Origin of the sequence: Streptomyces sp. NPDC001668 (assembly GCF_042893155.1) — a bacterium.
In the GTDB taxonomy this organism is placed as follows: Bacteria; Actinomycetota; Actinomycetes; order Streptomycetales; family Streptomycetaceae; genus Streptomyces.
Genome location: NZ_JBIAUQ010000005.1, coordinates 569,873 through 674,245, shown reverse-complemented (window position 1 = coordinate 674,245; position 104,373 = coordinate 569,873). Strand labels below are relative to the sequence as shown.

General features: G+C 71.2%; 90 protein-coding genes, 1 rRNA gene, 3 pseudogenes and 1 riboswitch (1 of these 95 running past the window's edge). Of the genes and pseudogenes, 61 read left to right on the top strand and 33 right to left on the bottom strand.

All coding sequences use genetic code 11. The features are described 5' to 3' along the window. Nucleotides 1-133 precede the first annotated feature (133 nt). From rrf to ACFYZ8_RS19575, 11 genes are all read left to right on the top strand, one after another. Nucleotides 134-250, top strand: a 5S ribosomal RNA gene (gene rrf / locus ACFYZ8_RS19625). Between the two features lie 109 nt (nucleotides 251-359). Further along, nucleotides 360-968: a CDP-alcohol phosphatidyltransferase family protein gene (locus tag ACFYZ8_RS19620; RefSeq protein ID WP_356027812.1), complete on the top strand. Its 609-nt coding sequence runs from the start codon at nucleotides 360-362 to the stop codon at nucleotides 966-968. Between the two features lie 113 nt (nucleotides 969-1,081). Beyond that, a complete protein-coding gene (locus ACFYZ8_RS19615; protein WP_359040050.1) occupies nucleotides 1,082-3,577 on the top strand; it encodes a mannose-1-phosphate guanyltransferase in 2,496 nt (831 codons plus the stop codon). Nucleotides 3,578-3,681: 104 nt separating this feature from the next. Beyond that, nucleotides 3,682-4,578, top strand: a complete 897-nt coding sequence (locus ACFYZ8_RS19610) for a DUF881 domain-containing protein (protein ID WP_388529577.1) — start codon at nucleotides 3,682-3,684, stop codon at nucleotides 4,576-4,578. Continuing rightward, nucleotides 4,575-4,907: a small basic family protein gene (locus ACFYZ8_RS19605; protein ID WP_003988855.1), complete on the top strand. Its 333-nt coding sequence runs from the start codon at nucleotides 4,575-4,577 to the stop codon at nucleotides 4,905-4,907. The genes ACFYZ8_RS19610 and ACFYZ8_RS19605 overlap by 4 nt, the downstream gene beginning before the upstream one ends. 5 nt (nucleotides 4,908-4,912) lie before the next feature. Then, nucleotides 4,913-5,743, top strand: a complete 831-nt coding sequence (locus ACFYZ8_RS19600; RefSeq protein ID WP_359040054.1) for a DUF881 domain-containing protein — start codon at nucleotides 4,913-4,915, stop codon at nucleotides 5,741-5,743. 61 nt (nucleotides 5,744-5,804) lie between these two features. Further along, nucleotides 5,805-6,710, top strand: coding sequence for an FHA domain-containing protein (locus ACFYZ8_RS19595; RefSeq protein ID WP_359040056.1), 906 nt, complete (start codon nucleotides 5,805-5,807; stop codon nucleotides 6,708-6,710). Nucleotides 6,711-6,728: 18 nt separating this feature from the next. Continuing rightward, the gene (locus tag ACFYZ8_RS19590) at nucleotides 6,729-7,466 is read left to right on the top strand and encodes a MerR family transcriptional regulator (RefSeq protein ID WP_359040058.1); all 738 of its coding nucleotides are present in this window, start codon (nucleotides 6,729-6,731) and stop codon (nucleotides 7,464-7,466) included. A 77-nt stretch (nucleotides 7,467-7,543) separates the two neighbouring features. Continuing rightward, nucleotides 7,544-8,017, top strand: a complete 474-nt coding sequence (locus ACFYZ8_RS19585) for a bifunctional nuclease family protein (protein ID WP_004002801.1) — start codon at nucleotides 7,544-7,546, stop codon at nucleotides 8,015-8,017. 263 nt (nucleotides 8,018-8,280) lie between these two features. Beyond that, entirely contained in the window at nucleotides 8,281-8,964 is a 684-nt protein-coding gene (locus ACFYZ8_RS19580) for a MerR family transcriptional regulator (protein WP_388529582.1), read from the top strand. A gap of 58 nt (nucleotides 8,965-9,022) precedes the next feature. After that, nucleotides 9,023-10,387 (top strand): DNA polymerase IV, encoded by a 1,365-nt coding sequence (locus ACFYZ8_RS19575; RefSeq protein ID WP_388529585.1) that lies wholly within the window; start codon nucleotides 9,023-9,025, stop codon nucleotides 10,385-10,387. 563 nt (nucleotides 10,388-10,950) lie between these two features. Here the strand turns inward: ACFYZ8_RS19575 and ACFYZ8_RS19570 are convergent. Next, the gene (locus ACFYZ8_RS19570; protein ID WP_359040064.1) at nucleotides 10,951-11,328 is read right to left on the bottom strand and encodes a PRC-barrel domain-containing protein; all 378 of its coding nucleotides are present in this window, start codon (nucleotides 11,326-11,328) and stop codon (nucleotides 10,951-10,953) included. 123 nt (nucleotides 11,329-11,451) lie between these two features. Then, nucleotides 11,452-11,547: riboswitch (glycine riboswitch) on the top strand. A gap of 175 nt (nucleotides 11,548-11,722) precedes the next feature. Between ACFYZ8_RS19570 and gcvP the strand changes: the two genes are divergently transcribed. Beyond that, on the top strand, nucleotides 11,723-14,608 hold the full coding sequence (gcvP, locus tag ACFYZ8_RS19565) for an aminomethyl-transferring glycine dehydrogenase (RefSeq protein WP_388529588.1): 2,886 nt from the start codon (nucleotides 11,723-11,725) through the stop codon (nucleotides 14,606-14,608). Nucleotides 14,609-14,657: 49 nt separating this feature from the next. On the opposite strand, the gene ACFYZ8_RS19560 is transcribed toward gcvP, so the two are convergent. Both ACFYZ8_RS19560 and ACFYZ8_RS19555 read right to left on the bottom strand, forming a co-directional pair. Further along, nucleotides 14,658-15,077, bottom strand: coding sequence for a TOBE domain-containing protein (locus tag ACFYZ8_RS19560; RefSeq protein WP_359040068.1), 420 nt, complete (start codon nucleotides 15,075-15,077; stop codon nucleotides 14,658-14,660). Nucleotides 15,078-15,124: 47 nt separating this feature from the next. Then, nucleotides 15,125-17,077, bottom strand: a complete 1,953-nt coding sequence (locus ACFYZ8_RS19555; RefSeq protein ID WP_388529591.1) for an APC family permease — start codon at nucleotides 17,075-17,077, stop codon at nucleotides 15,125-15,127. Between the two features lie 567 nt (nucleotides 17,078-17,644). Here ACFYZ8_RS19555 and ACFYZ8_RS19550 point away from each other — a divergent pair. From ACFYZ8_RS19550 to ACFYZ8_RS19455, 20 genes are all read left to right on the top strand, one after another. Then, nucleotides 17,645-18,529: a LysR family transcriptional regulator gene (locus ACFYZ8_RS19550; RefSeq protein ID WP_359040072.1), complete on the top strand. Its 885-nt coding sequence runs from the start codon at nucleotides 17,645-17,647 to the stop codon at nucleotides 18,527-18,529. 715 nt (nucleotides 18,530-19,244) lie between these two features. Next, entirely contained in the window at nucleotides 19,245-20,174 is a 930-nt protein-coding gene (locus tag ACFYZ8_RS19545) for a zinc-binding dehydrogenase (protein WP_388529594.1), read from the top strand. Beyond that, the gene (locus tag ACFYZ8_RS19540; RefSeq protein ID WP_388529597.1) at nucleotides 20,171-21,127 is read left to right on the top strand and encodes an AfsA-related hotdog domain-containing protein; all 957 of its coding nucleotides are present in this window, start codon (nucleotides 20,171-20,173) and stop codon (nucleotides 21,125-21,127) included. The genes ACFYZ8_RS19545 and ACFYZ8_RS19540 overlap by 4 nt, the downstream gene beginning before the upstream one ends. 98 nt (nucleotides 21,128-21,225) lie before the next feature. Beyond that, nucleotides 21,226-21,885, top strand: coding sequence for an HAD family hydrolase (locus ACFYZ8_RS19535; protein WP_388529600.1), 660 nt, complete (start codon nucleotides 21,226-21,228; stop codon nucleotides 21,883-21,885). 54 nt (nucleotides 21,886-21,939) lie between these two features. Then, nucleotides 21,940-22,980, top strand: a complete 1,041-nt coding sequence (locus ACFYZ8_RS19530) for a ketoacyl-ACP synthase III family protein (RefSeq protein ID WP_359040079.1) — start codon at nucleotides 21,940-21,942, stop codon at nucleotides 22,978-22,980. Nucleotides 22,981-23,052: 72 nt separating this feature from the next. Then, on the top strand, nucleotides 23,053-24,663 hold the full coding sequence (locus ACFYZ8_RS19525; RefSeq protein ID WP_388529603.1) for an FAD-dependent monooxygenase: 1,611 nt from the start codon (nucleotides 23,053-23,055) through the stop codon (nucleotides 24,661-24,663). Next, nucleotides 24,660-26,261 carry an MFS transporter gene (locus ACFYZ8_RS19520; protein ID WP_359040083.1) on the top strand — a complete coding sequence of 534 codons (1,602 nt, stop codon included), beginning with the start codon at nucleotides 24,660-24,662 and terminating at the stop codon, nucleotides 26,259-26,261. The genes ACFYZ8_RS19525 and ACFYZ8_RS19520 overlap by 4 nt, the downstream gene beginning before the upstream one ends. Nucleotides 26,262-26,416: 155 nt before the next feature. Further along, nucleotides 26,417-27,187 (top strand): thioesterase II family protein, encoded by a 771-nt coding sequence (locus tag ACFYZ8_RS19515; protein ID WP_388529606.1) that lies wholly within the window; start codon nucleotides 26,417-26,419, stop codon nucleotides 27,185-27,187. A 54-nt stretch (nucleotides 27,188-27,241) separates the two neighbouring features. Next, nucleotides 27,242-28,180: an LLM class flavin-dependent oxidoreductase gene (locus ACFYZ8_RS19510; protein ID WP_359040087.1), complete on the top strand. Its 939-nt coding sequence runs from the start codon at nucleotides 27,242-27,244 to the stop codon at nucleotides 28,178-28,180. 32 nt (nucleotides 28,181-28,212) lie between these two features. Continuing rightward, nucleotides 28,213-31,491: a type I polyketide synthase gene (locus ACFYZ8_RS19505; RefSeq protein ID WP_388529609.1), complete on the top strand. Its 3,279-nt coding sequence runs from the start codon at nucleotides 28,213-28,215 to the stop codon at nucleotides 31,489-31,491. Nucleotides 31,492-31,508: 17 nt separating this feature from the next. Further along, nucleotides 31,509-39,935, top strand: coding sequence for a type I polyketide synthase (locus ACFYZ8_RS19500; protein ID WP_388529612.1), 8,427 nt, complete (start codon nucleotides 31,509-31,511; stop codon nucleotides 39,933-39,935). Further along, nucleotides 39,932-40,972, top strand: a complete 1,041-nt coding sequence (locus ACFYZ8_RS19495; RefSeq protein ID WP_359032215.1) for a ketoacyl-ACP synthase III — start codon at nucleotides 39,932-39,934, stop codon at nucleotides 40,970-40,972. The genes ACFYZ8_RS19500 and ACFYZ8_RS19495 overlap by 4 nt, the downstream gene beginning before the upstream one ends. Nucleotides 40,973-40,989: 17 nt before the next feature. Then, entirely contained in the window at nucleotides 40,990-42,360 is a 1,371-nt protein-coding gene (ccrA, locus tag ACFYZ8_RS19490) for a crotonyl-CoA carboxylase/reductase (RefSeq protein WP_359032214.1), read from the top strand. Nucleotides 42,361-42,387: 27 nt separating this feature from the next. Beyond that, nucleotides 42,388-44,469, top strand: a complete 2,082-nt coding sequence (locus ACFYZ8_RS19485; RefSeq protein WP_388532045.1) for a protein meaA — start codon at nucleotides 42,388-42,390, stop codon at nucleotides 44,467-44,469. Continuing rightward, on the top strand, nucleotides 44,466-46,220 hold the full coding sequence (locus ACFYZ8_RS19480; protein ID WP_388529617.1) for a 3-hydroxyacyl-CoA dehydrogenase family protein: 1,755 nt from the start codon (nucleotides 44,466-44,468) through the stop codon (nucleotides 46,218-46,220). The genes ACFYZ8_RS19485 and ACFYZ8_RS19480 overlap by 4 nt, the downstream gene beginning before the upstream one ends. Further along, on the top strand, nucleotides 46,207-46,869 hold the full coding sequence (locus tag ACFYZ8_RS19475; RefSeq protein WP_359032211.1) for an HAD-IA family hydrolase: 663 nt from the start codon (nucleotides 46,207-46,209) through the stop codon (nucleotides 46,867-46,869). Before ACFYZ8_RS19480 ends, ACFYZ8_RS19475 begins: the two co-directional genes overlap by 14 nt. Nucleotides 46,870-47,315: 446 nt before the next feature. Next, complete coding sequence (locus ACFYZ8_RS19470) at nucleotides 47,316-48,611, top strand: extracellular solute-binding protein (RefSeq protein ID WP_388529623.1); 1,296 nt, start codon at nucleotides 47,316-47,318, stop codon at nucleotides 48,609-48,611. A gap of 6 nt (nucleotides 48,612-48,617) precedes the next feature. Further along, nucleotides 48,618-49,616 (top strand): sugar ABC transporter permease, encoded by a 999-nt coding sequence (locus ACFYZ8_RS19465; RefSeq protein ID WP_359032209.1) that lies wholly within the window; start codon nucleotides 48,618-48,620, stop codon nucleotides 49,614-49,616. After that, nucleotides 49,613-50,446, top strand: a complete 834-nt coding sequence (locus ACFYZ8_RS19460) for a carbohydrate ABC transporter permease (protein WP_356597503.1) — start codon at nucleotides 49,613-49,615, stop codon at nucleotides 50,444-50,446. Before ACFYZ8_RS19465 ends, ACFYZ8_RS19460 begins: the two co-directional genes overlap by 4 nt. A 59-nt stretch (nucleotides 50,447-50,505) precedes the next feature. Next, nucleotides 50,506-51,543 carry an endo-1,4-beta-xylanase gene (locus tag ACFYZ8_RS19455; protein ID WP_359032208.1) on the top strand — a complete coding sequence of 346 codons (1,038 nt, stop codon included), beginning with the start codon at nucleotides 50,506-50,508 and terminating at the stop codon, nucleotides 51,541-51,543. A 651-nt stretch (nucleotides 51,544-52,194) separates the two neighbouring features. Here ACFYZ8_RS19455 and ACFYZ8_RS19450 read toward each other — a convergent pair. From ACFYZ8_RS19450 to ACFYZ8_RS19440, 3 genes are all read right to left on the bottom strand, one after another. Then, nucleotides 52,195-53,232, bottom strand: a complete 1,038-nt coding sequence (locus ACFYZ8_RS19450) for a LacI family DNA-binding transcriptional regulator (protein WP_359032207.1) — start codon at nucleotides 53,230-53,232, stop codon at nucleotides 52,195-52,197. Nucleotides 53,233-53,440: 208 nt separating this feature from the next. Continuing rightward, the gene (locus ACFYZ8_RS19445) at nucleotides 53,441-53,638 is read right to left on the bottom strand and encodes a DUF5999 family protein (protein ID WP_020140274.1); all 198 of its coding nucleotides are present in this window, start codon (nucleotides 53,636-53,638) and stop codon (nucleotides 53,441-53,443) included. A gap of 391 nt (nucleotides 53,639-54,029) precedes the next feature. Next, nucleotides 54,030-54,599, bottom strand: coding sequence for a hypothetical protein (locus tag ACFYZ8_RS19440; protein ID WP_359032206.1), 570 nt, complete (start codon nucleotides 54,597-54,599; stop codon nucleotides 54,030-54,032). Between the two features lie 525 nt (nucleotides 54,600-55,124). Between ACFYZ8_RS19440 and ACFYZ8_RS19435 the strand changes: the two genes are divergently transcribed. Then, a complete protein-coding gene (locus ACFYZ8_RS19435; RefSeq protein WP_359032205.1) occupies nucleotides 55,125-56,642 on the top strand; it encodes a glutamate--cysteine ligase in 1,518 nt (505 codons plus the stop codon). A gap of 21 nt (nucleotides 56,643-56,663) precedes the next feature. Here the strand turns inward: ACFYZ8_RS19435 and ACFYZ8_RS19430 are convergent, their stop codons facing one another. Beyond that, nucleotides 56,664-58,436 carry a substrate-binding and VWA domain-containing protein gene (locus tag ACFYZ8_RS19430; protein ID WP_359032204.1) on the bottom strand — a complete coding sequence of 591 codons (1,773 nt, stop codon included), beginning with the start codon at nucleotides 58,434-58,436 and terminating at the stop codon, nucleotides 56,664-56,666. Between the two features lie 209 nt (nucleotides 58,437-58,645). Between ACFYZ8_RS19430 and ACFYZ8_RS19425 the strand changes: the two genes are divergently transcribed. Beyond that, entirely contained in the window at nucleotides 58,646-59,446 is an 801-nt protein-coding gene (locus ACFYZ8_RS19425; RefSeq protein WP_359032203.1) for a type II CAAX endopeptidase family protein, read from the top strand. Here ACFYZ8_RS19425 and ACFYZ8_RS19420 read toward each other — a convergent pair whose 3' ends face one another. Beyond that, on the bottom strand, nucleotides 59,447-60,259 hold the full coding sequence (locus ACFYZ8_RS19420) for a PhzF family phenazine biosynthesis protein (RefSeq protein ID WP_359032202.1): 813 nt from the start codon (nucleotides 60,257-60,259) through the stop codon (nucleotides 59,447-59,449). It abuts the gene before it with no gap. A gap of 323 nt (nucleotides 60,260-60,582) precedes the next feature. On the opposite strand from ACFYZ8_RS19420, the gene ACFYZ8_RS19415 reads away from it, so the two are divergent. Further along, nucleotides 60,583-61,473: an alpha/beta hydrolase gene (locus ACFYZ8_RS19415; protein ID WP_388529632.1), complete on the top strand. Its 891-nt coding sequence runs from the start codon at nucleotides 60,583-60,585 to the stop codon at nucleotides 61,471-61,473. Nucleotides 61,474-61,583: 110 nt separating this feature from the next. Here ACFYZ8_RS19415 and ACFYZ8_RS19410 read toward each other — a convergent pair whose 3' ends face one another. Then, entirely contained in the window at nucleotides 61,584-61,712 is a 129-nt protein-coding gene (locus ACFYZ8_RS19410; RefSeq protein ID WP_388529635.1) for a hypothetical protein, read from the bottom strand. 343 nt (nucleotides 61,713-62,055) lie between these two features. On the opposite strand from ACFYZ8_RS19410, the gene ACFYZ8_RS19405 reads away from it, so the two are divergent. After that, nucleotides 62,056-62,685, top strand: a complete 630-nt coding sequence (locus ACFYZ8_RS19405; protein WP_388529638.1) for a PadR family transcriptional regulator — start codon at nucleotides 62,056-62,058, stop codon at nucleotides 62,683-62,685. A gap of 89 nt (nucleotides 62,686-62,774) precedes the next feature. Here ACFYZ8_RS19405 and ACFYZ8_RS19400 read toward each other — a convergent pair whose 3' ends face one another. After that, the gene (locus ACFYZ8_RS19400; protein WP_388529641.1) at nucleotides 62,775-63,203 is read right to left on the bottom strand and encodes an SRPBCC family protein; all 429 of its coding nucleotides are present in this window, start codon (nucleotides 63,201-63,203) and stop codon (nucleotides 62,775-62,777) included. 103 nt (nucleotides 63,204-63,306) lie between these two features. Then, nucleotides 63,307-63,495, bottom strand: coding sequence for a hypothetical protein (locus tag ACFYZ8_RS19395; RefSeq protein ID WP_388532142.1), 189 nt, complete (start codon nucleotides 63,493-63,495; stop codon nucleotides 63,307-63,309). Nucleotides 63,496-63,691: 196 nt separating this feature from the next. On the opposite strand from ACFYZ8_RS19395, the gene ACFYZ8_RS19390 reads away from it, so the two are divergent. The 3 genes and pseudogenes from ACFYZ8_RS19390 to ACFYZ8_RS19380 all read left to right on the top strand — a co-directional run. Then, nucleotides 63,692-64,279, top strand: coding sequence for a Clp protease N-terminal domain-containing protein (locus ACFYZ8_RS19390; RefSeq protein ID WP_359032197.1), 588 nt, complete (start codon nucleotides 63,692-63,694; stop codon nucleotides 64,277-64,279). Between the two features lie 52 nt (nucleotides 64,280-64,331). Beyond that, on the top strand, nucleotides 64,332-65,354 hold the full coding sequence (locus tag ACFYZ8_RS19385; RefSeq protein ID WP_359032196.1) for a DMT family transporter: 1,023 nt from the start codon (nucleotides 64,332-64,334) through the stop codon (nucleotides 65,352-65,354). 11 nt (nucleotides 65,355-65,365) lie between these two features. Beyond that, a pseudogene (locus tag ACFYZ8_RS19380) lies at nucleotides 65,366-65,668 on the top strand (EamA family transporter); the annotation flags it as partial. A gap of 147 nt (nucleotides 65,669-65,815) precedes the next feature. Here the strand turns inward: ACFYZ8_RS19380 and ACFYZ8_RS19375 are convergent. Next, complete coding sequence (locus ACFYZ8_RS19375) at nucleotides 65,816-66,499, bottom strand: pyridoxamine 5'-phosphate oxidase family protein (protein ID WP_388529644.1); 684 nt, start codon at nucleotides 66,497-66,499, stop codon at nucleotides 65,816-65,818. Between the two features lie 35 nt (nucleotides 66,500-66,534). Between ACFYZ8_RS19375 and ACFYZ8_RS19370 the strand changes: the two genes are divergently transcribed. Continuing rightward, nucleotides 66,535-67,878, top strand: coding sequence for an aminotransferase class I/II-fold pyridoxal phosphate-dependent enzyme (locus ACFYZ8_RS19370; protein WP_359032194.1), 1,344 nt, complete (start codon nucleotides 66,535-66,537; stop codon nucleotides 67,876-67,878). 76 nt (nucleotides 67,879-67,954) lie between these two features. On the opposite strand, the gene ACFYZ8_RS19365 is transcribed toward ACFYZ8_RS19370, so the two are convergent. Next, nucleotides 67,955-68,929: a DMT family transporter gene (locus tag ACFYZ8_RS19365; protein WP_388529647.1), complete on the bottom strand. Its 975-nt coding sequence runs from the start codon at nucleotides 68,927-68,929 to the stop codon at nucleotides 67,955-67,957. 38 nt (nucleotides 68,930-68,967) lie between these two features. On the opposite strand from ACFYZ8_RS19365, the gene ACFYZ8_RS19360 reads away from it, so the two are divergent. Next, complete coding sequence (locus ACFYZ8_RS19360) at nucleotides 68,968-69,870, top strand: LysR family transcriptional regulator (protein ID WP_388529649.1); 903 nt, start codon at nucleotides 68,968-68,970, stop codon at nucleotides 69,868-69,870. 179 nt (nucleotides 69,871-70,049) lie between these two features. On the opposite strand, the gene ACFYZ8_RS19355 is transcribed toward ACFYZ8_RS19360, so the two are convergent. Next, nucleotides 70,050-70,517, bottom strand: a complete 468-nt coding sequence (locus tag ACFYZ8_RS19355; RefSeq protein ID WP_359032191.1) for a pyridoxamine 5'-phosphate oxidase family protein — start codon at nucleotides 70,515-70,517, stop codon at nucleotides 70,050-70,052. Nucleotides 70,518-70,655: 138 nt separating this feature from the next. On the opposite strand from ACFYZ8_RS19355, the gene ACFYZ8_RS19350 reads away from it, so the two are divergent. Further along, a complete protein-coding gene (locus tag ACFYZ8_RS19350) occupies nucleotides 70,656-71,297 on the top strand; it encodes a cysteine hydrolase family protein (protein WP_388529652.1) in 642 nt (213 codons plus the stop codon). 4 nt (nucleotides 71,298-71,301) lie between these two features. Here the strand turns inward: ACFYZ8_RS19350 and ACFYZ8_RS19345 are convergent, their stop codons facing one another. Continuing rightward, on the bottom strand, nucleotides 71,302-71,733 hold the full coding sequence (locus tag ACFYZ8_RS19345) for a Rieske (2Fe-2S) protein (protein WP_359032189.1): 432 nt from the start codon (nucleotides 71,731-71,733) through the stop codon (nucleotides 71,302-71,304). 90 nt (nucleotides 71,734-71,823) lie between these two features. Here ACFYZ8_RS19345 and ACFYZ8_RS19340 point away from each other — a divergent pair, with 90 nt between their 5' ends. The 7 genes from ACFYZ8_RS19340 to ACFYZ8_RS19310 all read left to right on the top strand — a co-directional run bounded on the left by ACFYZ8_RS19340 (nucleotide 71,824) and on the right by ACFYZ8_RS19310 (nucleotide 78,458). Further along, on the top strand, nucleotides 71,824-72,588 hold the full coding sequence (locus ACFYZ8_RS19340) for a HipA family kinase (RefSeq protein WP_359032188.1): 765 nt from the start codon (nucleotides 71,824-71,826) through the stop codon (nucleotides 72,586-72,588). Next, nucleotides 72,585-73,034 (top strand): DUF3037 domain-containing protein, encoded by a 450-nt coding sequence (locus ACFYZ8_RS19335; protein ID WP_359032187.1) that lies wholly within the window; start codon nucleotides 72,585-72,587, stop codon nucleotides 73,032-73,034. Before ACFYZ8_RS19340 ends, ACFYZ8_RS19335 begins: the two co-directional genes overlap by 4 nt. 166 nt (nucleotides 73,035-73,200) lie before the next feature. Further along, entirely contained in the window at nucleotides 73,201-73,962 is a 762-nt protein-coding gene (gene fabG / locus ACFYZ8_RS19330; RefSeq protein WP_359032186.1) for a 3-oxoacyl-ACP reductase FabG, read from the top strand. 12 nt (nucleotides 73,963-73,974) lie between these two features. Next, nucleotides 73,975-74,739, top strand: coding sequence for an SDR family oxidoreductase (locus tag ACFYZ8_RS19325; protein WP_359032185.1), 765 nt, complete (start codon nucleotides 73,975-73,977; stop codon nucleotides 74,737-74,739). Nucleotides 74,740-74,930: 191 nt separating this feature from the next. After that, a complete protein-coding gene (locus ACFYZ8_RS19320) occupies nucleotides 74,931-76,511 on the top strand; it encodes an ABC transporter substrate-binding protein (protein WP_359032184.1) in 1,581 nt (526 codons plus the stop codon). Between the two features lie 81 nt (nucleotides 76,512-76,592). Then, nucleotides 76,593-77,276: a uracil-DNA glycosylase gene (locus ACFYZ8_RS19315; protein ID WP_388529657.1), complete on the top strand. Its 684-nt coding sequence runs from the start codon at nucleotides 76,593-76,595 to the stop codon at nucleotides 77,274-77,276. 660 nt (nucleotides 77,277-77,936) lie between these two features. Beyond that, nucleotides 77,937-78,458 (top strand): hypothetical protein, encoded by a 522-nt coding sequence (locus ACFYZ8_RS19310; protein WP_388532047.1) that lies wholly within the window; start codon nucleotides 77,937-77,939, stop codon nucleotides 78,456-78,458. A gap of 12 nt (nucleotides 78,459-78,470) precedes the next feature. On the opposite strand, the gene ACFYZ8_RS19305 is transcribed toward ACFYZ8_RS19310, so the two are convergent. Both ACFYZ8_RS19305 and ACFYZ8_RS19300 read right to left on the bottom strand, forming a co-directional pair. After that, nucleotides 78,471-78,926 carry a hypothetical protein gene (locus tag ACFYZ8_RS19305; protein ID WP_388529660.1) on the bottom strand — a complete coding sequence of 152 codons (456 nt, stop codon included), beginning with the start codon at nucleotides 78,924-78,926 and terminating at the stop codon, nucleotides 78,471-78,473. Nucleotides 78,927-79,125: 199 nt separating this feature from the next. Continuing rightward, entirely contained in the window at nucleotides 79,126-79,638 is a 513-nt protein-coding gene (locus ACFYZ8_RS19300; RefSeq protein ID WP_388529663.1) for a DinB family protein, read from the bottom strand. A gap of 121 nt (nucleotides 79,639-79,759) precedes the next feature. On the opposite strand from ACFYZ8_RS19300, the gene ACFYZ8_RS19295 reads away from it, so the two are divergent. Further along, nucleotides 79,760-80,665 (top strand): Gfo/Idh/MocA family oxidoreductase, encoded by a 906-nt coding sequence (locus ACFYZ8_RS19295; protein WP_359032180.1) that lies wholly within the window; start codon nucleotides 79,760-79,762, stop codon nucleotides 80,663-80,665. Here the strand turns inward: ACFYZ8_RS19295 and lnt are convergent. From lnt to ACFYZ8_RS19260, 7 genes are all read right to left on the bottom strand, one after another. Then, a complete protein-coding gene (gene lnt, locus ACFYZ8_RS19290; protein ID WP_388529666.1) occupies nucleotides 80,589-82,166 on the bottom strand; it encodes an apolipoprotein N-acyltransferase in 1,578 nt (525 codons plus the stop codon). The genes ACFYZ8_RS19295 and lnt overlap by 77 nt on opposite strands. A gap of 64 nt (nucleotides 82,167-82,230) precedes the next feature. Beyond that, a complete protein-coding gene (locus tag ACFYZ8_RS19285; protein ID WP_388529669.1) occupies nucleotides 82,231-82,716 on the bottom strand; it encodes a nuclear transport factor 2 family protein in 486 nt (161 codons plus the stop codon). A 93-nt stretch (nucleotides 82,717-82,809) separates the two neighbouring features. Then, nucleotides 82,810-83,982 carry an FAD-dependent monooxygenase gene (locus ACFYZ8_RS19280; RefSeq protein ID WP_388529671.1) on the bottom strand — a complete coding sequence of 391 codons (1,173 nt, stop codon included), beginning with the start codon at nucleotides 83,980-83,982 and terminating at the stop codon, nucleotides 82,810-82,812. Nucleotides 83,983-84,027: 45 nt separating this feature from the next. After that, nucleotides 84,028-84,207 carry a hypothetical protein gene (locus ACFYZ8_RS19275; RefSeq protein ID WP_356597463.1) on the bottom strand — a complete coding sequence of 60 codons (180 nt, stop codon included), beginning with the start codon at nucleotides 84,205-84,207 and terminating at the stop codon, nucleotides 84,028-84,030. 108 nt (nucleotides 84,208-84,315) lie between these two features. Further along, nucleotides 84,316-84,648: a hypothetical protein gene (locus ACFYZ8_RS19270; RefSeq protein ID WP_388529674.1), complete on the bottom strand. Its 333-nt coding sequence runs from the start codon at nucleotides 84,646-84,648 to the stop codon at nucleotides 84,316-84,318. A 103-nt stretch (nucleotides 84,649-84,751) separates the two neighbouring features. Beyond that, nucleotides 84,752-85,627, bottom strand: a complete 876-nt coding sequence (locus ACFYZ8_RS19265; RefSeq protein ID WP_359032175.1) for an undecaprenyl-diphosphate phosphatase — start codon at nucleotides 85,625-85,627, stop codon at nucleotides 84,752-84,754. Between the two features lie 124 nt (nucleotides 85,628-85,751). After that, on the bottom strand, nucleotides 85,752-86,222 hold the full coding sequence (locus tag ACFYZ8_RS19260) for a winged helix-turn-helix transcriptional regulator (protein ID WP_388529677.1): 471 nt from the start codon (nucleotides 86,220-86,222) through the stop codon (nucleotides 85,752-85,754). 104 nt (nucleotides 86,223-86,326) lie between these two features. Between ACFYZ8_RS19260 and ACFYZ8_RS19255 the strand changes: the two genes are divergently transcribed. Next, entirely contained in the window at nucleotides 86,327-87,496 is a 1,170-nt protein-coding gene (locus ACFYZ8_RS19255; RefSeq protein ID WP_388529679.1) for a thiolase family protein, read from the top strand. 44 nt (nucleotides 87,497-87,540) lie between these two features. On the opposite strand, the gene ACFYZ8_RS19250 is transcribed toward ACFYZ8_RS19255, so the two are convergent. After that, nucleotides 87,541-88,308: a TVP38/TMEM64 family protein gene (locus tag ACFYZ8_RS19250; RefSeq protein WP_388529682.1), complete on the bottom strand. Its 768-nt coding sequence runs from the start codon at nucleotides 88,306-88,308 to the stop codon at nucleotides 87,541-87,543. A 317-nt stretch (nucleotides 88,309-88,625) separates the two neighbouring features. Here ACFYZ8_RS19250 and tuf point away from each other — a divergent pair, with 317 nt between their 5' ends. Both tuf and ACFYZ8_RS19240 read left to right on the top strand, forming a co-directional pair. After that, complete coding sequence (gene tuf / locus ACFYZ8_RS19245; RefSeq protein WP_359032171.1) at nucleotides 88,626-89,795, top strand: elongation factor Tu; 1,170 nt, start codon at nucleotides 88,626-88,628, stop codon at nucleotides 89,793-89,795. A 79-nt stretch (nucleotides 89,796-89,874) separates the two neighbouring features. Continuing rightward, entirely contained in the window at nucleotides 89,875-90,720 is an 846-nt protein-coding gene (locus ACFYZ8_RS19240) for a fused MFS/spermidine synthase (protein ID WP_359032170.1), read from the top strand. Here ACFYZ8_RS19240 and ACFYZ8_RS19235 read toward each other — a convergent pair. Continuing rightward, nucleotides 90,682-91,983, bottom strand: coding sequence for an MFS transporter (locus ACFYZ8_RS19235; protein WP_359032169.1), 1,302 nt, complete (start codon nucleotides 91,981-91,983; stop codon nucleotides 90,682-90,684). The genes ACFYZ8_RS19240 and ACFYZ8_RS19235 overlap by 39 nt on opposite strands. 148 nt (nucleotides 91,984-92,131) lie before the next feature. On the opposite strand from ACFYZ8_RS19235, the gene ACFYZ8_RS19230 reads away from it, so the two are divergent. From ACFYZ8_RS19230 to ACFYZ8_RS19220, 3 genes are all read left to right on the top strand, one after another. Next, a complete protein-coding gene (locus tag ACFYZ8_RS19230) occupies nucleotides 92,132-92,569 on the top strand; it encodes a DUF4442 domain-containing protein (protein WP_359032224.1) in 438 nt (145 codons plus the stop codon). A gap of 481 nt (nucleotides 92,570-93,050) precedes the next feature. Then, nucleotides 93,051-94,844, top strand: coding sequence for an RICIN domain-containing protein (locus tag ACFYZ8_RS19225; protein WP_389049850.1), 1,794 nt, complete (start codon nucleotides 93,051-93,053; stop codon nucleotides 94,842-94,844). Nucleotides 94,845-94,942: 98 nt separating this feature from the next. Then, nucleotides 94,943-95,593 (top strand): DedA family protein, encoded by a 651-nt coding sequence (locus ACFYZ8_RS19220; protein ID WP_359032168.1) that lies wholly within the window; start codon nucleotides 94,943-94,945, stop codon nucleotides 95,591-95,593. A 3-nt stretch (nucleotides 95,594-95,596) separates the two neighbouring features. Here ACFYZ8_RS19220 and ACFYZ8_RS19215 read toward each other — a convergent pair whose 3' ends face one another. Then, the gene (locus tag ACFYZ8_RS19215) at nucleotides 95,597-96,130 is read right to left on the bottom strand and encodes a gamma carbonic anhydrase family protein (protein WP_388529689.1); all 534 of its coding nucleotides are present in this window, start codon (nucleotides 96,128-96,130) and stop codon (nucleotides 95,597-95,599) included. Between the two features lie 106 nt (nucleotides 96,131-96,236). Between ACFYZ8_RS19215 and ACFYZ8_RS19210 the strand changes: the two genes are divergently transcribed. After that, on the top strand, nucleotides 96,237-97,025 hold the full coding sequence (locus tag ACFYZ8_RS19210; RefSeq protein WP_388529692.1) for an acyltransferase: 789 nt from the start codon (nucleotides 96,237-96,239) through the stop codon (nucleotides 97,023-97,025). A gap of 894 nt (nucleotides 97,026-97,919) precedes the next feature. Here the strand turns inward: ACFYZ8_RS19210 and ACFYZ8_RS19205 are convergent. Further along, entirely contained in the window at nucleotides 97,920-98,777 is an 858-nt protein-coding gene (locus ACFYZ8_RS19205) for an EamA family transporter (RefSeq protein ID WP_359032165.1), read from the bottom strand. A gap of 93 nt (nucleotides 98,778-98,870) precedes the next feature. On the opposite strand from ACFYZ8_RS19205, the gene ACFYZ8_RS19200 reads away from it, so the two are divergent. After that, on the top strand, nucleotides 98,871-99,443 hold the full coding sequence (locus ACFYZ8_RS19200; RefSeq protein WP_359032164.1) for an XRE family transcriptional regulator: 573 nt from the start codon (nucleotides 98,871-98,873) through the stop codon (nucleotides 99,441-99,443). Here ACFYZ8_RS19200 and ACFYZ8_RS19195 read toward each other — a convergent pair. After that, entirely contained in the window at nucleotides 99,386-99,640 is a 255-nt protein-coding gene (locus ACFYZ8_RS19195) for a hypothetical protein (protein ID WP_388532144.1), read from the bottom strand. The two genes, ACFYZ8_RS19200 and ACFYZ8_RS19195, sit on opposite strands and share 58 nt — an antisense overlap. Here ACFYZ8_RS19195 and ACFYZ8_RS19190 point away from each other — a divergent pair. Continuing rightward, complete coding sequence (locus tag ACFYZ8_RS19190; RefSeq protein WP_388532049.1) at nucleotides 99,524-100,021, top strand: YbaK/EbsC family protein; 498 nt, start codon at nucleotides 99,524-99,526, stop codon at nucleotides 100,019-100,021. The two genes, ACFYZ8_RS19195 and ACFYZ8_RS19190, sit on opposite strands and share 117 nt — an antisense overlap. A gap of 5 nt (nucleotides 100,022-100,026) precedes the next feature. Here ACFYZ8_RS19190 and ACFYZ8_RS19185 read toward each other — a convergent pair. Continuing rightward, nucleotides 100,027-101,130: pseudogene (locus tag ACFYZ8_RS19185) on the bottom strand (cation diffusion facilitator family transporter); the annotation flags it as partial. Nucleotides 101,131-101,139: 9 nt separating this feature from the next. Between ACFYZ8_RS19185 and ACFYZ8_RS19180 the strand changes: the two are divergent. Further along, on the top strand, nucleotides 101,140-101,499 hold the full coding sequence (locus tag ACFYZ8_RS19180) for an ArsR/SmtB family transcription factor (RefSeq protein ID WP_388529695.1): 360 nt from the start codon (nucleotides 101,140-101,142) through the stop codon (nucleotides 101,497-101,499). A gap of 4 nt (nucleotides 101,500-101,503) precedes the next feature. Here ACFYZ8_RS19180 and ACFYZ8_RS19175 read toward each other — a convergent pair whose 3' ends face one another. From ACFYZ8_RS19175 to ACFYZ8_RS19165, 3 genes and pseudogenes are all read right to left on the bottom strand, one after another. After that, nucleotides 101,504-102,715, bottom strand: a complete 1,212-nt coding sequence (locus ACFYZ8_RS19175; protein WP_388529698.1) for a 4-hydroxybenzoate 3-monooxygenase — start codon at nucleotides 102,713-102,715, stop codon at nucleotides 101,504-101,506. Between the two features lie 60 nt (nucleotides 102,716-102,775). Then, entirely contained in the window at nucleotides 102,776-103,183 is a 408-nt protein-coding gene (locus ACFYZ8_RS19170) for a CoA-binding protein (protein ID WP_359032159.1), read from the bottom strand. A 128-nt stretch (nucleotides 103,184-103,311) separates the two neighbouring features. Then, a pseudogene (locus ACFYZ8_RS19165) lies at nucleotides 103,312-103,713 on the bottom strand (histidine kinase); the annotation flags it as partial. 289 nt (nucleotides 103,714-104,002) lie between these two features. Here ACFYZ8_RS19165 and ppk2 point away from each other — a divergent pair. Continuing rightward, nucleotides 104,003-104,373, top strand: partial view of a polyphosphate kinase 2 gene (gene ppk2 / locus ACFYZ8_RS19160; RefSeq protein ID WP_359032158.1) — the beginning only. It continues 433 nt past the right edge of the window; 371 of the gene's 804 nt are visible here — the first part of the coding sequence; the start codon lies at nucleotides 104,003-104,005; its stop codon lies beyond the right edge, outside the window.

Genomic DNA, 104,373 nt, shown 5'->3' with positions numbered 1-104,373 from the left:
CCGGATCTGGAAGCCCAGTAATGGGTGGAGGTGACCGGTACTAATAGGCCGAGGGCTTGTCCATATTTGCTCGCGTCCACTGTGTTAGTTCTGAGGCAACGACCGTGTGTTTTCCGGTCTAACTTCATAGTGTTTCGGTGGTCATAGCGTGAGGGAAACGCCCGGTTACATTCCGAACCCGGAAGCTAAGCCTTACAGCGCCGATGGTACTGCAGGGGGGACCCTGTGGGAGAGTAGGACACCGCCGAACTCCTTTTAGAGCTCTGGCTCTTGGGCACGCAGCCCAAGAGCCAGAGCTTTTTTGCGTTGAGGTAGGGTCAGGGGGCATCGTTGGCACGTTTCCCACAGGAGGCCCCCGGGTGGAGGTCCAGGAGACCCGGGTCCAGACGGACCGGGTCCTCACCATCCCCAACATCCTCAGCATGGCGCGGCTCGTTGGGGTGCCGCTGTTCCTGTGGCTGATCCTCAGGCCCGAGTTCGGAGGGCCCAAGAGTGACACGTGGGCGCTGCTGGTACTCGCTCTGAGCGGGATCAGCGACTACCTGGACGGCAAGCTCGCCCGGCGGTGGAACCAGATCAGCAGCCTCGGCCGGCTGCTCGACCCCGCTGCCGACCGGCTCTACATTCTCTCGACCCTCGTCGGTCTCACCTGGCGCGAGATTCTGCCCATCTGGTTGACGGCTGCACTGCTCCTGCGAGAGCTGGTTCTCCTGGTGATGGTGGGCATCCTCAGGCGCCACGGTTATCCGCCGCCGCAGGTGAACTTCCTCGGCAAGGCCGCCACCTTCAACCTCATGTACGCCTTCCCGCTGCTCTTGCTCAGTGACGGAACTGGATGGATCTCGTCACTCGCTGCTATTTTCGGATGGGCGTTCGCTGGATGGGGTACAACGCTGTACTGGTGGGCAGGAGTGCTCTATGTGGTCCAAGTCCGCCGCCTGGTCCGTGCGGACGCCGAGGCCGACTGAACTCGCCCATTGGCACGGCCGTAGCGGCTCGATGGCCCCCGGCAGAAAAGTACGGGACAATCTGGACGGGTGAAGTCGGCTAGACCGTCATCTTTAAGGAGGACGCTTCCGACATGAAGGCCGTCGTGATGGCCGGAGGCGAAGGCACACGCCTTCGTCCCATGACCTCAAGCATGCCCAAGCCGCTCCTGCCGGTGGCAAACCGGCCGATCATGGAGCACGTTCTGCGGCTGCTCAAAAGGCATGGGCTCAACGAGACCGTCGTCACCGTCCAGTTCCTGGCCTCCCTGGTCAAGAACTACTTCGGTGACGGTGAAGAGCTCGGAATGGAGCTCTCCTATGCCAACGAGGAGAAGCCACTCGGTACCGCCGGAAGCGTCAAGAACGCCGAAGAGGCGTTGAAGGACGATGCCTTCCTCGTCATTTCCGGTGATGCCCTGACCGACTTCGACCTCACCGAGCTCATCAACTTCCACAAGGAAAAGGGCGCGCTGGTCACCGTTTGTCTGACGCGTGTGCCCAATCCGCTTGAATTCGGTATCACCATCGTGGACGAGGAAGGCAAGGTCGAGCGCTTCCTGGAGAAGCCGACCTGGGGCCAGGTCTTTTCGGACACCGTGAACACCGGCATCTACGTCATGGAGCCCGAGGTCTTCGACTACGTCGAAGCCGATGTGCCCGTGGACTGGTCCGGCGATGTCTTCCCGCAGCTGATGAAGGAAGGCAAGCCGATCTACGGCTACGTCGCTGAGGGCTACTGGGAGGACGTCGGCACGCACGAGAGCTATGTGAAGGCCCAGGCCGACGTGCTGGAAGGCAAGGTCGACGTCGAGATCGACGGCTTCGAGCTTTCCCCCGGCGTCTGGGTGGCCGAGGGTGCCGAGGTGCACCCCGATGCCGTTCTCCGCGGACCGCTGTACATCGGTGACTACGCGAAGGTCGAGGCCGGCGCCGAGATCCGTGAGCACACCGTTGTGGGCTCCAACGTGGTCGTCAAGAGCGGGGCGTTTCTGCACAAGGCCGTCGTGCACGACAACGTGTACGTCGGGCAGCAGAGCAATCTGCGTGGCTGTGTCGTCGGCAAGAACACCGACATCATGCGCGCGGCTCGTATCGAGGACGGCGCGGTCATCGGTGACGAGTGCCTCGTCGGCGAGGAATCGATCATTCAGGGGAATGTGCGGGTCTACCCGTTCAAGACCATTGAAGCTGGTGCCTTCGTCAACACCTCGGTCATCTGGGAGTCCAGGGGCCAGGCGCATCTTTTCGGCGCTCGTGGCGTCTCCGGCATCCTGAACGTCGAGATCACCCCGGAGCTCGCTGTCCGGTTGGCCGGTGCCTACGCGACGACCCTCAAGAAGGGTTCGACCGTCACCACCGCTCGCGACCACTCCCGTGGCGCGCGGGCACTCAAGCGGGCGGTCATCTCCGCTCTGCAGGCCAGCGCCATCGACGTACGCGACCTGGAAAACGTACCGCTGCCCGTCGCGCGGCAGCAGACCGCGCGCGGCAGTGCCGGCGGAATCATGATCCGGACCACGCCCGGCGTGCCGGACTCCGTGGACATCATGTTCTTCGACGGGCGGGGCGCGGACCTTTCCCAGGGCAGTCAGCGGAAGCTGGACCGGGTGTTCGCGCGGCAGGAGTACCGGCGTGCGTTCCCGGGTGAGATCGGGGACCTGCACTTCCCGGCCAGTGTCTTCGATTCGTACACCGGTTCGCTGTTGCGGAACGTCGACATCACCGGGATCGCCGAGTCCGGGCTGAAGGTGGTCGTGGACGCGTCGAACGGCAGCGCGGGGCTGGTGCTGCCCAGTCTGCTCGGGAAGCTCGGGGTGGACTCGCTGACCATCAACCCGGGGCTCGACGAGTCCAGGCCCACGGAGACGGCGGATGCCCGTCGCTCGGGTCTGGTACGGCTGGGCGAGATAGTGGCGTCCGCGCGGGCCGCGTTCGGCGTGCGGTTCGACCCCGTGGGCGAGCGGCTGTCCCTGGTGGACGAGAAGGGGCGGATCATCGAGGACGACCGCGCGCTGCTCGTCATGCTCGACCTGGTCGCCGCGGAGCGCCGCAGCGGCCGGGTGGCGCTGCCGGTGACGACCACGCGGATCGCCGAGCAGGTGGCGGCGTACCACGGGACGCAGGTCGAGTGGACGACCACCTCGCCCGACGACCTCACCAGGGTCGGACGCGACGACTCGACGATCTTCGGCGGTGACGGCAAGGGCGCCTTCATCGTTCCGGAGTTCAGCAGTGTCTTCGACGGTACGGCGGCCTTCGTGCGCCTGATCGGGCTGGTGGCGCGGACGCAGCTCACGCTCAGCCAGATCGACGCGCGGATTCCGCGGGCGCATGTCCTGAAGCGGGATCTGGCGACCCCGTGGGCCGTCAAGGGTCTGGTGATGCGCAGGGTCGTGGAGGCGGCGGGCGATCGCTTTGTCGACACGACTGACGGCGTCCGGGTCGTGGAGACCGACGGACGCTGGGTGATGGTGCTGCCGGACCCGGCGGAGGCGGTCACCCATCTGTGGGCCGAGGGGCCCGACGACGCGTCCGCACAGGCCCTGCTGGACGAGTGGTCGGCGGTCGTGGACAGCGCCGGCCGCTGAGACACGCACGCGCGCGTGCCGGACATGTGTCCCCAAAGGGGCCTGTCCGGCACGCCGATGGGGCCATTCGGAGGTAGGGGCCGCGACGTGCGACGATGTGCGGCATGCCGCAGCAGCCCCCCATTCGGAGCACCCCCACGCGCCCGTCGCGCCCGGACGCCTCCATGTCGCTGCTCACCAACGTCATGGACCACAGCCTCGACGACGGGTACGCCGAGGCGGCGGCCCGCAAGAAGGCCGCCGGTGACGGGGGGCTGCCCAGGACGTTGCGGGCGAAGCTGGGTCTTGCCGTCGGCCTGGTGCTCGCCGCTCTCGTGGTCACCGTGGGAGCGGCCCAGGCACGGGTGGCCGCTCCGGTCGTGGCCAAGGAGCGCGAGGAGCTCATCGACCGTATCGACCGTGAGACCGAGACGGCGGACAAGCTCGAGGAGAGTGTCGACCAGCTGCGCGGCGACGTGAGCACGCGGCAGCGCGAGGCGCTCAAGCAGAGCGGCGACAGCGGCCAGGCCGATCTCGTGGGCATCCTGTCGGGTGCGACGGAGGTGCACGGCCCTGGCGTCAAACTGGTCGTGAACGACGCCAAGGAAGCCACCACCGGCGGTGACGGCAACCCGCGTGAGACATCGGGGTTCTCCGACACCGGGCGGGTGCGCGACCGCGACATGCAGCGGGTCGTGAACGGACTGTGGCAGTCGGGCGCCGAGGCCGTCTCCATCAACGGACAGCGGCTGACCGCGCTGTCCGCGATCAGGGCCGCGGGTGACGCGATACTGGTCGACAACAAGCCGCTCGTGCCGCCCTACACGGTGCTTGCGGTGGGGGACGGGCAGCGGCTGAGCACCAGGTTCCAGGACAGTGCCGACGGGCTGTATCTGCACGCCCTGGAAGAGAACTACGGCATCCGGACCGCCATCTCGGTGGAGGACGATCTCCGGCTGCCGGCCGCACCGAGTGTGATCGTACGTACAGCAGAGCCGAGAACTGAGAAGGGCACATCGTGATCGCCGTACTGGGCCTCGTCGTGGGAGTCGTGGCCGGCCTGTTGGTCCGGCCTGAGGTTCCGGCGGTTGTCGAGCCTTATCTGCCGATCGCCGTGGTGGCGGCGCTGGACGCCGTCTTCGGCGGGCTGCGGGCCATGCTCGACGGCATCTTCGACGACAAGGTCTTCGTCGTGTCGTTCCTGTCGAACGTGGTCGTGGCCGCACTGATCGTGTTCCTGGGCGACAAGTTGGGCGTGGGCGCCCAGCTGTCGACCGGTGTCGTCGTCGTGCTCGGCATCCGGATCTTCTCCAACGCCGCGGCGATCCGCCGGCACGTTTTCAGGGCCTGAGGCCGATGAGCGAGCAGGAAGAGACTCCCGGCAACAGGCTGCGCAAGGAGCTGCCCGAAGAACTGCCGGCGACGGCACCCGAGCAGGAGGACGTGCGGGCGGCGGAGCCCGGGTTGACCGGGCGTCAGCGGCTGGTGAACGGGCTGTGGCCGCCGCGTGCGAGCCGCGCCCAACTCATCGTGGCGGTGCTGTTGTTCGGGCTCGGATTCGGTCTTGCCGTCCAGGTGGCGTCGAACAGCGACAGTGACAGCGCGCTGCGGGGGGCGAGGCAGGAAGATCTCGTACGCATCCTCGATGAACTGGACGACCGTACTCAGCGTCTTGAAGACGAGAAGCAGGGCCTCGAGAAGCAGCGGGACGAGCTGGAGAACAGCTCCGACCAGGCCGAGGAGGCCCGCAAGCAGACGGTCGAGAAGGAGCGGCAACTCGGCATCCTCGCGGGCACGGTGGCCGCACAGGGGCCGGGCATCACGATGACGATCGAGGACACCAAGGGGACGGTCGAGGCGGACATGCTGCTCGACGCGATCCAGGAGCTGAGGGCCGCCGGCGCGGAGGCGATCCAGGTGAACGGCGTACGAGTTGTCGCGGGCACGTTTCTGTCGGACTCGGACAAAAGCGTGAGCGTCGACGGGAACAAGATCACGGCGCCGTTTCGTTTCAAGGTCATCGGCAATCCGCAGGACCTCGAACCGGCGCTCAACATCCCTGGAGGCGTGGTGCAGACTCTTGAGAAGGAGCAGGCCACCGTAACCGTCGAGCGGTCGGACAAGATCGTCGTGGACGCCTTGCGAGCAGCGAAGCGGCCTGACTACGCTCGGTCGTCCTCCCAGTGAACCGGGGGTGCATGGGGGGCGACGCGCCAGGGCATGAGGTTGCGGGGGGTCGGCGCACCGAATGGGTGGTGCGTGGTGGAAACTGTCTGGTGGCAACGGACGTTGTGAGGATGTCCGGGTCGACCGGTGTGTTCAATCAGGGTTCGTCCTGCCCCACGGGCGGGTCTGTTTCGGTCAAGGGGAATCGCCCGTGAAGTTGTTTCAGAAGTTGTTCGGCAAGAGCGCGCGAGAAGGCAGCGACAATGCCACCGCTCGTCACCGCGCACAGCCCGACGCCGAGGGCCAGCGCCCGCTGTTCCGGGACCAGGTCTCTGGTCAGGGCGGTGACATTTCCGGAGGTCAGGGCGTGCCGTCTGTTGACCCTGCCCAGTCCGGCGGCATAGGTTTCGGGCAGCCGTCAACCTCGAGTACGGGTGGAGGGTTTTCCCCTATGTCGGCCCTGGTGTGTACGAGGTGCGGTAACCGCAACGCGGAGAACAGCCGCTTCTGCTCCAACTGCGGTGCCCCGCTGCGGGCCGGTGCCGTGCCCGAGCGCCCCTCGGAGACGACCTCCACCATCTCCATCTCGGGACTCGAGGCCTACGACTCCGAGGTCACCGGCCAGACGCAGATGCCGGCGCTCTCCCCGGAGGCACAGGCCGCCGTCGACGCGCTTCCGCTGGGCTCCGCGCTCCTGGTGGTGCGCCGTGGGCCGAACTCGGGCAGCCGCTTCCTGCTGGACGGCGAGCTGACCACGGCCGGCCGTCACCCGCAGAGCGACATCTTCCTCGACGACGTCACGGTCTCGCGGCGGCACGTGGAGTTCCGCCGCGGCCAGGACGGCTCGTTCACGGTGTCCGACGTGGGCAGTCTCAACGGCACGTACGTCAACCGCGAGCGGATCGACTCGGTCGCTCTGAACAACGGCGACGAGGTGCAGATCGGCAAGTACCGGCTGGTGTTCTACGCGAGCCAGCGGGGCTACTGACCCTCCCAGGGAAGGTCCATGCTTCAAACACCGAGCGGCGGTGCCGGACACGGCGCCGCCGCCACGGACAGTGGGCTGATGAGCATCGGCACGGTGCTGACCATGCTGCGCGACGAGTTCCCCGAAGTCACGATCTCCAAGATCCGTTTCCTGGAGTCCGAGGGCCTCATCGAGCCGCAGCGGACCCCCTCCGGCTACCGCAAGTTCAGCAACCGGGACGTCGAGCGCCTCGGTCATGTCCTGAGGATGCAGCGGGACCACTATCTGCCGCTCAAGGTGATCCGGGAGCACCTGGACGCCATGGAGCGCGGCGAGGCCGTCGCGCTGCCCACGGTGGGCCGTCAGCGGGACGGAGAAACGGTCCTGGAGGTCTCCGAGGGCCCCACAGCGGCCCGGATCGGCCGGGACGAGCTGCTCGCCGCCGCCGAGATCGGTGAGCCGGAGCTGGCGGAGTGGGAGTCGTACGGGCTCATCACCCCGCTTCCGGACGGGGCCTACGACGCCGAGGCGGTCACCGTGGCCGCGCTCGTCGTGGAACTCGGGCGGTTCGGGATCGAGCCGCGGCATCTGCGTGCCATGAAGGCGGCCGCCGACCGTGAGGCAGGGCTCGTCGAACAGGTGGTGGCCCCGCTGAAGCGCCACCGCAACCCGCAGACCCGCGCGCACGCGGAAGCCCGTGCCAAGGAACTCGCGGGGCTCACGGTGAAACTGCACGCGGCGCTCGTGCAGACCGCGCTCGGCGTACGGCTGCCCTGAGTGCGGTCGGTGCAGGAAGTGTCACCCGTTTCCTGCCCGACTACCCAAACGTCCCGGGCACGGCCTAGGGTTGCTGTGTGAACGAGCTCGATGTCGTAGGTGTCCGGGTCGAAATGCCCTCCAACCAACCGATCGTGCTCCTGCGTGAAGTGGGAGGCGACCGCTACCTCCCCATCTGGATCGGGCCGGGGGAGGCGACTGCGATCGCCTTCGCGCAGCAGGGCATGGCCCCCGCACGACCGCTGACCCACGACCTGTTCAAGGACGTGCTGGAGGCGGTCGGCCAGGAGCTCACCGAAGTGCGCATCACGGACCTGCGTGAGGGCGTCTTCTACGCGGAGCTGGTCTTCGCCAGCGGGGTCGAGGTGAGCGCGCGGCCGTCCGACGCCATAGCGCTGGCCCTGCGCACCGGGACGCCGATCTACGGCAGCGACGGAGTGCTCGACGACGCCGGTATCGCGATCCCGGACGAGCAGGAGGACGAAGTGGAGAAGTTCCGCGAGTTCCTCGACCAGATCTCCCCCGAGGACTTCGGTACCAGCAGTCAGTGAGGAAGCTGCGGCCGATCCGGCGGATCAGTGGTCCGTGCCGGGTCGGCCGTGTCCGTTCGTCACCAAAATGCTGGCATTTGCCACCGGCGCGTGAGAGCGTCCTGCGGCCCGTTCGGAGCGCATTCGGCTAGCCTTTCCCCGCAGTGGGGTACGGCAAACCACTCCTAGGGTGATTATCACTCGGCGTGCCGAGTGTGGCGATCGTTGACGCACCCCTGGTGACTGCCTACCGTCGAGAAGGCAGGTCAAGGACGGAGGTCGGCGTGAGAAGCAGCGGCGACGGTACGGCTGGGGGTGCCCCCGGACGGAGTCTCGGGGCGAGCGGTCCGTACCCTCCCCCAAGCTCTCCACTGCGTTCGACGTGGGGGGACCCCCACCACGGCGGCGCGGCCGATCACGTTCCGCAGCGACCGGCGGCCGTGCCGAGCAGCGGAGGGGCGACGTCCATGGCGTCCGAGCAGATCGGCTATCGCGGCCCTACGGCGTGCGCGGCGGCCGGCATCACCTACCGGCAACTCGACTACTGGGCGCGCACCGGGCTCGTGGAGCCGAGCGTGCGGCCCGCCCACGGGTCGGGGACGCAGCGGCTCTACAGCTTCCGGGACGTCGTCGTCCTGAAGATCGTCAAGCGGTTCCTCGACACCGGGGTGTCGCTGCAGAACATCCGCACCACGGTCCAGCATCTGCGTGAGCGCGGTTTCCAGGACCTGGAGCGCATGACCCTCATGAGCGACGGGGCCACGGTCTACGAGTGCACCTCGCCCGACGAGGTCCACGCGCTGCTCCAGGGCGGCCAGGGGATCTTCGGGATCGCCGTGGGCGTCGTGTGGCGGGATGTCGAGAGCGCGCTGTCGCAGCTGCACGGGGAGCGCATCGACACCGGGGAGACGCTCGTCGGTCACAACCCCGCGGACGAGCTGGCCCGGCGCCGCAACAAGGCGGTGTGAAGCCTGCCCCGCACTCTTCGGCGGGGCATTGTCAGTGGCGTAGGGCAGCATCGGACATGTGAGAAAAGCGCCCACGATCCTGCATCTCGACATGGATGCCTTCTACGCCTCGGCGGAGCAGGCGTCCAAGCCGAGTCTGCGCGGGAAGGCCGTCGTCGTGGGCGGGCTGGGGCCGCGGGGTGTGGTGGCCACCGCGTCCTACGAGGCCCGGGTGTTCGGGGTGCACTCGGCGATGCCCATGGCCCAGGCGAGACGGCTCGCGCCGAACGCCGCTTATCTCGTGCCGCGCTTCGGGTTCTACAAGGCGATCAGCGAGCAGGTGATGGGGCTGTTGCGGGAGCTGTCGCCGCTGGTGGAGCCGCTGAGCCTGGACGAGGCGTTCGTGGACCTGGAGGCTGGGGGAACGGCCTGGGACGAGGCGTCGGCGCGGCTGGCCGGGGCCAAGCTGCGCGCCGACATACGGGCCGTCACGGGGCTCACGGGGTCGGTGGGGCTCGCGGCGTCCAAGATGCTCGCCAAGATCGCCTCCGAGCAGGCCAAGCCGGACGGGCTTGTGGTGATCGAGCCCGGGACGGAGCGGGCGATGCTCGGTCCGATGTCGGTGCGGACCCTGCCCGGGGTGGGGCCGGCGACGGGGGACCATCTGCGGCGGGCCGGGATCCACACGGTCGACGAGATCGTCGAGGCGGGGGAGGACGAGCTGGTACGGCTGCTCGGGAAGGCGCACGGGCACGGGCTGTACGCGATGGCACTGGCGCGGGACGAGCGGGCCGTGGTGGCGGAGCGGGAGGCGAAGTCGGTGTCCGTGGAGGACACGTACGACGTGGACATCCATGACCGGGTTCGGGTGGGGCTGGAAGTGCAGCGGTTGGCGGACCGGTGCGTGCGGAGGTTGCGGGCGGCGGGGTTGTCGGGGCGGACCATCGTGTTGAAGGTGCGGCGGTACGACTTCTCCACGTTGACGCGGTCCGAGACCTTGCGGGGGCCCACGGATGATCCCGCGGTGGTGCGGGAGGCCGCGTTGCGGTTGCTGGAGGGGGTGGACTCCACGGGGGGTGTGCGGTTGCTGGGGGTCGGGGTCTCCGGGCTCGCCGACTTCACTCAGGAGGATCTGTTCGCCCAGGCCGCGGGGGCGGGGGCGGGGGCGGAGCAGGGCGTCGAGGAGGTGGGCGACGACGCTCCTGTTGAGGAGCGGGATGTGGTGGTCGAGCGGCGGTGGGTCGCGGGGCATGACGTGCGGCATTCCGAGTACGGGCACGGGTGGGTGCAGGGGAGTGGGCTGGGGCGGGTGACTGTGCGGTTCGAGACGCCGGATTCGGAGCCGGGTCGGGTGCGGACGTTTCTTGTCGACGATCCTCGGCTGGAGTCGGCTGAGCCGTTGCCGTTGGTTCAGGCGTTGGGTTCCCACCCGCACCACCTGTGACGGTTGCGTGGTCGGGTGCGGGCGGCCCTTGTGGGGGTGGAGCGCCGTCGGCGGCCGCGGGGTGTGGTGGGTGGTCGGTCGGCGGACGTGGGTGGGGTGCCGGACGGGGTGGTGCAGGGGTGTGCAGGGCGTCTGACGGGGTGCGGGTGGGGCGGGGGCGTGAGGAGTCTGGCCCAGCTCGTGGAGGTGCGAGGGGGTGTAGGACGGTCGACGGGGCTGGTGTGGGGGTGGCTCGGCTGTAGAGCGTCTGGTTCCCGCCGGGTGTGCCGGAGGGGCAAAGCGTGCCTCTGACGAGGGCGGGAGGGCTGCACAGCACCCCGCGGGCCTCATGCCGGGCGGCGGGCAATGCAAGAGCTTGGCCGACGTGGGTGTGGTGGGACGGATGCGAGGGGGTGCTGGCGTGTGGCGGACTTGGTTCGGCCGGCCGTCAGTGGTGTTGGGGGTGGGGGCGCTGACATGGGCGGGGCGGCGTGGCCGCCGGGCACCTGGTGTGGTGTGGAACCGCGGTGGTGACGGGGTGCGGCGCGGGACCGTGTGGCGCCCTGGGCCTGCACTGGGTGCGGTCAGGCCTCTACGTCCTCCGTGCCTGCCAGGTTGCCGAAGTCGCGGTCCGGGAGTGGGGGCGGGGCGGACATGTCGAGGCCGTAGTGGTGGTAGAGCTGGAGTTCCTGGTCGGGGGAGAGGTGGCGGCCGACGCCGAAGTCGGGGGCGTCCTTGATGAGGGTGCGGTCGAAGGGGACGTGCAGGGTGCCGTCGATCAGTTCGCTCGGCTCGAGGGGGACGAAGGCGTCACGGGAGAAGAGGCCGGTGCGTATCGCCGCCCACTCCGGTACGCCCGTCGCGTCGTCGAGGTAGACCTCGTCGATGGTGCCGATCTTGGTGCCGTTGCGGTCGAACGCCTTGCGGCCGATCAGGTTGCGCGGATCGATGTCGGTCTGCACGGGCCCTCCACTTGGTCGCAACTCATCCGAAGCGGTCGTATGCACTACGAAAGAGCACATCGGGGTGTGCGGCCACTCGAAGACGCGTGCGGTGACCTCGCTGGTAGGCTTGCCAGCGGCTGCTGACCCCGTGCGGGAGAGTCCTCCAGACACCATCGGAGGCGCCGAAGGAGCAAATCCTCCCCGGAATCTCTCAGGCTCACGTACCGCACGGACGAGGTCACTCTGGAAAGCAGGGCGGGTGTCGACGGCTTCCGCTCTCACCGACGGTGAAAGCCGGCGGCCTTCGGGCGGCCGGTGAAGCTCTCAGGTCGAGATGACAGAGGGGGAGGCCGTCGGGGTACCCGCGCCGGGGTACCCCTCGAAGGTCGCGTCAGACCAGGAGGCCTCCGCAATGACCGCCCATCGCACTCCGCTCTCCGAGCTCGAACAGGGAATCCCCTTCGAGCAGCGTCACATCGGTCCCGACCACGAGGCTCGGGCCAAGATGCTCGCGCAGGTCGGCTACGGCTCGCTGGACGAGCTCACCGCCGCCGCCGTGCCGGATGTGATCAAGAACGCCGATGCGCTGGAACTGCCCGGTGCGCGCACCGAGGCCGAGGTGCTGGCCGAGCTGCGGTCGCTGGCCGACCGGAACCAGGTGCTCGATTCGATGATCGGGCTCGGGTACTACGGCACCTTCACTCCGCCCGTCATCCTGCGCAACGTCATGGAGAACCCGGCCTGGTACACGGCCTACACGCCGTATCAGCCGGAGATCTCGCAGGGGCGGCTCGAGGCGCTGCTGAACTTCCAGACCATGGTCGCCGACCTCACCGGGCTGCCGACCTCCGGCGCCTCGCTGCTCGACGAGGGGACCGCGGCGGCCGAGGCCATGTCCCTGTCGCGGCGCATGGGGAAGAACAAGAAGGGGCTCTTCCTCGTCGACGCCGACGTGCTGCCGCAGACCATCGCCGTGATCGAGACCCGTGCCGAGCCGGCCGGGGTCGAGGTCGTGGTCGCGGACCTGGGCCAGGGCATCCCGGACGAGATCGCCTCGCGCGAGATCAACGGCGTGCTCGTCCAGTACCCGGGCGCCTCCGGGGTCGTACGGGACATCAAGCCGCTCATCGACCAGGCTCATGAGCTCGGCGCGCTCGTGACCGTCGCCGCCGATCTGCTCGCACTGACGCTGTTGAAGTCGCCGGGCGAGCTCGGGGCGGACATCGCGGTCGGGACCACGCAGCGGTTCGGGGTGCCGATGGGATTCGGCGGACCGCACGCCGGTTACATGGCCGTGCGCGAGAAGTTCGCGCGGAGCCTGCCCGGGCGGCTCGTGGGTGTGTCCGTGGACGCCGACGGCAACAAGGCGTACCGGCTCGCGCTGCAGACGCGTGAGCAGCACATCCGCCGGGAGAAGGCGACCAGCAACATCTGCACCGCGCAGGTGCTGCTCGCGGTGATGGCCGGGATGTACGCCGTCTACCACGGGCCCGACGGGCTCAAGGGCATCGCCCGGCGCACGCACCGGTACGCCACCCTCCTCGCCGCCGGGCTCCGCGCCGGCGGGGTCGAGGTCGTGCACGGCTTCTACTTCGACACGCTGACCGTGCGAGTGCCGGGGAGGGCCGCCGAGGTCGCGTCGGCCGCGCGGCACAACGGTGTCAACCTGCACCTCGTCGACGCCGACCACGTGTCCCTCGCCTGTGACGAGACCACCGCGCGGGCCCAGGTGGCCGCCGTGTGGGGCGCGTTCGGGGTCGAGGCCGACATCGAGGCGCTGGACGCGGCCACCGAGGAGGCGCTGCCGGACGCGCTGCTGCGTGAGGACGAGGTCCTCACCCACCCCGTCTTCCACCAGCACCGCTCCGAGACCGCGATGCTGCGCTACCTGCGCAGGCTCGCCGACCGGGACTACGCGCTCGACCGGGGCATGATCCCGCTGGGCTCCTGCACCATGAAGCTCAACGCCACCACGGAGATGGAGCCGGTCACCTGGCCCGAGTTCGGGCAGCTGCACCCCTTCGCGCCCGCCGAGCAGGCGCAGGGCTATCTGACGCTGATCACGGAGCTGGAGGAGCGGCTCGCCGAGGTCACCGGGTACGACAAGGTGTCGCTCCAGCCCAATGCCGGTTCGCAGGGCGAGCTGGCCGGGCTGCTCGCCGTTCGCGGGTATCACCGGGCCAACGGGGACGAGCAGCGGACCGTGTGTTTGATCCCGTCGTCCGCGCACGGGACCAACGCCGCCAGTGCCGTGATGGCGGGCATGAAGGTCGTCGTCGTGAAGACCGCCGGGGACGGCGAGATCGACGTCGAGGACCTGCGGGCCAAGATCGAGCAGCACCGGGACGAGCTGGCCGTGCTGATGATCACGTACCCCTCGACGCACGGTGTGTTCGAGGAGCACGTGGCCGACATCTGCGCGCAGGTGCACGAGGCCGGCGGGCAGGTGTACGTCGACGGGGCCAACCTCAACGCGCTGGTGGGGCTGGCCAAGCCGGGGCACTTCGGCGGCGACGTCTCGCACCTGAACCTGCACAAGACCTTCTGCATTCCGCATGGTGGGGGTGGTCCGGGCGTCGGGCCGGTGGGTGTGCGGGCGCATCTCGCGCCGTATCTGCCGAACCATCCGATGCAGCCCGCGGCGGGGCCGGAGACGGGCGTGGGCCCGATCTCGGCCGCGCCCTGGGGTTCCGCGGGCATCCTGCCGATCTCGTGGGCCTATGTCCGGCTCATGGGCGGTGAGGGGCTCAAGCGGGCCACGCAGGTGGCGGTGCTCTCCGCCAACTACATCGCCAAGCGGCTGGAGCCGCACTACCCCGTGCTCTACACCGGCCCCGGCGGGCTGGTCGCGCACGAGTGCATCATCGATCTGCGGCCGCTGACCAAGGCGACCGGGGTGAGCGTCGACGACGTGGCCAAGCGGCTCATCGACTACGGCTTCCACGCGCCGACCATGTCGTTCCCGGTGGCCGGGACGCTGATGATCGAGCCGACCGAGTCCGAGGACCTGACCGAACTCGACCGGTTCTGCGAGGCGATGATCGCCATTCGCGGGGAGATCGAGAAGGTCGGCACCGGGGAATGGGCCGCCGAGGACAACCCGCTGCGGAACGCTCCGCACACGGCCGGGGCGCTCGGTGGGGAGTGGACGCACGCCTACACGCGTGAGGAGGCCGTCTTCCCGGGCGGTGTCTCGGTCGCGGACAAGTACTGGCCGCCGGTGCGGCGGATCGACCAGGCCTTCGGTGACCGGAACCTGGTGTGTTCGTGCCCGCCGCTGGACGCGTACGACGACTGATGTGCGGTGAGAAGGGCCCCGTCTCGGCGGGGCCCTTCTCCTTTTCCCGCTAGGTGGTCGCCAGGGACACCTCGGTCGACTTGATCAGGGCGACGACGGGGGTGCCGGCGGTGAGGGCGAGGTCGGTCGCGGAGTCCCGGGTGATCGCGGAGGTGAGTTCACCGCCCTCGACGGCGATCTTCACGGTGGCCATGGCGGCGCCGGTGGTCACGGTGGTGACCGTGCCGGGCAGCTGGTTGCGGATGGACACGCCCCGGACCGGGGCGGTGGCCAGGGAGACCTCCGTCGACTTCACCAGGGCGCGTACGGGCGTGCCGTGGGTGAGGCCGAGTTCTTCGACGGCGTCGAGGGTGATCGCGGCCGTGAGGTCCTGGCCGCCGTCGAGGCGGATCTTGACCGTCGCCATGGCCTCGCCCGGGGTGACGGTGGTGACGGTGCCGGGGAGCTGGTTGCGGATGCTCAGGGTCATGGGCATCAACTTAGGGCTGTCTGCGGCTCATGTCCGTTATGCACGGATCAGCCGGTGTGGACTCGGGGGCGGCGCGCGCGGTCCGGTTCTGCCTCTCGGAGGACCTCTCGGGTCACCGGGGCCACCTCGCCCTGGCCGAAGAGGAAGAAGCGGAGGAAGTTGGCGAAGGGGTTGCCCTCGGTCCACTCGAAGTAGATGTGGGGGGTGCGGCCGGTGCTGTCCCGGATGTGGAGCAGGAGGGCGGCGAGGGCGTTCGGGATCGAGGAGGACTCCACGGTCAGGACCCGGTAGCGGCCGTGGAGGACCTCGCCCCGGACCGTCAGGCTCGCCTCGAACTCCGAGGGGTCCAGGACCGTCACCTCCACGAAGACGAAGTCGTCGCCGGGGAGGTCGTTGTCCTCGCGGATCTGCTCGATCTTGTCCCGGTACTCGGCCTTGTCCCGCTGGTCCGGCTCGTTGGCGATGATGCGGATCTTGCGGCTGGCCATGTCCCGGATGAAACGTTCCGCCATGGCGTCGAGCGTCACGTCGGTCACGCGGAGCTCGAAGGCACGGGCCAGGCGGGAGAGCAGGGAGACCAGGATGATGCCGGCGATGAAGCAGGCGCCGATCTTCACGCCGTCGGGACGTTCGATGACGTTGACGACGGTCGTGTAGAGGAACACCGCGGAGATGACGGCGAAGCCGACGCTCCAGCCCCGCTGCCCGGCCTTGCGGGCGGCGATGGTCACCGCGATCGCCGCCGAGCTGATCAGCACCAGCACGCCGGTGGCGTACGCGCCGCCCTGGGCGTCGACGTCGGCGTCGAAGATCCAGGTGACCAGGAAGGCGATCAGGGTGAACACGATGACCATGGGGCGCACGGCGCGGGCCCAGTGCGGTGCCATGCCGTAGCGGGGCAGATAGCGCGGCATGAGGTTGAGCAGGCCGGCCATCGCGGAGGCGCCGGCGAACCACAGGATGGCGATGGTCGAGACGTCGTAGACCGTACCGAAGACGCCACCGAGGTAGTTGTGGGCGAGGTAGGCCAGGGCGCGGCCGTTGGCCGGGCCGCCCGACTCGAAGTCCTTCTCGGGGATCAGGAGGGTGGTGATGAAGCTGGTGGCGATCAGGAAGCAGCTCATGATCACGGCGGCGGTGGTGAGGAGCTTCTTCGTGTCCCGGATCCGGCCCGCCGGTTTCGCCTCGGTGTCGTCCGGGTCGCCCTGGACGTGCGGCATGACGGCGACACCGGTCTCGAAGCCGGAGAGACCGAGGGCCAGCTTGGGGAAGACGATCAGGGCCACGCCGATCATCACGAAGACATTGCCGTGCTCGGCGGTCAGGGCGCTGGACCAGTCCGTGACGACGTGGCCCGCGGTGACGATGTGCCACAGACCGACGATCACGACGACGACGTTCAGGGCGAGGTAGACGCCCACCAGGACGGTCGCGACGCCGACGGCCTCCAGGAAACCCTTGAGGAAGACCGCGCCCAACAGTGCCACGAGGACGAGGGTGATCAGCATCTGCTGGTCGTGCAGGGCGCTGTTCAGGTGCGGGTTCTCGACCAGGTGGGTGGAGGCGTCGGCCGCGGACAGGGTGATGGTGATCAGGAAGTCGGTCGCGGCGAAGCCGAGCAGGGTGAGGACGAAGAGCTTGCCCTGCCAGAAGGAGAGCAGCCGTTCCAGCATGGCGATCGAACCCTCGCCCCGGGGGCTCTCCTCGGCCACCCGGCGGTACACGGGCAGGGCACCCGCGAGGGTGACGATCACGAGGACGATGGTCGCGATCGGGGAGAGCAGGCCGGCCGCGAGCGCGGCGATGCCGGGCTGGTAGCCGAGGGTGGAGAAGTAGTCGACGCCGGTCAGGCACATCACCCGCCACCAGCGCTGGCCCTGGTGAGCCGGTTCCGGTTCGGCGTGCGGGCCGGTGTGACCGCCGGTCCTGCCCATGTCGGCCAGACCCTCGAGCATCCAGGAGCGCAGGCGACTGGAGGGAGGGTGTTCGGTGACGGCCATCGGGGGTGCTCCTGCGGTGCGGCTCAGCGGGGTCCGGCCGCCCGGCTGACGGCGCGACCAGCGTAAGCGGAGAGTGACGCGTGGGCCCATGGATGGAGGGTGTACGGGCGTCAAGCTTCCGTTAAAAGTCGGTCCGCGGAGATCGGCCGTGGGGCGAAGGGGCAGCTTGGGGGGTCGTACGGCCGCGTTCGAGTCGCGTGGGGGGTCCGCGGAGGTGGACACGTAGCGTCATGTCGCGGTCGGAGCGCGGTGGCAGCGGGTCCGCCGTGAGCCGTGCATCCGCTGCGCGAGGCACGGGGGCGGAGCCGCGGGACGGGACACCTCCCGACGGCGTCGCGACGTCGGCGCTGGGGGCATACCGGGAAGCGCGATGATTCCACAGGTGGCAGTCCACCGGAACCTTTCAGCACCATCCTGTTAAGGGCTCATAGGGCGGGCTTGACTCTTTCCTTGGAATGGAGGTCATAGGGTTGGCCGTGGATATGAAACATCGGCCCCAAGGGGGCGCATTCTGAACGGCTTCGGTCGTCGGAGTAGGCAGCGGCGGGTGTGATCCGGGGGTAAGCAGTGGAACTGCGTCAGATCGAGTATTTCGTCGCCGTGGCGGAAGAGGGCCATTTCGGCCGCGCCGCACAACGCCTCTTCATCGGGCAGCCGGCGATCAGTCAGCAGATCCGGCGGCTGGAGCGTGAGCTGAGCTGCCCGCTGTTCGACCGTCAGCCACGACACGTCCAGCTCACCGAGGCCGGGGACCGGTTTCTGCCGGAGGCCCGGTCGGTGCTTGCCGCGGTCGACCGGGCACGTCGGGCCATCGAGGAGGATGAGAGCGAGGGCAGGGTCACCATTCGCCTCGGCACCTGTTCGGGGCTCGGGGACCATCTGTACCGGATGCTCAACAACCTGGCGGCGATCATGCCGAACGCGGTCGTCGATCTGATCTCCACGCCGTCCGAGTCCCGCGTCCCCGCCGTCATGACGGGCCGACTGGAAGCGGCGTTCACGCACGCCCCGCCGCCCGCGGACGCCGAGGTCGACTGCCTGGACATGTGGCTCGACCCACTGGTGGTCGCCCTGCCCAGCTGGCATCCGCTGGCCGCGCAGCACGAGGTGTCCATCGCCGATCTGGCGGACATCCCGCTACGGCTGCTTCCCCGGCGCGGTAATCCCGTCCTGGTGGACTGTGTGTTCCAGGCCTGTGCCGAGGCCGGTTTCACACCGCGCTCGGAACCCCCGGGAACCACCTTGGACGAGACGCTCGCAGCCATCGGCTCGCCGTCGACGGCCAGTTGGACCGTCCTGTATGCCTCGCACGCCCGGTTGCTGACCAACCGTTATCTCGCCTTCCTGCCTTTCCGGGAGCCGCTGGTGATCAACACCATGCTTCTCGTGCCCCGTGACACCGGCACGCCCGCGCTGCGGGCCCTGGTGGAGGCAGGGCGGCAGTCCGGCTGAGGGCGCAGGGTGCGGCCGGTGCGCCTGGTCGGCGGGTGGAGTATGTCGCCGGGGTCGCGATCCCGCCCGCGGACCCGACCGGCGCGGTGCGCCTGCGCGGACGGGCTCTGTCGCAGCGTCGGCTAGGGGATGGGCGGGGACTCGGGGCCGGGACTCCGAGGGTGTGGACCGCTGCGGTCCCGTGAGGGGCCCGCTGCCGCCGAGACGTGGTTGCGGATCGCCGCCGGGGCCGCGTACGGCGGGTTCGACCGACGGTGTCGCCCATGGGCGTGCGGTTCGGATCGGGCCGGGCCAGGGGGCGTGCGGCAGCGGTGTCTCGAGATGCGTCGGGGGACTGCGGCCGTTGGTGTCGCCCGGCACCCGGGAGGCGTGCCCCAGAGCGCGTACCGGTAGGCGACGGGGGCCCGGATGCGCGACGGCGATGCCTCGAAGGTGGGATGCGGCTCACCGGCTCCCCCGGTTTCGACGGGCCCCTGTCGTTCGGCCGCGGGGCCGCCGCCCGGATACTGGCCTGTTCCGTCCCGTCCCTTCACGGGAAGTGCGTCGCTCGATCCGTGATCGGGCCCGGGTGACCCCATCACGATCCCTGATCGGCACCATCGCCGAATGTGCCTTGTAGGTGCCGCGGAGCCCGGCGACGATCAATGGGCAACGAGCGCTGGAGCAGCGGTCGTTCGCCGGTGGAGCAGTCATCGATGTGAGGGGAGTCCAGAGCATGCTTGCTCTCGTGCCGACCGCGGATCCGGACGAGCCGGTTGCCTTGGAGACCGTCGCCGAGCCGGAGCCCGCCGACGGCGAGGCGGTCGTCGCCGTCGAGGCGTTCAGCATCAACCGCGGTGAGCTGATGCGGCTGTACCGTCCCAAGCCCGGCTGGCGTCCGGGGCGGGACGTGGCCGGCCGGGTGGTGCGGGCCGCGGCGGACGGTTCGGGGCCGCAGGCCGGAACCCGGGTGGTCGCCTTCGCGGCCAACGCCGGCTGGGCCGAGCAGGCGGCGGTGCCGACCACCAGCCTGGCCGAGCTGCCGGACGCCGTCTCGGCCCCGCAGGCGGCCGCTCTGCCCCTGGCAGGACTGAGCGCGCTGCGCCTGCTGCGCGCCGCCGGCGCCGTCGCCGGGAGACGGGTCCTGCTCACCGGCGCGTCCGGCGGCGTGGGGCACTTCCTGGTGGAACTCCTCGCCGGGGCCGGGGCGGAGGTCACCGCGGTGACCGCGACCCCTGAGCGCGGCGCGCGGCTGCTGGAGCTGGGGGCCGCGGCCGTCGTACACGATCCGCAGGACGCCGAGGGGACCTTCGAGCTCGCCCTGGAGTCCGTGGGGGGCGGGTCCACCCGGGCGGCACTGGGCAAGCTGGGTCGACGAGGACGGCTGATCTGGTTCGGCGGCGCGTCGCGCGAGCCGCTGACGCTGAACTTCTTCGACTTCTTCGCCGGACCCGAGTCGGGCACGATCCAGCACTTCTCCAACACCGACTCCGACACCTCCGACGGCGCCGACCTCGCGACCCTCGTCAGTCTGGTCGCCGCGGGCCGGCTGCACCCCGAGATCGGGCACGTCGCCGACTGGAAGCGCACCGCGGAGGCACTGGTCTCGCTCCGGGAGCGGCGGGTGCGGGGCAAGGCCGTACTCACCCTCGGGGACGTTCTGTGAACACCGCCCCCGCCCCGGCGGGCCGCGCACTGAGCCACTCGCGCACCGTGCCCCGCGAGATCGCCCACCGCCGGGCCGTCAGCGAGGTCTTCGTGACCGACTCGGTGGCCTGCGGAACGGACGCGGCACTGCTGGGCTTCCAGATACCGCGCGCGCACAGTCTCTGGGCCGATCGCCCGGCCGGGCCGCACGACGCCTTCGCGGTGGGGGAGGCAGCCCGCCAAGCGGCGTTCGTCTTCTTCCACGAGCACCTCGGCCTGGCGGTGGGGCTGCCGTTCAGCATGCAGCGCTGGGAACTCGCGGTGCTGGAACCCGAGTCGCTGCGGGACGACGAACGCGCCCCGCTGGAGGGCGAGATCCACTACCGGGTGACGGGCCGGCAGGTCTCCGCCGTCCGCGGCAGCATGACCATCGAGGGCACCGTGCGGATCGACGGCCGGCCGTCGCTGCGGGTCGCCAGCGAGGTCGCCTGGGCCTCCCGCCGGGACTACCAGGCGCTGCGCGACTACCAGCGTGGCCGCAAGTCACTGCAGACCGCCCCGTACGAGGCCCCGGACCGGTACGCACCGGATCTGGTCGGCCGCCGCGACCCGCGCAACGTCGTCATCGGCCCGCTCGAAGGCGCCGGGCCAGGACACCACCGGCTGGTCGTCGACTTGTCCCACCCGGCCTTCTTCGACCACTCCTACGACCACGTGCCCGGCCCGCTGATGCTCGAGGGCCTGCGGCAGACAGCGCTGCTGACCGCCTGCCACAGCGGCGCGCTCACCACTCCGAGGGCCCAACTCCAGGCGGTCGCCGTCGGGTTCGCCGACTTCGCCGAGTTCGAGGGTCCGGTGGACTTCCGGGCCGAGGCGCCGGTCCCCGCCCCTGACGGCGGCGTCGCCGTCACCGTTGCCGTCCTCCAGTTCGACGCGGCCGTCGCCCAGGGCGAGATCACCCTGCGCCCCTGACACCGCGCTCCTTCGGGCCCCCATGCTCCCGCCTGCCCGCAGCACCGTGCCGTGGGCCCGGTATGCCGACACCCCGTTCGTCCGAGAGGAGTACCCCCATGCCCCGGTACGCCGCTGTCGAGGTGGTCGCCTGCGACTTCGCAGGTGTGCTCACCGAGCCGCTGGAGGCCACGTTCGAGCGCTTCTGCGCCCGTGCCGACATCACGGTCGCGCAGTTCACCACGGCGATGCACGAGGTCAGCGAGGTCGCCGGGATGCCCGGGCACGACGTGATCAGCCTCGGCGTGTGGACGGAGGACCACTGGGCCGCCGAACTCGCCTCGGCGCTTCGCCGCCGTACCGGCAGGGACTTCGACCTGAGCGCCTTCGGCGCCCGTTGGTGGTTCCCGGGGCGCGGCCGCAACGAGGAGTTCCTCGGGTATCTGGCCGGCCTGCGGGCGGAGGGCGTCCGACTCGCCATGATCACCAACAACGTCCGTGAGTGGGAGTCGAGTTGGCGGGCCATGCTGCCCGAGTCCGAGCAGCTCTTCGAGACGGTGGTGAACAGCTGCGAGGTGGGCGTGGTCAAGCCGGACCGGCGCATCTTCGACCTGACGGCCGAGCGGCTCGGCGTCGAACCCGGCCGCTGCGTCATGGTCGACGACCTGTCCGACAACAGCGTCGGCGCGGCCGCGGCCGGCTGGCAAGCCGTGCAGTTCACCGACAACGCACGCGTCGTCAAGGAACTCGACCGTCTGCTCGGACGCGGCGTCGACTGACCAGACCCACCGCACTCCCCCCACCCCATCCCGCGACGGTGTGAAGGACCGGACATGAGGATTACCAGCGAGCTGTCACTGTGCGGCACGACCCTGTGGGCCCCGGAGACGGTCGAGACCCCGGCCGAGGCGGTGGCCGCCGGCCGTCTGTCGGCGGAGGAGGCCGAGGAACTGGCCCTCGACCACGTGCCGGTGGCGCCGGACGAGCTGTCCCCGCCCGACATGGCGGTGCATGCCGCCCGGCAGGCCCTCGACGCGGCCGGAACCGACGCGGCGGACCTGGGGCTCCTGGTGCACTGCTGCATCTGGCATCAGGGCCACGAGATGTGGAGCGCACCGCACTACGTCGCCCGCCGACTCGGGGCGGAACACGCGCTCCCGGTCACCATGTCCCAGGGCTGCAACGCGGTCATGCCCGCACTGGAACTGGCCGCGGGCCGGATGCTCGCGGACGACGAGGTCACCGCCGCACTGGTGACCGCGGCGGACCGGTTCGTCCTGCCCAACTTCGATCGCTGGAACGGAAGTTACGCCTGCGCGCACGGCGACGCCGCCACCGCCACGGTGTTGCGGCGCGGCTCCCACCCGGGACGCGGAGTGCTGCTCCGCGCGGTCAACAGCGTCGCGGTCCCCGAGCTGGAGGAGATGAACCGGGCCGGCCTGGAGCTGACCCCCGGTCCGCTGGCGCACGGCGAGAAGCTGGACCTGCGCCGGACCAAGAAGGCGTATCTCCAGCAGTACGGCTTCGAGTCCTTCGAGAAACTCGCCCGGGGCGCGATCGTCGCCGTACTGCGGCGGACCCTGGAGGAGGCCGGCGTCGAGCCGGACGACCCCCGGATCACCTGCGTCACGATGCCGCGGATGAGCCGCAAGATCGTGCGGGGCACCTACTTCCCGGTCATCGCGGAGGTCACCCCGGCCCCGCCGCTGGGCCTGGCCGCCCGCACCGGTCATCTCTCCTGCAGCGACATCCTGGCCAACCTCGCCGACATGACCGCGCTGGCCCTGCGCAAGCCCGGCGACATCGGCCTCGTGCTGAACGCCGGCGGTGGCTACACCTGGTCCGCGATCGCCGTGGAGGTGCCCGGCCGCTGAGCCGGGCGCAACGTCCCCGAGACCCCCCACCTCGTCTCTCTCGACCCCCCACCCCATCCACAGGAGGTACAGGTGGCCAGCCCCCCTCCCGTCCTGATCGTCGGCGCAGGCCCGGTCGGGATGGTCGTCGCCGCCGAGCTGTTGCAGCGGGACGTGCCGGTCCGGATCATCGACGCGGACCGGAGCCATTCCAACCACTCGCGCGCCACCAGCATCTGGCCGCGCATCCTCGAACTCCTCGACCGCATCGACGTCACCGACGAACTGATGTGCCTGGGGCACCGCATCGACCAGGTCCGCTACTACTCGGCGGGACGTCACCTCGGAGCCGCCCGGCTCGACCGGATCCGCGACACGGCGTACCCCTTCGGCATCGCCCTGCCACAGAGCATCACCGAAGACGTCCTCGAACGCCGGGTCACCGACCTGGGTGGCAAGGTCGAACGGGGAGTCCGGCTCACCGGACTGACACAGGACGGCGACCGGGTCCACGCCCTGGCCGAGACCGCGGACGGCGGCGGAGCCGAGATCGAGGCGTCCTGGCTGGTCGGTGCGGACGGCGCGCACAGCACGGCACGACGGTTGCTGGACGTGGGCTTCACGGGGCCCGAACTGAGCCTGGACTTCGCCATCGGCGACGCCCGGATCGACGGCGGGCTGCCCGAGCACATGGCCGGGTACTGCTGGAGCCCGGCGGGCGCGATGGCCCTGGCCGCCCTGGGCGACCAGGTGTTCCGGATCGCGGTCCGGGTGGCTGAGCAGCAGAGGCAGAGCGACTACTCCGCACGGTACTTCGAGGAGGTGCTGCGCGCCCGTGGCCCGCGCGGTCGTTTCCGGGTCGACGGGGTGCGCTTCAGCACCACCTTCAACGCCACCATCCGTACCGCCCAGCGGTACCGCGTGGGACGGGCCTTCCTCGTCGGGGACGCGGCCCATGTGATGAGCCCGGCCGGGGGCCAGGGTATGAACACCGGCATCCAGGACGCGGTCAACCTGGCCTGGAAGCTGGCCGGCGCGGTCGACGGCAGCCTGCCGGAGGCCCTGCTGGACAGCTACCACGACGAGCGCAGCCGCTCGGTGCAGGTGGTCGCCGCAGGTACCGCCCGCCAGGCCGCGCTGGGCGGGCTGACCCGGCGGCGTGACGTCATCCGCCGCGATCTGGGCGTTCGCCTGGGAGCCTGGAGCCGCCGACTGGCCCACGAGGTGGCCCCGACCCTCGGCCAGCTCTCCGTGAGCTACGCGCAGCCGGACCGCCGCACCGGCGGGAAGGCCGCCCCGGAGCCACGGCGGAACGCGGTCCGGCTGGGTCCGGGCGACCGGCTTCCCGCGGTCATCGGACGGCAGCGGGTCGGCTGGCCGGCGCTGCCCGCAGACCGGTTCACCGTGCTGCTCTGGCAGCCCGGGCAGATGGCCGCGGAACACCGGGCCGCGATCGAGGCGGCCCGCCCCGCGGGAACGGAACTGCTCGCCGTGGACTCCTCGTCGGCTCCGGCCCTGACCGCCGCGCTCGGCTCCCGGGCCGTAGTGCTGCTGGTCCGGCCGGACGGCCATCTCGCGGCCCTGCTCGAGCCGACCCGCGCGGCCCTGGAACTTCCCGCGGCCCACGCGCGCGCCACCCACGGCCCGCCGGCCCCGGCACCTTCCCCCCACCGGACAGACCAGCAGGAAAGGCAAGGCGAATGACGCCGGAACAGGTACACAGCCGCAGGTGGCTGATTCTCGTGGTGATGGGGCTGTGCGTCGTCATCGGGACGATGGACAACACCATCCTGACGGTCGCGCTGGCCCAGATCCAGCGACAACTGGGAGCGACCAACTCGCAGTTGCAGTGGGCCATGGACGCCTACACCGTCGTCTTCGGCGCGCTGCTGTTCACCGCGGGCCTGCTCGGTGACCGTTATGGCCGCAAGCGGATCCTCATGATCGGCATGACGATCTTCGGCGTCAGCTCGCTGCTCGCGGCCTTCGCGTCCAGCCCCGCCGAACTCATCCTCGGGCGCGCGGTCATGGGCATCGGCGTCGCGGTGGTGCCCGGTGGCACCCTGGCCATCATCCTGAACGTCTTCCCCGCCGAGGAGCGAGCCAAGGCGATCGGCCGCTGGTCCGTGGCCGGAGGCCTCGCCCTCGCCCTCGGTCCCCTGCTTGCGGGAGGGCTGCTGCACTGGTTCTGGTGGGGTTCGGTCCTGCTGATCAACGTGCCGATCTGCCTGGTGGTCGTACCGCTGATCGCGTTCCTCGTCCCCGAGAACCGCAGCCCCGACCGCAAGGCCCTGGACTGGGTCGGACTGACGCTGTCCACGCTCGGCATGGGACTGCTGATCTACGGCATCATCCAGGGCGGTGAGACCGGCGACTGGGGCAGCCCGCAGGTGCTCGGGTCCGTGCTGGGCGGTGTGGCGGTACTGGTGGCTCTGCTGTTCGCCGAGAAGCGCGTGGCCAATCCGGGCCTGGACCCGGCGCTGCTGCGCAACTCCCTCTTCCTGACCGGGTCGATCGCCCTGGCGGTAGCCATGCTGGCGGTGATGGGCGGGAGTTATCTGCTCACCTTCTACAACCAGCAGGTACGCGGCTTCTCCGCGTTCCAGGCCGGCCTTCTGATGGTCCCCGTCGCGATCGGCACGATGACCGCCGCCAACAGCAGCGCCAAGCTCGCGGCGCGCCTGGGCCCGGCGCGGGTCATCGCCTCGGGACTCGCGCTCATCACCCTGTCCCTGCTCTACTTCTCGACCCTTGACGAGTCCTCGCCGCTGGTGCCGTTCGTCCTGGCGCAGGCGGTGTTCGGTTTCGGAATGGGCCTGGTGATGGCCGCGGCCCCGGCCATGTGCATGTCGGTGGTGCCGCCGGAGAAGGCGGGCGCCGGATCGGCGGTGCCGAACATGATGCGGCAGGTCGGCGGGGCCGTGGGCGTGGCTCTCCTCGGTGCGGTTCTGGCAGCCGGCTACCGCTCCCACATCTCCTCCTCGCTGGACGGACTCTCCGCCCCGCTGCGCGATCAGGCGGTCACCTCCATCGGAGCCACCACGGAGGCGCTGCACGAGGCGCGGGCCGCGGGCGGCGGCGACGCGGCGGCGGCCCGCCGGCTGACCGACCCCGGTACGGCCTCGGGGCTGAGCCGCACCGTCACCGGCGCCTTCGTCTCGGCTCAGCGCACGGCCATGTGGACGGCGGCCGGCATCGGCGCGCTGGGCACGGTCGCCGCGCTGGTGTGGCTGCCGGGGCCGGTACGGCGGCCGGCGACGGAAGCGCCGAAGCCGAAGAAGAACGTGTCGCAGAGCGCCTGACCTCGTTTCATCCCTCCGGGTCGCCTGGGGCCCGGAGGGACGTCAAGGGCCGAGCGATACGTGCAGGGCACGCCCCCCACCTCCCCCCATTCCGTCCCCGTCACCACCCCCATCCCCCCTTGTGCCACGGCCACCAGAACGCCGGAGGTCCCCCCATGCCCCGACCGTCCCTCACCGCGACCCCGGACCGAGTCCTGAGCTGCCCGCAGCCGCGCCCCGGCGCCCCCGTGCGGCTCGTCTGCTTCCCGCACTCCGGTGGGGGTCCGGCGACCTTCCGTGACTGGCACCGCGGTGCCGGTGCCGGGGCCGAGGTCCGGACCGTGGTCCTTCCCGGCCGGGCGGCCCGCTCGGACGAGCCCTTCGCCGACGACTGGCGTTCCGTGGTCGCCGAGACCACCGACGCCGTCCGCCGGTTGACCGAGGCCTCCGACCATCCCGCCGACATCGTTCTGTTCGGTCAGAGCCTGGGCGCCCTGCTCGCCTTCGAGACGGCCCGCGAGCTGGAGCGCGCGGGCATCGCGCCCCGGCGCCTCGTGGTCAGCGCCCGATCGGCACCCGACATCCCCACCTCGCTGGACGTCCCGAGTGACGACGCCGCTCTGCTGGAGCTCGTCGACCGCCGCTACGGCGGCATCCCCACGGCACTGCGTGCGGTGCCCGAACTGCTCGCCCACCAGCTCCCGCCGCTCCGCGCCGACCTGCGCCTGGCAGGTTCCTACCGTTTCGCCCCCGGCGCCCCGCTCACCACCCCCGTCATCGCCTTCGCCGGTACCGAGGACAGCACCGTGCCGCCCGGCGAGCTGCTGCGCTGGGCGCGGCACACCACCGGCGCTTTCACCCCGCACCTGGTGTCCGGCGGGCACCTCTGCTCCGTGGAGCACCCGGCCCTGCTGCTGCGCGCAGCGCTGGGCCACCGCGCCCGCTGAATCCCGCGGCTTCCCACCACGGCCCGGCACCGACCGATCCAGCAAAGGAACCCGATGGAGATCTGTGTCCACACCGAACCGACGCAGCGGGGTGCTTCCTACCGCACCCTGCTCCAGGCGGCCACCGCCGCGGCCGAGTTCGGCTTCGACGGCTTCTTCCGCTCCGACCACTACCTCCAGTTCGGCACGCCGGTACGTCCCGCGGGCGCGTCCGACGCCTGGCTCTCACTCGCCGCGCTGGCCCGCGACACGGCCCGCATCCGGCTGGGCACCCTGGTGACCCCGGTGACCCTGCGCTCGCCCGTGCACCTGGCCGTCGAGGTGGCCCAGGTGGACCAGATGTCCGACGGCCGGGCGGAACTCGGAGTCGGCGCCGGCTGGTACGCCGCCGAGTACGAGGCCACGGCCGTACCCTTCCCGCCCGATCGCACCGCTCGTCTCGCCGAGGCGCTGGACATCGTGACCGGCGTGTGGCGGACCCGCCCGGGCGAGACCTTCGACTTCGCCGGCGACCGCTACCGGGTGACGGGCGCCCAGGCCCCGGTGACGCCGGTCCAGCAGCCCGGACCGCCGGTGATCGTGGGCGGAACCGGTGGCCCCCGCTCCCTCGGCCTGGCGGTGCGTCACGCTCGGGAGTACAACGTGCCGTTCGTGCCACCGCAGGAGACGGCGCGCATCGCGGGCCTGCTGCGGCGGAAGGCGGAGGAGGCCGGGCGGGCCGAGGCCCCGAGGGTCTCGGTGCTGCAGACGGTGTGCTGCGGCAAGGACGAGTCCCAGGCCGCCGCCCGAGCCGCGGAGCTGGGTGAGCAGCTTCGTCCGGAGAGCTTCGCGGGCACGCCCGACCGGATTGTCGATCTGATCGGGCGGTACGCCGAGGCCGGGGTCGCCCGCGTCTATCTGCGGGTGCTGGACATGGAGGACCCGGACCACCTGGAACTGCTGGCCTCCGAGGTGCTGCCACAACTGTCCGACCGGCGGCGCCCGTCCGCCTGACGCCACGTCAACCACCTGCCTGTGGGGGAGAGATGTCCAAGTCTTCGATCGGGAACCGCCCTGCCGACGCAAGCTCCGGCAGACAGGGCGATGTCGCCGTGATCGGCCTCGCCTGCCGTTTTCCGGGGGCGGACGACCCGGAGGCGTTCTGGGAGCTGCTGCGCGCAGGCGGTTCCGGTATCGGCCCGGAGCCGCCCGGCCGGGAGGCGACCGCGGGGCCCTCGGGTGTCGGCGGCTACCTGTCCGCCGTGGACGGGTTCGACGCGGAGTTCTTCGGTCTGGCGCCGCGCGAGGCCGCCTCCATGGACCCGCAGCAACGGCTGATGCTCGAACTGGCCTGGGAAGCACTGGAACAGGCCGGGGCGGTCCCGGGCGCACTGCGCGGCGACGCCGTAGGTGTGTTCGTGGGAGCGATCGCCGACGACTACGCGACGCTGGCCCGCCGCGGCACGGCCGCCCAGCCGCACACCTTCACCGGGCAGGAACGCGGCGTCATCGCCAACCGGATCTCCTACACACTGGGGCTGACCGGCCCCAGCATGGTGGTCGACACCGCCCAGTCCTCCGCGCTGGTGGCCGTCCACCTGGCCTGCGAGAGCGTCCGGCGCCGGGAGTCGTCCCTCGCGCTGGCGGGCGGGGTCAACCTGATCCTGGCCCCCGAAGGCGCCGCCGCACTCACCGAGTTCGGCGCCCTGTCGCCGGACGGGCGCTGCTTCACCTTCGACGAGCGCGCCAACGGCTATGTCCGCGGCGAGGGCGGTGGCCTGGTACTGCTCAAGCGTCTCGACGAGGCCCTCGCCGACGGAGACCGCGTCCTGTGCGTCATCCGGGGCGGGGCGGTCAACAGCGACGGTGCCACGGCCACTTTGCCGACACCCGGTGCCGACGGCCAGGAACGGGTGCTGCGAGCCGCCTGCCGCCAGGCCGCGACCGAGCCGGCCGAGATCCAGTACGTCGAACTGCACGGCAGCGCCACCAGGGCGGGCGACCAGGTGGAGGCCGCGGCGCTCGGCGCGGTTTTCGCCGACTCGACGCCGGAGCGGCTGCCGCTCGCGGTGGGCTCGGTGAAGACCAACATCGGCCATCTGGAGGGTGCCGCCGGTATCGCCGGTCTCATCAAGACGGTGCTCTGTCTGACCCATCGCACACTGGTGCCGAGCCTCCATCACGACACGCCCCACCCCGCTCTGGAGCTGGACCGGCTCGGTCTGCGAGTGCAGCGGGAGACCGCGCCCTGGCCGGGCGGTGAGCAGGGACTGGTGGCAGGCGTCAGCTCCTTCGGCATCGGCGGCACCAACTGCCACCTGGTGCTGTCCGACCTGACCGGCGTGCGGGGCGGCCACCGCCCGGACGAGCGGGCCGACAGCTCTGCGGAATCGTTTGTGCAGCTCGGCCCCGGCGACCCCCTGCCCTTCCTCGTGTCCGCCCGCAGCGAGGCCGCCCTGCGGCAACAGGCGGCACGACTGGGCGACTGGCTGAACCGGCGGCCCGACATCCCGCCGACGGCTGTCGGGCGCACGTTGGCTCACCGGCGCACCTCCTTCGAGCACCGGGCCGTGGCGCTTGCCTCCGACCCGGCCGGGCTCACCACGGAACTCGGCCTCATCGCCGCCGCCCGGCCGTCCGCCGTCGCCGCCGCCGACCGTGCGGACACCCCCGCCGCTCCCGTCTTCGTCTTCCCCGGCCAGGGCTCGCAGTGGTCCGGCATGGCGGTACGACTGCTGGACAGCTCACCGGTCTTCGCCCGGAGCTTCGGCGAATGCGCGGCGGCGCTGCGGGAGTTCGTCGACTGGGACCCGCACGACGTGGTGCGTGACGTCCCGGGCGCCCCGCCGCTGGACCGGGTCGACATCGTCCAGCCGGTCCTCTGGTCGGTCATGGTGTCCCTCGCCGAACTGTGGCGCGCCGCGGGGGTCGAACCCGCCGCGGTCGTCGGACACTCCCAGGGCGAGGTGGCCGCGGCGACCGTGGCCGGCGCCCTGTCCCTGGCGGACGCGGCCCGGATTGTCGTACGGCGCAGCGCCGCCCTGCTGCGCATCACCGGCCAGGGGGCCATGGGTTCTGTGCTGCTGCCTTCTGAGCAGGTACGTCAGGACCTCGCCCCCTGGCACGGCGCGCTCGGCGTGCTTGCCGTCAACGGCCCCGGCCAGACCATCGTCGGCGGCGACCCAGAGGCACTCGCCCGACTCACCGAGCAGTACGCCGAAGCCGGCGTCGATCTGCGGGCGATCCGGGCGGACGTCGTGTCCCACTGCGCGCAGGTCGAGGTGTTCCGCGACGAGTTGCTCGCCGCACTCGCCCCCGTGCGGCCCCGGAAGCCGACCGTGCCGTTCTGGTCCACGGTCACGGGCGGTCTCCTGGACCCCGCCGTCCTCGACGCCGACTACTGGTACCGCAATCTGCGCCAGGAGGTCCGCTTCGGGGAGACGGTACGGCAGTTGCTGCATGCCGGACACAGCATGTTCGTCGAGGTCAGCCCCCATCCGGTGCTCGCCACGGGACTGACGCAGAACGCGGACGCCCTGAACGTCTCCGCCGTCGTCCTCGGCAGCCTGCGCAGGGACCGCGACGACGTCCACAGCTTCCTCACCTCCCTCGGTGAGGCATGGACCCACGGTGTGCCGGTGCGCTGGGACCGGGTCATCCAGGCCGGCTCGGACGACTGGGCCGATGTGCCGACGTACGCCTTCCACCGCCGTGGCCACTGGCTCGACGAAGTGCCCGCCGCCCCCGAGCACACCCCGCGGAGTCCGGCCGCCGCACCCGAAGCGGAACAGGTGGGGGAGACCGGCCCGGTTGCCCGACTGGCCGGACAACCGCGGGCGGCCGCCGCACGGACCGTGCTCGCCCTGATGCGCGACCAGGTCGCCGCGGTCATGGGACACGAGGACGGCCGGGCGGTCCGGCCCCGGAGCACCTTCAAGGACCTGGGCTTCGACTCGAGCATGATCGTCGCCTTGCGGAACCGGCTGGCCTCCGCCACCGGACTCGCCGTCCCCGTGGACAGCCTCTACGGCCACCCGACCCCGTCCGCACTGGCCGACCACCTCCTCGAACGGCTGCGCCCCGCCGACACGGAGGAGCACACCGGTCTGCGCGAACGCATAGACGAACTCGCGGAGCTGGTCGCCGACGCCGGACCGGAACCGCCCGACGGCCCCGCCCTCGCCCAGCGGCTCGACGAACTCGCCGCGCGGCTGCGGGGCCCCGCCCGACCCACCGACGACCACGGCGAGCCGGATCTCGCCGCCTCCGTGGCCACCGCCTCCGTCGACGAGCTGCTGGCCCTCATAGACAACTCGCTGCAGTGACAACAGGGGATATGACCGTGACGAACGATCAGAGACTTGTCGAATACCTGAAGAAGCTCACCGTCGAGCTGCACGAGTCCCGCAACCGCGTCCGCGAGCTGGAACAGGCAGGAACCGATCCCGTCGTGGTGGTGGGGATGGGGTGCCGGTTGCCGGGTGGGGTGGTGTCGCCGGAGGGGCTGTGGGAGTTGGTGTCGGCCGGTGGGGACGCGATCGAGGGGTTTCCGTCGGATCGGGGGTGGGATCTGGAGGGGTTGTTCGATCCGGATCCCGAGCGCAGTGGGACGAGTTATGTGCGCGAGGGCGGGTTCTTGCGGGGGGCGGGTGATTTCGACGCGCGTTTTTTCGGGATCTCGCCGCGTGAGGCGTTGGCGATGGATCCGCAGCAGCGGTTGCTGCTGGAGGTGTCGTGGGAGGCGTTGGAGCGGGCGGGGATCGCTCCGGACTCGTTGCGGGGCAGCGACACGGGTGTGTTCACCGGCCTCATGTACCACGACTACCTCGCCACCGGCGGCACCGGCCGACCGCCCGAGGACGCGGAGGGCTACTACCTCACCGGTACCACGGGAAGTGTGGCGTCGGGGCGGATCTCGTATCTGCTGGGGATGCAGGGGCCGGCGCTGACGGTCGACACGGCCTGTTCGTCGTCGTTGGTGGCGATGCACCTGGCGGTGCAGTCGCTGCGCCGCGGTGAGTGCTCCCTGGCCCTGGCCGGCGGAGTCACCGTCATGTCGGGACCCGAGATGTTCGTGGAGTTCTCGCGGCAGCGGGGGTTGGCGCCGGATGGGCGGTGCAAGCCGTTCGCGGCGGGTGCGGACGGGACGGCGTGGTCGGAGGGGGTGGGGGTGCTGGTTCTGGAGCGGTTGTCGGATGCGCGGCGGGCGGGGCATTCGGTGCTGGCGGTGGTGGCCGGTACGGCTGTCAATCAGGACGGTGCCAGTAATGGGCTGACGGCTCCGCATGGTCCTTCGCAGGAGCGGGTGATCCGGTCGGCGTTGGCGGATGCGGGCTGGGACGCGGGTTCGGTGGATGTGGTGGAGGCGCACGGGACGGGGACGCGGTTGGGGGATCCGATCGAGGCGCAGGCGTTGTTGCGTACCTACGGTCAGGGCCGTGGCGTGGAGCGGCCGTTGTGGCTGGGGTCGTTGAAGTCGAACATCGGGCATGCGCAGGCGGCTGCCGGGGTCGCGGGTGTGATCAAGACGGTGATGGCGATGCGGCACGGTGTGCTGGCGCCGACGGTGCATGTGGATGCGCCGACGCCGCATGTGGACTGGTCGCAGGGTCAGGTGCGGTTGCTGACCGAGGCGCGTGAGTGGCCCGCCACCACGGACCGCCCCCGCCGCGCCGGCGTTTCTTCGTTCGGCGTCAGTGGGACGAATGCCCACGTCCTGCTCGAAGAACCACCCCGGACCGAAACCGTCAAGGAGCGGCCGGTCGTGTTCCAGGACGGCCGGGCAGCCGTCGCCTGGCCGCTCGCCACCCGCAGTCGCGAGGCCCTCCCCGAGACCGCGCGACGCCTGGCCGCGCACGTACGGGCAAACCCCGCGACCCCCGTCGCCGACACCGGACTCTCCCTGGCGACCACCCGGTCCGCGCTGGAGCACCGTGCCGTCGTGACCGGCCGCGATCGCGACCGACTGCTGCGCGGCCTGGACGCGCTGGCCGCGGGCGACCTGTCGGCGGCGGCCACCGGAACCGCCGCCGAGGGCCCCGCCAGGGTCGTGTTCGTCTTTCCCGGGCAGGGCTCGCACTGGATCGGCATGGCGGCCGAACTCATGGAGACCTGCCCGGAGTTCGCCAAGTCCGTCACCGAGTGCGCCGACGCCCTCGAACCGTTCACCGACTGGTCGCTGACCGATGTCCTGCGCGGCTACCCGTCCGCGCCGCCGCTGGAGCGCGTCGACGTGGTGCAGCCGGCCGTCTGGGCGGTCATGGTCTCGCTCGCCGCGCTGTGGCGCTCGCGAGGCGTCGAACCCTCGGCCGTGGTCGGGCACTCCCAGGGTGAGATCGCCGCGGCCGTCGTCGCCGGCGGACTGTCGCTGAGCGACGGAGCCCGTCTGGTCGCGCTGCGCAGCCGGGCCATCCGGGCGCTCTCCGGACACGGCGGCATGGCCTCCCTCGCGGTGTCCGTGGCGAGGACGCAGGAGCTCATCGCACCCTGGGCCGACCGGATCTCCACCGCCGCGGTCAACGGCCCCTCCGCCACCGTGGTCGCCGGCGATCCGCAAGCCCTGCGGGAACTGGTCGAGGCCTGCGAGGCCCGCGAGGTGCGGGCGCGGATCATCCCGGTCGACTACGCCTCCCACTCCGTGCACGTGGAAGCCGTCCGGGAGGAGATCCTCGCCGAACTCGCCGACCTGGCCCCACGCCCCGCGCAGATCCCCTTCCGGTCCACCGTCACCGCCGAAGACCTGGACACCAGCACCCTGGACGCCGAGTACTGGTATTCCAACCTGCGCCGGACCGTCCGCTTCGAGGAGGCGGTGCGCGGCCTGGCCGACGAGGGCTGCACGGTGTTCGTCGAGATGAGCCCGCACCCCGTACTCAGCCTGGGCATCCAGGAGGTACTCGGCGACCGCGGCATCGCTCTCGGCACCCTGGAGCGGGGACAGGGCGGACTGGACCGCTTCCTCGCGGCCGCCGCCCAGGTGTGGGCGGCCGGCGGCGAGGTCGACTGGGCCGCGCTCCTGGCCCACCACGGCCCGAGCCGCACCGACCTGCCCACCACCGTCTTCCGGCACGAGAGGTACTGGCTGCGCCGCGGACCGGTCGGCACGAACGCCCGCGGCCTCGGGCTCGACGAGGTCACCCACCCGCTGGTCGGCGCACGGCTCGACCTGGAGAACGGCGACACCCTTCACACCGGACGGGTGAGCGCGGACACCCTCCCGTGGCTCGCCGACCACGCCGTGCACGGCACGGTCCTGCTGCCGGGAACCGCCTTCGTCGAGATCGCCCTCACGATCGGGGACCTGCTCGACACACCCGACCTGCGCGACCTCACCCTGGAGGCACCCCTCGCCGTCCCCGAGAAGGGAGCCGTCCAGATTCGCGCCACCGCGGAGGCGCCCGGTCCGGACGGCCACCGGACCCTGGTGATCCGGGGCCGTGCCGAGGGCGCGGACCCGGACGCCCCCTGGCAGCGGCACGCCACCGCGGTCCTGACCCCCCGTGGCCCGGCGCCCCGACCCGCGTCCGCCGCCCTCACCACCGGTTCCTGGCCGCCCTCCGGCACCGCACCGCTGCCTCCGGTCGACTACGAGGCACTGGCAGTGCGCGGATACGACTACGGCCCCGCCTTCCAGGGCCTGTCCCGGGCCTGGCGGCACGGCCGGGACGTACTCGCCGAGGTGGCCCTGCCGACCGGGACCGCCACAGACGGCTACCGGCTCCATCCCGCCCTGCTCGACGCCGCACTGCACGCCGCCCTCGGTTCGGGACTGGTCCCCGACGAGGGAACCCTGCTGCCCTTCGCCTGGAGCGACGTCGTCTGCCGGCGGACGGGCAGCGGCGCGCTGCGGGTACGACTGTCCCAGGTCACGGACGGCAGCCTCCGCCTGGAGGCGGTGGACCATGAGGGCACCCTCGTGCTCTCCGCCGCAACGGTGGCCTTCCGCAGCGCACGTGTCCCCGCGCCGGGCGAGGGTGCTCTCTACCGCCTGGACTGGCGTGCCGCCGAACCGATGGCCGCCGGCCTGCCCGAAGCCGCGGAGATCGTCGTTCTCGGCCCTTCCCCGCTCGCCGGACTGCGGCACCAGCCGGACCTCGACGCCGCCCTCGCCGAGAAACCGCGGATCGTGGTCGCCGTCTGCCCCCACAAGGCACCGGACGCCCCAGCCGAGTCGGGGCACCGGAACGCCCGCTGGGCCCTCGACCTGGTGCAGACATGGCTTGCCGACGAACGCACCGCGGGCATCCGACTGGTGGTGCTCACCCGGGCGGCACTGGCCGTCGCCGCCGACGAGCAGCCGGATCTCGGCGCGTCGACGGTCTGGGGACTGTTCCGCTCCGCGCAGACCGAGTTCCCCGGCCGCTTCGCCCTGGTGGACCGGGACGACGTCGAGCTGTCCGCCGCCGAACTGGCCGGCGTCCTGCGCTCGGACGAGCCGCAACTCGCCCTGCGCGGGGGCACCGCCCTGGTACCACGGCTGACGCGGGTCGACCCCTCACCGGCCCCGGGGATCAGCGGGCCACCGGCCGCGACCGATGTCGCCAAGGCCCTGGCGGCGGGCACCGTACTGGTCACCGGTGGCCTCGGTGCTCTCGGCCGACTGCTCTCACGGCACCTGGTGACCGAGCAAGGTGTCCGCCATCTGCTCCTGCTGAGCCGGCGCGGTGCCGAGGACCCGACCGCCGCCCATGCGATCGCCGAACTCGCCGAACTGGGCGCCACCGCCGAGGTCACCGCCTGCGACGCGGCCGACCGGACGCGCCTGGCCGCGGTCCTGGCCGCGATCCCGGCGGACCGGCCGCTGACGGGCGTGGTGCACGCCGCCGGAGTCCTCGATGACGCCACCCTCACCGAGCTGAGCAGCGCACAACTGCGCCGGGTGCTCACCCCGAAGCTCGACGCGGCCGTGCACCTCGACGAACTGACACGGGATCAGCCGCTGCGCGCTTTCGTGCTGTTCTCCTCGATCGCCGGAGTCATCGGTAACGCCGGGCAGGCCAACTACGCTGCCGCGAACACGTTCCTCGACGCCCTCGCCGCCCGCAGACGCGCGCAGGGCCTGCCGGCCACAGCTCTCGCCTGGGGCCTGTGGGAGGAGCGCGGCGCCATGACCGGCCACCTCAGCGACGCCCTGCTGGCCCGCCTCGACCGTGCCGGGATCGCCCCCCTGAGCAGCGCGGAGGGACTCGCCCTGTTCGACGCGGCGCTCGCCGCCACGTCCGAAGGGGAGCACTCCGAGGCCCTGCTGGTCGCCGCCCGTCTCAACCTCGGCGCGCTGCGCGGACACGCCGGCGCGGGCACGCTGAACCCGCTGCTGCGCGGCCTGGTCCGCACCCCGGGGCGCGCCCCGGCGAGCCCCGCCTCCGGCGCCGGGTTCGCGGACCGGATACGCCAGCTCCCGGAGGAGGAACGGCACTCGGCGGTCCTCGACCTGGTCCGCGCACAGGTGGCCCAGGTGCTCGGATTCACCTCCGCCGACGGCGTGGCGCACGGACAGCCCTTCAAGCAGATCGGCTTCGACTCACTGACCGCTCTGCAACTGCGCAACCGGCTCAACGCGGCGACCGGACTGGCCCTACCGGCCACGCTGGTCTTCGACCACCCGACGCCCGAACTGGTCGCCGACCGTGTTCTCGCCGACCTGGTCACGCCCTCCGCCTCCGAACCGTCACCGGTCACCTCGGCGCGAGAGCTCCCCGAGGACGACGATCCCGTCGTGGTGGTGGGGATGGGGTGCCGGTTGCCGGGTGGGGTGGTGTCGCCGGAGGGGCTGTGGGAGTTGGTGTCGGCCGGTGGGGACGCGATCGAGGGGTTTCCGTCGGATCGGGGGTGGGATCTGGAGGGGTTGTTCGATCCGGATCCCGAGCGCAGTGGGACGAGTTATGTGCGCGAGGGCGGGTTCTTGCGGGGGGCGGGTGATTTCGACGCGCGTTTTTTCGGGATCTCGCCGCGTGAGGCGTTGGCGATGGATCCGCAGCAGCGGTTGCTGCTGGAGGTGTCGTGGGAGGCGTTGGAGCGGGCGGGGATCGCTCCGGACTCGTTGCGGGGCAGCGACACGGGTGTGTTCACCGGCCTCATGTACCACGACTACGGCTCCTCGGGACGCATCCCGGCCGAGGTCGAAGGACACTTCCTGACCGGTACCACGGGAAGTGTGGCGTCGGGCCGGATTTCGTATCTGCTGGGGATGCAGGGGCCCGCGCTGACGGTCGACACGGCCTGTTCGTCGTCGTTGGTGGCGATGCACCTGGCGGTGCAGTCGCTGCGCCGCGGCGAATGCTCCCTGGCCCTGGCCGGTGCCGCGGCCGTGATGGCCTCGCCCAACACCTTCGTGGAGTTCTCGCGGCAGCGGGGGTTGGCGCCGGATGGGCGGTGCAAGCCGTTCGCGGCGGGTGCGGACGGGACGGCGTGGTCGGAGGGGGTGGGGGTGCTGGTTCTGGAGCGGTTGTCGGATGCGCGGCGGGCGGGGCATTCGGTGCTGGCGGTGGTGGCCGGTACGGCTGTCAATCAGGACGGTGCCAGTAATGGGCTGACGGCTCCGCATGGTCCTTCGCAGGAGCGGGTGATCCGGTCGGCGTTGGCGGATGCGGGCTGGGACGCGGGTTCGGTGGATGTGGTGGAGGCGCACGGGACGGGGACGCGGTTGGGGGATCCGATCGAGGCGCAGGCGTTGTTGCGTACTTACGGTCAGGGCCGTGGCGTGGAGCGGCCGTTGTGGCTGGGGTCGTTGAAGTCGAACATCGGGCATGCGCAGGCGGCTGCCGGGGTCGCGGGTGTGATCAAGACGGTGATGGCGATGCGGCACGGTGTGCTGGCGCCGACGGTGCATGTGGATGCGCCGACGCCGCATGTGGACTGGTCGCAGGGTCAGGTGCGGTTGCTGACCGAGGCGCGTGAGTGGCCCGCCACCACGGACCGCCCCCGCCGCGCCGGCGTCTCCTCCTTCGGGATCAGCGGCACCAACGCCCACGTCCTGCTCGAAGAACCACCCCAGGCACCTCGGACCGACGAGGAGGTGCCCTCAGCGCGGCTGCTCACCCTGTCCGCCAAGACGCCCACCGCCCTCGGCGCCCTGCTCGCGGGCAGCCTGAGCGCACTGGACGGGCTCGACGACGCGGCGCTCGCCCGCTTCTGCCGCACCGCCAACTCCGGCCGCGCGGCGCTCTCGCACCGGGCCGCGCTGGTCGCGTCGGGCACCGAGGAGATGCGGGACCGGCTGGCCGAACTCGTGGCCGGCGAGGGCGACAGCCAGGGCGCCCGGACCGGGCAGGTCCGGCCCGGTGGGGCCCCTGGTGTGGCTTTTCTCTTCACGGGCCAGGGCGCCCAGTACCCCGGTATGGCACGCGGCCTCTACGAGGAACAGCCGGTGTTCCGGGACGCGCTGGACCGGTGCGACACCGTGCTGCGTCCGCTGCTGGGCCGGCCGCTCACCGAGATCCTGGAGTACACCGATCCCGGTGCCGCGTACGCCGGCGCGCTGCACGAGACCCGGCTGACCCAACCCGCCCTGTTCGCAGTGGAGTTCGGTCTGGCCGAGCTCTGGCGGTCCTGGGGCGTGGAACCGGCCGCAGTCCTCGGCCACAGCATCGGCGAACTCGTCGCCGCATGCGTGGCAGGCGTCCTCAGCCTGGAGGACGGCCTGCGACTGGCCGTCGAACGCGGCCGACTGATGCAGGAGTTGTGCCCCGCCGGGGCCATGGCCGCGGTACAGGCCCCGCTCGCGGTCGTCCAGGACGCTCTGACCCGGTACGTGGACCGGTTGTCCGTCGCGGCCGTGAACGGACCCGAGAGCATCACGGTCTCCGGTTCCGAGGACGCTCTCGTCGAACTGACGGAGGAGCTCACGGAACGCGGCATCCGCTGCCGGCGACTCCAGGTGACACGGGGTTTCCACTCCGTGCTGATGGACCCGATGCTCGACGCCTTCGAGCGTGAGGCCGCGCGACTGACCTTCCGGACGCCGGCCGTCCCGCTGGTCTCGAACGTCACCGGCCGCCCCTTCACAGGCGACGAGACCCTCTCGGCCGCCTACTTGCGGGCGCACGTGCGCGAACCCGTGGCCTTCCATCAGGGCATGACCACCCTCCTGGAAGCGGGCCACCGGCTGTTCCTCGAGGTGGGACCGATGGCCACGCTCACCGGCATGGCCCGCCGGTTCGCCACCGCACCGGACAGCGCACGACCGGTGCGCTTCCACCCCTCGTTGCAGCAGGGACGGGACGACATGAAGGCCCTGCTGGACAGCGCGGGTGCCCTGTGGACCCAGGGCGTGCCCGTCGACCTCGGCAAGGTGTCCGGGCCGAGGAGGGCCGCCGACTGGGCGCCGGTGCCGACCTACCCCTTCGAGCACCGGAGGTACTGGCTCCTGCCCGCCGCACCGGCCGTCACCGTCCCGCCGCCGGTGACTGCGGAACCCGAACCGGCCGAGGTGGCGGCACCCGGTCCGGTCCTGCGCGCGGAGATAGACGCGGCATCCGCCGGCGACCGGCCCGCCCTGGTGGCGGACCGGGTGGCCCGGATCGCGGCCCGCTGCCTGGGCCTCGATCCCGCTGGTCTCGAGCGGGAGGTGCCACTGCAGAACCTCGGCCTGGATTCCATGCTCGCCCTCGAGGTGCGCACCCGGATCACCGAGACCCTCGGCGTCGAGGTGCCCCTGGCCGCCCTCCTGGACGGTGGCTCGGTGGACATGCTCGCCGCCGCGGTGCTGGAGGACTGGGACACCTCCGTCGCCGAAGCCCGTGGACTCGACCTGGAGGGATCCCCGGCATGACCGCCTACGGCATCATCGGCACCGGCTCCTACCTGCCCCCGGTGGTGGTCTCCAACGAGGAGGTCGCCGCCCGGGCCGGGGTCACCGCCGAATGGATCGAGCGCAAGACCCGAATCACCGAGCGGCGACACGCCCTGCCGCACGAGGCCGCCTCCGACCTCGCCGCGGCGGCGGCCGGTGCCGCCCTCCGCGACGCCGATGTGGACCCTACGCAGATCGGCTGCGTCGTCGTCGCGACCTCGACACCGGACCACCCCCAGCCCGCGACCGCCAACCTGGTCCAGCACCGGCTCGGCGCACACGGCGCGGCCGCCTTCGACCTCAACGCGGTGTGCAGCGGCTTCGTCTACGCCGCCGAGGTCGCCCGGAGCCTGCTGCTCGCGGGCCGCGGATCGCCGTACGCCCTGGTCGTCGGCGTGGACGTGTACTCCAGGATCCTCGACCACGCGGACCGCCGTACGGCGATCCTGTTCGGGGACGGAGCAGGTGCCGTGGTCCTCGGGCCGGTGCCCGCGGAGGCCGGTCTGGAGCCCGCGCTGCTGCGCAGCCTCGGCGCCGGCCACGATCTCATCCGGGTGACCGCGGGCGGCAGTCGGCTGCCCGCCTCGCAGCGCACCGTCGCCGAGGGCGAGCACCACTTCCGGATGGACGGGCGGGGTGTCCGGGCCTTCGTGCACGAGCAACTGCCCCGGCTGGTCGCGGATGTCCTGAGCGACGCCGGACTCGGACCGGACCAGGTCGACCATTTCATCCCCCATCAGGCCAACGGCGCCATGCTGGCGGACGTCGCGCCCGCCCTGGGCCTGTCCGAGCAGGCCACCCGGCTCACGGTCGGCCGCTACGGCAACACCGGTGCGGCATCCGTCCCGATCACCCTGGACGCCGTCAACCAGGAGGGCCGGCTGCATCCGGGCGACCGCGTCCTGCTGGCCGCCTTCGGTGGCGGCATGAACCTCGCGGCGAGTCTGTGCACCTGGAGCCGCGCACCCCGTCCCGTCACACCCCTCACCCGCTCTGTGGCCCTGGCAGGGCACTGACCCAACGGAGACCGACGATGCGTCACCCACTGCGTGAACTGGCCGTTTCGGAGGCGACGGAGGCCGAGGTCGCCGGGCTCCCGCTGCCGGACACCTTCCGGGCCGCCGTACTGCTCAAGGAAGAGGTCGGCATGTTCGACGGTATGGCACCCGCCGACCGCGACCCGGCCAAGGCCCTGCACATCCGCGAGGTGCCCACCCCCGAGCTCGACCACGGTGAGGTGCTGGTCGCCGTGATGGCCAGCGCGATCAACTACAACACCGTGTGGAGCGCGCTGGGATACCCGGTGCCGACCTTCGCCTTCCTGGAGCGCTACGCCCGCCGCGGCGGTTCGGCGGCCCGTCACGACCAGCCGTTCCACGTGATCGGCTCCGACCTGTCCGGGGTGGTCCTGCGCACCGCTCCCGGCGAGCGGCGCTGGAAGCCGGGCGACCGGGTGGTGGCCCACTGCCTCAGCGTCGAGCTGGAGAGCGCCGACGGGCACAACGACACCATGCTCGACCCGGAGCAGCGGATCTGGGGGTACGAGACCAACTACGGCGGCCTGGCCGAGATCGCGCTGGTCAAGGCCAACCAGCTCATGCCGAAACCACGGCACCTGACCTGGGAGGAGGCCGCCTCTCCGGGCCTGGTCAACTCGACCGCGTACCGGCAGCTCGTCTCCCGCAACGGCGCCGGGATGAAGCAGGGCGACAACGTGCTCATCTGGGGCGCCTCCGGCGGTCTGGGCTCGTACGCGACGCAGTACGCGCTGGCCGGCGGCGCCACCCCGGTGTGCGTGGTGTCCTCACCCGAGCGGGCGCGGATCTGCGAGGCCATGGGCGCCGAGGCGATCATCGACCGCTCCGCGGAGGACTACCGGTTCTGGAAGGACGAGCACCACCAGGACCCACGCGAGTGGAAGCGGTTCGGGGCCAGGATCCGGGAGCTGACCGGAGGCGAGGACGTGGACATCGTCTTCGAGCATCCCGGCCGCGAGACGTTCGGCGCGAGCGTGTACGTGACCCGCAAGGGCGGCACGGTGGTGACCTGTGCGTCCACCTCCGGATACCTCCACCAGTACGACAACCGCTATCTGTGGATGTCGCTCAAGCGGATCGTCGGCTCGCACTTCGCCAACTACCGCGAGGCATGGGAGGCCAACCGCCTGATCGCGAAGGGGAGGATCCACCCCACCCTGTCCCGGACCTACCCCCTGGACCGCACCGGGCAGGCGGTGCTGGACGTGCACCACAACCGGCACCAGGGCAAGGTCGGAGTGCTGTGCCTGTCCCCCGAGGAGGGGCTGGGCGTCACCGACCCCGAGCTGCGTGCCCGGCATCTGCCGGCGATCGACCTGTTCCGGGAGCACGGCGCGCGGCCCGCCGGGCCCGGTGGGGGAGAGTGACCCGCGGTGACCGACCGTCCCTGGCTGATGCGGACCTACGCGGGGCACTCGTCCGCGGCCGCGTCCAACGCCCTCTTCCGGAAGAACCTGGCCAAGGGCCAGACCGGTCTGTCGGTGGCCTTCGACCTGCCCACACAGACGGGCTACGACCCGGACCACCCGCTCGCCCGCGGCGAGGTCGGCCGCGTCGGAGTGCCGATCGGCCACCTCGGCGACCTGCGCACCCTGTTCGACGGCATCCCGCTGGAGCGCACCAACACCTCGATGACCGTCAACGCCACGGCGATGTGGCTCCTGGCCCTGTACCAGGTGGTCGCCGAGGAACAGGGCGCAGACCTTGCCGGGCTCACCGGCACCACTCAGAACGACATCATCAAGGAGTACCTGTCACGCGGGACGTACGTCTTCCCGCCCGGCCCCTCGCTTCGGCTGACCACGGATCTGATCGCCTACACCGTGGCGCACCTGCCCAGGTGGAACCCCGTCAACATCTGCAGCTACCACCTCCAGGAGGCGGGAGCCACGCCGGTGCAGGAACTGGCGTACGCGATGTGCACCGCCATCGCCGTGCTCGACGCGGTGCGCGACAGCGGTCAGGTGCCGCCCGACCGGATGGGTGACGTGGTCGGACGGGTCTCCTTCTTCGTCAACGCCGGAGTGCGCTTCGTCGAGGAGATGTGCAAGCTGCGTGCCTTCGCCCGGCTGTGGGACACCCTCACGCTGGAGCGCTACGGCGTCGCCGACCCCGCACATCGACGGTTCCGCTACGGCGTGCAGGTCAACTCGCTGGGGCTGACCGAGGCGCAGCCGGAGAACAACGTCCAGCGGATCGTGCTGGAGATGCTGGCCGTCACCCTGTCCCGGGACGCCAGGGCACGTGCCGTCCAACTCCCTTGCTGGAACGAGGCGTTGGGCCTGCCGCGGCCCTGGGACCAGCAGTGGTCGCTGCGCATCCAGCAGGTCCTGGCCTTCGAGTCGGATCTGCTGGAGTACGAGGACCTGTTCACCGGCAGCGTGGTAGTGGAGTCGAAGGTCCGCGAGCTCGTCGAGGGCGCGCGGGCCGAGATCGCCAAGGTGCAGGACATGGGCGGGGCCGTCCCGGCGGTCGAGTGCGGCTATCTGAAGTCCGCCCTGGTCGCCTCGCACAGCGAGCGCCGGGCCCGGATCGAGTCCGGCCAGGACAAGGTCGTCGGCGTCAACTGCTTCCGGGCGACCGAGCCGTCCCCGCTCACCGCCGACCTGGACACCTCGGTGCTGAGGGTGGACCCGGCCGTCGAACAGGCCGTCCGCGACTCCCACGCCGCCTGGGTCGCCGGGCGGGACCCGGGCGCCGTGGCCGACGCGCTGGCAGGGCTGCGGCGACAGGCAGCCGGTGACGCCAACCTCATGCCCGCCACCCTCGCCTGCGTCCGCGCCGGGGTCACCACGGGGGAGTGGGCCGAGACCCTGCGGGACACCTTCGGCGAATACCGCCCGCCCACCGGTGTGGCCTCCGCCCCGACCGGGTCCGCCACCGACGACACAGAACTGCGGGCGGTACGTGCCCTCGTGGCCGTCACCGCCACCGACCTCGGCATCGGACGACTGCGCATCCTGATCGGCAAACCCGGTCTCGACGGCCACTCCAACGGGGCCGAACAGATCGCCGTCCGGGCCCGCGACGCCGGTTTCGAGGTCGTCTACCCGGGCATCCGGCTCACCGCCGAACAGATCGCCGCCACGGCGGTCGCCGAGGACGTCCACGTGGTCGGCCTGTCCATCCTCTCCGGAGCCCACGGCGAACTCGTCCCCGACGTCCTGGCCCGGCTGCGCCACGCCGGCATGACCGACGTCCCCGTCGTCGTCGGCGGGATCATCCCCTCGGCCGACGCGCAGCGTCTCCTGCTCCAGGGCGTCGCCGCCGTCTTCACCCCCAAGGACTTCGGCCTCACCGCGATCATCGGCCGGGTCGTCGAGGAGATCCGCGACGCCCACGGTCTCACCCGGCTCCGGACGGACCTCGGCCCCCGAGCCGCCACGGTCGCGCCGAGCCCCGCACCCCCCACCCCGCCGGTGCCCCCGGCGGCCCGTCACCATCCGCCGAATCCTAGGAAGGTCCCCGCGCCATGACCACACCACCCGCACGTGTCCTGGGCATCATCGGCCACGGCACCGTCGGCGCCGAACTCGCAGCCCAGGCGGTCCGCGTAGGCGTACCCCTGCGTCTCCTCGTCCCCGACCCGGCCACCGCCACGCGGCTGACCCGCGACTACCAGGGGGCGGACCTCGCGGCCGACGCCGTCAGGGTCTCGTCCGACGTCTCCGTGCTCACCGACGCGGACATCGTGATCGAGGCGGTCCCGGAGCGGCTGGACGACAAGGTCGCCGCACTGCGTGAGGCCGACCGGGTCTGCCGGCCCGACACGGTCTTCGCCACCACCACGACCTCCCTCTCGGTGCGCCGCATAGCGGAGGCCAGTGGCCGGGCCGACCGGGTGGCGGGATTCCACCCGGTGCCCTTCCCGGGCCCCGGCCGACTGGTGGAACTCGTTCCCAGCGCTCTGACCGGACCGACCGTCCTGTGCGAACTGGAGCGCCTGGCGTGGCTGTTGGGCCGCACCGCGGTACGCACGGGCGACCGGCCGGGACGGATCTCGGCCCAGCTCCTGTTCGGCTTCCTCAACGGTGCGGCCGCGATGTACGGCCAGGGCCACGCCTCCGCGGACGTGATCGACACGGCGATGCGGCTGGGCTGCGGCATGAAGAGCGGCCCGCTGGAGACGATCGACCGGATCGGCGTGGACACCCTCCGTGCCGCACTGGAGGAACTCGCCTCCGCCACGGGCAACCCCTGGCTGCGGCCCGCACCCGTGCTGGAGCGGTTGGCCGCGGAGGGACGACTGGGCAGGAAGTCCGGCCAGGGCTTCCACACCTACCGGTCCGCCGCGGCGGACGCACCCGGCACCGCGCCGCGGCCCGACGAGCCGGTCGCCGCGCACCGGATCGCCGTCATCGGATCAGGCACCATGGCGGTCGGCATCGCCGAGGTCTGCGCCCGCAGCGGATTCCGGACCACCCTGATCGCCCGCTCCGCCGACAAGGCCGAACGCGCCCGCTCCACGGCGGCCGCGTCCCTGATGCGCGCCTCCGTCCGGGGCCGGATCCCCGCGGGAGTGGGCCGGGCCGCCATCGCGCTGCTGGACACCGCGGTCGGGCTCGCCGCCGCGGCCGAGGCCGACGTGGTCATCGAGGCCGTCGCCGAGGATCTCGACGTCAAGCGCGAGGTGTTCCGCGAGCTCGGCCGGGTCTGCCGGCCCGGCGCCCTGCTGGCCACGTCCACCTCCAGCCTCTCCGTCGCGGAACTGGCGGCGGCCTCGGGACGCCCCGCCGATGTGGTCGGCGTCCACTTCTTCAACCCCGCTCCGGTGATGCGTCTCGTGGAGATCGTCACCACACCCGAGGCCGGAGCCGCGGCCCTGGACACCGCGCAGACGCTGGTGACCGCCCTGGGCAAGGAGGGGGTGTGCTGTGCGGACCGGCCAGGGTTCGTGGTCAACGCCCTCCTGTTCCCCTATCTCAACCAGGCGGTGGAGATGCTGAGTTCGCACTACGCCGACATCGACACCATCGACACCGTGCTGCGCGACGGCTGCGGCTTTCCGATGGGCCCCTTCCAACTGCTCGACGTCGTCGGACTGGACGTCTCCGTGCAGATCCAGCAGGTGCTGCACCAGGCCGCGCCGGATGCCTGCGCCGAGCCGGCGGCGCTGCTGACCCACCTGGTCAGGACCGGACTCACCGGACGCAAGACCGGCGCCGGTTTCCGGCTGCACGACTCCGCCGCGCCCAAGAGCGAGGTGAAGGCGCATGCCCATGCCTGATCCGGGAGAACCGGGCCCCCGTTACCAAGGGCTGGTCCTCGACTTCGGTGGCGTGCTGACCACGTCGATGCGCACCAACGCCGACCTGTTCGAGCAGGCCGAGGGCGTCCCGCGGGGTGCCTACCGACGCGCGCTCCGCCACCCCGACGGTGTGCGGGTCTACCGGGACCTGGAGGAGGGACGGGCCACCCAGCGGGAGTGGAACGACGTCATCGGAGGGCTGCTGGGCCTGCCTCCGGACGACCTGATGCGCCGGGTGCTCCACCGGTTGCGGCCGGAACCTGCCGTGCTGGCGGCGGTACGGCGGGCCCGTGCGCGCGGTGTGCGGACCGCGATGCTGTCCAACTCCTTCGGTCTGGAGCCCTACAACGTCTACCGGGACCTCGATGTGCTCGGCCTCTTCGACGTCGTGGTGCTGTCGGAGCTGGAGGGGCTGCGCAAACCCGCGTCCGAGATCTACCGACGTACCTGTCGGCGGCTCGGCCTCGCAGCCGAGCACCTGCTCTTCGTGGACGACCACGAGGTGAACCTGGCTCCTGCCGAGAAGCTGGGGATGGCGACGCTGCTGCACACGGACGCGGATGCCACCGCCGGTCACCTCGACGCGCTGTTCGGCCCGCGAAAGGAGCTGATCTCGCGGATCAGGTAGCGGTGCGGGCCCTGACCCCCGGGTCGAAGTGAGGCGGTCCGTGCGGAATCTCCGCGCGGGCCGCTTCGTAATGTTCGCTGGTCGTGCCGAATGTTTCGCCAGCCCAGAGGGGCCGGGGGCGTGGCGGTTCCGTGACCCGGCCGTCGGAGGTTACCCCGGCGTCGTGTGCTGCCGCCTGCTCCGGCCCGATCAACTGCCCGGCGCGCGACCGTCACGCGTCCCGCAGGACTCGATGCCCTGTCGCCGGGGAGAACCGAGTGGGACGCTGGGCACTTCCGGGGAGTCGGCGACGGAATCCGTGAACATTCCCCGTGCACAGGGGGTTGCCACCGTTTAGTAGCTGTCTCTAGGGTGCGGCAGCAGCGAAGCTTTCTGGATCTCTTCCGAAACTTTCGAACCGCAGGACGGAACAAGGACGGCTCCGTCCCGTACCCAAGGAGCGCATCATGGGCGACCCGGCACTGTCCCGCCGTGGTTTTCTGGCGGCGTCCGCCGCGGCCGGTCTGGGCATCACGTCACTGACCGGTTGTGGCGGCGACTCGGACGGAGGCTCGTCCGACGGGACGACCACGGTGGAGTGGTGGAACATCTCCACCACCGAGCCGGCGAAGAGTGTCTGGGCGAGCCTCGCCAAGAAGTTCGAGGCACAGAACCCCAAGGTGAAGATAAAGATCGTCCAGCTGGAGAACGACGCCTACAAGTCGAAGATGACGGCGCTGACCGCCTCCGGGAAGCTCCCCGACATCTTCCACACCTGGGGCGGCGGCGTTCTCAAGCAACAGGTCGACGCGGGGCTCGTCGAGGACCTGACCGACCGGACCAAGCCGTGGGCCGACGGGTTGCTGAAGGTCACCAAGGAGCCGTACATCCTCGACGACAAGCTCTACGGCATTCCGTTCGACATGGGCATGATCGGCTTCTGGTACAACAAGAAGCTCTTCAAGCAGGCCGGTGTCACTGAACCCCCCACCACCTGGGGCGGCTTCCTGGAGGCCGTGAGCAAGCTGAAGTCGAAGAACATCACGCCGATCGCCCTCGCCGGCAAGGAGAAGTGGCCCGGCATGTACTACTGGGCCTACCTCGCGATGCGCACCGCCGGCATCGACGCGCTCCAAAAGGCCAGCGAGGACAAGGACTTCACCGGCGCCGGGTTCGTCGAGGCGGGCCGGCACCTCAAGGAACTCGTGGACCTCCAGCCCTTCCAGAAGGGCTTCCTCAACGCCGCCTACTCCACCCCGACCGGCCAGGCGGCCGCCGTCGGCAACGGCAAGGCGGCCATGGAACTCATGGGCCAGTGGGCCCCGTCGGTGGAGGCCGACTCCGGCAAGGGACTCGGCAACGACCTCGGCTTCTTCCCGTTCCCCGCCGTCGAGGGCGGCAAGGGCGCCATCACCGAGGTGTTCGGCGGCGGCGGCGGTCACGCCCTGCGCCGGGGTGCCCCGCAGGCCGCCGTCGACTTCCTGAAGTTCTTCGCCTCCGAGGCCACCGAACTCGAACTGGTCAAGAAGACCAGCGTCCTTCCCGTGCTCCCGAACGCGGAGAAGGCCATGACCGACCCCAACCTCAAGCTCGTACAGGCCCAGTTGAAGGCCGCCACCGGCTTCCAGCTCTACCTCGACCAGGCGTACGCCCCCGCCGTCGGCCAGGAGGTCAACGACAGCGTGGCCGCGCTGATCGCCGGCTCCAAGTCCCCCGAACAGGTCGCCCAGTCGATCACGCAGACGGCGAAGGAAGAGCAGTAGCCCGAGATGACCTCCACGTTCCTCGCAGACAAGCGGAGCGGTCCGGGCACCGAACTCCCGCCCCCGGAATCAGTCAGGGCCCGGGGGCGGGGCCGCCGGCGCGTGACGCACTGGCTCACCGCGGTCGGCTTCCAGCTGCCCGCCCTGGTGCTGTTCATCGGCATGGTCCTGCTGCCGATGCTGTTCGCGCTGTACGCCGCCTTCTTCCGCTGGGGCGGCTTCGGCATGCCCTCGGACTACGTCGGCGTCGACAACTTCACGGACCTCTTCGACAACCCGGTCTTCCTCGGCGACCTGTGGCGCTGCCTGGTCCTGGTCGTGCTGTCCCTCGCGCTCCAACTGCCGTTCGCGCTCGCCATGGCGGTACTGCTCAACCAGAAGCTGCGCGGCCGGGCCGTCTACCGGATGCTGTTCTTCGCCCCCTACGTCCTGTCCGAGGCGATCACCGGTGTGCTGTTCAGCATGGTCTTCGCCCCGGACTCCGGACTGGCCGACCATGTCCTGGGCGCGGTCGGTCTCGACGGCGTCGGCGGGCTGTGGTTCGCCGACCCCTCCTACGTCATGGCGACGCTCTTCCTGGTCATGATGTGGAAGTACTTCGGCTTCCACATGATGCTCTACCTGGCCGGACTCCAGTCCATCCCGAGGGAGTTGACCGAGGCGGCGCTCATCGACGGCGCCGGCGCCTGGCAGCGGTTCCGCAACGTCACCCTGCCGCTGCTCGCGCCCACCCTGCGGATCAGCGTCTTCCTGTCCGTCATCGGCTCGATCCAGCTCTTCGACCTGGTGTGGGTGGTCACCCAGGGCGGCCCCGACCACCACTCCGAGACCATGGCCGTGACCATGTTCCAGTACGGCTTCAAGCGCTACCAGGTCGGCTACGCCAGCGCGATCAGCGTGGTCATGTTCGGCATCTGTCTCGTCTTCGCCCTCGCCTACCAGCGGTTCGTGCTCCGCCGCGACCTCGAAGGGGCCACCACGACGATGAGGGGGAACGCCAAGTGACCCGCCGTACAGAGGGTGTGCGCACCCTGCCGCTGCACGTGATCCTCGTCGCCGTCGGCGCCGTGATGGTCGTACCCCTGGTCTACGCCGTCCTGTCCGGGTTCAAGTCCACCGACGAACTCTCCAGCAACCCCTTCGGACTGCCCAGACACTGGCTCACCAGCAACTACACCGACATCCTGGCCGGGAGCGACTTCTGGCGGCTGGTCGGCAGCAGCACGCTGATCGCGGTCGGTACGACCGTGCTGGTGGTCGCCGCGTCGGCGCTGGCCGCGTTCTCCTTCGCGCGGTTCGCCTTCCGTGGCCGGGAGGCGCTGTTCACGCTCTTCACCATGGGGCTGATGTTCCCCTTCGCGGTGGCGGTGCTCCCGCTGTTCCTGCTGCTGCGCTCGCTCGGTCTGCTGGACAACCCGCTGGGCGTGATCCTCCCGCAGGCCGCCTTCGGACTGCCGATGACGATCATCATCCTGCGGGCCTTCTTCCGGGAGATCCCCGGTGAGCTGGAGGAGGCGGCCACCCTCGACGGGTGCAGCTCCTTCGGCTTCTTCTGGCGGGTGCTGCTGCCGATGGCTCGGCCCGCGCTCGGCACGGTCTCGGTGCTCGCCGTCGTCACCAGCTGGAACAACTTCATGCTGCCGCTGCTGGTGTTCACCGACAACACGTGGTGGACGCTTCCCGTCGGGGTGCAGCAGTTCCAGGGGCAGTACTCCGCGGAGTACGCCCGTGTCTTCGCCTATCTCGTCCTGGCGATGGTTCCCGCCCTCGCCTTCTACTCGGTCGCCGAGCGCCAGCTCGTCGGCGGACTCACCGCCGGTGCCACGAAGGGCTGACGGCGGCGCCTTCAAGAAAAGTACGGCTCACCCACCCCCCGCACGTGAGGAGTCGCCCCATGCGCAAGAACCGTCTCAGACTCGTCGGAGTCCTGGCCGCCGCCCTGGTGGTCACCGGGCTCGGCGCACCCGCCCAGGCCCACGGCAAGACGCCCACCCTCGCCGACCTCGCCCAGCGCCACGGCCGCTACTTCGGCAGCGCCACCGACAATCCCGAGCTGGTCGACGAGCCGTACAAGAAGGTCCTCGGCAGCGAGTTCGACCAGATCACGCCGGGCAACGGCATGAAGTGGTACGCCACCGAGCCCGAGCCGGGTGTCTTCGACTTCTCTGCGGGCGACGAGATCGTGAACCTGGCCCGCTCGCACCACCAGAAGGTGCGCGGGCACACCCTCGTCTGGCACAGCCAGTTGCCCGGCTGGGTCACCTCGCGCGAGTGGACGGCGGCCGAGCTCCGGGCCGTACTGAAGAACCACATCCAGACCGAGGTACGGCACTACCGGGGCAAGGTGTTCGCCTGGGACGTCGTCAACGAGGCGTTCAACGAGGACGGTACGTACCGGGAGAGCGTCTTCTACAAGACCCTCGGCCCCGGTTACATCGCGGACGCGCTGCGCTGGGCCCGGCAGGCCGACCCCAAGGTCAAGTTGTACCTCAACGACTACAACATCGAGGGGATCGGGGCGAAGAGCGACGCCTACTACAACCTCGCCAAGCAGCTGAAGGCGCAGGGCGTCCCGCTCGACGGCATCGGTCTCCAGACGCACCTGGCGCTCCAGTACGGCTATCCGACCACCCTGGAGGACAACCTCCGCCGCTTCGCCGAGCTGGGCCTCGACACCGCGCTCACCGAGGTCGACATCCGGATGATCCTGCCCGCGACGGAGGAGAAGCTGGCCCAACAGGCGCAGTGGTACGCGGACTTGACGGACGCCTGCCTCGCGGTGCGGCGGTGCGTCGGGATCACCATCTGGGACTACACGGACAAGTACAGCTGGATTCCCGCCTTCTTCGAGGGCCAGGGAGCGGCGCTGCCGTGGGACGAGCAGCTCCAGCCGAAGCCGGCGTACTACGCGATTCGGGCGGCGTTGAAGTAGCCCTGGGGCGGCCAGGATCTGCAAGAGGCCGGGGCTCCGAGAAGCAGTTTCCGTCGCGGGGGACGGTGATGTCGTCCTCCGCGGCCTCGGTGCCGGGTCCGTTCGTCGAGTCCGTCTCGACCTGGGGCGCTTGGCGGGTTGGTCGGCCCCCGCTTCGGCCCGCTCGGTGGGGGACGTTTTTTCGCTCACGGGACCGCTTCGCGCGGGTGCGACGATGCCGGGGGCTTGGATGGCGTCCCGCTGGGTGGAGCAGCCGGTCAACCTGCCGGAGTCCGCCGCTCGGGACGGCGGCTCCGGCAGGCCGGGTGTTCAATCGGCCGCCGCTGGGCGAGGGGCGTGCCTCCGCGTCGTCCGGGATGGCGTCTCATGGACCGGTTGTGCGGGCAGGTGGGCAGGCGGGTGGCGGCCTCGACCCGGGGCCCGTGTGCGGGGCGGTGATGCCGGTCGACCCGCCAGGCCACCCCACCGCGAGGCAAACACGCTCCGCCGGACTGGTCAGGGTCTTCGCTCGCGGGCCGCTCCCGCAGGTGCGGCGAACCAGGGCGCAGCTGTCGTGCGCCGTCGGCGGTGCGGTGCCCACCGAGCGGCGGGCTCGGTCGGCGGGTGGTCTGCGTCGGCGTGGTCGCTGCCCGGGACGCCGTGCTCGCGGCTTCAGGCGGTGGGCGGTGGCGCGGTGCTCGCGCGGATGACCAGTTCTGTGCCGAGTTCCACGCGCGGGGTGTCCGGGCGTTCGGCGCGGGTCAGTTGGAGGACCGTGCGGACGGCGAGTTTGCCCATGTCGGCGAGGGGCTGGCGGATGGTCGTCAGTGGGGGTGCCGACCAGCGGACTTCCGGGAGGTCGTCGAAGCCCACCAGGCTCATGTCCTCCGGGACCCTGAGGCCGCGTCGCCTCAGCGCCTCGATCGCGCCCAGGGCCATCTGGTCGCTGGCCGCGAAGACGGCGGTCGGCGGTTCGGGCAGGTCGAGGAGCTTCTCGCAGCCCGCGAAGCCGGACTCGGGGTGGAAGTCGCCGGGTACGACCAGTGACTCGTCGAGCGTGAGACCGGCACCCTCCAGAGCGGCCCGGTAGCCGTCGAAGCGGGCCCGCGAGCACAGCAGCCGGGGCGGCCCCGCGATCAGGCCGATCCTGCGGTGGCCCAGCGACAGCAGGTGCTCGGTGGCCGCGAGCCCTCCCGACCAGTTGGCGGCGCCGATGGTGGGCGCGTCCAGCGCGGGGGAGCCGGCCGGGTCGACGACCACCAGGGGCACGCCCAGCATGCGCAGTTCGTCGTGCAGGACCGTGTCCAGCGCCGAGGTGACCAGGATGACCCCGTCGGAGGCACGGGCCCGCAGGTTGCGCATCCACTCGCGGGCGGCACCCGAGCGGCCGTGGATCGCGGAGACGACGGTGCCGACGCCCTCGGCGTGGGCGGCCTCCTCGACACCGCGGATGATCTCCACGGCCCAGGGGCTGTCGAGGTCGTTGAAGACCAGGTCGAGCAGGGCGGCCCGGGCGCCGGGGGCCGCGGGGCGCTTGCGGTAGCCGTACTGCTGGAGCAGTTCCTCGACCCGGGCGCGGGTGTGCGGAGACACGTCCGAGCGGCCGTTGACCACCCGGGACACCGTCGGCACGGAGACTCCGGCCTGCCGGGCGATCTCCGTGATGGTGACTCTGCCCCCGGGGGCGGCGCCGGCCCCGCCTGCTCTCACTTGCCCACCTCCGCGTCGGAGCCTCGAAACTTCCAGGAGTCTTCCGGAAAAGTGGGCCCATACACAAGGCGTCACAGGGAGTGATCGCCGTCGGACATGCGTCGGGGCCGGTGCGCAGACGGTCGCTGCGAGCCGGCCCCTCAAGGTCTCCGGGCTCCGGGCGGTGCGGCGGCGGCCGCCCGGGTCGTACTCAGGCCACGGGCCGTACTCAGGCCGCCGTCGCCCCCGCGAGCGGGCGGTGCGGGGCGATGACCCGCCCGTCGGGCAGGAGCTCACCGGTGTCCTCGAAGAGCAGAACGCCGTTGCACAGCAGGCTCCAGCCCTGTTCCGGGTGGTGCGCCACGAGGCGGGCGGATTCCCGGTCGGCGGAGTCGGCGGTGGGACACGGTGGCTGGTGCTGGCACATTGGTGGGATCTTTCGCTGTGTTGTGGTCATGACGTCCCCCGTTGCGATAACTCAGTCCGAACCAGTGTTGCCCTACGGGCGTCAATCCGCAGGGATTTCGCATCACCACTTCTTCACAGATTGGAGACGCATCACCCGGCCGGACGGTTCATCCCAACTGCACTGTCCCTTCGGGTGGTTCGAGGGGGCCGGAAAGGACTAGTCCACCTGGGGTGAGGGCTGACTTCGGCTCGTCCGAGCAATTGTGTGCTCGTGTGAGCAAATAATTCTCTGTGTGTCCCTGAGGATTTCGTACGACCCTAATGGCGCCCCAAACGCAGTCGTACCCCGCTACCCGGAATTCGGGGCGGGGTACGACGGGCGTGAAGGGTGCGAAGAGGCCGCTGACGTCTCAGGCGGGCGAGCCGAGCAGGGGCGCCGGGGGAGTCACCCGATGGGTCAGCACCGGGAGGAGTTCGGCCGCCCGGTGCGGACGGTGGGCGGCGATGCCGGGCGGCGCCGGCGCCAGGGGGACGAGCAGATCGGTGGCGGCGAGACGGTCGGCGCCGGCGTCCGCCGCGCAGTCGCCGTGCAGCCACAGCGCGAGCATGTACAGGCCCGGGATCGACAGCAGGCGCGGTTGGTAGGGCTGCTGCATCACCTCCGCCTGACGCAGCGCGCGCTCGGTGGACGCGATGTAGGGGCCCTCGAAGAAGTGCGAGAACGCCCAGCCGTCCGGGGTCAGCATGGTCTCGGCCGCGGCCACCGACCGCTCGCCGCAGCGGATCAGGAAACGCCACCCGGTCAGCCTGGTGGCGGTGCCGTCCAGGACGTGCACGGGCAGCGGGAGCTCGGGTGTGACGGGTCCCTGGGCGCGGAGCAGGGAAGGCGTCCGGGCCTCCCGGACCGCGGTGGGCGAACCGAGTGCGGTGAGGACGGAACGGAGTGCGGGGGCGGGAGCCGGGGGGACATGCAGCGGCATGGTGGGTCGCCTCTCATTCGACAGGCACGGTGGCGCGAGGGCGGGGGCGGACGGCGCTGTCAGCTCACGGGGTCAGAGAGGCGGGGGCCGGGGTCCGGTGACGCAGGTGCGGGTGAGGACTGCCGTACGTCACCTGACGGCAGGATCCAGGACCGCGGGTGCCAACCCTCTGCCTTGTTCGCGGAGTTTATACGACATATGTTCACACGGTGTTTCGTCTAGCCGTTTCCGCCGCGCGGAGCAAGGAGCCATTCGGTCGGCGATACGCGGGAATCATCCCGATCCCATGACTGCCTCACGGCGGTGACCTCGGGAAATCCGCCGGAAGCGGTCGGCCAATTCTCGTCGGCGTTTTTCACGAGTTCTTCGGGGCACTCGAAACTGCTGACAGCCGCATGCCGAGTGAATGTGCCACCGGTCACATCCAACAGGGTAGCGGGCCCGGGGCCGTGGCGGGACGTTATCGATCGTTCCGGCTGGGCATCATCCCACCTGACGCATGACGCAACGAGGAGGGACCCTTCGATGGGGGAGAAGGTCGTGGCAGGCCAGTTCGACCTGTCCGATCGCCAGCGCTACCGCGACAAGCTCCGGGAATGCCTGACGGGGCTGGAGCGGCTCCTGGCGGAGCAGCGGTTCGATCGCCCCAAGAACCTGATGGGGCTGGAGATCGAATTGAATCTGATCGGCAGCGACGGTATGCCGAAAATGCTGAACGGAGAGGTCCTCGAACGTATCGCAAGCCGAGATTTCCAAACAGAACTCGCCATGTTCAACCTGGAAGTCAACATAGCTCCACACCGGCTGGGCGGGCGGGTATTCGACCGGCTCTCGGAGGAACTCCGTACCTCGCTGGCATATGCCGACCGTAAAGCGGGCGAGCTCGACGCGGGAATCGTGATGATCGGCATTCTGCCGACCCTGGACCGGGACGACCTCGTCTCCTCCAACCTTTCCGACGTCGACCGCTACACCCTGCTCAACGACCAGATCGTGGCCGCGCGCGGTGAGGACTTCGTCCTCGACATCGACGGGGTGGAACGCCTCACCTGCACCTCGAAGTCCATCGCCCCGGAGGCCGCCTGTACCTCCGTGCAGCTGCACCTCCAGGTCACCCCGGGCCGCTTCGCCGACGTGTGGAACGCGGCGCAGGCGGTGGCCGGCGTACAGATAGCCGTCGGTGCCAACTCGCCCTTCCTCTTCGGCCGCGAACTGTGGTGCGAGTCCCGGCCGCCGCTCTTCCAGCAGTCCACGGACACCCGCCCGCCGGAGCTCCAGGCCCAGGGCGTGCGGCCGCGCACCTGGTTCGGGGAGCGGTGGATCTCCTCGGCGTACGACCTCTTCGAGGAGAACCTGCGCTACTACCCGGCCCTGCTGCCGATCTGCGACGACGAGGACCCGCTGAAGGTCCTCGACGAGGGCGGGATCCCCTCGCTCGCCGAGCTCGTCCTGCACAACGGCACGGTCTACCGCTGGAACCGGCCCGTCTACGACGTCGCCGACGGCGTCCCGCACCTGCGGGTCGAGAACCGCGTGCTGCCCGCCGGCCCCACCATCACGGACGTCATCGCCAACGCCGCCTTCTACTACGGCCTCGTGCGCGCCCTCGCCGAGGAGCCGCGGCCGGTGTGGACCCGGCTGCCCTTCGAGGCGGCCGCGGCCAACTTCGACGCGGCCTGCCGGTACGGCATCGACGCGCGCATGACCTGGCCCCGGCGCGGCCGGTACGGCGGCACGGTCGAGGTCGACGCGGTGAGCCTCGTACGCGACGAACTGCTGCCGCTGGCCGAGGCGGGGCTCGCGGCCTGGGGCGTCGAGTCCGCCGACCGGGACCTGTACCTCGGGGTGATCGAGGAGCGGTGCCGGCGACGGACCAACGGGGCCTCCTGGCAGGCGGCGACCTTCCACCGGGCACTGGAGGCCGGGCTGTCGCGGGACGCGGCGCTGGCGGCCACCACACGCCGGTACAGCGAGCTGATGCACGGGGGAGAGCCGGTGCACACCTGGCCGGTGGGGCTGCCGGAGCCGGTGCCGCTGGGATGAGCCCCGTGGCGCGGCGCGGGGTCAGCCGCCGCCCTGCGCGCCGGCGGCCACGATCGCCTTGAGGATCACCGTGTGGATCTGGGCGGGGTCGTTGACCTGCTGGCCGGAGCCACCGGTGGCCTCGGCGAGCTGCTGGGCCTCCGCGCGGTCGGCGTCGGGGCCCACCGCGATCACGATCAGGGGGACCGGGCGCGTGGGGCTCGAGAGCTTCTCCAGTTCCGAGATCAGCGCCCCGCGCGAGATGCTGCCGGGGTCCTGGTTGACGCCGTCGGTCAGCACCACCAGCGCGTTGAACTTGCCCTCGGCGTACGAGGAGGTCGCCGCCCGGTACGCGGCGAGCGTGGTGTCGTACAACCCCGTCGCACCACCCGGCACCGGTTCCAGGCCGCCGAACGCCGCCGACAGGCGCTCCCGTTGGGTGCCGCCCGCATCCGTACTGTCGCCCAGCCGGTCCGTCGGCACGAGGATCTTGTAGTCCTTGTCGCCGTCGAGCTTGGTGGAGAACTCCCACAGGCCGATCTCGTCCTCCTGGGTGAAGGTGGCGAGGGCCTGGAGAAGGGACGCCTTGGTGACGTCCATCCGGGAGCGGCCGGTGCCCGGCACGGCCTCCGACATGGAGGAGGACGCGTCCACGACCGTGGTGATCCGGGCGCTCTGCACGGTGATCGTCCAGGTGCCGAGGGCCTCCTGGAGCGCTGTCGCGGAGGCGGGCTCACCGGCCGCCGCCGCGTACGGCTGCGGCACCCTGCCCCCGGCCTTCGCGACCAGCGAGGCCGACACCTGGTCGTCGGAGGTCCTGAACCCCTGGTCGGTCAGCAGCTGTTCCTGCTCGGGCTTGCGCAGATACGTCATGAAGCGGATCGCCGCGCGGCTCTCGTCCGTGCTCAGCCGTGTCTCGTCGACGAGCGCGAACGGGTAGTCCAGCCGCGGTGAACCGTCCTCGGGATAGAAGAAGTCCAGCCCGTCCCCGGACTCCGCCGAGGAGTTGTACGCGAAGGCGGCCTGCTCCGACAGGACCAGCGCGTGGTTGCGCTTCGGATTGCCCTGCTCGGTGCCCGAGGAGTCCCGCGGCAGCGTCTCCACCAGCTGGCCGTCGCTGTCGGAGATGCGCTGCGAGAGCGCCTTCATCATCGCCGCGGCCTGCGTCGCCCCGCCCTTGACCTGCCCCGCCGCACTGCTGAGCCGGGTCAGGGCGAGCAGCCCGGACGCGCTGCGCGCGGGGTCGGCGGCGCCCAGCTTGAGGGAGTCGTCCCGCAGCGTGGCGCCCGCCAGCTCCAGCCAGCCGTACGTCTTCTTCGGCCAGCCCAGCGACTTCGCGGCGGCCGGCACCATGGCCATCCCGACCGGGCTGGAGGCCACGTTGCCCACACGGGCCACCTTCGTCGCGCCGCCGTCCGCGGAGATCTGCTCCACCCACACGTCCGAGTCCGGCACCCACACCTGCACGCCCGGGTTCTTGCCGGCCGCGAGCGTGTCCCTGACCTTGTACGACTCGCGCGCGGTCACCGTGATGTCGAGGCAGCGGCCGTCGGAGGTGAGGTTCTCCTCGCGGGCCCGCTCGGCCGCGCTGCGCAGGGCGGGGGCCACGTCCGGGGAGGCGGCGACCTCGAGCCGTACCGCCTCGTCCCGGCAGGAGGAGCCGAAGGAGAGCAGACCGCCCCGCACGGCGGCCGCCGTACCGCCGGCGACGGTCAGGACGAGCGCCGTCGCGATGGCCACGGTGCGGCGGCGTGCACGTGGGCGGGGGTCGCTGCCGCCCGCCCCATACTGATCGGGCAAGCTGTGACGTCCCATGACGGTGGTGCCCCTCCCTGTCGACTCCCGTGCCCGGACAGCCGTATCTGGCAGGAAAAGGTGGGAGGTACGCCCCGTACGGCGTCCGTCCCCCCGACGGCCTGTCGCGCACGAACTTCGTCAGTACTCACGATCTTCGTAAGTCCTTTCGAAGGACCCTAGCGGGGCGGCGTGGGGCATGAGGCTGGATTAGTCAACTGGAGGCAGGTGTGCAGGCGGAGGAAGGGGCAGTGGCCGATTCTTTTCCGCAGAGGGCGCTCTCACGGAGATTCTTCCGTGACGAGACGCTGCTCGTTCTGGGGCTTTCGCTCGGTGCGAGCGGTGTGTCCGCGCTGATCAGTTTTGTCGGATCGGTCACCAAACCAGGGGGTCTCAAGGATCAGGCGGCGACCCTCAACGCCTCGGCCGCGCCCGGCCGTCCCTGGCTGGATCTCGCCTGGCAGCTCTTCGGGATCGCGTCGGCCCTGGTGCCCGTCGCCCTGGTCGCGCACTTCCTGCTGCGCGAGGGGGAGGGCCTGCGGACCCTCGGCTTCGACCGCACCCGGCCCGGTCCCGACCTCGCCCGCGGGGCCGGGATCGCGGCTGTGATCGGCAGCACCGGGATCGCCTTCTACCTGGCCGCGCGGGGCCTGGGCTTCAACCTCACCGTGGTGCCCGAGGCGCTGCCCGACGTGTGGTGGAAGTACCCCGTGCTGATCCTCTCGGCGATGCAGAACGCGATCCTCGAAGAGGTGATCGTCGTCGGCTATCTGCTGCGCCGGCTGAACCAGTTGGGCTGGACCCCGGGCACCGCCCTGGTGGCCAGTTCCGTACTGCGCGGCAGCTACCACCTCTACCAGGGCGTCGGCGGCTTCATCGGCAACATGGTCATGGGCGTGGTGTTCGTCTGCCTGTACCGGAGGTGGGGCCGGGTGGGTCCCCTGGTGGTGGCGCATTCCCTGCTCGACATCGGGGCGTTCGTGGGTTACGCGCTGCTCGCCGGGAAGGTGGGCTGGCTGCCGACCGCGTGATCAGGCCAGCAGCTCGCCCTCGATGACCGTGACCGCGCGGCCCGTCAGCAGCGTCCGCTCACCGCGCAGCGCGGTGCGGACGCGGCCGGAGCGCGGCGAGGCCTGCAGTCCGGTGAGGTCCGTACGGCCGAGCCGCTCCGACCAGTAGGGCGCCAGGGCGGTGTGGGCGCTGCCGGTGACCGGGTCCTCGTCGATGCCGACGTTCGGGAAGAAGCAGCGGGAGACGAAGTCGTAGCCCAGGTCCGGGTTCTCGGCGCGGGCGGTGGCGATGATCCCGCGCTCGGAGAAGGCGGCCAGAGCCTTGAGGTCGGGGCGCAGGGCGTGGACGGTCTTCTCGTCGGCCAGTTCGAGCAGCAGGTCGCCGATGTGGGGGCCGGTGTCGAAGGCGGTGAGCGGTTCGGCGCCCAGCGCCTCGGCGACTCCCTCCGGCAGTTCGACGGGGGTCAGCGGAGCCGTCGGGAAGTCCAGCGTGATCGCGCCGTCCTCGCCGGGTGTCGCGATGAGGACGCCGCTGCGGGTGGCGAACCGTACCGGGCCCTCGTGAGCGCCGGTGGCGTACAGGACGTGGGCCGTGGCGAGCGTGGCGTGGCCGCACATGTTCACCTCGGTGGCGGGCGTGAACCACCGCAGCGCCCAGTCGGCCTCACCGCCCCCGGGGAGCCGGTGCGCGAAGGCGGTCTCCGCGTGGTTCACCTCCAGGGCGATGTTCTGGAGCCGGTCGCCGTCCGGGAAGGCGTCGTCCAGGAGCAAGACCCCGGCCGGGTTGCCGGCGAAGGGACGGTCGGTGAAGGCGTCGACGATTCGGATACGCATGGGGTGACGGTACGGGGGGAGCTTGTGCGCGGGACAAGGCCAATCCGGGGTCGCTGGACCGATTTTCCCGGCGGGTTTCCCGGGGGCTGGTTGTCGACACGACGCTGATCGGGGTCGCATGCCTGAGCAGGAGCGTACGAGAGATCGCCGTGCGCCCGAGTGCGGGAGGGACGGCCGTATGCGGCACGTACTCCGTTCGCACCCCTGAGAAGCTGAACCCGCCTCGCGTCCGACGAGTCACAACTCGCCCATTGCGCTCTCGCCGACAAGCATCCATTATCAGGAATCCTGTTACTTTAACCTTGTAGCGATAGGTGCCAGTCATGCCGCTCAGCCCCGGAATCAAGGCCAGGGGGATCCAGCTCCTGCTCGGCCGCGTGATGTCCCGTGTGCACAAAGACCTGCGCTTCGCCGACATCCCCGCGCACACCGAGACCCTCCGGGTGGAGACCGGTGCCGGGCCGGTGACGTGCACCGTCTACCGTCCGTCGGCCACCACTGACGCGCCCGCCCCGGTGTACGTCAACTTCCACGGCGGCGGGTTCGTGGTCGCCCGCCCCGAGCAGGACGACCACATCTGCCGCTACATCGCCGCCACGGCGGGCTGCGTCGTGATCAACGTCGACTACGCGGTCTCGCCGCAGCACCCCTACCCCGCACCCGTCACCCAGGCCTACGACGTCACCGCCTGGGTCGCCGCGAACGGCGCCGCCAACGGCTGGGACGGATCTCGGCTCGCCGTGGGCGGACACAGCGCGGGGGCCAACCTGACCGCCGCGGTGTGCCGCCTGGCCAGGGAGCGCGGCACCTTCACCCCCCGGCTCCAGATCATCGACTCGGCACCGCTGGACCAGGTCGCCGACCCGGCCACCAAGCGGTCCCTGATCGCCAAGCCGCTGCTCACCCCGCAGATCATGCGGATCTTCACCGCCGCGTACGTCCCCGACCCCGCCGACCTCGCCCACCCCCTCGTCTCGCCCGGACTCGCCGACGACCTCGCGGGCCTTCCGCCCGCCCTGGTCGTCACCGCGGAGAACGACCGTCTGCGCGACGAGGGGGACGCCTACGCCAAGGCCCTGGAGGCCGCGGGCGTCCCGGTCACTCACCGCGTCTTCGAGGGCGTCGACCACTACTTCACCCACACGGGGCCGGTACCGGCCGGCAAGGAGGCGATCGACCTGATGGCCACCGCCCTGCGCGACGCTTTGAGCTGACTCTCCTGGGGGCCGGGCCGCCGACGATCAGTTCGACGGCTTCCGGCTTCCTCCTGTCGGCTGAGTCCTGTCCGGGCTCAGCTCGGGCTGCCGCTGTACTGGTAGGACCGTCAGGCCCTGGCGTCGGCGACTCCTGAACTGTCCATGTGGTCGCGGACTCGCGTGATCAGTCCGTCGTGCACGTGGAGCACCAGGAGGCCGGGGACGGTGAACGTGGTGGCCTTGGTCGGCGGCGCCATCGGCCACCAGTTCCTCGGCCTGGCCCCGCTTCGTGAGGCCCCTGCGGATCACATGGCCGTGTTGCTCCGCCCGGCCATCAAGGCCCTGGCAGGACCGCCGGGACAGAGGGATCGGCTGCACGCATTGCCACCTCGCGGTGTAGCCGGTCTCAACGACCGTCTGCTCGGTCGGCGGCTTGTCAGCCCAGCCCGTCCAGGCGTGTGCGGGTGGTCGAAGGATGCCGGGATCGCGCGGTGTCTCGCCTCGCGGTCACCTGGTCTTTTCTTGGGGCCTTGTCATGCGATCGGTTCCGATATATCGTTGAAGCATCGCGACAGATCAACGATGGATGGAGTGATTGCGATGCGTTCCCACGGATTCGAGCGTGGACATGGTGGAGCCGGCCGTCGGGGCCGTGGTGGCCCCGAGGGCCTGCGCGGTGCCTTCGGGCCCTTCGGGCCGGGCGGACCCGGTGGCCCCGGCTTCGGCTTCGGAGGGCCGGGCTTCGGCCCTGGACCCTGGGGGCCCAGGGGGAGGGGCGGACCCAGGGGAAGGGCGCGGCGCGGTGACGTGCGCGCCTCGATCCTGGCCCTGCTCAAGGACCGGCCCATGCACGGTTACGAGATGATCCAGGAGATCGCCGAGCGCAGCGGCGGGGCGTGGAAGCCCAGCCCCGGCTCGGTGTACCCCACCCTCCAGCTGCTGGAGGACGAGGGGCTGATCGCCAGCGAGAGCGAGGGCGGCAAGAAGCTGTTCTCGCTCACCGAGGCCGGTCGTACCGCGGCCGACGAGGGTCCCGACGCGCCCTGGGAGGAAGCCTCCCGCGGCATCGACTTCGAGGCGCTCGGTGAGATCCGGCAGGCCGGCTTCGGCCTGATGGAGGCCTTCGGTCAGGTCTGGAAGACCGGCAGCAAGGAACAGCGCGAGAAGGCGCTGGCCGTCATCAACGAGGCCCGCAAGAAGCTGTACCTCATCCTCGCCGACGAGGACTGAGGCGAGGGCTGAGGCGAGGGCTGAGGCGAGGACTGAAGGCGCCCCGTGGAGCGATCCGCGGGGCGCCTTCTCGTCTCCGCCCCCTCGCGTCAGGCCACCAGTGCCGCCAGCTTCCGCAGCGACTCGTTCAGCGCGGCGGTCCCCGAGTCCTTCAGCTTGCCCGCCATCAGGGAGACGGCCGCGCCCGTGAACTCGCCGTCGATGCGGACCGTGGTGGCGTCGCCGTCAGGGGTCAGGGTGTAACGCGTGGCCACGCTCACCGCCATCGGACCCTTGCCCCGGATGGCGAACAGCCGGGCCGGCTCCACCTGGTCGATGGTCCACTCGACCTCGGCGGGGAACCCCATCAGCTTCATGTTCTCCTGGAAGGTCCCGCCCGGTTCGAGTGCCGTGGGGCCGCCCTTGGGGAAGCTGGTGTGGGTGGCGTTCCACTCCCCGTACGCGGACCAGTCGGTGAGCTTCGCCCAGACCTTCTCCGCGGGTGCCGGGATGCGTGCCTCCGCGCTGATTTCCGCCATGCGGCCACCTCTTCGTGTCGGGCTGTGGTGCCGCGGAAAGTAGCCGCAGGCGGCGCAACATTCAATACTGATGAACCGTCAGAAACCCTGTGGGCGGGCGTCTTCAGCCCACCCGCTGTATCACCGCCGCGTCGAACAGGTCCCACGCGCGCGGGAACGCGCTCTCGTCGTGGCAGTGCCACGCCTCCCAGAACAGGTCGGCGAGCAGTGCGTCCTCCGGGGCGTAGACCCGGTACACGTACTGCTTGCCGTCCACGGCCGGCAGCGCCACCAGCCAGCTCCTGCTCTCCACGCCTGTGTGGGACGAACGGCGTCGCACGGCGGTTGCGTGAGGGGCGCACGGCAAGACCACGCGCCCCCGTTGGGCCCGAAGGCCTGATCTCATCCGTAAGGAGGAGATCCGGGCCCCGGGATCCGCTCTCCGTGGGACGCGAAGATGCTTCCCCTCGCGGATGTCCGGATGGCGTGGGACTGATGGGGTGGGGGATGTGCACCCCCGTATCCCACGGCAGTCGGCCCGCGACCACAGCGGCCCGCCGCCGGTCGGTCACGACGGCGATGTCAGACTCAGCGCGGAACTGGCAGCGGTGGTCTCCGGCGCCCGCAGGCGCGCGCTGCGGGACGGGGACCGGCAGATCGACACCGCCCATCTGCTGCACTCCCTGCTCGACGCCGACGCCGAGGCGTACTCCGTCCTCGACGCGGAACCCCAGCTGCCGCGGCTCCTCGGCTATCTCGTGCAGCGCAGCATCGGCTACGGACTGCGCTGGCAGGGCACCGTCGAGGACTCCGGTGCCGTACCCGTGGTGACGACCGAGGGCTTCTCGCCGCTCGCCGCGGGCGCGATGGAGTACGCCTGCGCCCGGGCCGAGCGGCGCGCCGACGGACCCGCCCGCGGGATCGACCTGCTCGCGGCCATCCTGGTGGACCCCGGGTCCCGGGCCGTCGAGGTGCTGACCCGTGCCGGAATCGACGCCCGGGCCGTGTTCGCGCGGATCGGTGAGAGCCTGCCCGGCGGCCTGCCTGGCGGCCTGCCCGGCGGCCTGTGGGGCGGCCCCCCGCGGTCCAGCCGCTGAGACAGGAGTCAACGGGGGTGACGCTCATGTCGTCCCCTGTCATCATGGGCCGGTGCATACGTCTGAGAGCAGCAGGGCGGCCGGTGACGGCAAGGGAGTCGGCCTCGGTGACGGCAGGGGTGTCGGCCTCGGCCTCGCGCTGGTGTCCGCGCTCGCCTTCGGCGGATCCGGGGTCGCGGCCAAGCCGTTGATCGAGGCAGGCCTCGATCCGCTGCACGTGGTGTGGCTGCGGGTGGCGGGCGCCGCCCTGGTGATGCTGCCGCTCGCCGTCCGCCACCGCGCGCTGCTGCGCCGCCGTCCCGTCCTGCTCGCCGGTTTCGGGCTGCTCGGCGTGGCGGGCGTCCAGGCCTTCTACTTCGCGTCGATCTCCCGCATCCCCGTCGGCGTCGCGCTGCTCGTCGAGTACCTCGCCCCGGCCCTGGTGCTCGGCTGGGTACGGTTCGTGCAGCGCCGGCCGGTCACCCGCGCCGCCGCGCTCGGCGTGGTCCTCGCGGTCGGCGGGCTCGCCTGTGTCGTCGAGGTCTGGTCGGGGCTGAGCTTCGACGCCCTCGGACTGCTGCTCGCGCTCGGCGCCGCCTGCTGCCAGGTCGGCTACTTCGTCCTGTCCGACCAGGGCAGCGACTCCGGCGAGGCCCCCGACCCGCTCGGTGTGATCGCGTACGGCCTCCTCGTCGGCACCGTCGTCCTGACGGCCGTGGCCCGCCCCTGGACCATGGACTTCTCCGTCCTCACGCAGCGCGCCGACATGAACGGCACCCCGGTCGCGGCCGGACTGCTGCTCGGCTGGATCGTCCTGGTCGCCACCGTCGTCGCCTATGTCACCGGTGTGGTCTCCGTGCGTCGGCTCTCTCCCGCGATAGCCGGGGTGGTGGCCTGTCTCGAAGCGGTCGTCGCCACCGTCCTCGCCTGGGTGCTGCTGGGCGAGCACCTCTCGGCACCGCAGATCGTGGGCGGCGCGGTGGTCCTGCTGGGCGCCTTCATCGCGCAGTCCTCCACCCCGGCCAAGGGCTCCGTGGAGCCGGTCGCGGCCGGGGGCGCCGAAAGCAGGTTGTCCGCCCGGGAGAACGCCGCCTAGGTTCCCGCATCATGGCCTACCGGACCAGTGACCTGGGCCCGGTGTCCCCGCTGTCCTTCTGGCGCCGCGCGGCCGGACTGGCGGTGCCGCTCGCCGTCCGTCCCTTCCGGCCACGCGCGCGTACGGCCGTCTCGGGACCGCTCGGCGGCAGGGCCCTGCGGGTCGTCGCGTCGGGCGTCGCGCCGACGGTGTCCCAGACCGCCCGCTTCGCCGCCGTACGGTCCACCGGGCTCGCCGTGGCCACCGTCGTCACCCTCGGCGCGGGCCCCGTCGCCGTCGCCGGAGCGCTCGCCGGGCTCGGTGTGCTGATGCTGAGCGCGGTGGCGCGGTGGCGCGGGTCGCGGTGACGGAGGCGCGCTTGCCCGTCTGACGGCGACGGAGGCGCGCGTGCCCGTCTGACGGCGGCGGACGGAGGGCCCCGTCTCCGGGGAGCGCCCCTCCGTCAGTTGCCCGCCTCGGCGTCACAGCCCCGCGAGATACTCCGGGACCTCGGTGCCGGGCTCCAGGTCGCCGTCGGCCACCGGGGTGCCGTAGCTCCTCAGCAGCGGGACCACGCCGGCCCAGTGGGGGAGGGCCAGGTCCTCGGGCTCGTCGTTGACACCGCCGGTGCGGAGCTTCGCGGAGACCTCGTCGAGGTCGAGGCGGATGACGGCGGTGGCGGCCAGCTCCTTCTTGTTGGCGGGGCGGGAGTCGGCCGCACGCCCGGGGACCACGTGGTCGACCAGGGCGTCGAGGGCGAGGCGCTTCTCCTCGGGGTCCGTGACGTCGTACGCGAGTCCGTGCACCACCACGGACCGGTAGTTGATCGAGTGGTGGAAGGCCGAGCGGGCCAGGATCAGCGCGTCGACATGCGTGACCGTCAGGCACACCGGCAGCCCGGGGTCCGCCTGGCCGGTCATCCGCAGCGGGCGCGAGCCGGTCGAGCCGTGCACGTAGAGCCGCTCGCCCACCCGGCCGTACAGCGTGGGCAGCACCACCGGGGCGCCGTCCCGGACGAAGCCGAGGTGGCAGACGTATCCCTCGTCGAGTATCGAGTGCACCAGTTCCCGGTCGTACGAGGCGCGGCCCGGGGAGCGTGTCGGGACGGTGCGGTCGGTCGGGGCGTAGGCGGTCGGCTCCGGTGTGGTCGCGGTGGTCCCCTGCATTGCGCTCTCCATTGCACTAGTGCATAATCTGCTTTGTGCTAGGAGAATATCGGATCGAAGGCCGACGCGCAGCAGAGATTGCGGCCAGCGTCGAGCGCGCGGTGGGTGCCGGAGAGCTGAAACCAGGTCAACTGCTTCCTCCTATGCGGGAGTTGGCGGCCGCGTTGAGCGTGAATCCCAACACGGTCGCCGCCGCGTACCGCACCCTGCGCGAGCGCGGGGTCATCGAGACCGCCGGGCGCAGGGGCAGCCGGGTCCGGCCGAAACCGGCGACCACGGGCCGCGAGTACATCCGGGTGGAGGTACCGGAGGGCGTGCGGGACGTGGCGAACGGCAACCCCGACCCGGCACTGCTGCCCCCGCTGGCGCCGGCCTTCGCGGCGGCCGCCGAACAGGGCGACCGGGAGGCGGTGCTGTACGGCGAGGCGACCGTCGAACCGGAGCTGGCCCGGCTTGCGCGAGAGGCGCTGGACGCGGACGGTGTCCCGGCCGGCCCGCTTGCCGTCGCCTCCGGTGCCCTGGACGTGATCGAGCGCGTCCTGACCGCCCATCTCAAGCCGGGCGACACGGTCGCCGTGGAGGACCCGGGCTGGGGCAGCCTCCTGGACCTGGTTCCGGCGCTGGGCCTGCGGGTCGCCCCGGTGGGCGTCGACGACGAGGGGCCGTGCCCCGAGGACGTGCGCGGCGCCCTGGAGTCCGGCGCCCGAGCCCTGATCGTCACCGACCGCGCCCAGAACCCGACCGGCGCCTCGGTGACCGCCACGCGCGCGCGTGCCCTGCGCGCGGTCCTCGAGGACCACCCCGGCACCCTCCTCGTCGAGGACGACCACGGCCACGGCATCGTCGACCTCCCGCTGCACCCCCTGGCCGGAGCCACCCGCCACTGGGCCTTCGTCCGCTCGGTGGCCAAGGGCTACGGCCCCGATCTGCGCCTGGCCGTCCTCACCGGTGACGAGGTCACGGTCGACCGCGTCCACGGCCGCCACCGCCTGGGCCCCGGCTGGGTCAGCCGCATCACCCAGCGGGCGGTGGTGCGCCTGTGGGCGGAAGGCGTCCTGGACACGGCGGAGGTGGCGGCGGTGTACCGCGAGCGCCGCGACCGGCTGATCGGCGCGCTGGCGGAACGCGGGGTGGAGGCTCACGGCCGCAGTGGCCTGAACGTATGGATCCCGGTCCCCGACGAGACGGGCGCCGTCGCCCGCCTGCTCCACGCGGGCTGGGCGGTGGCCCCGGGCGCCCGCTTCAGGATGAGCGCCCCCCAGGGAATCAGGGTGACGGTGGCCGCCTTGGCGGTGGAAGAGGCGACGGACCTGGCGGACGCGATCGCAAAGGCGCTCGGTCCGGCGCCGGCCAGGAACCCGGCCAGGAACTACGTATGAGGGCGGGACGAGTTGCCGTCGGCGGTGCGGGGAGTCGCGCGACCAGCCGGCACGGACCCGCGGCCGCAGACGATCGCTACGCGCCCCCTCCTCGGGCGCCCCGCCGCGCCTGGGTGAGCGCGGCCCCCGCAAGCACGACCACCGCCCCCACCGGAGTGGACCAGCGCAACGACTCACCCAGCACCATGATCCCCGCCCCTGTGGCGATCACCGGAATGAAGTACGTGACCATCTGCGCGGTTGTCGGTCCCACCTCGGCGACCAGCCCGTACTGAAGGAGAAGGGCCACTCCGGTGCCGAGCGCGCCCAGCGCGGCGACGGCCAGCAGAGGCACTGCGGCGACATGCGTCGGTATCCCGCCGAACAGCACGGTGACGACCGCCAGTTGCACTGTGGCCAGCAACAACTGCGCCGCGGTCAGGGATATGTGCGAGTGCCCCACCCCTGCCAGGGTCCGGCGTACGTAGATCCACCCGATCGGATAGCTGAGCGAGGCCAGCAGCGCCATCGTCGTGCCGGTGAGGTCCAGCCCGCTGAACCCCTGCCACGCGCCGAGAACCGTCAGCACCCCCAGGAATCCGAGCCCGAGACCCGCGACACGCACACGCGTGGGCCGGTCCTCGGACAGGGCGACGAGGGACAGCAGCATCCCCCACAGCGGCGAGGTCGCGTTGCAGATCCCCGCGAGGGTGGACGGGATCGTCAGCTCGGCGTAGGCGAAGAGCGAGAACGGCAGCGCGTTCAGCAGCAGGGCGGCGACCGTCAGATGCCCCCACGTCCGCACCCCGCGAGGAAGCCGCTGCCGCTTCACCACCATCGCCGCCGCGAGCACCAGCGTCCCGAACAGCAGCCGCCCGAGCGTCACCTGGAACGGGGTGTACCCGTCGGTGCCGACCTTGATGAGCAGAAAGCTGAACCCCCAGATCAGCGCGAGCACGCCGAAGCGCAGACGCCAGTCGAGGGCGGGGCGGAGGGAGGCCCGAACCGGGGCTTCGGTGACGGTCGCGGTGGTCATGGCGACCACGATCCGGCACGCGATCTCGTAGCACAAGCGAGTTTTTCATCGAGATATCTCGTAGTATTGCTTACATGTTGAACCTGGAGCGCCTGCGCACCCTCGACGCCCTCGCCCGGCACGGCTCGGTCAGCGGCGCCGCCGAGGGCCTGCACATCACGACCTCGGCCGTCTCGCAGCAGATGTCCAAGCTGGAGCGCGAGGTCGGCCAGCAGCTCCTCGCCAAGAACGGCCGGGGGGTGCGGCTCACCGACGCCGGCCGGCTGCTCGCCGACCACGCGGCCCGCATCCTGTCCCAGGTCGAGCTCGCCCAGTCCGACCTGGAGGCCCAACGCGGCCAGGTGGTGGGGGAGTTGCGGCTCGCCGCGTTCCCGACGGCGGCGCGGGGGCTGTTCCCGGCCGCGATCGCCTCCCTGCGTTCGGCGCATCCGGGCCTGCGGATCGGCTCGCGCGAGATGGAGCCGGAAGCCGCGGTCCACGCCGTGATCGGCGGCGACTACGACCTCGCGGTCGTCCTGGACTGGTACAACAAGCCGCTGCCCATGCCCGACGGGCTGGTGAAGGCCTCGATCGTCGACGACACGGCCGACGTGGCGATGCCCGCGACCCACCGCCACGCCCAGCGCGGCGAGGTCGACCTGGAGGACTTCGCCGACGACGACTGGGTCACCTGGGGCGAGGGCGAGTTCTGCCACGAGTGGCTGATGCACACGCTGCGCTCCAAGGGCGTCGAACCGCGCGTGGCGCACCGCGCGGAGGAACACCCGACCCAACTCGCCCTGGTCGGCGCAGGACTCGGCGTGTGCGTGGCGCCCCGGCTCGGGCGAGGACCGGTCCCGCGGAGCGTGCGGACCGTGCCCGTACGGCAGTCGGTCAGCCGGCACATCTACGCCGTGTGGCGCGCGGACGCCGACCGCCGCCCGTCGATCCGGGCAGCGGTGGAGGCGCTGAAGTCGGCGGCGGGACAGGCCGTTTGAGCCTGACGCCCGTGCGCCACGGCGAAACCGGCCCGAGCCCGGGCCGTGGCCGGGCGCTCAAGTCGGCCGCGGAGCAAGCAGTTTGAGCGTGGGCCTGCGCCCCGAGGCGGGGCGAGCCCGCGGCAGGGCCTCCGGCGAGGTGACGGCCCTCGCCGGTCGGTGTCGTCCGCCGGACAGGTCTACGCCGAGCCCAGCTTGCGGAAGTCCCAGGAGACGATCTTCTCGGGGGTCAGCCGTATCCACGCGTGCCGCCCGTCGTGCGGCATCTCCTCCAGGCGGAAGTTCTTGCGGGCGAACAGCGTCTCGGGGACGTCGAGTTCGGCACACAGCTCGCCGGTGCGCGGGGCCTCGCCCACGAAGTCCACGGTCCCGGACAGCTCGACGCCCTGCAGTTCGTCGTACTCCTCACCCGTGTCGACCACGATGGCGACCCGTGGATCGCGGCGCAGGTCCGTCCAGCGCTTGCTGCGCACGACGGAGTACAGCCACATCGACGTGCCGTCCCAGGCGAACCAGAGTGTGCTCACGTGCGGCGCGCCGTCGGTGGAGACCGTGGCGACCCGGCAGGTGCGCTGGCTCGTCAGGAACTCGTCCAGCTCGCCCGGCGTCATCATGATCTTCCGGCCCCGGCGCTGAGTGACGGTCATGCATCCCCCTCTTTCTCCCACGTCGTGTCAGAGGAGAGATCCTCTGACATCACGTCAGAAAAGGATGGGTCGTCTTCCGTCCCCACGCAATGGTGGCTACTGTCACGGCCTTTGGACCATGGGCGACGAGGGGGAACCGTGGCGTCGTACGAACGACTCAGCGCACTGCTCGATCCCGAGGGCACCGTCCTGCTCACCGTCGAGTGCCAGCAGGGCGTCGTCGGACCGGAGAGCGCCCTGCCCGAACTCGCCCGCGCCGCCCGGACCTCGGGCGCTCTCGCCAACGTCGCCCGGCTGGTCGGGGCCGCCCACGAGAGCGGGGTCCAGGTGATCCACGCGATCGCCGAACGCCGTCCGGACGGGCGCGGCGCGAACCGCAACGCCCGTCTCTTCCGCGCCGCCGAGCGCCTGCCCGTCCAACAGCTGTCCGGGACCACCGCGGTGCGGGTCGCGGCCCCGATCGAGGTGGGCGAGGAGGACTTCGTCGTACGACGGCTGCACGGCCTGTCGCCGATCCAGGGCACCGAGGTCGACGCGCTGCTGCGCAACCTCGGCTGCCGCACCCTGGTGGTGACCGGGGTGTCCGCCAACGTGGCCGTGCCCAACGCCGTCTTCGACGCGGTGAACCGCGGCTACACCGCCGTGGTGGTGACGGACGCCATCGCCGGGGTGCCCTCCGACTACACCCCGGCGATGATCCGTCACACGCTCGCCCTCGTCGCCACCCTCGCGGCCACGGACGAGGTACTGGCCTGCCTCAACCGGCCCCGCGGCGTCTGACATCTCATGCGAGCGTGATCGAGTCGCCGCTGACGGTGATTTTCTCCTCGGGCAGCGGCTGGGTCGCCGGCCCCTTCTTCACGCTGCCGTCGGCCACCGAGAACTCGCTCTTGTGGCACGGACAGGTGATGACCCCGTCGGTGATCCCCGTCACCGCGCACCCCTGGTGGGTGCACTTCGACGAGAACGCCTTGAACTGGCCCGCCGTGGGCTGGGTGACCACCACGCCCGAGTCCTTGAAGATCTTGCCGCCGCCCTCGGGGATGTCCGACGTCTTCGCGAGGACACTGCCGGCGGCGGCCGTGTCGGACGAGGAGGAGGGATCGTCCTCCGAGCCGCACGCGTTCAGGGTGAGGGCGAGTCCTGCCGCGCCGACCGCCGCCACGACGACCCGGCGACTGGGGGCCGATGCGGGATGAATCGATTCGCTGGCCATGCTGCGTCCCCTTCCACGGAATCTTCGAACTGCCCTCAGGTACGGCCCCGGAGTGCCTGTTGTTCAGACACCCCCCAGTAACCTGGGGCGATGCTCAAGGAAGCCATCGCGACCCGCTACATCACGCCCCTGCGTGAGGGCGGCTCGCTGCCGGGGCTTGTCGAGGCCGACGACCGCGGGACGTACGTCATCAAGTTCACCGGCGCCGGGCAGGGCCGTAAGACGCTGGTCGCCGAGGTGGTGGCCGGGGAGCTGGCCCGCCGGCTGGGCTTCCGGGTGCCCCGGCTCCTGACCCTCGACCTCGACCCGGACCTGGGACTCGGCGAGCCCGACGAGCGGGTGCAGGAGCTGCTGAGGTCCAGTGGCGGCACCAACCTCGGCATGGACTTCCTCTCCGGGGCGCTCGGCTTCGACCCGCTCGCCTTCCGGGTGGACCCGGAGGAGGCCGGCCGGATCGTGTGGTTCGACGCGCTGGTCAACAACGTCGACCGCTCCTGGCGCAACCCCAACCTGCTGTGGTGGCGGCGCGAGGTGTGGCTCATCGACCACGGCGCCACCATGATCTGGCACCACAACTGGCCCGGCGCCGAGAAGTCCGCCGCCCGCCCCTACGACGCCTCGGACCACGTCCTGAAGCCCTTCGCCCCGGACGTCGCCGCGGCCGCCGCCGACCTCGCCCCCCAGGTCACCGAGGACCTGCTGGCCGAGGTCACCGCCGAGATCCCGGACGCCTGGCTGGCGGACGAGCCCGGCTTCGACACCCCGGACGAGCTGAGAAGGGCGTACGCCCGGCCCCTGCTCCTGAGGGCCGCCGCAGTCCACGACCGCATCACGGGAATCGAGGGGGACAGGTGAGCGAGCGCCATATCCACATGGCCGGCAGCGTGGTCGAACGCCATGTCATCAGAGGCGGACGCAGCAGTGAGCGGGACGTCTTCGAGTACGTCCTGCTGCGGGTCGTGCCCCGGATCGAGCGCGGCGAGTGCATCAACGCCGGAGTGCTCGTGTACTGCCGGGCCAAGGCCTACGTCGGCGTGCGCACCCACCTCGACGAGGCCCGCCTCAGGGCGCTCGACCCGGACGCGGACGTGGCCGGCGTACGGGCCGCGCTCCAGGCCGTCGAAGGGGTCTGCGCCGGGGGTGCGGGGGCAGGACCGGCCGCGCACGACGACGCCGGACGGCGCTTCCGCTGGCTGGTCGCGCCCCGCTCCACCGTCGTCCAGCCGGGTCCCGTCCACACCGGGCTGACCACCGATCCGGCCGCCGAACCGGAGCGTCTGCTCGACCTGCTGGTCAGGTAATGGATCACACCGCGCTCGTGTGGCGTTGACACCGCGTGCCATGCCTTCTAGCGTCTCGTCTGCCGAAGGTACTAAGCGGTCGCTCACTGGACGGGCGGCACACTCTCAGGTCGATTTCCCAGGTCGTTTCGCAAGGTCGCATTCTCAAGGGCGAGGAGAACCAGCAATGTCCACCACTGAGCAGCGGGTAGCCGTGGTCACGGGTGCCGCGCGCGGCATCGGCGCCGCCACCGCCGTACGACTGGCGGCCGAGGGCCGCGCGGTCGCCGTGATCGATCTCGACGAGGCCGCCTGCAAGGACACCGTGGAGAAGATCACCGCGGCCGGCGGCCGGGCGATCGCGGTCGGCGCGGACGTCTCCGACGAGGCACAGGTCCAGGCCGCCATCGCGCGCGTGGCCGAGGAGCTCGGCGCGCCGACCATCCTCGTGAACAACGCGGGCGTGCTCCGCGACAACCTGCTGTTCAAGATGAGCGTCTCCGACTGGGACACCGTCCTGAACGTGCACCTCAGGGGCTCGTTCCTGGTGACCAAGGCCATCCAGAAGCACATGGTGGACGCGGGCTTCGGCCGGATCGTCAACCTGTCGTCGTCCTCGGCGCTCGGCAACCGCGGCCAGGCCAACTACTCCGCCGCCAAGGCGGGTCTCCAGGGCTTCACCAAGACCCTCGCCATCGAGCTCGGCAAGTTCGGCATCACCGCCAACGCCGTCGCCCCCGGCTTCATCGCCACCGACATGACCGCCGCCACCGCCGAGCGCGTCGGCATGGGCTTCGAGGAGTTCAAGGCCGCCGCCGCCACCCAGATCCCGGTCGCGCGCGTGGGTGAGCCCGAGGACATCGCCAACGCCATCGCCTTCTTCACCGGCGAGGCGGCCGGATTCGTCTCCGGCCAGGTGCTGTACGTCGCCGGCGGACCGCTCGACTAGGGAAACGGGACCATGACTTCGCAACTCCCCGAGCTTTCGGGCAAGGTCGCGCTCATCACGGGCGCCAGCCGCGGTATCGGCTACGGCGTCGCCGAGGCGCTCGTCGCACGGGGCGACCGGGTGGTCATCACCGGCCGCACCGAGGACGCGCTCAAGGAGGCCGTCGAGCAGCTCGGCTCCGAACGCGCCGTCTACGTCGCCGGCAAGGCGCACGACGAGGAGCACCAGCGGGTCGCCGTCGAGCGCGCCATGGACGCCTTCGGCCGCGTCGACTACCTGATCAACAACGCCGGTACCAACCCGGTGTTCGGGCCCATCGCCGACCTGGACCTGAACGTGGCCCGCAAGGTCTTCGAGACCAACGTGATCTCCGCGCTCGGCTTCGCGCAGCGGACCTGGCACGCCTGGCAGAAGGACAACGGCGGCGCGATCGTCAACATCGCCTCCGTCGCGGGCATCGCGCCCTCGCCCTTCATCGCCGCCTACGGCGTCAGCAAGGCCGCGCTGATCAACCTCACCCAGCAGCTCGCGCACGAGTTCGCGCCGGGCGTGCGGGTCAACGCGATCGCCCCCGCGGTGGTCAAGACCAAGTTCGCGTCGGCCCTGTACGAGGGCCGGGAGGCGGAGGCGGCGGCGTCCTACCCGCTGGCCCGGCTCGGGGTGCCCTCCGACATCGGCGGCGCCGCGGCCTTCCTCACCTCGGCGCAGTCCGACTGGGTCACCGGCCAGACGCTCGTCGTCGACGGCGGCATCTTCCTCAACGCCGGCGTGGGCTGATCCTCGCCGTCTCGGCACGGGCGCCCGTTGACAGTGGCGGCGCCCGTGTCGAGACACAAAAGCCTCACAGGGTATTTACAGGGTCATCACCGGCGTGCCGGCCAAGCCTCCTGTGAGCAGGGCGGTTGAGTGTGCGTGGCGCTGCGGTATGTTTTGCCGACTCTCGGCACGGCATTTCGAGGAGCGAGCGCGTGTTCATGCGGAACCGGTACCTGCCGCCATTCGCGGCCCTCGTGTCCCTTTCCACGGTGGCCGGATGTGGTGTGTTCTCCTCGGACTCCTCCGACGACGGCAAGGCGATCGTCGTGGGGACCACCAGCGCCCCGGCCACCCTGGACCCCGCGGCCTCCTGGGACAACTCCTGGGAGCTGTTCCGCAACGTCTACCAGACGCTCCTGAACTACTCGCCCGGTGCCTCCGACCCCGAACCCGACGCCGCCGAGCACTGCGAGTTCACCGATACGTCGAGCACCGTGTACAGCTGCACGCTGCGCGACGGCCTGAAGTTCTCCAACGGGCACACGCTGGACGCCAAGGCCGTCAAGTACTCGTTCGACCGGATCAAGAAGATCAACGTCAACGGCGGCCCCGCCGGCCTGCTCGGAACGCTCTCCCGGGTGCAGACCAAGGGCGACCGCGAGATCGTCTTCCATCTCAGCCAGCCCGACGCCACCTTCCCCCTGGTGCTCACCACGCCCGCCATGTCGATCGTGGACCCCGAGGAGTACTCCGCGACCTCGATCCGCAAGGACGGGAAGATCAGCGGCTCGGGGCCCTACCGCCTGGACTCCTACCAGGAGGGCCAGAAGGCCGAGCTCGTCCGCAACGACAACTACAAGGGCATAGCGGACCTCAAGAACAAGGCCGTCACCATCCGCTACTTCCCGCAGTCGGCCGAGATGGTCAAGGCCCTCAAGGACAAGGAGATCTCGGTCGTCTACCGGGGGCTCGGCGCCTCCGACGTCGTGGACATCGAGGTCAACCAGCAGAAGGAGGGGCTCCAGCTCATCGAGAACCCCACCACCGAGATCAGCTACCTGGTGTTCAACCCCCGCGACCCGTGGTCCGCGAAGCCCGCGGTCCGCAAGGCCGTCGCCCAGATCGTCGACCGCCCGGCGCTCGTGCACTACGTCTACAAGGACACCGTCGAGCCGCTGTACTCCATGGTCCCCGCCGGACTCACCGGCCACACCACGAGCTTCTTCGACGACTTCGGCGACCCGAGCGTGGCGAAGGCCAAGAAGCTCCTCAAGGATGCCGGGATCACCGAGCGCGTCCCGCTGACCCTCTGGTACACCAGCGACCGCTACGGCTCGACGACCAAGCCCGCCTTCCAGGAGCTGAAGAAGCAGCTGGAGGCCTCCGGCCTGTTCACCATCACCCTCAAGAGCCGCCCGTGGAAGACCTACGTCGAGGGCTACCAGAAGGGCGAGTACCCGGTGTTCGGGCGCGGCTGGTTCCCCGACTTCCACGACGCCGACAACTTCATCGCGCCCTTCGTGGGCAAGCAGAACGCCCTCGGCACCCCCTACGACGCCCCCGAGATCACCGGCAAGCTCCTGCCGGAGTCCCGTGCGGAGAGCGACCGCGGGGCCGTGGGGCCGCAGATCGAGGAAGCCCAGCAGGTCTTCGTGAACGACGCACGGCTGGTGCCTTTGTGGCAGGGCAAGCAGTACGTGGCCGGGAGCGAGGAGATCGCCGGTCTCGAGAAGGTCATCGACCCGGCGACCATGATGACGATGTGGGAGCTGTACTGGAAGACCAGCTGGTAGGTCCCGCTCGCGGCGGCGATTGTCAGTGGGCGCCTGTAGGTTCTGAAGCCTGCAAGTGACCGCACATCGTGAGGAATTGACGTGACCGACACCGCCATGCTGCCCGAGTCCTGGCGCGAGGTTCTGGGCGACGAGCTGCAGCAGCCGTACTTCAAGGAGCTGACGGAGTTCGTCGAGGACGAGCGGGCGAGGGGTCCCGTCTACCCGCCGCGCGAGGAGGTCTTCGCCGCGCTCGACGCGACGCCGTACGACCAGGTGAAGGTCCTGATCCTCGGCCAGGACCCGTACCACGGCGAGGGACAGGGACACGGCCTGTGCTTCTCGGTCCGCCCGGGCGTCAAGACCCCGCCCTCCCTCCGGAACATCTACAAGGAGATGAAGGAGGAGCTGGGTCTGGAGATCCCGGACAACGGCTACCTCATGCCGTGGGCCCAGCAGGGCGTCCTGCTGCTGAACGCGGTGCTCACGGTCCGCTCCGGCGAGGCCAACTCCCACAAGGGCAAGGGCTGGGAGCAGTTCACCGACGCGGTGATCCGCGCGGTGGCCGAGCGGCCCGACCCGGCGGTCTTCGTGCTGTGGGGCAACTACGCGCAGAAGAAGCTCCCCCTGATCGACGAGAGCCGGCACGTGGTGGTCAAGGGCGCACACCCCTCCCCGCTGTCGGCGAAGAAGTTCTTCGGCTCCCGCCCGTTCACGCAGATCAACGAGGCGGTCGCCCGGCAGGGCCACGAGCCGATCGACTGGACGATCCCGAACCTCGGCTGAGCCGCCCACCGGGCGGGCCGGTACGGCGGGGCATCGGCCCGGTCCCGCGCGAATCCACGACGGGGGCCCGCCGGCGGCGGGTCCGGGATCGCCGTGGGCAGGGGCCGACCCGTCGAGGGATCCGTAGCGGCTCGGGGGGCGCTTTCCGGTCCGCGGGGTGTGTGGTCCGGTGGGGGAGCCGCGAGATGGAGAGGGCGGTGGACGGGACCCGTCGGCGGGGCCGGGAAGCGCCCTGGGTACGGGCCGGGCGGCCAGTGCCGGTTGCGGGAGCGGTTTCCCGTCTGCGGGGTGCCGGCGGATCCGGGATCGTCGTGAGCACGACGCGGCCCGCCGAGGGGGCCGTGCCGGTTCCGGGAGTCAGTTCCCGTCTGCGGGGTGCGTGTGGTCCGGTGGGGGAGCCGGGGACGGAGACCCGTCGGCGGGACCGGGTACTGAGTACGGGCCGGGCGGTCAGCTCCGGGAGTGGTTCCGGTCCGCGAGGCGAGGGGGACCCCGTCGGGCAGCTGCAGAGCGGGAACGCGGCTACCGCCGTGCCGGCGCAGGCACCCGACGACGCCGCTGATGGGCGTACCGGGCCACGCGCCGCCGACGTGATCCGCCGGACAGGCCCTAGCGTCGGGAGGGACAGTGACGACAGCCGACGACGGCCCGGAGGACGCTTTGACGGAGCGACAGGAGCAGACGGTGCCGGATGCCGTGATGACACGGATCGGGCAGGCCGTCATGCTGTGCCACGCGGGGGACCGCGAGGAGGCCCGGCACCGCTTCCTGGCGCTGTGGGCGGAGATCGGCGAGGACGGCGACCCGCTGCACCGCTGCACCCTGGCCCACTACATGGCCGACGCCCAGGACGACCCCTGCGACGAACTCGCCTGGGACCTCAGGGCGCTGACCGCCGCCGAGGAGCTCACCGACGACCGGCTCGCCCGGCACGAGGGCACGCTCGCCGTGCGCGCCCTGTATCCCTCGCTGCACCTCAACCTGGCCGCCGACTATGTACGGCTCGCCCGCACCGACGCCGCCCGCACCCATCTGCGCCGGGCCCGCAGGGCGGCGGACGCCCTGGGGGAGGACGCCTACAGCAACGGTGTGCGGGCGGCGATCAGCAGGCTGGAGCTCCGGCTGGGCGAAGGAGGAGCCGGCGGCGACGCGGGGTGGGGGCCGCCACGGCAGCGCCCCTGAGCCCCGGGTGTCTCACCGCCCGTAGGTCTGGTCGCAGATGACCGACTCGGGGCTGCCCTCCTGCCAGCGGCCGTACTTCCTGCCCAGGGCGCAGACGTCCTTCGGGCCCTTGGGAACAGCCTTGGGGACCGACTTGGCCACGTCCGGGATCTCGACGCGCGGCTGCCGGTGGTGCGGGACATCAGGGTGCCGCGGCTCCGGATGCGCCGGGCGCGCGAGGCGTTCCGGGCGGGCCGGTCGCGGGTGGGCCGGATGCTGGTCCCCCGGCCGCTCGGGGACCGCCGCGGTCCCCGAGGCCCGGTCACGGGGCGCGGTCCCACCCGGCTTCGAGGAGGGGGACGGATCGATCATGGACAGCGCCTCCTGGGCCGGGGCCTGCACGATCTGCGGCTCCGCCTGACCGTCCGGACGGGTGTCACCCGGTCCCGGCGGCCGCGACGGAGCCGTCGTCGGCGGCGGCCCGGACACGGGTGGACGCTGGATCGTGACACAGCCGGTGAGGGCCGAGACAGCCACGGTGACCAGGAGCGTTGCGGTAGTCGTGGTTCGATGCACCCGCGCCACTCTGCTGGTTGGGGCGACCTCGGCGACAGCGGACGGGCGGAGGTTGCCCCGCACGGGTGATCTCCGTCCCCGTACGGCGTGATCATGCCTCCCGGTGCTGACGTCAGTCGCCGGTGCCGCCGTCGATGCGTTCGCGGATCAGGTCGGCGTGGCCGTTGTGGCGGGCGTACTCCTCGATCATGTGGGTGTAGAGCCAGCGCAGGTTGAACCGCTCACCGGTCCTGCGGTGCTTGCCCACGGTGATGTCGTCCAGACCGAAGCGGGCCGCGTTCTCCCGGCTCCTGTCGATCTCGGCCTGCCAGGTGCCGTACGCCTCCTCCCAGGTGTCGGCCTCGGTGAGACGGAAGTCGCCGTCCGGGTCGTCCTCGCTGTAGTAGATCGGCCCGGCGTCCTCGTCGGCGAGGCCCCGGCGGAACCAGCTGCGCTCCACCTCGGCCATGTGCCGCACCAGGCCCATCAGGGAGAGCATGGACGGTTCCACGGAGGCGGTCCTGAGCTGTGCGTCGGTCAGGCCCTCGCACTTCCAGGCGAGGGTCTGCCGGTGGTACTCCAGCCAGCCCTCCAGCATGGTGCGTTCGTCGGCGGTGGTCGCGGGTTCGGCTCGCTGCGTCGTCATGTCCGCATCCTTACCCACCGCACCCCTCGCCACCAGCGCATTCCCGGCCGCCGGCCGGGGTCCGGCGCGGCCGCCGTATGCTTCGGGCAACGCCCGGGAGACAACCGTCGGAGGAGTCCACGTGAAGGTCGGCTGCATCGGACTCGGTGACATCGCGCAGAAGGCGTACCTGCCGGTGCTCGGCACCCTTCCCGACGTCGAACTGCATGTGCAGACGCGGACGCCGGCGACACTGGCCCGGGTCGCCGACCGTCTCCGCCTTCCCGAGGGACAACGGCACCAGGATCTCGACTCGCTGCTCGCCCAGGGCCTCGACGCCGCGTTCGTGCACGCGCCGACGAACGTGCACCCTGGGATCGTCTCGCGGCTGCTGGAGGCGGGCGTACCGACGTACGTCGACAAGCCGCTCGCCTACGAACTCGCCGACTCCGAACGGCTGGTGGTGCTCGCGGAACAGCGGAACGTGAGCCTGGCGGTCGGCTTCAACCGACGGTTCGCCCCCGGGTACACGCAGTGCGCCGAGCATCCGCGCGAGCTGATCATCATGCAGAAGAACCGGATCGGGCTCCCCGAGGAGCCGCGCGCGATGATCCTCGACGACTTCATCCACGTCGTCGACACCCTCAGGTTCCTGGTGCCGGGGCCGGTCGACGACGTGACGGTACGCGCGCGCGTGGCGGACGGCCTGCTGCACCATGTCGTGGTCCAGCTCGCCGGCGACGGCTTCACCGCGCTCGGGGTGATGAACCGGCTCAGCGGCTCGGCCGAGGAGATCCTGGAGGTGTCCGGGCAGGACACCAAGCGGCAGGTGCTCAACCTCGCCGAGGTCGTCGACCACAAGGGCCAGCCGACGGTGCGGCGGCGGGGCGACTGGGTGCCGGTGGCCCGGCAGCGCGGCATCGAGCAGGCGGTGCTCTCCTTCCTCGACGCCGTGCGCGCGGGGAAGGTGCTCAGCGCCCGGGACGCGCTGGCGACCCATGAGCTGTGCGAGCGGGTGGTACGAGCGGTTCAGGAGCGGACCGCCTGAACCGCCGGCCCACCTGGACTGCGCACCACGCGGCGAGGATCACCAGGGCCGCGTGCAGGGGCCAGTCGCCGAAGCGGACGTACGGCGTCGTGCCGGTCGTCAGCGGTACGTCGTACACCCGCGAGGTGCTGGCATCGGTGCCGACCCACTGGCCGACCCGCTGTCCGCTCGCGTCGTACACGGCGGAGACGCCGGTCAGGGTCGAGTGCACCATCGGGCGGCCCGACTCGGCGGCGCGCAGGGCGGCCAGCGAGGCGTGCTGCTCGGGGGCCCAGCTGTTCTGGAAGGACGAGGTCGCCGACTGGGCGATCAGCACCTGGGCGCCGTCCTCCGCGAGATGACGGCTCATGTCGGGGAACGCCGACTCGAAGCACACCATCGGGCCGACCTTCAGCCCGTGGCCGACGTCCATCACGACCTGCTCGGAACCGTGCCTGCGGTTCTCGGCGGCCGCCTTGCCGACCGAGGTGACCCAGCCCAGCAGCGAGCGGGCCGGGATGTACTCGCCGAAGGGGACCAGGCGCATCTTGTCGTAGCGGTCGCCGGTGAGTCCGCCGGGGCCGACGAGCACCGAACTCTTGTAGATACCGGGCTTGTCGGAGCGGCGGGCGTCCACGTTGACCAGGATGTCGGCGCCGGTCTCCTCGGAGAGCGCCGCGATCCGCTGCGCCAGGTCGGGCCGGTCCCCGAGGTCGAAGCCGACACTGCTCTCACCCCAGACGATGAGGTCGACGTCCTGCCCGGCGAGATCGCGGGTCAGCTGCTCCTCGCGGGCGAAGCGCCGGTCGGGGCCCTCGATGACACCGGGCTGGACGACGGCGATCCGGGTGCTGCCCCCGGTGTCGGGACGCGGCGACCACATCCAGGCCGCCGAGGTCACGGCGGCGGTGGCGACCAGGCCCGCCACCGCGGGGACCCGGGACTCACGGACCGTCACCAGCACGGCGAACGCCACGTTGACGGCCACGATCAGGAAGCTGATCAGCCACACCCCGCCCACCGAGGCAAGCCGCAGCGCCGGTGCGACCTCCCACTGGCTGGCGCCGAGCACACCCCAGGGGCCGCCGAGCCCCTGCCAGGAGCGGACGAGCTCGATGCCGAGCCAGCCTGAGGGCAGTACGGCCAGGGCGGCGGCGATCCGGCCGCGCGAGGGGGACCCGGCCGTCCCGGCCGTGCCGGACAGGAAGTGGCGTACCAGCGCGCCCCATGGCGCCCACAGCGCGCCGAGCAGGGCGCCGATGACGAAGATGAACACACTCAGACTCGGCAGCAGCCAGTGGTGCATCCCCACCATGAACCCGAAACCGCCGGCCCAGCCGTCGTAGGCCGCCCGTTTCGCCGTGGGGGCCGAGCGGATCAGCGCGATCCAGGGGACGAGCGCGACGTAGGCGAACCACCACAGGGACGGTGCGGGGAACGCGAGGACGGGGAGGGCGCCTGCCAGCACGGCGAGGACCGAGCGCCGCCACGGGGAGGCGAGCCAGTGGCCGAACGAGTTCATACGGCGCCTCCTACCCCGTGCGGGTGTCCCATGTACGTGCGGTTGACCACCCGAGGGTGTCCGCTCAGTTGATCACAGGTGCGGGACGGGGGTCCGGCAGACGCCGCCACTTCTCCTGTACGACGACCTCGCTGAGCCGCCAGCCGTCGTCCGTGCGCAGCAGGGCGAAGGCGTAGCGGCCGCCGCAGACGAAGTCGGGGGCGGTGGAGGCGGCGCCGTCGCCGGCGAGACGCATGGGGTTGATGTAGTCGGCCCGGACGCGGGCGGTGTCGCCGGTGTCCTGGTCCAGAGTGCCGAACCGGACGCGGCGGTTGACGATCAGGTGCTGCCGCATCGAGAACAGCGTCAGGCTCTCCGCGAGCCATGCGGCGACCTGCCGCGCGTCCCCCTCGACCCCGCCGGCCGAGCGGTAGTCGGCCCGCCCGTCGCGGGTGAAGAGTCCCCGGTACGCCTCCCAGTCGCCGTCGTCCACGGCCATGGCGTAGTCGGTGACGAGTGCGTCCACGGCCAGCCGGTCCATCACGGTCGCGAGCTCCACACGCTGCGTCATCGGCTCAGTGTTGGGCATGGGGCGGGCCGAGCCAAGGGGCGTGCGGTGACATTCGGAGGGGGCGGGGTGGCGAGGGGGCCGGGGCGGAGGTGGTCAGTCGTCGGACAGCACGTCGACCGGCCAGGCGGCCGAGTGCGGGCCGAACCTGTTCTCGGCGGCGAGGGCGACCAGGCGGGCATTGCGCGCCTCGGCCTCGGGGCCGTCCGGCAGGTGGTAGTCCTGGCCCGCGCGGGCGGAACTGGCCTGCACGGACGTGGCCGCCGGGGCGCGTCTGCGCACGTACCGGTCCAGCGCTTCGGGCACCTCGTCCGGTGCCGCGCCGGTGAGGCAGTCGCCGAGCACGGCCGCGTCCATGATGGCCTGGGCCGCGCCCTGGGCCTGGAAGGGCACCATCGCGTGGGCGCTGTCGCCGAGCAGGGTGACCCGGCCGAGGTTCCAGCGGGTGAGCGGGGCGCGCGTGTGGATGCCGTAGCGGAAGACCTGGCCCGCGCGGTCGAGGAGGGTCAGCAGCCGGGGGTCCCAGCCTGCGAAGGTGCGCAATTGCTCGCCGGGTTCGGCCCGGGAGGTCCACGACTCCTGGGCCGGCTGGTCGGTCGCGAACACGGCGACGACGTTGAGGAGTTCGCCACGGCGCAGCCAGTAGTGGACGAGGTGCCGGCCCGGTCCGAGCCAGCCGGCGTACTCCGGGAGGTCCAGGTCGGCGACCTCGGCGGCCGGGAGCAGGGCGCGGTAGGCGGCGGTGTGCGAGAACACCGCCTCGTCCGCGCCGAAGAGCCACTGACGGGCGGCGGAGCGGATGCCGTCGGCGGCCACCACGAGGTCGGCGTCCAGGCGTTCGCCGCCCGCCGTGGTCACGTGGGCCGCCTTGTCGTCCTGGTCGATCCCCACGACGGCGGTGGCGAGGCGCAGTGCTTCGGGCGGTACGGCGTCGACCAGGGCTCGTTGGAGATCGGCCCGGTGGACCTGGAGGTACGGCGCCCCGAACTCCTCCTCCGCCTCACGGCCGATGACATAGCGACAGATCTCGGAGCCGTCGGACCAGGTGCGGAAGCTGATGTGGGCCGGGCGCGTGGAGTTCTCCGCGACGGCGTCGAGCAGGTCCAGACGACGCAGTACGCGGGTGGCGTTGGGGGCGAGCTGGATGCCGGCGCCGATCTCGGTGAGCCGCCGGGACTGCTCGACGAGGGTCACGTCATGGCCGGACCTGAGCAGGCTCAGCGTGGCGGTCAGTCCTCCGATGCCCGCGCCCACGACGATCGCTCTCATGGCATGACCTCGCTTCGAGGGACGCGCCTTCATCTTTTGTGGGGCTCAGGCCGCCTCGATCACGTCGCTGCGGATCGCGGCCGCCCATTCGACCACCAACAGCTCGTACTCCGCGCGCTCCTGTGACGACAGCGTGCCGCCGGCGCGCATCCAGAGGGCCCGGATCTGCTCGTTCACCTCGGCAGCAGACCGCACGGAACCAGGGGTCACGGAATCGGGGGACATGCGCACAAGCCTAGGCGCAAGCACTGACAGTGCGCTACCGGACGGCTACGCACAACGTATGTGATTGGTCACGGGTTTCGGGGCGAACGCCCCGTAAGGGTGCCGCCGTCAGTCGATCCGGACGACCACGCACTGTCCGCACCGCGCGGCCTCGCGGTGGAACTCCCGCATCGCGTCGAGGTGTTCCGCCAGGTGGGCGCGTACGTCACCGTCGAACCCCGGGTCGAACCCGCGGGCGACGGCCGCCCCGTCGGGGGAGGCCGGCAGGCCGGCGAGCAGGGTGCCGGTGTCGACGGCGTCGAGCCCGCGGGCGACGGCGGCCACGGCGCTGGGGGTGAGGAGCCGGGGCGGGGGCCCGAACCCGTCGTACACCTCGACGTGGTCGAGGAAGCCGACGTCGCCGTCCGGGTCGCCGGTGACCGCGCGGTCCAGCAGAGCCACCGAGCGGGGGGCGGCACCCGCGGCGCGGCAGTGCCGGATGAGGCCCCACACCGCCCCGCCCGTGTCCAGAAGGTCCTCGGCCGTTGCGTGAGGGCCGCGCGCGTCAGCCCGCCGACTCCGCCGCGTGGGGGCTCAGGGCGCCCATGCCGACCAGGGCGATGATGACGATGCCCAGGGCGATGCGGTACCAGACGAAGGGCATGAAGCTCTTGGTGGAGATGAACTTCATGAACCACGCGATCACTGCGTATCCCGAGCCGAACGCGATCACCGTGGCGAAGATCGTGGGACCCCACGACACATGGTCGCTCTCCATCGCGTCCTTCAGCTCGAAGAGGCCGGAGGCCAGGACGGCCGGGATGGCGAGGAGGAAGGAGTAGCGGGCCGCGGACTCGCGCTTGTAGCCCATGAAGAGGCCGCCGCTGATGGTGGCACCGGAGCGGGAGACGCCGGGGATGAGGGCCATGGACTGGCAGAGGCCGAAGATCAGGCCGTCCTTGACGCCGAGGTCCTCAAGTCCCTTGCGCTGCTTGGGTGCGCGATGCCGGCCGCCGGTCTCGTCGCGTGCCGCGAGGCGGTCGGCGACCCCGATCACGATGCCGACGACGATCAACATCGTGGCGGTGATGCGCAGATCGCGGAACGGCCCCTCGATCTGGTCCTTGAACAGCAGCCCCAGCACACCGATCGGGATCGAGCCGACGATCACCAGCCAGCCCATCTGGGCGTCGTGGTCGCGGCGCAGCTCCTTGTTCCCGAGGGAACGGGTCCAGGTCGACAGGATCCGCCCGATGTCCTTGCGGAAGTAGATCAGCACGGCGGCCTCGGTGCCGATCTGGGTGATCGCCGTGAACGCCGCCCCGGGGTCCTTCCAGCCCGAGAAGGCCGCGGTCAGACGCAGGTGCGCGCTGGAGGAGACGGGAAGGAACTCGGTCAGCCCCTGGACGAGTCCGAGGATGAGTGATTCGAACCAAGACATGAAGTTACGGCGTCCAAGTGCTGTTCGTGTGACGGGAGTCGGGCGCGTCGCATCACCGGGCGCGGTGATCGGGGTGCGAGTGGCAGCGTAGCGCCCCGCGCCGACGGCCCTGCCACAGGGGCGGTCAGGCGGCCGTCGGGCCCTTCACGGTCCAGCCCGGAGTCTGCGAATGGGACGTCAGGTCCTCGTGGGCCACCGTTCCGCCGCAGGCGGAGCAGGTGACGACCGGCAGCAGTTCGTTGCCGCAGCTGTGCTCGACGACCATGGGCCGGTCCTCGTTCTCGCGCAGATGCCGGTCGCCCCACGCCATGAGCGTCAGCAGCACCGGTTCCAGTTCGAGGCCCGCCTGGGTGGGCCGGTACTCGAAGCGCTGCGGCCGCTCGCTGTAGGCCCGCTTCGTGAGGATCCCGGCGTCGACGAGGCGGCGCAGCCGGGTGGCGAGGATGTCCCGCGGGGCGCCGATGTTGCGTACCAGCTGGTCGAAGCGGCGGTTGCCCAGGCAGACCTCCCGCAGTACGAGCAGGGAGTACTTCTCGCCGACGAGCGTCAGGGCGTCGGCGATCGAGCAGGGGCGCGGAGCTTTGGTGCCGGTCATGACTGCCAGTCTAAGTGAGGGTTGGAAATTCAAACTCACGGAGTTATGGTGAGTTTGAATTTCCTACTCACCGGTAGTTTCCCGCATTGATGGAGGCCCGCACCATGCGTGACGCAGTCATCGTCGAAGCCGTACGCACCCCCATAGGCAAGGGAAAGCCGAACGGCGCCCTCGCTCATGTGCACCCCGTCGAACTCCTCGCCCACACCCTGCGCACCCTCGTGGAGCGCTCCGGCGTCGACTCGGCGCTCATCGACGACGTCATCGGCGGCACCGTCGACCAGGTCGGCGAGCAGGCCATGAACACCACCCGCTACGCGGCCCTGTCCGCGGGCTTCCCGGAGACGGTCCCGGCGACCACCGTGGACCGCCAGTGCGGTTCCTCCCAGCAGGCCGTGCACTTCGCCGCGCAGGGTGTGATCGCGGGGGCGTACGACATCGTCGTGGCCTGCGGGGTCGAGTCGATGAGCCGGGTGCCGATGTGGTCGAACGTGCCCGAGGGCAAGGACCCCTTCGGCCCCGGGATCGCCGAACGCTACAAGGAGGGCCTGGTCCCGCAGGGCATCAGCGCCGAGCTCATCGCCGCCAAGTGGTCGATCTCGCGCGACCAGATGGACGCGTTCGCCGTCTCCTCGCACCAGAAGGCCGCGGCGGCCTGGGAGAAGGGCCTCTTCGACGCCGAGGTCGCGCCCCTGGAAGGCGTCTCGCGCGACGAGTGCGTACGCCCCGGCAGCACCCCCGAGATCCTCGGCGGCCTCAAGCCCGCCTACTACGACCCGAACTTCGCCGAACGCTTTCCGCAGATCGAGTGGAACGTCACGGCGGGCAACGCCAGCCCGATCAACGACGGCGCCTCCGCCGTCCTCATCATGTCGAGCGAGACGGCCGAACGCCTGGGCCTGCGCCCCCTGGCCCGCCTCCACAGCTTCGCCGTCACCGGCTCCGACCCCGTCCTCATGCTCACCGGGGTCATCCCGGCCACCGAGCAGGTCCTGCGCCGGGCCGGCCTCACCATCGAGGACATCGACCTCTTCGAGGTCAACGAGGCGTTCTCCAGCGTGGTCCTGGCCTGGCAGCAGGAGACGGGCGCCGACCCGGCCAAGGTCAACGTCCACGGCGGCGCGATCGCGCTCGGCCACCCCCTGGGCGCCAGCGGCACCCGCCTGACGACGACCTTGGTCCACGCGATGCGGGAACGCGGCGCCCGCTACGCCCTGCAGGCCATGTGCGAGGCGGGAGGGCTGGCCAACGCGATGATCCTGGAAAGGGTCTGACGGGACCCCGCAGGCCGTGTGCCCGACCGCACCCGGTCAGGCGCTCAACGGCCCCGCAGATGATGCCGCTTGCGCCACGCGACCACCGCCCCCGCCAGCCCCGGCAGGGCGATGGCGGCCATGGCGATCAGAAACGCCGGTGACGTGGGCGCGGACGCGCGCGCTCCGGCGACGACGTACGCGGCGGTGTTCGGTATCGATCCGAGCGCCGTCGCGACGAGGAACGGCACGTATCCCATACGGGACACGGCGGCGCAGTAGTTCGCCGCCCAGAACGGCACCCCCGGGAACAGCCGGGCCGCCAGCATCGAGCGGAACCCGTGCCGGCTCAACTGCCCGTCCGCCGCCTTCAGCCACCGGCCCCGCAGCAGCGGCCGCAGGGCGTCCTGCCCGAGCACCCGGCCCAGGCCGAAGGCGATCCCCGCCCCGAGCACCGTGCCGGCGAGCGCCGAGGCGAGCCCCAGTTGCGAGCCGAAGAGCGCGCCGGCGGCGAGATTCAGCAGCGGCCGTGGCACGAACGCCACGGTGCACAGCCCGTACGCGACCGCGAACACGACCGCGGCCGCGACCCCGCCGAGCTGGGGCGGCCAGCCGTCCGAGAGCAGTCTCTGCGGCTCGAAGAGCAGCACCGTGGACGCGGCGCCCGCGAGCAGCGCGAGGAGCAGGGAGAGCCGGGACCACGGCGACAGCAGCACTCTCGTGCAGCGGGCGGTGAGACCCACCGGAGCGGGGACGGGGAGAGCGAGCTCCGTGGCGATGGCCGGGGGAGTGGCCGTGGCGGTGCCCCCAGAGCGGGTGGTGGCATCGAGCATCCTGTGACGGTAACCGACGCGGATGGGTGATCGCCGTACGGATGCCGTCGGTTGTGCCGACAGGTGCCACCAAAAACCGTTCGACGTGGGACGACGCATCGGACATGATCTGCGTCATGTTCCGGTACGCCTTCGCTCTCGCAGCATCCGCAGTCGCGGATGCGCCGAAGGCTGCCGTTCCCGTTTTCCCGGCCGCCGCAGACGGCGCCCGAAGCTGACCCTTCCCGGACAGTCCGGCGGACCCCGCAGGGGGAGGGTCGGCAGGTCCTTGGGGTCCCCGTTCTTCCACGAACACGCAGAGGCTTCGAGGTACAGCCATGTCCAAGACCGCTTACGTGCGCACCAAGCCGCACCTGAACATCGGCACGATGGGCCACGTCGACCACGGCAAGACCACCCTGACCGCCGCCATCACCAAGGTCCTCGCCGAGCGCGGCAGCGGCACGTTCGTGCCGTTCGACCGCATCGACCGCGCCCCGGAGGAGGCCGCGCGCGGGATCACCATCAACATCGCGCACGTCGAGTACGAGACCGACACCCGGCACTACGCGCACGTGGACATGCCGGGCCACGCCGACTACGTCAAGAACATGGTCACCGGGGCCGCCCAGCTCGACGGGGCGATCCTCGTCGTCTCCGCGCTCGACGGGATCATGCCGCAGACCGCCGAACACGTGCTGCTCGCGCGGCAGGTGGGCGTCGACCACGTGGTGGTCGCCCTCAACAAGGCGGACGCGGCCGACGAGGAACTGGTCGAGCTCGTCGAGCTGGAGGTCCGTGAGCTGCTCACCGCGCACGGCTACGGCGGCGACGCCGTGCCCGTCGTACGGGTCTCCGGGCTCAAGGCCCTGGAGGGGGACCCGCGCTGGACGGCGTCGATCGAGGCGCTGCTCGACGCGGTGGACACGTACGTGCCCATCCCCGAGCGGTATCTGGACGCGCCGTTCCTGATGCCCGTCGAGAACGTGCTGACCATCACCGGCCGGGGCACCGTGGTGACCGGCGCGGTCGAGCGGGGCACCGTGCGGGTGGGGGACCGGGTCGAGGTGCTCGGGGCCGCCGTGGACACGGTGGTGACCGGTGTCGAGACCTTCGGCAAGCCGATGGAGGAGGCGCAGGCCGGGGACAACGTGGCGTTGCTGCTGCGGGGTGTTCCGCGCGACGCGGTCCGGCGCGGGCATGTCGTGGCCGCGCCCGGCAGTGTGGTGCCCGCTCGTCGCTTCATCGCGCAGGTGTATGTGCTGTCGGCGCGTGAGGGCGGGCGTACGACACCCGTCTCCACCGGGTACCGGCCGCAGTTCTACATCCGCACGGCGGACGTCGTGGGGGATGTCGACCTCGGTGAGGTCGCCGTGGCCCGGCCGGGGGAGAAGGTCGTCATGACCGTGGAGCTGGGTCGGGACGTGCCGCTCGAGGCCGGGCTCGGGTTCGCCATCCGTGAAGGTGGGCGGACTGTGGGGGCGGGCACGGTGACGGCCGTCGTCTGAGGGTGGTTGCGGTGTGTGGGGGACTGCGGGCCGGTCAGTGGCCGGTCCCGCGGTTCCCCGCGCCGGGCACAATGGGCGGGTGACCGAGTCCCTCCCCGTCGCCCGTGCCGTCGACCACGGGTTCGCCAAGCTGATGCCCGACGTCGACCGGGAGCGGGCCTGGTTGCTGACCGTGGACGGGGCTCCGCAGTCCTACGTCGATCTCGACGAGCCGACGCATCTCGAGTTCGAGTACGTCCGGCGGCTCGGGCATGTGCTGGACCTCGTCGCGGAGGCGGGGCGGGCGCCGGACGTGGTCCATCTCGGCGGGGGCGCCCTGACGTTGCCGCGGTATCTGGCGGCCACCCGGCCGGGGTCGCGGCAGGACGTCGTCGAGTTCGACCGGGGGCTGCTGGACCTGGTGGCCGAGCAGCTGCCGCTTCCGGACGGGGCGGGGATCGCGTTGCACGCGGCCGACGCGCGGGCGTGGCTGGAAAGCGCCCCGGCGGACTGCGCCGACGTGCTGGTGGCCGACGTCTTCGGCGGCTCGCGGGTCCCGGCGCATCTGACGTCCCGCGAGTACGCCCATGAGGCCGCGCGCGTACTCCGGAGCGACGGGGTCTACCTCGCCAATCTCGCCGACGCGGCGCCCTTTGACTTCCTGCGATCCCAACTCGCGAACTTCGCCGAGGTGTTCGACGAACTCGCCCTGATCGCCGAGCCCGGTGTGCTGCGCGGCCGGCGGTTCGGGAACGCGGTGCTCGTCGCCTCGGGCCGGCCTCTCGACACGGCCGCTCTGGCACGGCGTACGGCGGCCGACGCCTTCCCCGCGCGGGTGGAACACGGCGCCGGGCTGCGGAAGTTCATCGGCACGGCGCGACCGGTGCGGGACGAGGAGGCCGTTGCGTCACCCGAGCCCCCCGACGGGGCGTTCGGCATCGGCTGACTCGTCCGTGGTGACCTGGGCGGCGACCTGCCTGGTGCCCCGGCGCAGGTTGCGGACGTCCGGCACGCACAGAACGGCCGCCGTCACCGCCGCGATCAGGCCCGCACAGCCCCACAGGGCCGCGGCCCGCCCGAACGCCGACTCCACCGGTCCCGCCAGCGCCGCCGCGAGCGGCATGAGGGCGACCGAGCCGAACCAGTCGTAGGCCGAGACCCGGGAGAGCTTGTCCTCCGGTATCTCCTGGTGCAGGGCGGTCATCCAGGAGACGCCGAACACCTCGACGGTCGCACCGGCCACGAACATCGCCGCGCACAGGAGCGGCACCGACACCGGTACGGCGAGTGCGGCCGAGGGCAGGGCCATCGGGAACACGCACAGGATGCCCACGAACAGGAGGCGATCGGGCTTCCAGCGCGTCATGAGGAGAGCCCCTACGACCGTCCCCGCGCCGAAGAAGCCGAGGGCGACACCCCAGGGGCCGGCCCCGCCCAGGTCGTCCCGGGCGACGAGCGGGCCGTAGACCGCGTCGGCGGCGCCGAGGACCGCGTTGGCCACGGAGAACTGGACCACGATGCCCCACAGCCACGGCCTGCTCGCGACCTCGCGCCAGCCGTCGCGGAGGTCGGCGAGCATGCCGGCGCCCGGTTCGCGGGGCGGAATGTGACCGACGTCGAGGAAGGCGCGCAGCGAACCGGCGACCGCGAACGCCACGGCGTCCGCCGCGAGCACCCAGCCGGGGCCGATCGCGGCGACCATCGCACCGCCGAGCGCGGCCCCGCCCAGCGCCGCGCCCTGCATCGCCATCCGGAACACGGCGAAGGCCCGGCCGGCCTGTTCGCCGCTCACCGAGGACAGCAGCATGCCCTCGGCCGCGGGGCTGAAGAACGCGTGGCCCGTGCCGCCGAGCGCGGTCAGCAGCATCATCTGCCACAACCGGGGTTCGCCGGTCAGGACGAGGACGGCGAACGCGCCCTGGGAGACGAAGTTGAGGGTGTTCGCCGCGACCATCACCCGGTGCCGGGGCAGCCGGTCCGCCACCGCGCCGCCGATCAGCAGGAACACCACCAGTGGGAGTGTGCGGGCGGCGGCCACCAGGCCCACGTCGCCGCTGTCGCCGCCCGCCTCCAGTACGGCGAACGCGGCGGCGATCAGGGCGCCGTTGCTGCCGAGGTTCGTGACGAACGCGGCGGCGGTCAGCAGGCTGTAGTTGCGGCTCGCCCAGGCGGGCCTGCGGGCGCGGGAGGAGGTGGCGGTGGGGGTCACCGGCCGACTATCGCCGCAGGGGTGCCGTTCTGCCAAACCAGTTGCAGGCCAGATCGCGGGGACGAGTGAGGAGACGCCGATCACTGGTGCCGGGCCTGGTCAGCGCGATTTACTCGTGGGTAACATCGCGGGCATGAGCGCAGACGAGATGTCCGTCGGCGAGATGCTCGCCGCCACCGTGCCCATGGTCCGGACCCTGAACCTCGAGTTCCTGGAGACCGGCCCCGAGAAGGTCGTGGTGGCCCTGCCCGACCAGGGGGAGTTCCACAACCATGTGGGCGGGCCGCACGCCGGGGCGATGTTCACGCTCGCCGAGTCGGCCAGCGGGGCGGTCGTCCTGGCGGCGTTCGGCGACCAGCTCTCCCGCGCGGTGCCCCTCGCCGTCAACGCGGAGATCGCCTACCGCAAGCTCGCGATGGGCCCGGTCACCGCCACGGCGACCCTGGGCCGTCCGGCGGCCGACGTCGTCGCCCAGCTCGACGCCGGGGAGCGCCCCGAGTTCCCGGTCACGATCGAGATCCGCCGCGCGGACGGGGCGGTCACCGGCGAGATGACGGTGGTGTGGACCCTGCGGCCCAACGGCTGAGCGCTGGGGGGCTTGGGGTGCCGCCGGTGTCGTAGCGGAGGCCATGGTGCTGAGCAGGGTCTCGCGCGGGTCGATCGCGGCCCCGGCGTTGGAGATTTCGTGTGCCAAGCATCCCTGGGCCGCGCACAACTTGAGGCCCGCATCCCGCTTAATTTCGAATACGGGTACGGATACCGCCGGTAACTTTTCTGAAGCCGCGCCTTTTTGAACATGGGTCACTCCACCTTCTTGTTTGCTGTACATCAATTGTGCGAAGGTGAGCGCCCCCTCCCGATGACCGGGTCGCAACTGACGCGGCATAGGTATGCACCAATCAGGCTCCTGCTTTCCGAGGACCGCATATTCCATGCGGTCCTGCGGCTTGGAAGGAATTCGTACCGTGCACTCCGCTAACCCCCCACGCCCCCCTTACCCTCCGCGCCCCGGATCGAGCCCGGCGGAGTCCGACCGCAATCTCCTGGCCCGGCTGGGGGAGAACAGTGTGGACGGCCACGCCGTCGCGCTGCTGATGGCGCGGCACTGGCAGGCGACCTACGAATACTCGGTCATCTGTCTCGCCTCCTGGTCGGGTTCGGCCTCGATGGCGGCCGCGGCGGCATTTCACCGTGTGCTCGGCCGGACGGAGGACGGCGCACTCCGTCCCCAACTTCTCGTCGCGGTGAGGGAGTTCGTCAAGGAGTGGGCCGCGGACGACGAAATTGCCGCCGTGCTGCCGGAACTGCGCAAGACGATCGGCGGCCGCGGTCTACGCGCGGCGAGGTCCGTCACCCCGGAAAGGCGACTGCTCGCCGAGCGCGCATTCCGGTCCCTTCCCGGGGCTTCCCAATGCCTGCTGTGGCATGCCGAGGTCGAGGCGGAACCGATATCCGTACCGGCCAATCTCCTGGGAGTCGACGCGGCACGTGCGGCGGCCGCCCTCGACCAGGCGCGCGAACAATTCCGCACCGGTTGTGTCCGTGCCCACCGGGAACTCGCGCCCACCAGTGAATGCCGCTTCTACAACCGTCTCCTGGATGTCCCGATTCGTCGGGGCGGGGACCTTCTGCCCGATGTCCGCAAACATCTGACGGAATGCCGGTACTGCCGTCACGCCGCCGAACAGCTCAGCCATTTCGAGGGCGGCCTCGACGTGCTGCTCGCCGAGACGGTGCTCGGCTGGGGTGCCCACCGCTATCTCGACTCACGGCCCGCCCGTGCCGCCGGGCGTCCCGACCCGGTCCGGCCCGGCGCGGCCCGTACGAAGCCCCACGGGCGCCACCGCCCCGTCCCGGCCGGTCCCGCCGCCCAGCCCCGCAAGAGCACCCGGGCCGTTCTCGTGGGCGCCGGCCTGACCTCCCTGGTCCTGCTCGCGACGGTGCTCGTCGTCAAGGGCTGGTCCGAGGACGGCGATGTCCCCACGCCCGGTGCCACCTGGGGCGCGGTGAGCGGCAACACCGTGCGCCCGAGTCAGTCGCAGGTCTCCCAGGACGCCGGGTCCCCGTCCACCGCCTCCATGGGCAACCCCGTCGAGATCGGCCACGGCAGGCTCCGCAACGAAGACGCCGGTCTGTGCCTCGACACCCTCGGCGCGAAGACCGTGGACGGCGCGAAGGCCGTGCTGGCGGAGTGCTCCTCCGCCGGGTCCCAGCAGTGGTCGTACCAGGAGGACGGGCTGCTGCGCAGCGCGGCCGCCCCCCGGCTCTGCCTCGACGCCGACGCCGAGAAGCGGTCGGTCGTGGTCACCGACTGTCTGACCCGCACAGGAGAGATCCACTACGACCTCACCGTGCGCGGCGAACTCCTGCTGCGCCGGGGGAAGGGGCTCCTGATCGCGCCCGGCGAGGGGGAGACCGCCGTCGTCACCGAGCGGAACGGCTCGAAGGGGCAGCGGTGGCTGCTGGAGTCCGCCGACGAGAGCGCGCCGGTACAGCAGGGCACGCGGTCGCCCGGAGACGGAGACGGAGACGGGGACAGGGACGGGGAGTCGGGCGGGCCCTCCGGGGGAACCGGCGGGGATCCGCTCGCGCCCCGTCTCGCCCCGTCCCCGCCCTCCGGTTCCGGCGAGCATCCCGACCAAGGTCCCGGTCAGCCCTCGGACCAGCACGGGTCCCCGTTGCCGCGGTACGGGACGCGGGTCGCGCAGGTCGGCCACGGCCACTCCGGTCCGGCCGCACCGGTCGGGGAGGCCGGGGCCGCGGTGGGGGCGGTCGTGAGCGCCGCGACGTCGGTGACGGCACCCGTCACCTCGGGCCTCGGTGTGCTCGGTGCCGGACTCGGCCGGGGCGTCGGGGGGTGAGCCGCTGCTCCGGACGCCGCGTCTCGTGAACCGGTAGGCTGCCACGGCGCGCGTCGGTAGCCGGCGCGCGCCGGGAAGCGACTTGGGAGGAACCGGCGTTGCACGTCCAGGAATGGCTCGACACCGTGCCCCCGGCCGCCGTCTACGCCCTGGTGGGCCTGGTCATCGGCCTGGAGAGCCTGGGCATTCCGCTGCCCGGCGAGATCATCCTGGTCTCCGCCGCGCTGCTGTCCTCGCAGCACGCGGGGATCAACCCCGTGGTGCTCGGCGCGTGCGCCACCGTCGGGGCGGTGGTCGGTGACTCCATCGGCTACGCGATCGGGCGCAAGGGCGGGCGGCCGTTGCTGACCTGGCTCGGCAACAAGTTCCCCAGGCACTTCAGCGAGGGCCATGTCGCCACGGCGGAGCGGTCCTTCGAGAAGTGGGGCATGTGGGCGGTGTTCTTCGGCCGCTTCGTCGCGCTGCTGAGGATCTTCGCCGGGCCGCTCGCCGGTGTGCTGCGGATGCCCTACTGGAAGTTCCTGACCGCCAACGTGCTGGGCGGGATCGTCTGGGCGGGCGGTACGACGGCGGTCATCTACTACGTCGGGATCGTCGCGGAGTCCTGGCTGAAGAAGTTCTCGTGGCTGGGGCTCGTGCTGGCCGTGCTGATCGGCCTGACCTCGATGCTGGTGCTCAAGCGCAAGGCGAAGAAGGCGACGGCGCAGACGCAGGCGGCCGAGCCGGAGACCGTCCCGGCCGCCGACTGACCCTCACGGTGTCTCGTGCACCTCGTGGTGGGCCTTGGCGAGGTCCGCGTAGAGCGTTCCGTTCAGGGTGACCCCCTGACGCTCCTCCTCCGTCAGCTCCCGCCGCACCTTGGCCGGTACGCCCGCCACCAGGGAACCGGGCGGTACCCGCATGCCCTGCGGTACCAGGGCCTGCGCCGCGACCAGGGAACCCGCCCCGATCACCGCGCCGTTCAGCACGGTCGCGCCCATGCCGATCAGGCAGTCGTCCTCGACGGTCGCGCCATGCACGACCGCGTTGTGCCCTACGGACACCCGCTCGCCGATCGTCACCGGGAAGCCGGGGTCGGCGTGAAGCGTGCAGTTGTCCTGGATATTGCTGTGGGCGCCGACTGAGATGCGTTCTACGTCGCCGCGGGCCACCGCGCCGTACCAGAGACTCGCGCCGGCCTGAAGCGTCACATCTCCGATCACCGACGCGGTGGGCGCCACGAAGGCCTCCCCGTCGATCCGCGGTTCCCTGCCGCCGATGCCCGTGATCAAAGCCTTGTGCGCCATGTCGCCTCCTGGTTCGTGATGGTCCGAACCGTACGCCACCCCGGTGGGGCGTAGATCACAAGCCCTCGGGCTCATACGGATGGCGTGCGCTCAGTACGGTGAGCTCGTGCCGAAGAGCAAGAACACGTTCTCATCCTGGCGGGGCCGTCTCGTGCAGCGTGCCGTCCACGCGGGCTGGGCCTGGGTGCAGCGCACGGGCTCCGTCACCGCCGAGCGTCCGGGGCGCTTCCGCTTCGGCGCGCTGGGTGCGCACAGCAGGCTGGCGTTTCCGCTGGGCACGGTGTTCGGTGAGCCGTGGATCCATGTCGGCTCGCACTGCATCGTCGGCGAGCAGGTCACCCTGACCGCGGGACTCATGCCCGACCTGGACCTGGGCCCCGAGCCGATCCTGCGTATCGGCGACGGGGTCGTGCTGGGGCGCGGCAGCCACGTCATCGCCGACACCACGGTCACCATCGGCAGCGACTGCTACTTCGGGCCGTACGTCTATGTCACGTCCACGAATCACTCCTACGACGATCCCCACGAGCCCATCGGCAAGCAGTGGCCGCGGATGGAGCCGGTGTCGATCGGTGCGGGGTGCTGGATCGGCACCGGTGCGGTGATCCTCCCGGGCGCGCGGATCGGACGGAACGTCGTGGTCGCCGCCGGCGCGGTGGTCCGGGGCGTGGTGCCGGACCACGCGGTGGTGGCGGGGGCCCCGGCCCGGGTCGTACGCCGCTGGACCGCCGAGGACGGCTGGCAGCCGCCCCTTCGCACACCGGCCCCGGTGCCGATACCCGAAGGCGCCACGGCAGAACAGCTCACCGCCCTCGCCGACCTGGACGAGGAAACGGCCGCGAAACTCGCCGAACTGGACGAGGACCCGGCGGGACGACTGGCGGGACTGGACTGAGGGGCGCGGGGGAGGCCGCGGGGGTGACGGCGCCTGCCGAGTGAGCGCGTTCGAGGGGGCGGGCGCCGGTCGTCGTGCGGTGGTTTGAGGGGGTGGGGTGGCCGTGGCCTTCCGTCGTGCCGGCTGGTGGGGCGAGGGCGGGGTGCTTGGGGTGTCGGCCGGCTGATGCGAGGAGTGGGGGTGACGGCCCGGCGGGGCGTCGTCGGTGGTCCGGGGTGCCGATGGGTCGGCTGGCTGAGGGGAGCGGGGGTGTTGGCGAGCCGCGTGGGCTGACGGGGCGGGCGCTGCTCGCCGTGAGGTGGGGCGGCCGGCGGGCGGGAACCTGTCGTGTCGGCTGGGGTGGTGAGGGCTGGGGGGCTGACGGGCCGGTTGGCCGAAGGGAGGGGGCGGGAGTGTCTGCCGCGTCCGGCTGGGCCCGGGGGCTGGAGCCTGTTGTGTCGGCTGGGTGGTGAGGGTCGGGGGTCTGACGGGCCGGTTGGCCGAGGGGAGAGGGTGGGGGTGTCTGCCGCGTCCGGCTGGGCGCGGAGGGCCGGAGCCTGTCGGTCGGCTGGGGTGGTGAGGGTCGGGGGTCTGACGGGCCGGTTGGCCGAGGGGAGGGGGCGGGGGTGTCTGCCGCGTCCGGCTGGGCGCGGTGGGCTGGAGCCTGTCGGGTCGGCTGAGGGCCGGGGGCTGGGGGTCTGACGGGCCGGTTGGCCGAGGGGAGAGGGCGGGGGCGGGGGGCGTCTGCCGCGCCCGGCGGAGCCTGGGGGCGGGGTAGGTCGTGGTGCGGCGCATCGATCCGGCTGGACTTCAGATCGGCGGAGCCAAGTGCCGGGGGATCGCCGGGGTGAAGAGGGCGGCTGCCCAGTCCTCAGGGCCGTGCGGATCGGGTGGGCAGATCGGCGTGGCGTGCGCTCAGCCTGTTGCCAGGAGCAGCGTGCCCAGCAGGGCCAGGCCCGCGCCTGCCGCCTGGAGTGCGCGGAGGCGTTCGGCGAGGAAGCCTCGGGCGGCCAGGGCCGTGACCACCGGGTAGAGCGAGGCGAGGACGGCGGCCACCGTCACCGGGCCGTGCTGGGCGGCCACCGAGTACGTGCCGTTCGCCGCCACGTCCGCCAGGCCGATGAAGGCGAGCGCGGGGAGGGACGGCCAGGGGAAACCAGTCGGAGGGAGCGCGGGCGCGCCCCGTTTCACCGAGACGTACAGGGCGGCGCCGCCCACCGCCACGTTGACCAGGCGCTGTACGAAAAGGGCGAGGAACAGACCGGTGACCGTCGTGGACGCCTCCGCGATCAGGGCGAACACCGTACCGAAGCCGAGAGCCGCGATCAGGGTGAGGACGATCGCCCGGCGCTGTACAGGGGCTCCGCGCAGCTGGGGGCCGCCCGCCAGGACCACTCCGGTGACGGCCACCGCGATGCCCGCGGCCTGCATCAGCCCGGGACGCTCGCCGAGGAGGAGACCGAGGCCCACCGGGACCGCCACGCTCAGTGTGCCCAGCGGGGAGACGACTCCCATCGGGCCCAGTGCGAGCGCCTTGTAGAAGCAGATCAGGGCGACGGGTCCGGCCAGACCGGCGGCGAACGCGAACCACAGCCGCGGCCCCGCCTCGCTCCAGCCGCCCGTCGCCGCCACGATCGCGCCGAGCACCGCCGCCGCGATGCCCTGCGACACCACGACCACCGTGAGCGCCGGGAGCCGTCGGGTCAGCACGCCGCCGCCGAAGTCGGCCAAACCCCACAACAGGCTGGTGGCCAGGGCGAAGAATGCTGTCACGGGTAGCCTCGCAGTACAGTTCGGTGAACGATCGGGTGCACCCCACCGTAGTTCATTCGATTGCACCATGCCATACAGAATATTGGACGTGATGTGTCGGACCTCGACCTGCTGACTCAGTCCCTGGCGCGCAACGTCAAGCGCTGGCGGACCGAACGCGGCTTCACCCTGGACGCGCTCGCCGCCCGGGCCGGAGTCAGCCGCGGCATGCTGATCCAGATCGAGCAGGCCCGCACCAACCCCAGCCTCGGCACGGTCGTGAAGATCGGCGACGCCCTCGGCATCAGCATCACCACCCTGCTCGACTACGAGCGGGGGCCGAAGGTGCGGGTCGTCCCCGCCGAGCAGGCCGTACGGCTGTGGCACACCGATGCGGGGAGCTACAACCGGCTCCTCGCGGGCGCCGAGGCCCCGGGCCCGCTGGAGATGTGGGACTGGCGGCTGATGCCGGGCGAGAGCAGCCCGTCGGACCCGCACCCCACGGGCACGGTCGAGCTCGTGCATGTCATGGCCGGCGAGCTCACCCTCACTGTCGACGGGGTGGAACACCGGGTCCCCGCAGGCGCGAGCGCTTCTTTCGAGGCGAACACCCCGCACACGTACGGCAATCAGGGCGCGGTACCGATGGAGATGGTCATGGCCGTCTCGGTGCCGGCGGTGTCCTGAGCGGCTGTTAGCGTGCCGTCATGGACGCACCCATCGGACACTTCGACCACGCCGTCCCGGCCCCCGCCGCCCTCGACGAGCTGGTCCGCCCGGTCGCCGACGCCGTACGCCACTGGAGCGGCAGCGTCCCCGCCGAGCAGATCGTGTACGTCGACACCGACCCGCAGTGGGCCGACACCGCGGTCTTCGTGGAGCACTACGGCCGGGAGCTCCTCGAGCGGTCGGCGAACTGTGTCGTGGTGGCAGGCAAGCGCGGTGGCGAGACCACCCTCGCCGCGTGTGTGGCCCTGTCCACCACCCGGGTCGACGTCAACGGGGTCGTCCGCCGCCAACTCGGTGCGCGCAAGGCCTCGTTCGCCTCGATGGACACCGCGACGGGCGAGACCGGCATGGAGTACGGCGGCATCACCCCGATAGGGCTTCCCGCCGCATGGCCGGTGCTGGTCGACTCGGCCGTGGTCGACCTGCCGTACGTCCTGGTCGGCAGCGGGCGCCGGCGCGGCAAGCTGCTGGTGCCGGGGAAGGCCTTCGCGGAACTGCCGGGGGCGGTGGTACTCGAAGGACTCGGCGTCGCCTGACCTCCGGCCGGCGCGTGGTGGGCGAGGGCATGATGCGGGTCCCTCTCGCCCGGCACCGGCGCCGGATCGGCGTGCACCAGGGCCGCCGTGAGACGGGGCACCGCGTGCAGCAGAGCGTGCTCCGCCGCCACGGCGACCGCGTGCGACTGACGTACCGTCATCTCCCCGTCCACCACGACCGCCACCTCCGCGCGCAGCCGGTGCCCGATCCAGCGCAGCCTCAACTCGCCCACCGCGCGCACCCCTTCGACCTCGCGCAGCGCACCCTCGGCCCGGTCTACGAGCGCCGGGTCCACGGCGTCGAGCAAGCGCCGGAACACCTCGCGTGCCGCGTCCCGCAGTACCAGCGTGATCGCGGCCGTGATCGCCAACCCCACGATCGGGTCGGCGAGTTGCCAGCCCAGCGCCGAGCCGCCGGCCCCGACGAGCACGGCCAGTGAGGTGAACCCGTCGGTGCGGGCGTGCAGTCCGTCCGCCACCAGCGCGGCCGAGCCGATGTCCCGGCCCACCCGAATGCGGTAGCGGGCGACCCACTCGTTCCCGGCGAAGCCCACCAGCGCGGCCGCGGCGACCGCCGGGAGGTGCGCCACGGGACGCGGATCGAGCAGCCGGTCGATCGCCGCCCACCCCGCGAAGGCCGCGCTCGCGGCGATCGTCAGCACGATCACGATGCCCGCGAGATCCTCGGCGCGGCCGTAGCCGTACGTGAAACGGCGGGTGGCCGCGCGCCTGCCCAGCACGAAGGCGATGCCCAGTGGTACGGCGGTCAGCGCGTCCGCCGCGTTGTGCACCGTGTCGCCGAGCAGCGCGACGGACCCGGACACCGCCACGACGACCGCCTGCGCCAGGGCCGTGACCCCCAGCACCGCCAAGGAGACCCACAGGGCGCGCATGCCGCGGGCGGAGGACTCCAGGGCCGAGTCGAGCTTGTCGGCGGTCTCGTGGGAGTGGGGAGTGAGGAGGTGCCCCAGGCGATGACGGAAGCCGTGGCGTCCATGCCTGTGCTCGTGCCCATGCGGATGCTCATGCTCATGCTCGTGGCCGTGCTCGCTCACTTGGTGCCCCTTCCGACGCGCGCGATGGTGGACGTACCCCGCCCATGAGGCCATTATGTGCGTATGAGCGCACGCATGCACCTGTCACCTGCGCACGATGCGCACCCGCGTACCCCCGGCGAGGAGCAGTTCGCCCTCGCCGCCGAGATCCTCGCCCTGCTCGGCGACCGCACCCGCCTCACCCTCCTGCACGCCCTGGCCGGGGGAGAGGCCGATGTCACGACCCTCACGGAGGCATGCGGAGCGGCCCGGCCGGCCGTCAGCCAGCACCTGGCGCGGCTGAGGCTCGCCGGGCTGGTGAACACACGGAAGGAGGGGCGCCGGGTGATCTACACCCTGCGCGACGGCCATCTGCGCCGGCTCGTCGACGAGGCCCTGAACGTGGCCGACCACCGGCTCAGCGACCGGCCGGTGCACGACTGAGACGTCAGTACGCCGCCGCCGTACCCAGGTACTGCTCCGCGAAGGCGGCGGCGGCCGTGGGCGAGGTGAACAGGCGGCGCAGGCGGGCGAAGGTGGTGCCCGCGCGGTAGTCGTCGCCCGACGAGGTGCCGTGGTAGACCTCGGAGAGCCACTGGGAGAACTCCTGGTAGTCCCACACGCGCCGCAGACAGGCCTCCGAGTAGCCGTCGAGACCGCTGCCGTCGCCCTTGCCGAGGTAGTCGACGAGCGCGTCGCCGAGCAGGAAGGCGTCGTGCAGGGCGAGGTTCATGCCCTTCGCCGCTATGGGCGCGGTGAGGTGGGCGGAGTCCCCGGCGAGGAAGAGGCGGCCGAACGTCATGGGCTCGACCACGTAGTTGTGCATGTCGAGGACGCGCTTCTCGATCAGCCGTCCCTCGGTGAGCGGCGGGGTGCCGTCCGCGCCCAGGCGTTGCTGGAGTTCGGCCCAGACGCGGTCGTGGGGCCAGTTCTCCGGGTCGTCGCCGGGCGGGCACTCCAGGTAGTAGCGGGTGACCTCGGGGCTGCGGGCCATGTGCCCGGCGAAGCCGTTCGGGTGGATGCCGAACAGGACGCAGTCGGAGGACGGCGGCGCCTCGGCGAGCAGCGCCAGCCAGCCGATGCCGTAGTCGTGGCGGGCGATGTTCGTGGTCTCGGGGAGGACGGTGCGGGTCACCCCGCGGGCCCCGTCGCAGCCGGCCACGAACTCGCACTCGACCAGGTGTCGTTCACCCGTGTCGGCGTCGGTGTACGACACGGACGGCCGGGCCGTCTCCAGGTCGTGCAGCCGGACGTCCTGGACGCCGAAGCGGATCTCGCCGCCCCGCACGTCGGCGTACTCGCGGACCAGGTCCGTGACCAACAGGGGCTGGGGGTAGACGAAGTGGTGCTGTCCCGTCAGCTCGCCGTAGGCGAAGCGGAAGCGGTCTCCGGCGAAGCGGAACTCGCACTCGGTGTGCAATTGGGCGCGTTCCAGCAGGGTGTCGGCGAGACCGCGCCGCTGCAGAGCGCGTACGGCCCACTCCTCGATGACGCCCGCGCGCGGCCGCTGCTCGATGAACTCGCGGGTCTCCACCTCCAGGACCAGACAGTCCGTGCCCGCGGCCCGCAGGATGTTGCCGATCGTCAGCCCGGCGGGCCCGGCGCCGACTATGACGACCGGAAAACACTGTGGGGAACCGGAGTTGGGGTGGGAGGTCACCCCGTCATTATGGCGACGCCCCGGCTGCGGCCGGGAGGGGGGCCGGAGTCCGGCGAGGCGTCAGCGCAGGCGGGGGATCTCGATCGCCGGGCACTTGTCCATCACCATGTCCAGGCCGGCCGCGCGGGTGCGGTCGTAGGCCTCCTCGTCGATGACGTCCAGCTGGAACCAGACGGCCTTCGCGCCCTTCGCCACGGCCTCGTCGGCGACCGCTCCCGCGAGCTCGCTGTTCACGAACACGTCGACCACGTCGACGTCGAAGGGGATGTCCGCGAGGGAGGCGTACCCCTGCTCGCCGTGCACGGTCTCCGCCTTGGGATGGACCGGCACGATCCGCTTGCCGTGGCGCTGGAGCACCTCGGCGACGCTGTAGGCCGCGCGCCGCTGGTTCGACGACAGGCCCACGACGGCCCAGGTGTCGCCGAGTTCGGTGAGGATCTTGCGAGTCGTCGCTGGGTCGCCGTACACGTCGGATCTCCCGGGGATGGTGGAACTGTGGCATGGGGGGGAACACCGGCGGCCGTCCGGATCTTCCCGACCCGAGGTCTCCTACGGCTGTGCCGGCAGGGGGACCCACCACACCAGCGTCGTGCCGCCATCGGGGGATGGTTCGGCGGGAAGCCGTACGACGCGGGATGCTCGGAGATCTTCGTGAGGCGCAGCGGCCGCGGCCGGCGGATGAGCTCACCGAGGATGCCGTGCCCCTCCGGGTACGGGCCGATCTTCGCGATCCGCTCGTCGCTGACCCCGGCGGTATGGAAGGCGGACAGCCGGCTGCCGTCCGGTCCGATCACGCCGAGTGCCGCGTACTCGGCGTCCACCAGCACCGCGGCGGCCTCGACGATGCTGTGCAGGGCCTGCTCCAGATCCAGCTCCCGGCCCACCGAGAGCACCGCCTCCAGCAGGCTGTGCACCCGGTCACGGGTACCGCGGGCCGCGTCCAGCCGGGCCTGCAACTCCTCCAGGAGCTCGTCCAGCCTCAGCTGCGGCAGCCGCATACGGGCCTCCCGGGGCTCCTCAGGGCTTCCCACCTGTGCTCCTCCGGTCCCCTCGCCGGCGGGCACCGGCCGCCGCGGTCCCTGCCACGGTAATGGCCCACGGGCCGCGGGGGTACGGGTCCGGCTGAGCATGCCTGCGCGGCGCCCGGGGTGCCGGCCGACTCGGCGGCGGGCCTGACGGCAGGCGTCCGGCGTGCGCGGCCCGGTGCCGGAAAGTACGGTGACGCCCAGGTGTTCGACGCCGGGCGGGCGATGGCCGCCCCGGAAGTCGTCGGAGGGCGGAGGCGGCATGGCCGACAAGGGCGCGGAGAGGCTGTCGCGCAAGACCTACGAGAAGGAACTGCTGCGTCTGCAGACGGAGTTGGTGAAACTCCAGGAGTGGGTGCGCGCCGAGGGCGCCCGGCTGGTCGTGGTCTTCGAGGGCCGGGACGCGGCGGGCAAGGGCGGCACCATCAAGCGGGTCGCCGAGCACCTCAACCCCCGGGTCGCCCGGATCGCGGCGCTGCCGAAGCCGACCGAGCGCGAGCGCACCCAGTGGTACTTCCAGCGGTACGTCGAGCACCTGCCGGCGGCCGGGGAGATCGTGCTGTTCGACCGGTCCTGGTACAACCGGGCCGGCGTCGAACACGTCATGGGCTTCTGCACCAGGGAGGAGTACCA

Coding starts and splice junctions, on each gene's coding strand:
- ACFYZ8_RS19410 (WP_388529635.1), bottom strand. CDS start 61,712: ATGGCGCCGCCGACCAAGGCCACCACGTTCACCGTCCCCGGCCTCCTG.
- ACFYZ8_RS19615 (WP_359040050.1), top strand. CDS start 1,082: ATGAAGGCCGTCGTGATGGCCGGAGGCGAAGGCACACGCCTTCGTCCC.
- ccrA (WP_359032214.1), top strand. CDS start 40,990: ATGCGTCACCCACTGCGTGAACTGGCCGTTTCGGAGGCGACGGAGGCC.
- ACFYZ8_RS19545 (WP_388529594.1), top strand. CDS start 19,245: ATGCTTGCTCTCGTGCCGACCGCGGATCCGGACGAGCCGGTTGCCTTG.
- ACFYZ8_RS19215 (WP_388529689.1), bottom strand. CDS start 96,130: ATGGCGCACAAGGCTTTGATCACGGGCATCGGCGGCAGGGAACCGCGG.
- ACFYZ8_RS19535 (WP_388529600.1), top strand. CDS start 21,226: ATGCCCCGGTACGCCGCTGTCGAGGTGGTCGCCTGCGACTTCGCAGGT.
- ACFYZ8_RS19250 (WP_388529682.1), bottom strand. CDS start 88,308: ATGCTCGATGCCACCACCCGCTCTGGGGGCACCGCCACGGCCACTCCC.
- ACFYZ8_RS19275 (WP_356597463.1), bottom strand. CDS start 84,207: ATGTCCCCCGATTCCGTGACCCCTGGTTCCGTGCGGTCTGCTGCCGAG.
- ACFYZ8_RS19345 (WP_359032189.1), bottom strand. CDS start 71,733: ATGGCCAGCGAATCGATTCATCCCGCATCGGCCCCCAGTCGCCGGGTC.
- ACFYZ8_RS19285 (WP_388529669.1), bottom strand. CDS start 82,716: ATGACGCAGCGTGTGGAGCTCGCGACCGTGATGGACCGGCTGGCCGTG.
- ACFYZ8_RS19340 (WP_359032188.1), top strand. CDS start 71,824: ATGCTCAAGGAAGCCATCGCGACCCGCTACATCACGCCCCTGCGTGAG.
- ACFYZ8_RS19600 (WP_359040054.1), top strand. CDS start 4,913: ATGAGCGAGCAGGAAGAGACTCCCGGCAACAGGCTGCGCAAGGAGCTG.
- ACFYZ8_RS19230 (WP_359032224.1), top strand. CDS start 92,132: ATGTCCGTCGGCGAGATGCTCGCCGCCACCGTGCCCATGGTCCGGACC.
- ACFYZ8_RS19610 (WP_388529577.1), top strand. CDS start 3,682: ATGCCGCAGCAGCCCCCCATTCGGAGCACCCCCACGCGCCCGTCGCGC.
- ACFYZ8_RS19265 (WP_359032175.1), bottom strand. CDS start 85,627: ATGTCTTGGTTCGAATCACTCATCCTCGGACTCGTCCAGGGGCTGACC.
- ACFYZ8_RS19355 (WP_359032191.1), bottom strand. CDS start 70,517: ATGACCGTCACTCAGCGCCGGGGCCGGAAGATCATGATGACGCCGGGC.
- ACFYZ8_RS19515 (WP_388529606.1), top strand. CDS start 26,417: ATGCCCCGACCGTCCCTCACCGCGACCCCGGACCGAGTCCTGAGCTGC.
- ACFYZ8_RS19280 (WP_388529671.1), bottom strand. CDS start 83,982: ATGAGAGCGATCGTCGTGGGCGCGGGCATCGGAGGACTGACCGCCACG.
- ACFYZ8_RS19510 (WP_359040087.1), top strand. CDS start 27,242: ATGGAGATCTGTGTCCACACCGAACCGACGCAGCGGGGTGCTTCCTAC.
- fabG (WP_359032186.1), top strand. CDS start 73,201: ATGTCCACCACTGAGCAGCGGGTAGCCGTGGTCACGGGTGCCGCGCGC.
- ACFYZ8_RS19375 (WP_388529644.1), bottom strand. CDS start 66,499: ATGCAGGGGACCACCGCGACCACACCGGAGCCGACCGCCTACGCCCCG.
- ACFYZ8_RS19255 (WP_388529679.1), top strand. CDS start 86,327: ATGCGTGACGCAGTCATCGTCGAAGCCGTACGCACCCCCATAGGCAAG.
- ACFYZ8_RS19300 (WP_388529663.1), bottom strand. CDS start 79,638: ATGACGACGCAGCGAGCCGAACCCGCGACCACCGCCGACGAACGCACC.
- ACFYZ8_RS19465 (WP_359032209.1), top strand. CDS start 48,618: ATGACCTCCACGTTCCTCGCAGACAAGCGGAGCGGTCCGGGCACCGAA.
- ACFYZ8_RS19420 (WP_359032202.1), bottom strand. CDS start 60,259: ATGCGTATCCGAATCGTCGACGCCTTCACCGACCGTCCCTTCGCCGGC.
- ACFYZ8_RS19530 (WP_359040079.1), top strand. CDS start 21,940: ATGAGGATTACCAGCGAGCTGTCACTGTGCGGCACGACCCTGTGGGCC.
- ACFYZ8_RS19360 (WP_388529649.1), top strand. CDS start 68,968: ATGTTGAACCTGGAGCGCCTGCGCACCCTCGACGCCCTCGCCCGGCAC.
- ACFYZ8_RS19435 (WP_359032205.1), top strand. CDS start 55,125: ATGGGGGAGAAGGTCGTGGCAGGCCAGTTCGACCTGTCCGATCGCCAG.
- ACFYZ8_RS19480 (WP_388529617.1), top strand. CDS start 44,466: ATGACCACACCACCCGCACGTGTCCTGGGCATCATCGGCCACGGCACC.
- ACFYZ8_RS19470 (WP_388529623.1), top strand. CDS start 47,316: ATGGGCGACCCGGCACTGTCCCGCCGTGGTTTTCTGGCGGCGTCCGCC.
- ACFYZ8_RS19325 (WP_359032185.1), top strand. CDS start 73,975: ATGACTTCGCAACTCCCCGAGCTTTCGGGCAAGGTCGCGCTCATCACG.
- lnt (WP_388529666.1), bottom strand. CDS start 82,166: ATGAACTCGTTCGGCCACTGGCTCGCCTCCCCGTGGCGGCGCTCGGTC.
- ACFYZ8_RS19430 (WP_359032204.1), bottom strand. CDS start 58,436: ATGGGACGTCACAGCTTGCCCGATCAGTATGGGGCGGGCGGCAGCGAC.
- ACFYZ8_RS19400 (WP_388529641.1), bottom strand. CDS start 63,203: ATGGCGGAAATCAGCGCGGAGGCACGCATCCCGGCACCCGCGGAGAAG.
- ACFYZ8_RS19445 (WP_020140274.1), bottom strand. CDS start 53,638: ATGTGCCAGCACCAGCCACCGTGTCCCACCGCCGACTCCGCCGACCGG.
- ACFYZ8_RS19260 (WP_388529677.1), bottom strand. CDS start 86,222: ATGACCGGCACCAAAGCTCCGCGCCCCTGCTCGATCGCCGACGCCCTG.
- ACFYZ8_RS19505 (WP_388529609.1), top strand. CDS start 28,213: ATGTCCAAGTCTTCGATCGGGAACCGCCCTGCCGACGCAAGCTCCGGC.
- ACFYZ8_RS19405 (WP_388529638.1), top strand. CDS start 62,056: ATGCGTTCCCACGGATTCGAGCGTGGACATGGTGGAGCCGGCCGTCGG.
- ACFYZ8_RS19590 (WP_359040058.1), top strand. CDS start 6,729: ATGCTTCAAACACCGAGCGGCGGTGCCGGACACGGCGCCGCCGCCACG.
- ACFYZ8_RS19560 (WP_359040068.1), bottom strand. CDS start 15,077: ATGACCCTGAGCATCCGCAACCAGCTCCCCGGCACCGTCACCACCGTC.
- gcvP (WP_388529588.1), top strand. CDS start 11,723: ATGACCGCCCATCGCACTCCGCTCTCCGAGCTCGAACAGGGAATCCCC.
- ACFYZ8_RS19440 (WP_359032206.1), bottom strand. CDS start 54,599: ATGCCGCTGCATGTCCCCCCGGCTCCCGCCCCCGCACTCCGTTCCGTC.
- ACFYZ8_RS19555 (WP_388529591.1), bottom strand. CDS start 17,077: ATGGCCGTCACCGAACACCCTCCCTCCAGTCGCCTGCGCTCCTGGATG.
- ACFYZ8_RS19455 (WP_359032208.1), top strand. CDS start 50,506: ATGCGCAAGAACCGTCTCAGACTCGTCGGAGTCCTGGCCGCCGCCCTG.
- tuf (WP_359032171.1), top strand. CDS start 88,626: ATGTCCAAGACCGCTTACGTGCGCACCAAGCCGCACCTGAACATCGGC.
- ACFYZ8_RS19475 (WP_359032211.1), top strand. CDS start 46,207: ATGCCCATGCCTGATCCGGGAGAACCGGGCCCCCGTTACCAAGGGCTG.
- ACFYZ8_RS19495 (WP_359032215.1), top strand. CDS start 39,932: ATGACCGCCTACGGCATCATCGGCACCGGCTCCTACCTGCCCCCGGTG.
- ACFYZ8_RS19520 (WP_359040083.1), top strand. CDS start 24,660: ATGACGCCGGAACAGGTACACAGCCGCAGGTGGCTGATTCTCGTGGTG.
- ACFYZ8_RS19485 (WP_388532045.1), top strand. CDS start 42,388: ATGCGGACCTACGCGGGGCACTCGTCCGCGGCCGCGTCCAACGCCCTC.
- ACFYZ8_RS19595 (WP_359040056.1), top strand. CDS start 5,805: ATGGGTGGTGCGTGGTGGAAACTGTCTGGTGGCAACGGACGTTGTGAG.
- ACFYZ8_RS19415 (WP_388529632.1), top strand. CDS start 60,583: ATGCCGCTCAGCCCCGGAATCAAGGCCAGGGGGATCCAGCTCCTGCTC.
- ACFYZ8_RS19180 (WP_388529695.1), top strand. CDS start 101,140: ATGAGCGCACGCATGCACCTGTCACCTGCGCACGATGCGCACCCGCGT.